Annotated in this window: 88 protein-coding genes and 2 pseudogenes (2 of these 90 only partly in view); 42 read left to right on the forward strand and 48 right to left on the reverse strand. The window is 69.9% G+C overall.

Going from position 1 to position 115,343, the window contains the following annotated elements; genetic code table 11:
* From OG407_RS38855 to OG407_RS38885, 7 genes are all read right to left on the reverse strand, one after another.
* Positions 1–616: the start of a GAF domain-containing protein gene (locus OG407_RS38855; protein WP_405864571.1), read on the reverse strand. It extends 671 nt beyond the left edge of the window; the window shows 616 of its 1,287 coding nt (coding positions 1–616); its start codon is at positions 614–616; its stop codon lies beyond the left edge, outside the window.
* Positions 617–821: 205 nt separating this feature from the next.
* Entirely contained in the window at positions 822–2,456 is a 1,635-nt protein-coding gene (locus OG407_RS38860) for an acyl-CoA dehydrogenase family protein (RefSeq protein ID WP_405864573.1), read from the reverse strand.
* A 92-nt stretch (positions 2,457–2,548) separates the two neighbouring features.
* Positions 2,549–3,523 (reverse strand): 2,3-diaminopropionate biosynthesis protein SbnA, encoded by a 975-nt coding sequence (sbnA, locus tag OG407_RS38865; RefSeq protein WP_405864575.1) that lies wholly within the window; start codon positions 3,521–3,523, stop codon positions 2,549–2,551.
* 32 nt (positions 3,524–3,555) lie between these two features.
* On the reverse strand, positions 3,556–4,584 hold the full coding sequence (gene sbnB, locus OG407_RS38870) for a 2,3-diaminopropionate biosynthesis protein SbnB (RefSeq protein WP_405864577.1): 1,029 nt from the start codon (positions 4,582–4,584) through the stop codon (positions 3,556–3,558).
* Positions 4,581–5,585, reverse strand: coding sequence for a TauD/TfdA family dioxygenase (locus OG407_RS38875; RefSeq protein ID WP_405864579.1), 1,005 nt, complete (start codon positions 5,583–5,585; stop codon positions 4,581–4,583). The genes sbnB and OG407_RS38875 overlap by 4 nt, the downstream gene beginning before the upstream one ends.
* A gap of 55 nt (positions 5,586–5,640) precedes the next feature.
* Entirely contained in the window at positions 5,641–7,728 is a 2,088-nt protein-coding gene (locus tag OG407_RS38880; RefSeq protein ID WP_405864581.1) for a non-ribosomal peptide synthetase, read from the reverse strand.
* 43 nt (positions 7,729–7,771) lie between these two features.
* Positions 7,772–10,225 carry a Pls/PosA family non-ribosomal peptide synthetase gene (locus OG407_RS38885; protein WP_405864583.1) on the reverse strand — a complete coding sequence of 818 codons (2,454 nt, stop codon included), beginning with the start codon at positions 10,223–10,225 and terminating at the stop codon, positions 7,772–7,774.
* A 526-nt stretch (positions 10,226–10,751) separates the two neighbouring features.
* On the opposite strand from OG407_RS38885, the gene OG407_RS38890 reads away from it, so the two are divergent.
* Positions 10,752–11,927 (forward strand): YihY/virulence factor BrkB family protein, encoded by a 1,176-nt coding sequence (locus OG407_RS38890; RefSeq protein ID WP_405864585.1) that lies wholly within the window; start codon positions 10,752–10,754, stop codon positions 11,925–11,927.
* A 160-nt stretch (positions 11,928–12,087) separates the two neighbouring features.
* Here OG407_RS38890 and OG407_RS38895 read toward each other — a convergent pair whose 3' ends face one another.
* On the reverse strand, positions 12,088–12,930 hold the full coding sequence (locus OG407_RS38895) for an NmrA family transcriptional regulator (protein ID WP_405864587.1): 843 nt from the start codon (positions 12,928–12,930) through the stop codon (positions 12,088–12,090).
* Positions 12,931–13,011: 81 nt separating this feature from the next.
* Here OG407_RS38895 and OG407_RS38900 point away from each other — a divergent pair, with 81 nt between their 5' ends.
* Positions 13,012–13,947, forward strand: a complete 936-nt coding sequence (locus OG407_RS38900; RefSeq protein WP_405864589.1) for an AraC family transcriptional regulator — start codon at positions 13,012–13,014, stop codon at positions 13,945–13,947.
* Between the two features lie 10 nt (positions 13,948–13,957).
* On the forward strand, positions 13,958–14,656 hold the full coding sequence (locus OG407_RS38905) for a helix-turn-helix domain-containing protein (RefSeq protein ID WP_405864591.1): 699 nt from the start codon (positions 13,958–13,960) through the stop codon (positions 14,654–14,656).
* Here the strand turns inward: OG407_RS38905 and OG407_RS38910 are convergent.
* Together OG407_RS38910 and OG407_RS38915 are read right to left on the reverse strand one after the other, a co-directional pair.
* A complete protein-coding gene (locus OG407_RS38910; RefSeq protein WP_405864593.1) occupies positions 14,653–15,069 on the reverse strand; it encodes a VOC family protein in 417 nt (138 codons plus the stop codon). The two genes, OG407_RS38905 and OG407_RS38910, sit on opposite strands and share 4 nt — an antisense overlap.
* A gap of 68 nt (positions 15,070–15,137) precedes the next feature.
* On the reverse strand, positions 15,138–15,776 hold the full coding sequence (locus OG407_RS38915; RefSeq protein WP_405864595.1) for a VOC family protein: 639 nt from the start codon (positions 15,774–15,776) through the stop codon (positions 15,138–15,140).
* Between the two features lie 85 nt (positions 15,777–15,861).
* Here OG407_RS38915 and OG407_RS38920 point away from each other — a divergent pair, with 85 nt between their 5' ends.
* Both OG407_RS38920 and OG407_RS38925 read left to right on the forward strand, forming a co-directional pair.
* Positions 15,862–16,509 (forward strand): hypothetical protein, encoded by a 648-nt coding sequence (locus OG407_RS38920; protein ID WP_405864597.1) that lies wholly within the window; start codon positions 15,862–15,864, stop codon positions 16,507–16,509.
* Between the two features lie 70 nt (positions 16,510–16,579).
* Positions 16,580–17,224, forward strand: a pseudogene (locus tag OG407_RS38925) (ThuA domain-containing protein); the annotation flags it as partial.
* Positions 17,225–17,552: 328 nt separating this feature from the next.
* Here OG407_RS38925 and OG407_RS38930 read toward each other — a convergent pair.
* From OG407_RS38930 to OG407_RS38965, 8 genes are all read right to left on the reverse strand, one after another.
* Positions 17,553–17,996, reverse strand: a complete 444-nt coding sequence (locus tag OG407_RS38930) for a hypothetical protein (protein ID WP_405864599.1) — start codon at positions 17,994–17,996, stop codon at positions 17,553–17,555.
* A gap of 36 nt (positions 17,997–18,032) precedes the next feature.
* Positions 18,033–19,097 (reverse strand): LacI family DNA-binding transcriptional regulator, encoded by a 1,065-nt coding sequence (locus OG407_RS38935; protein ID WP_405864601.1) that lies wholly within the window; start codon positions 19,095–19,097, stop codon positions 18,033–18,035.
* 200 nt (positions 19,098–19,297) lie between these two features.
* Positions 19,298–20,893 (reverse strand): family 43 glycosylhydrolase, encoded by a 1,596-nt coding sequence (locus OG407_RS38940; protein WP_405864603.1) that lies wholly within the window; start codon positions 20,891–20,893, stop codon positions 19,298–19,300.
* Positions 20,890–21,795, reverse strand: a complete 906-nt coding sequence (locus OG407_RS38945; RefSeq protein ID WP_405864605.1) for a carbohydrate ABC transporter permease — start codon at positions 21,793–21,795, stop codon at positions 20,890–20,892. Before OG407_RS38945 ends, OG407_RS38940 begins: the two co-directional genes overlap by 4 nt.
* Entirely contained in the window at positions 21,795–22,679 is an 885-nt protein-coding gene (locus tag OG407_RS38950) for a carbohydrate ABC transporter permease (protein ID WP_405864607.1), read from the reverse strand. The genes OG407_RS38945 and OG407_RS38950 overlap by 1 nt, the downstream gene beginning before the upstream one ends.
* A 10-nt stretch (positions 22,680–22,689) precedes the next feature.
* Positions 22,690–24,021, reverse strand: a complete 1,332-nt coding sequence (locus OG407_RS38955; protein WP_405864609.1) for an ABC transporter substrate-binding protein — start codon at positions 24,019–24,021, stop codon at positions 22,690–22,692.
* A gap of 214 nt (positions 24,022–24,235) precedes the next feature.
* On the reverse strand, positions 24,236–25,327 hold the full coding sequence (locus OG407_RS38960; protein WP_327400437.1) for a LacI family DNA-binding transcriptional regulator: 1,092 nt from the start codon (positions 25,325–25,327) through the stop codon (positions 24,236–24,238).
* A gap of 120 nt (positions 25,328–25,447) precedes the next feature.
* The gene (locus OG407_RS38965) at positions 25,448–26,461 is read right to left on the reverse strand and encodes a hydroxyacid dehydrogenase (protein WP_405864612.1); all 1,014 of its coding nucleotides are present in this window, start codon (positions 26,459–26,461) and stop codon (positions 25,448–25,450) included.
* Between the two features lie 270 nt (positions 26,462–26,731).
* Between OG407_RS38965 and OG407_RS38970 the strand changes: the two genes are divergently transcribed.
* Positions 26,732–28,336: a carboxylesterase/lipase family protein gene (locus tag OG407_RS38970; protein ID WP_405864614.1), complete on the forward strand. Its 1,605-nt coding sequence runs from the start codon at positions 26,732–26,734 to the stop codon at positions 28,334–28,336.
* Positions 28,337–28,526: 190 nt separating this feature from the next.
* Complete coding sequence (locus tag OG407_RS38975) at positions 28,527–29,582, forward strand: LacI family DNA-binding transcriptional regulator (protein WP_405864616.1); 1,056 nt, start codon at positions 28,527–28,529, stop codon at positions 29,580–29,582.
* On the opposite strand, the gene mmuM is transcribed toward OG407_RS38975, so the two are convergent.
* Positions 29,572–30,495, reverse strand: coding sequence for a homocysteine S-methyltransferase (gene mmuM / locus OG407_RS38980; protein ID WP_405864618.1), 924 nt, complete (start codon positions 30,493–30,495; stop codon positions 29,572–29,574). The genes OG407_RS38975 and mmuM overlap by 11 nt on opposite strands.
* A 112-nt stretch (positions 30,496–30,607) precedes the next feature.
* Between mmuM and OG407_RS38985 the strand changes: the two genes are divergently transcribed.
* The gene (locus OG407_RS38985; RefSeq protein WP_405864620.1) at positions 30,608–31,720 is read left to right on the forward strand and encodes an aminoglycoside phosphotransferase; all 1,113 of its coding nucleotides are present in this window, start codon (positions 30,608–30,610) and stop codon (positions 31,718–31,720) included.
* A gap of 129 nt (positions 31,721–31,849) precedes the next feature.
* Here OG407_RS38985 and OG407_RS38990 read toward each other — a convergent pair whose 3' ends face one another.
* Positions 31,850–33,952, reverse strand: coding sequence for an autotransporter (locus OG407_RS38990; protein WP_405864622.1), 2,103 nt, complete (start codon positions 33,950–33,952; stop codon positions 31,850–31,852).
* A gap of 159 nt (positions 33,953–34,111) precedes the next feature.
* Between OG407_RS38990 and OG407_RS38995 the strand changes: the two genes are divergently transcribed.
* Entirely contained in the window at positions 34,112–35,524 is a 1,413-nt protein-coding gene (locus OG407_RS38995) for an RICIN domain-containing protein (protein WP_405864624.1), read from the forward strand.
* Between the two features lie 8 nt (positions 35,525–35,532).
* On the opposite strand, the gene OG407_RS39000 is transcribed toward OG407_RS38995, so the two are convergent.
* Positions 35,533–36,606, reverse strand: coding sequence for a pectinesterase family protein (locus OG407_RS39000; protein WP_405864626.1), 1,074 nt, complete (start codon positions 36,604–36,606; stop codon positions 35,533–35,535).
* 187 nt (positions 36,607–36,793) lie between these two features.
* Complete coding sequence (locus tag OG407_RS39005; RefSeq protein ID WP_405864628.1) at positions 36,794–38,473, reverse strand: rhamnogalacturonan lyase B N-terminal domain-containing protein; 1,680 nt, start codon at positions 38,471–38,473, stop codon at positions 36,794–36,796.
* Positions 38,474–38,660: 187 nt separating this feature from the next.
* Here OG407_RS39005 and OG407_RS39010 point away from each other — a divergent pair, with 187 nt between their 5' ends.
* From OG407_RS39010 to OG407_RS39020, 3 genes are all read left to right on the forward strand, one after another.
* The gene (locus OG407_RS39010; protein WP_405864630.1) at positions 38,661–39,704 is read left to right on the forward strand and encodes a rhamnogalacturonan acetylesterase; all 1,044 of its coding nucleotides are present in this window, start codon (positions 38,661–38,663) and stop codon (positions 39,702–39,704) included.
* 84 nt (positions 39,705–39,788) lie between these two features.
* Positions 39,789–41,495 (forward strand): DUF2264 domain-containing protein, encoded by a 1,707-nt coding sequence (locus OG407_RS39015; RefSeq protein ID WP_405864632.1) that lies wholly within the window; start codon positions 39,789–39,791, stop codon positions 41,493–41,495.
* A 290-nt stretch (positions 41,496–41,785) separates the two neighbouring features.
* Positions 41,786–42,208, forward strand: a complete 423-nt coding sequence (locus OG407_RS39020; RefSeq protein ID WP_405868830.1) for an NUDIX hydrolase — start codon at positions 41,786–41,788, stop codon at positions 42,206–42,208.
* Here the strand turns inward: OG407_RS39020 and OG407_RS39025 are convergent.
* From OG407_RS39025 to OG407_RS39035, 3 genes are all read right to left on the reverse strand, one after another.
* Positions 42,195–42,866, reverse strand: coding sequence for a hypothetical protein (locus OG407_RS39025; protein WP_405864634.1), 672 nt, complete (start codon positions 42,864–42,866; stop codon positions 42,195–42,197). The two genes, OG407_RS39020 and OG407_RS39025, sit on opposite strands and share 14 nt — an antisense overlap.
* 14 nt (positions 42,867–42,880) lie before the next feature.
* The gene (locus OG407_RS39030) at positions 42,881–44,077 is read right to left on the reverse strand and encodes a hypothetical protein (RefSeq protein ID WP_405864636.1); all 1,197 of its coding nucleotides are present in this window, start codon (positions 44,075–44,077) and stop codon (positions 42,881–42,883) included.
* Between the two features lie 315 nt (positions 44,078–44,392).
* Positions 44,393–44,974 carry a TetR/AcrR family transcriptional regulator gene (locus OG407_RS39035; protein WP_405864638.1) on the reverse strand — a complete coding sequence of 194 codons (582 nt, stop codon included), beginning with the start codon at positions 44,972–44,974 and terminating at the stop codon, positions 44,393–44,395.
* Positions 44,975–45,097: 123 nt separating this feature from the next.
* Between OG407_RS39035 and OG407_RS39040 the strand changes: the two genes are divergently transcribed.
* The 3 genes from OG407_RS39040 (at position 45,098) to OG407_RS39050 (ending at position 48,368) form a co-directional block, all read left to right on the forward strand.
* On the forward strand, positions 45,098–46,393 hold the full coding sequence (locus OG407_RS39040; RefSeq protein ID WP_405864640.1) for a YhgE/Pip domain-containing protein: 1,296 nt from the start codon (positions 45,098–45,100) through the stop codon (positions 46,391–46,393).
* 74 nt (positions 46,394–46,467) lie between these two features.
* The gene (locus OG407_RS39045) at positions 46,468–47,100 is read left to right on the forward strand and encodes an ArsR/SmtB family transcription factor (protein ID WP_405864642.1); all 633 of its coding nucleotides are present in this window, start codon (positions 46,468–46,470) and stop codon (positions 47,098–47,100) included.
* Positions 47,097–48,368 carry an MFS transporter gene (locus OG407_RS39050; protein ID WP_405864644.1) on the forward strand — a complete coding sequence of 424 codons (1,272 nt, stop codon included), beginning with the start codon at positions 47,097–47,099 and terminating at the stop codon, positions 48,366–48,368. Before OG407_RS39045 ends, OG407_RS39050 begins: the two co-directional genes overlap by 4 nt.
* 137 nt (positions 48,369–48,505) lie before the next feature.
* On the opposite strand, the gene OG407_RS39055 is transcribed toward OG407_RS39050, so the two are convergent.
* From OG407_RS39055 to OG407_RS39115, 13 genes are all read right to left on the reverse strand, one after another.
* On the reverse strand, positions 48,506–49,024 hold the full coding sequence (locus OG407_RS39055) for a hypothetical protein (protein ID WP_405864646.1): 519 nt from the start codon (positions 49,022–49,024) through the stop codon (positions 48,506–48,508).
* On the reverse strand, positions 49,021–49,590 hold the full coding sequence (locus OG407_RS39060) for a SigE family RNA polymerase sigma factor (RefSeq protein WP_405864648.1): 570 nt from the start codon (positions 49,588–49,590) through the stop codon (positions 49,021–49,023). Before OG407_RS39060 ends, OG407_RS39055 begins: the two co-directional genes overlap by 4 nt.
* 96 nt (positions 49,591–49,686) lie before the next feature.
* Positions 49,687–50,493 carry an ABC transporter permease gene (locus OG407_RS39065; RefSeq protein WP_405864650.1) on the reverse strand — a complete coding sequence of 269 codons (807 nt, stop codon included), beginning with the start codon at positions 50,491–50,493 and terminating at the stop codon, positions 49,687–49,689.
* On the reverse strand, positions 50,493–51,296 hold the full coding sequence (locus OG407_RS39070) for an ABC transporter permease (RefSeq protein WP_405864652.1): 804 nt from the start codon (positions 51,294–51,296) through the stop codon (positions 50,493–50,495). The genes OG407_RS39065 and OG407_RS39070 overlap by 1 nt, the downstream gene beginning before the upstream one ends.
* 1 nt (position 51,297) lies before the next feature.
* Positions 51,298–52,308 (reverse strand): ATP-binding cassette domain-containing protein, encoded by a 1,011-nt coding sequence (locus tag OG407_RS39075; protein WP_405864654.1) that lies wholly within the window; start codon positions 52,306–52,308, stop codon positions 51,298–51,300.
* A 34-nt stretch (positions 52,309–52,342) separates the two neighbouring features.
* The gene (locus OG407_RS39080; protein WP_405864656.1) at positions 52,343–53,515 is read right to left on the reverse strand and encodes an MFS transporter; all 1,173 of its coding nucleotides are present in this window, start codon (positions 53,513–53,515) and stop codon (positions 52,343–52,345) included.
* Entirely contained in the window at positions 53,512–56,394 is a 2,883-nt protein-coding gene (locus tag OG407_RS39085) for a glycoside hydrolase family 2 TIM barrel-domain containing protein (protein ID WP_405864658.1), read from the reverse strand. The genes OG407_RS39080 and OG407_RS39085 overlap by 4 nt, the downstream gene beginning before the upstream one ends.
* 27 nt (positions 56,395–56,421) lie before the next feature.
* Entirely contained in the window at positions 56,422–57,288 is an 867-nt protein-coding gene (locus OG407_RS39090) for a carbohydrate ABC transporter permease (protein ID WP_405864660.1), read from the reverse strand.
* Positions 57,285–58,253: a carbohydrate ABC transporter permease gene (locus OG407_RS39095; RefSeq protein ID WP_405864662.1), complete on the reverse strand. Its 969-nt coding sequence runs from the start codon at positions 58,251–58,253 to the stop codon at positions 57,285–57,287. The genes OG407_RS39090 and OG407_RS39095 overlap by 4 nt, the downstream gene beginning before the upstream one ends.
* A 20-nt stretch (positions 58,254–58,273) precedes the next feature.
* The gene (locus tag OG407_RS39100) at positions 58,274–59,539 is read right to left on the reverse strand and encodes an ABC transporter substrate-binding protein (RefSeq protein ID WP_405864664.1); all 1,266 of its coding nucleotides are present in this window, start codon (positions 59,537–59,539) and stop codon (positions 58,274–58,276) included.
* Between the two features lie 224 nt (positions 59,540–59,763).
* Positions 59,764–61,626, reverse strand: coding sequence for a glycoside hydrolase (locus tag OG407_RS39105; protein ID WP_405864666.1), 1,863 nt, complete (start codon positions 61,624–61,626; stop codon positions 59,764–59,766).
* An 11-nt stretch (positions 61,627–61,637) separates the two neighbouring features.
* Positions 61,638–62,888 (reverse strand): ROK family transcriptional regulator, encoded by a 1,251-nt coding sequence (locus tag OG407_RS39110; RefSeq protein ID WP_403585061.1) that lies wholly within the window; start codon positions 62,886–62,888, stop codon positions 61,638–61,640.
* 265 nt (positions 62,889–63,153) lie between these two features.
* The gene (locus OG407_RS39115; protein WP_405864669.1) at positions 63,154–64,398 is read right to left on the reverse strand and encodes an FAD-binding protein; all 1,245 of its coding nucleotides are present in this window, start codon (positions 64,396–64,398) and stop codon (positions 63,154–63,156) included.
* A 147-nt stretch (positions 64,399–64,545) separates the two neighbouring features.
* On the opposite strand from OG407_RS39115, the gene OG407_RS39120 reads away from it, so the two are divergent.
* The 3 genes from OG407_RS39120 to OG407_RS39130 all read left to right on the forward strand — a co-directional run bounded on the left by OG407_RS39120 (position 64,546) and on the right by OG407_RS39130 (position 68,674).
* On the forward strand, positions 64,546–65,223 hold the full coding sequence (locus OG407_RS39120; protein WP_405864671.1) for a pyridoxamine 5'-phosphate oxidase family protein: 678 nt from the start codon (positions 64,546–64,548) through the stop codon (positions 65,221–65,223).
* Positions 65,224–65,610: 387 nt separating this feature from the next.
* Positions 65,611–66,939 (forward strand): radical SAM protein, encoded by a 1,329-nt coding sequence (locus OG407_RS39125; RefSeq protein ID WP_405864673.1) that lies wholly within the window; start codon positions 65,611–65,613, stop codon positions 66,937–66,939.
* A gap of 214 nt (positions 66,940–67,153) precedes the next feature.
* Positions 67,154–68,674, forward strand: a complete 1,521-nt coding sequence (locus OG407_RS39130; protein WP_405864675.1) for a cellulose-binding domain-containing protein — start codon at positions 67,154–67,156, stop codon at positions 68,672–68,674.
* 90 nt (positions 68,675–68,764) lie between these two features.
* Here OG407_RS39130 and OG407_RS39135 read toward each other — a convergent pair whose 3' ends face one another.
* The 3 genes from OG407_RS39135 to OG407_RS39145 all read right to left on the reverse strand — a co-directional run bounded on the left by OG407_RS39135 (position 68,765) and on the right by OG407_RS39145 (position 74,089).
* Positions 68,765–70,861 (reverse strand): DUF4157 domain-containing protein, encoded by a 2,097-nt coding sequence (locus OG407_RS39135; RefSeq protein WP_405864677.1) that lies wholly within the window; start codon positions 70,859–70,861, stop codon positions 68,765–68,767.
* A gap of 437 nt (positions 70,862–71,298) precedes the next feature.
* Positions 71,299–72,663, reverse strand: coding sequence for an MFS transporter (locus OG407_RS39140; protein ID WP_405864679.1), 1,365 nt, complete (start codon positions 72,661–72,663; stop codon positions 71,299–71,301).
* Positions 72,664–72,733: 70 nt separating this feature from the next.
* Entirely contained in the window at positions 72,734–74,089 is a 1,356-nt protein-coding gene (locus tag OG407_RS39145) for a hypothetical protein (protein WP_405864681.1), read from the reverse strand.
* 263 nt (positions 74,090–74,352) lie between these two features.
* Here OG407_RS39145 and OG407_RS39150 point away from each other — a divergent pair, with 263 nt between their 5' ends.
* Both OG407_RS39150 and OG407_RS39155 read left to right on the forward strand, forming a co-directional pair.
* On the forward strand, positions 74,353–75,447 hold the full coding sequence (locus OG407_RS39150) for a LuxR C-terminal-related transcriptional regulator (RefSeq protein ID WP_405864683.1): 1,095 nt from the start codon (positions 74,353–74,355) through the stop codon (positions 75,445–75,447).
* Positions 75,444–76,592 (forward strand): GNAT family N-acetyltransferase, encoded by a 1,149-nt coding sequence (locus tag OG407_RS39155; RefSeq protein WP_405864685.1) that lies wholly within the window; start codon positions 75,444–75,446, stop codon positions 76,590–76,592. Before OG407_RS39150 ends, OG407_RS39155 begins: the two co-directional genes overlap by 4 nt.
* Here OG407_RS39155 and OG407_RS39160 read toward each other — a convergent pair.
* The 3 genes from OG407_RS39160 to OG407_RS39170 are packed head-to-tail and all read right to left on the reverse strand — an operon-like array spanning position 76,583 to position 80,236.
* On the reverse strand, positions 76,583–78,835 hold the full coding sequence (locus OG407_RS39160; protein ID WP_405864687.1) for a xanthine dehydrogenase family protein molybdopterin-binding subunit: 2,253 nt from the start codon (positions 78,833–78,835) through the stop codon (positions 76,583–76,585). The genes OG407_RS39155 and OG407_RS39160 overlap by 10 nt on opposite strands.
* Complete coding sequence (locus tag OG407_RS39165) at positions 78,832–79,380, reverse strand: (2Fe-2S)-binding protein (protein WP_405864689.1); 549 nt, start codon at positions 79,378–79,380, stop codon at positions 78,832–78,834. The genes OG407_RS39160 and OG407_RS39165 overlap by 4 nt, the downstream gene beginning before the upstream one ends.
* Positions 79,343–80,236, reverse strand: a complete 894-nt coding sequence (locus tag OG407_RS39170; protein ID WP_405864691.1) for an FAD binding domain-containing protein — start codon at positions 80,234–80,236, stop codon at positions 79,343–79,345. Before OG407_RS39170 ends, OG407_RS39165 begins: the two co-directional genes overlap by 38 nt.
* A gap of 290 nt (positions 80,237–80,526) precedes the next feature.
* Between OG407_RS39170 and ribA the strand changes: the two genes are divergently transcribed.
* Genes ribA through OG407_RS39205 form a run of 7 tightly spaced genes read left to right on the forward strand, consistent with a single transcriptional unit; the run spans position 80,527 to position 88,239 of the window.
* A complete protein-coding gene (gene ribA, locus OG407_RS39175) occupies positions 80,527–81,282 on the forward strand; it encodes a GTP cyclohydrolase II RibA (protein WP_405864693.1) in 756 nt (251 codons plus the stop codon).
* Positions 81,279–82,979: a WD40 repeat domain-containing protein gene (locus OG407_RS39180; RefSeq protein ID WP_405864695.1), complete on the forward strand. Its 1,701-nt coding sequence runs from the start codon at positions 81,279–81,281 to the stop codon at positions 82,977–82,979. Before ribA ends, OG407_RS39180 begins: the two co-directional genes overlap by 4 nt.
* Entirely contained in the window at positions 82,969–83,958 is a 990-nt protein-coding gene (locus OG407_RS39185) for a formylglycine-generating enzyme family protein (protein WP_405864697.1), read from the forward strand. Before OG407_RS39180 ends, OG407_RS39185 begins: the two co-directional genes overlap by 11 nt.
* Positions 83,955–85,010 carry a pyridoxal-phosphate dependent enzyme gene (locus OG407_RS39190; RefSeq protein WP_405864699.1) on the forward strand — a complete coding sequence of 352 codons (1,056 nt, stop codon included), beginning with the start codon at positions 83,955–83,957 and terminating at the stop codon, positions 85,008–85,010. The genes OG407_RS39185 and OG407_RS39190 overlap by 4 nt, the downstream gene beginning before the upstream one ends.
* Positions 85,011–85,013: 3 nt before the next feature.
* A complete protein-coding gene (epsC, locus tag OG407_RS39195; protein WP_405864700.1) occupies positions 85,014–85,703 on the forward strand; it encodes a serine O-acetyltransferase EpsC in 690 nt (229 codons plus the stop codon).
* Entirely contained in the window at positions 85,700–86,998 is a 1,299-nt protein-coding gene (locus OG407_RS39200) for an acetyl-CoA carboxylase biotin carboxylase subunit family protein (RefSeq protein WP_405864702.1), read from the forward strand. The genes epsC and OG407_RS39200 overlap by 4 nt, the downstream gene beginning before the upstream one ends.
* Entirely contained in the window at positions 86,995–88,239 is a 1,245-nt protein-coding gene (locus OG407_RS39205) for an NAD(P)H-dependent oxidoreductase (RefSeq protein ID WP_405864704.1), read from the forward strand. Before OG407_RS39200 ends, OG407_RS39205 begins: the two co-directional genes overlap by 4 nt.
* Before the next feature lie 212 nt (positions 88,240–88,451).
* On the opposite strand, the gene OG407_RS39210 is transcribed toward OG407_RS39205, so the two are convergent.
* Positions 88,452–90,170, reverse strand: coding sequence for a hypothetical protein (locus OG407_RS39210; protein WP_405864706.1), 1,719 nt, complete (start codon positions 90,168–90,170; stop codon positions 88,452–88,454).
* A gap of 627 nt (positions 90,171–90,797) precedes the next feature.
* Here OG407_RS39210 and OG407_RS39215 point away from each other — a divergent pair.
* The 13 genes from OG407_RS39215 to OG407_RS39275 all read left to right on the forward strand — a co-directional run bounded on the left by OG407_RS39215 (position 90,798) and on the right by OG407_RS39275 (position 109,899).
* On the forward strand, positions 90,798–92,474 hold the full coding sequence (locus OG407_RS39215; RefSeq protein ID WP_405864708.1) for a hypothetical protein: 1,677 nt from the start codon (positions 90,798–90,800) through the stop codon (positions 92,472–92,474).
* 826 nt (positions 92,475–93,300) lie between these two features.
* Positions 93,301–94,314 (forward strand): LacI family DNA-binding transcriptional regulator, encoded by a 1,014-nt coding sequence (locus OG407_RS39220; RefSeq protein WP_403585120.1) that lies wholly within the window; start codon positions 93,301–93,303, stop codon positions 94,312–94,314.
* Complete coding sequence (locus OG407_RS39225; protein ID WP_366498691.1) at positions 94,314–95,183, forward strand: glycoside hydrolase family 43 protein; 870 nt, start codon at positions 94,314–94,316, stop codon at positions 95,181–95,183. Before OG407_RS39220 ends, OG407_RS39225 begins: the two co-directional genes overlap by 1 nt.
* A gap of 345 nt (positions 95,184–95,528) precedes the next feature.
* Positions 95,529–96,884, forward strand: a complete 1,356-nt coding sequence (locus OG407_RS39230; RefSeq protein WP_405864711.1) for an extracellular solute-binding protein — start codon at positions 95,529–95,531, stop codon at positions 96,882–96,884.
* Between the two features lie 8 nt (positions 96,885–96,892).
* On the forward strand, positions 96,893–97,867 hold the full coding sequence (locus OG407_RS39235; RefSeq protein WP_405864713.1) for a carbohydrate ABC transporter permease: 975 nt from the start codon (positions 96,893–96,895) through the stop codon (positions 97,865–97,867).
* Positions 97,868–97,873: 6 nt separating this feature from the next.
* Positions 97,874–98,770, forward strand: a complete 897-nt coding sequence (locus OG407_RS39240) for a carbohydrate ABC transporter permease (protein WP_405864715.1) — start codon at positions 97,874–97,876, stop codon at positions 98,768–98,770.
* A gap of 4 nt (positions 98,771–98,774) precedes the next feature.
* On the forward strand, positions 98,775–99,683 hold the full coding sequence (locus OG407_RS39245) for a glycosyl hydrolase (RefSeq protein ID WP_405864717.1): 909 nt from the start codon (positions 98,775–98,777) through the stop codon (positions 99,681–99,683).
* 97 nt (positions 99,684–99,780) lie between these two features.
* A complete protein-coding gene (locus OG407_RS39250) occupies positions 99,781–102,528 on the forward strand; it encodes a LamG-like jellyroll fold domain-containing protein (RefSeq protein ID WP_405864719.1) in 2,748 nt (915 codons plus the stop codon).
* Positions 102,529–102,622: 94 nt separating this feature from the next.
* On the forward strand, positions 102,623–105,412 hold the full coding sequence (locus tag OG407_RS39255) for a LamG domain-containing protein (RefSeq protein WP_405864721.1): 2,790 nt from the start codon (positions 102,623–102,625) through the stop codon (positions 105,410–105,412).
* An 86-nt stretch (positions 105,413–105,498) separates the two neighbouring features.
* Positions 105,499–106,401 carry a hypothetical protein gene (locus OG407_RS39260; RefSeq protein WP_405864723.1) on the forward strand — a complete coding sequence of 301 codons (903 nt, stop codon included), beginning with the start codon at positions 105,499–105,501 and terminating at the stop codon, positions 106,399–106,401.
* Between the two features lie 306 nt (positions 106,402–106,707).
* A complete protein-coding gene (gene rsgA, locus OG407_RS39265) occupies positions 106,708–107,877 on the forward strand; it encodes a ribosome small subunit-dependent GTPase A (RefSeq protein ID WP_405864725.1) in 1,170 nt (389 codons plus the stop codon).
* A gap of 109 nt (positions 107,878–107,986) precedes the next feature.
* Positions 107,987–109,393: a DNA-3-methyladenine glycosylase 2 family protein gene (locus tag OG407_RS39270; RefSeq protein WP_405868832.1), complete on the forward strand. Its 1,407-nt coding sequence runs from the start codon at positions 107,987–107,989 to the stop codon at positions 109,391–109,393.
* On the forward strand, positions 109,390–109,899 hold the full coding sequence (locus tag OG407_RS39275; RefSeq protein ID WP_405864727.1) for a methylated-DNA--[protein]-cysteine S-methyltransferase: 510 nt from the start codon (positions 109,390–109,392) through the stop codon (positions 109,897–109,899). The genes OG407_RS39270 and OG407_RS39275 overlap by 4 nt, the downstream gene beginning before the upstream one ends.
* Position 109,900: 1 nt before the next feature.
* On the opposite strand, the gene OG407_RS39280 is transcribed toward OG407_RS39275, so the two are convergent.
* Positions 109,901–110,284, reverse strand: a complete 384-nt coding sequence (locus OG407_RS39280; RefSeq protein WP_403585149.1) for a PPOX class F420-dependent oxidoreductase — start codon at positions 110,282–110,284, stop codon at positions 109,901–109,903.
* Between the two features lie 178 nt (positions 110,285–110,462).
* Here OG407_RS39280 and OG407_RS39285 point away from each other — a divergent pair, with 178 nt between their 5' ends.
* Complete coding sequence (locus tag OG407_RS39285; protein WP_405864729.1) at positions 110,463–111,671, forward strand: SGNH/GDSL hydrolase family protein; 1,209 nt, start codon at positions 110,463–110,465, stop codon at positions 111,669–111,671.
* A 3-nt stretch (positions 111,672–111,674) separates the two neighbouring features.
* Here OG407_RS39285 and OG407_RS39290 read toward each other — a convergent pair whose 3' ends face one another.
* Positions 111,675–112,157 (reverse strand): DUF456 domain-containing protein, encoded by a 483-nt coding sequence (locus tag OG407_RS39290; protein ID WP_405864731.1) that lies wholly within the window; start codon positions 112,155–112,157, stop codon positions 111,675–111,677.
* 36 nt (positions 112,158–112,193) lie between these two features.
* The gene (locus OG407_RS39295) at positions 112,194–113,174 is read right to left on the reverse strand and encodes a helix-turn-helix transcriptional regulator (protein ID WP_405864733.1); all 981 of its coding nucleotides are present in this window, start codon (positions 113,172–113,174) and stop codon (positions 112,194–112,196) included.
* Between the two features lie 1,517 nt (positions 113,175–114,691).
* On the opposite strand from OG407_RS39295, the pseudogene OG407_RS39300 reads away from it, so the two are divergent.
* Positions 114,692–115,343 (forward strand): annotated as a pseudogene (locus OG407_RS39300) (protein phosphatase 2C domain-containing protein) (its annotated part continues 758 nt past the right edge of the window); the annotation flags it as partial.

Genomic DNA, 115,343 nt, shown 5'->3' on the forward strand with positions numbered 1-115,343 from the left:
AGGCGAGGGTGGCCGGGTGCATGGTCTCCAGCGGGCCGCTCACATCGACGACACCGATCAGCCGGCCGTCCCTGGGGTCGGTGATCGGCGCGCCCGCGCAGGTGAACGAGGCCAGCGCGCGCGAGAGATGCTCGCCGGCGAAGACCTGTACGGGCCGCCGGACGACCGCCGGAGTGCCCACGCCGTTGGTGCCGACGACGTCCTCGCGCCAGTCGGTGCCGACCTCGATGCCGACCTCGTCGGCCTTGCGCAGCACGGCGGCGCTGCCCTCCCGCCACAGCGCCCGGCCCTCGTCGTCGGCGACCAGCACGATGTGGTGGGCGGCGTCCGCGACCGACACCAGACCCTCCCGCAGCACCGGCAGGACATGCCTCAACGGGCTTGTCCCACGCCGCCGTTCGACCTCCTCGCGGGACAGCAGCCCGGTCCGCAGATCGTGGTCCGGGTGGGTCCCGCCGCGTAACGCGCGCTCCCAGGACTCCTCGATCACCGGGCGCGGAACGGTGCGGGCGCGCTGTCCGAAGGGCGTGGCGTACCGGGCGTCGCTCAGCATCCGGGCCGTCCGCGCCGCGTCGACGGTGGTGCGCCGCGGCAGTCCGGCCGGCGGGTTCGCCATGGGTCCTTCTCTCCGGTCCCGTATCGACTGTTGGTCTCATAGTGCCGCTCCGCGGTGACGGAGGGAGACAGTCCGGACACAGAAGCCGCCAAGTTGCAACCCTCTGCAACCCTGGTGAACAGCCGTACGGTGTCTGAAACTTGTCCCAGCTGCGAGGGTGGTGCCGTGTCGGCGCAGCACCACCCTCGCGTTGTGCCGGTGCTGTTCAGACCGTCGGCCGGGCCCGTTCCACGATCGACGTGAGGTCCAGGCTCGGCGGCAGGGTGCCGAACGCGGAGCCCCAGTCGCCGCCCAGCCGGGAGGCGCAGAACGCGTCGGCGACCTCCGGCGGCGCGTGCCGCACGAGCAGCGCTCCCTGCAACACCAGCGCCATCCGCTCGACCACGCGCCGGGCGCGCCCCTCGATGCCCTCCAGGTCGGCGAACTCGGCGAGCAGGTTCTTCATCGCCCCGTCCAGCCGGTGATCGGCGCCGCGCACCCGGCCGACCTCCACCAGGAAGGCGTTCAGCGCCTGCGGTTCACGCTGCAACGCCCGCAGGACGTCGAGGGCCTGGATGTTCCCGGCGCCCTCCCAGACCGAGTTGAGCGGTGACTCCCGTACCAGGCGCGGCAGTCCGGACTCCTCGACGTATCCGTTGCCGCCCAGGCACTCCGCCGCCTCGACCGTGAGCGGCGAACAGCGCTTGGTCACCCAGTACTTGGCGGCCGGGACCGCCAACCGCAGGAACGCCAGCTCCTGTTCGCCGCCGTCGTCGTAGGCCGCCGCGAGCCGCAGCGCGAGCGTGGTGGCCGCCTCCGACTCCAGGGCGAGGTCGGCCAGCACGTTGCGCATCAGCGGCTTGTCCATGAGCTTGCCGCCGAACGCCTCGCGGTGGGCGGCGTGATGGACGGCCTGCGCGACCGCCTGCCGCATCAGACCGGCCGAGCCGAGCACACAGTCGAGCCGGGTCGCCGCGACCATCCCGATGATGGCCCGTACGCCGGCGCCCTCGTCACCGACCCGGCGGGCCCACGTGCCGTCGAACTCGACCTCGGCGGAGGCGTTCGACCGGTTGCCGAGCTTGTCCTTGAGCCGCTGGAGGAGGAACACGTTGCGTGTGCCGTCCGCCAGCACCCGGGGCACCAGGAAACAGGTCAGCCCGCCCGGTGCCTGCGCCAGCACGAGGAAACCGTCGGACATCGGCGCCGAGCAGAACCACTTGTGTCCGGTCAGCTCGTACGTCCCGTCCTCGGCGAGCGGACGCGCCTCCGTCGTGTTGGCGCGGACGTCGCTGCCGCCCTGCTTCTCCGTCATGCCCATCCCGAAGACCACCCCGGCCTTGAGACGGGCGGGCCGCAGTTCACGGTCGTAGACCATGGACGTCAGCCGGGGCTCCCACTCCGCGGCGAGCGCGGGGTCGGCGCGCAGGGCGGGCACCGCCGCGTGGGTCATCGACAGCGGGCAGACGTTGCCCGCGTCGACCTGGGTCCAGACCAGGAGTCCGGCGGCCCGCCGCACATGTCCGGCGGGGCGGTTCCAGGCGCCCGTCAGCCCGGCCGACACGCCCTTGCCGAGCAGCCGGTGCCAGGCCGGATGGAACTCGACCTCGTCGATCCGGTGGCCGTAACGGTCGTGGGTGCGCAGGCCCGGGGGGTTGTCGTTGGCCTGCGCACCCCACTCCTGGACCTGGGCCGAGCCGGCGGCGCGGCCCAGTGCGGAGAGGTCCTCGCGGACCTCGTCCAGCAGCCCGGGTGCCGTGTGCCGTTCGACCGCCGCCGTCAGGACGCGGTCGGCGGTGAAGACGTCGTATCCGACCAGTGGGGGAGTCTGGTTCGTCACGGTGTGGGTGGTGCGTGCCATGGCTGGAACCTACCCGTGGGGACGGCGGCGGTCTGGATCTCCACCCTGCGGTGCGGTGGATCTCCACCCTGGCACAACCGCCGTCGCGGGCGTCAGGCCGAGCGGGACATGGCCGCCAGCATCGCGGTCTCGGGCACCTCCTCCTCCAGCCAGCCGGTGCGGTACACCGTGTCCAGATAGCGTTCGCCCAGGTCAGGGGCTATCGCCACCGCCGTCGTGCCGTGCCGGCCGTTCCGCGCGAGCCACTGCTCGGCCCCGCTGACGACCGTGCCCGTGGACCCGCCGAACAGGAAGCCCCGCGCGGCCAGCCGACGGCAGGTCGCCACGGTGTCCGGCTCCCCGACATGGATCACGTCGTCGATGTACGACGTGTCGAGGAAGGGTGGCGCCACGCTGGTGCCCAAACCCGGGATCATCCGCGGCCCGGCCTCCCCGCCGAACGTGACCGAACCGGCCGCGTCCACGGCGACGATCCGCACCCGGCGCCGCCACTGCCAGAACCAGCGCGCGCAGCCCATCAGCGTCCCGGTGGTGCCGGCGCCGACGAACAGCACGTCCAGCTGCGGGAACCGGCGGGCGATGGCGGGTGCCGTGGTGCGGTAGTGCGCCCGCCAATTCCCTTGGTTCGTGTACTGGTTGAGCCACACGTACCGCTCGTCGGAGGCGCACAGCGCCCGCACGTACGCGATCCTGGCGCCCAGGAAACCGCCGTGCGCGTCGGGCTGGTCGATGACGTGCACCCGGCTCCCGAGCGCCTCCATCAGCTGCACCGTCGGTACGTTGCAGCGTCTGTCGGTGATGCAGAGGAACCCGTAACCGCGGCTCGCCGCGAGCACGCTCAGGGCCACTCCCAGGTTGCCGGACGACGACTCGACCAGCACCGAGCCGGGCCGCAGGATGCCGGCCCGCTCGGCGGCGTCCACCATCTCGGTGGCGGCCTTGAGCTTGACCGAGCCGGCGAAGTTGAACCCCTCGCACTTCAGATAGAGCGGCAGTTCCAGTGCTGCCCGCAGGTCGACGTAGAGGTCGTCCTCGTTGAACTCCGCGGGATCGGAAATAACAGCCATGTTTTCCCCCTAGTGGTGCGCCACGATCGCCGTCAGCCGTACCGGCGCAGCTCGTGGAAGAACCCGTCGACGACGTGGAGTTCGCCCCGTCGGACCACTCCGTCATGGACGAACCTGCCGACCGCGAGGTCGAGCACCCCCAGCCCGAAGGGCGAGAACACCACCGTCCGGTCGGCCGGTACGCGCACGCGCCCGGTCAGTACGTCGTCCAGCGTGCCGTCGATGAACTCCCGCCCCCCGGTGGCCTGTTCGGCCAGGTGCGGTGACGTGTCGGCCTTCAGGCAGTGCTCGACGTCGTCCACGAAGTTCGCGGACGCGAGCAGGATCGCCGGGTCGAGATCCCGCAACGACACGTGCAGGACCAGCGGATGATGGTCGAACCAGGCCGGATCGTGCACATGCGGCGAGCCGGCGATCGTCGCGAACACCAGCAAGTCGCTGGAGCGGACCAGGCTTTCGGCCTTGTCGTGCACGGTGACCCGCCCCGGCGCACCCGACCGCTCCAGGTACCCCCGGAACCCCTCCGCGCTGTCCGCGGACAGGTCGTACACACCCGTCTCCTCGAACTCCCAGCCGGTGGCGCGGAGATGGGTGTGGATGTAGCGGGCGATCAGGCCCGTCCCCACGAACCCGACCCGCAACGGCCGTTCGCGCCCCTGGCTGAGCCTGTCGGCCGCGAGCGCCGCCGAACTCGCCGTACGGGTCGCGCTGATCACCGAACTCTCCAGGCAGGCGTACGGGTAGCCGGTGTCCGGGTCGTTGAGGATCAGCACCGCCGAGGCCCTGGGCAGCCCCGACCCGGTGTTCCCCGGGAAACTGGAGATCCACTTCAGCCCGTCCACCCGCAACGGCCCGCCCAGCGAGGCCGGCAGCGCGATGATCCGGGACGACGGGCGGTCCGGGAAGCGCAGGAAGTACGACGGCGGGTTCACCGAGTCGCCCGCGCCGTGCAGCCGGTAGGTGGCCTCCACGAGGGCGGCGATCTCCGACTCCCGCCCGGCCAGGGCCTGTTGGACCTGCTCGCCGCTGATGACCGAGAACGACGGTGTGCCGACGCTCATGCCGCCCTCCCGCCGGCCGACGGGGCGAGGTCCGTCAGGCGCACCGGATCGCCGAGCCCGGCGAGCACCTCGCGCGGCCCCTCGAACGGCTCCCTGCCGTGCGCGGTACGGATGTTGTCCACCAGCAGCAGGTCCCCGGAGCGCCACGGCTCGCGCCGCACGTGCCGGTCGTAGGCCTCGTTGACGGCCGTCACGATGCCCGCGTCGATCGGATCGCTGTTCCCGAAGCGGGTGTTGAAGGGGAGCGCGTCGGCGCCGTAGACGTCGACGAGGTACTCGCGGACCTCGGGTTCCATCGTCCACTCGTTCAGGAACGCGATCTGGTTGAACCAGCAGCGGCGCCCTGTGACCGGGTGGCGGAGGACGGCGGCGCGGCGCTGGCGGGTGCGCAGCGAACCGTCGTGCTGCCAGGCGAACTCGATGCCCTGGGTGCGGCAGTAACGTTCCACGACGGCACGGTCGTCGGTGCCGAAGGCCTCGGCGACCGACGCCCCGATCTCCTCGTGGTACGTCCGCGTCAGCATCCAGCCCTCCCGCTCGAACCGCTCCATCAGCGGCGCGGGCAGCGACTGGAGGACGGCCTCGGCGTCGGCGACCGGGGTCGCGCCGCCCTCCGTCGGCGCCTCCAGGCAGGCGAAGAGCAGCAGGCCGGGGAAGTCCAGGGCGTAGCTCAACTCGTGGTGCTGGCACATCGGTTGGTCGGTCGGCCACTTCGTGGCGGAGTACACGCCCTCCGCGTACGTACGGCGGGGCGCGAACGGCTCCCGGTCCGCCATCAGGGAGTCGGTGAGCCGCCGGAAGACGGTCTCGGCCCCGGCCGGGTCGGCGAGACCGAGCCCGCGGACCAGGACGCAGCCGTGCTCGGCGACGACGGCCCGCAGTGCGTCACGGTGCCCGGCGGCCCAGCCGACCGGGTCGCCGCCTACATCGGCGTGCAGCAGCGGTGGGCGGTCCGGGCTCAGGGCGACGGAGTTGAGCAGCGTCGCGGAAGAGAGCGACATCTCGGTGTTCCTTTCGGTGGTGCTGTCGATCGTTCGGCCGGGGGTGCGGCGGGTCTCAGGAGGAGACGGGCGGGTCCAGCAGTCCGGCCAGGTCCGCGAGGACCGGGTGTCGGGTGACGTCCTTGAGGCTGATCGCCCGGTCGAGGGCGACCGCCAGCTTCACCGCGGCCAGCGAGGTGCCGCCGCGGTCGAAGAAGTGGTCCTGGCGGCCGATCCGCTCGGCCGGAATGCCCAGCACCACGGCCCAGGCCGCCGCCAGCCGCCGCTCGGCGGGCGTGTCCGGCCCGTCCCCCACGGCGTCCAGGTCACCGGCGAGCGTGGTGAGCGTCCTGCGGTCGGTCTTGCCGTTGGCGGTCAGCGGCAGGCTCGCCCGCCAGTGCACGACCGACGGCACCATGTACGCGGGCAGCGACTCGGCGAGCGTGGCCCGCACCGCGCCGGCCTCGACGGGCAGCGGGCCGGTGCAGAACGCCACCAGCTGCGTCCCGCGCACGACGACCACCGCGCCGTCCCGCACCCCGTCCACCCGCAGCAGCGCGTTCTCGATCTCGCCGATCTCGACACGGAAGCCGCGGATCTTCACCTGGCTGTCCCGGCGCCCCAGGAACTCCAGCTTGCCGTCCGGCCGCCAGCGCCCGTGGTCACCGCTGCGGTACAGCCGCTCACCGGGCCGGTACGGGTCCTCGGTGAACGCGGCCCTCGTGCGCTCGGGATCGTTGACGTACCCCCGGCCCACGCACACGCCGGAGAACACGATCTCGCCGGGTGCCCCCAGCGGCACGGGCACCAGATCCTCGTCGACGACGTACACCCGCACGTTGGAGACGGGCCGGCCGAGCGGGACGCGGTCGCCGTCCGGTGCCCGGTCCATGACCTCGTGGTTGGTGTCGTCCGAAGTCTCCGTCAGGCCATAGGCGTTGACGAGCCGCACCCCGGGGCGGGCCGCGAACCAGCGGTCCACGAGCTCCTTCTTCACCGCCTCCCCGGTGACCGACACACAGCGCAGGTCGGGGAGTTCACGCGGCTGCCGCTCCAACTCGGCCAGCACGGCCTCCAGATACGACGGCACGACCTGGAGCACGTTCACGCGCCCCGCCTCGACCGTGTCCACGAACCGCGCCACGTCCAGGATCACGTCCTGCGCCACCAGCAGCGTCCGCCCGCCCACGAGCGGCGCGCAGACCAACTGCCACAGCGAGATGTCGAAGCACTGCGGCGCGGTCTGCGCGACCACCTGCCCGGCCCCGATCCCCAGGTCGTCCAGCTTGGCGAACACGTGGTTGAGGAAACCCGCGTGCTCGCACATGGCGCCCTTGGGTTCACCCGTGGAGCCCGACGTGAAGTAGATGTAGGCGAGTTGACCGGGCGACACCGCGATCCCGAGGTCGCCGTCCGAGTGGCCCTCGGCGTACGCCTCGTCGACGTAGAGCGTGCGGTCGGTCGGGTCGCCCAGCGCGCCGTCGCTGCCGCGCTCCGTCAACACCAGTGCGCACCCGGCGCGTTCGAGCACTCTGGCGACCCGGTCGGCCGGGAAGTGCGGCTCGACGGGCAGGTACACCCCGCCCGCCTTGAACACGGCGAGGACGGCGGCCATCCAGTCCAGGTTCCGCTCCAGCACCACGGCGACGACACCCTCGCGGGTCAGTCCCCGGGAGAGCAGCGCCCGACTCAGCTGGTTAGCCCGGGAGTTGAGCTCCCGGTAGGTCCACTGCCGGTCGCCGTGGACGGCGGCGACCGCGTCCGGGCACACCGCCACCATGTCCTCGAACAGCTCGTGCACCCGCCGGTCCGGCAGTTCACGCTTCGGGCCCGCCAACTCGTCGAGCTGGAAGCGGAGTTCGGCGTCCGACAGCAGCATCGGACGGTCCGGCTCGGTGAGCGCGGTCAGGTGGTAGCACGCGATGCGGGCGGCGGCCTCGGCGTCCAGGACGTCGGTGCGGTACCGCAGCCGCAGCGCGCGGCCGGTGACGCGCACCTCCAACGCCGGGTCCTCCTCGGCGGGTTCACCCGACAGCGCCCCGAGGACCTTGGCATGGGCGACCTTCAGTGCGGCGGGCTCGATCAACAGCCCGTCGGGCAGGGACACTTCGTACTCCGCCACACCGGGCACCGGAGTGAGCGTCCACCGCGGAATGATCTCCATCGTTCTCTTTCCCCCCTGTTTCATCCCCCTGCGGCACGAGCCGTCAGGGAGTCCTGTGCTGTCCGGCGCGCCGTGGCGCCACCGCCGGATTCCCGCCCCACCGGGACCGCGCCGGCATCTCCTCGCCCTTCATCAGGAAGGAGTCGGCGGCCAGTTCGGCCCCGTCACCCATCGACACGCCGTAGTGGACGAGCGCACCCACCCCGAGGGTGCAGCCGGCGCCGATGGTGATCATTTCGGACTTGAAGGTGCCGTCCTCCTGCGAGTGCGACTGCACCTTGGTGTGCGCCGACAGCGTGCAGTCGTCGCCGATCGCGGTCAGCGTGCGCTCGGTGACGTAGGCGCCGTCGTCGAAGACCCGGCGTCCCATCCGCACGCCCAGCAGCCGCCAGATCACGTTCTTGAACGGCGTGCCGTTGAACACCTGGATGTAGGTGTCCGGCACCTTCCACAGCCGCTCGTGCCACCAGAAGTACGGGTCGTAGATCGAGCACAACTTCGGCTCCAGCGGCCGGAATCCGCCGACCAGGCGCTCCACCAGCACGTAGTACCCGGCGGTGAAACCGAGCCCGAGCATCAGGGACGCGCCGATCAGCAGCCCCCCGCCGATGCCCTCGCCCCCGTACAGGTCGACGGCGGCGAAGCCGAGGACGGTGAGCACGAACCAGTGCAGCCAGCGCACGAACAGATACAGGCCCATCGAGCGCAGGTTGGATCGGTTCTTCGCGGCCAGCCGACGCTTCAGCTCGGCGCCCTCGCGCAGATGGTCGAAGCGGCTGTCACGCTCCACCGAGCGCGGGATCTCGAAGCACGGCGAGCCCAACAGGCCGACACCCTCACGGAGTTCACCGTCGATCGGCACCATCACCTTGGTGGCGAGCAGACAGTTGTCGCCGGTGCGGCCCCCCGCGGGGTACGCGATGTTGTTGCCCAGGAAGTTGCGCGGCCCGATCTCGGCGCGCGACAGCCTGAACGACGTACTGGAGAAGTCCGCGTTGACGATCGACAGCCCGTCCGCGACCATCGTGCCGCTGCCCACGGTGGCCAGATACGGCGTCTCGTGCTGCACCTCCGTACCGAAGTTGGAGCCGGTCTGCTCCACCTCGCCGAGGTCGTAGCCGATCGCCTTCAGGTAGCCGACGATGAACGAGCTGTCCCCGCACAGCCACTTGAAGAACTTCAGGTTGGTCATCCGTGCCACCGCGCGCTGCACCGAGTAGTGGAAGCCGTACAGCGGATACACCGTGTCGGGGCGCAGCAGCGGACGCAGCAGCCTCGGCACCAGTGACACGGCGGCGAAGCCGAGCACGACGAACCCGACGAACGCGACGAGCGACAGGGCCAGCGTCTCGCCGTAGAACCGGGCCGAGTTGAGGTCCTTCGCGTTCGGGTCGAGCAGATGGTCGAGGCCCGGTGCCACGGTCAGCAGCATGTAGGTGCCGCCGAGCGCGAGCGGGACGTAGACCAGCAGCATCTGCAGGACGGCGCCCAGGCCGTAGCCGAAGCGGCGCCATGTGGAGCAGTCCGCGTGCGGTACGCGGACGTAGTCGACGTCCGTGGGCTGGGCCGGGGAGCCGTGCACGCGCTGCCCGGCCGGGACCCGGGCGTCGTCGTACAGGGCGGAGGAGTGGCCGAGTTGGGACCCGTCGCCCATGACCGTGCCGATGTCGAGGACGGTCTTCTCACCGACGTACACCTCGCTGCCGAGGGTGACCCGGCCGGTGCGGATACGGCCGGCTCGTGCCTGGTAGCAGAGGAAGAAGGTGTCCTTGCGGATGACCGTTCCGTCGCCGATGGTCAGCAGGTCGGTGCAGACCGGTACGGAGTGGGACAGGATCGTGACGCCCTTGCCGATCCGGGCGCCGAGGGCGCGCAGATACAGGACGTAGACCGGGTTGCCGGCGAACAGGATCATCGGGTTGGCGTGCAGCAGCGCCTTGACCGTCCAGAACCGGACGTAGGCGAGGCCCCAGACCGGGAAATCGGTCTCCTTCCAGCGGCCCACGAGAATCCACTTGGCCACCACCGGCACCGTGCACACACCGACGAACACCGCGCCGCCGAATATCGCGGACCGCACATATACCTGGACCACTCCGGCACCGGAGGAAACCCATTCGTAGCCCTGTCCCGTGACGATCCCGGCGAGCACGCAATACACGGCGAAAATGATGAACTGAAGCGCCCCGCACAGCAGATAGCGGGCCGTGCTTCCGGTCGGCGCCGCCGCCGCCTCGACCGGCGCGACGGGCTCGGGCGTGTCGGCGAGCGCCGCCGCCAGACTGCGGATCGTCGGATATCCGTAGACGTCCCGCATCGACACCGACGGCAGATCCTCGCGTTTCCTGACCCGGGCGCAGAAATGTGCCATCACCAACGAGTTGGCGCCCAGGTCGTCGAAGAAGTGACTGTCGAGGGGTATGACTTCCTTGCGTACGACACCGGCCAGGACCTCCGCTAGGACGGTCTCGGTGACGGTGCCGGGTTTTCCACCCACGTGGCTCCTTGGTGCTGATCGTCGCCTTTGAATTGCCAAAGACGAATACGGTGGAGTCGCGCCCGTTGTTCACGGCAGGGGCAAATTGAATAACACGCGAAACGGGTGGGGTAAATGGGAATTCCTGAGATTCGAGTTCCCTGTTGTGTGCTGAGTTTCCATATGGACCGGGCCCTGGTCCTGGGCCGATTGATTCCCCCGAGTCGTGTGCGCTGACGTCGTCCCAACGCGCGCAACGAATGCAGTCCGGATTATTTCTGGACATTCCGGAACGGGTCAAGGCTGTTTCGGTCAATGGCGCTTTTTCGTCTTCGCCCACCGGAGTGCGGGTCAACATGAATTGACGGCCGCAGTCCTCACCGGGACACTCTCCGAAACGGCCGCCGAAGTATCGAATGCGGCTTCGATTGTCGGGGCGATTATTTTCGGCCACCGCGAGCATGACACGACCGTCCCCGAGGGCGTGCCGCCCGGCCGACGCCCCCGGGGGACGAGTGCATCCCGGCGCGCCGGATACCTTTAGGGCGTGCAGTCAGCAAGTGAACCCCCCGAGCGGCCCACCAGCCGGTTCCACCGGGCGCGTGCCCTCTACCGGAACGTCTCCAAGCGCAGGACCGCCTGGCTGCTGGTCAAGGACACCGTCAACTCCTGCATGGAGTACCGCATCCTGGGCCTCGCGGCCGAGGCCGCGTTCTTCACGCTGCTGTCCGTGCCGCCGCTCCTGCTGAGCCTCATCGGCCTGCTCGGGTACGTCGACAGCTGGACCGGCGCCGACAGCATCGCCGGCCTGGAGAACAACATCCTGGAGGCGTCCCGCACGGTCCTCTCCGACAAGGGCGTGCACGAGATCGCCCAGCCGATCCTGCACGACGTCATGAAGGGCGGCCGGCCCGACGTCATCTCCATCGGCTTCCTGTTCGCCCTGTGGTCGGGCTCCCGCGCGGTCAACGTCTTCATCGACACCATCACCGTCATGTACGGCCTCGACGGCGTCCGCGGCATCGTCAAGACCCGGATCGTGTCCTTCGCCCTGTTCATCGCGGCCCTGCTGATCGGCTCGATCGCGCTGCCGCTCATGGTGGCCGGGCCGGACGCCGTGGTGAACGTGGTGCCGTGGTCGGAGACGGTCGTCCAGGTCCTGTACTGGCCGGTTGTCATCGTCCTGTCCGTCGTCTTCCTGACGACGCTGTACCACGTGTCCGTCCCGGTCCGCTCCCCGTGGATCGAGGACGTGCCCGGCTCCCTGGTCGCCCTCGCCATGTGGGTCCTCGGCAGCTACCTGCTGCGCATCTACCTCACCGGCACGGTCGAGGGCCCCACCATCTACGGCTCCCTCGCCGCCCCCGTCGCCGTCCTGCTGTGGATCGGCGTGTCCGCGTTCGCCGTCCTCGTCGGAGCCGCCGTCAACGCGGCCATCGACCGCGTCTGGCCCGCCGCAGCGACCGCCGCCGCCCGCGCCGCCAACGAACGCCGCCAGGACGAGCAGGTCGCCGAGTACGTCGCCCGCATGGCCGCGGTCCGCGCCCGGGACGGCGAGGACGACGACGACCCCGACGACTCGTACATGCCCTCCGAGTTCCCGGAACGCTGGTCCCGCTTCCTTCCTCCGGAGGACCTGACCTCCCGGCTCCGCACCCACGCGAAGAGCACCCACACCCACACCCGCAAGGGCTCCGGGGACTCTCAGACACCGGACAAGTGAAGCGCGCCAGGGGGACGGGGACGGGGCCTCTCGACCGCCGGCCGAGTGAGGCGCCCCTGAAGGGGTGCGGGGAACTGCGCGACCAGCCACGACGGACCCGCAGCCAACGCACGGGCCTTTCTACGGGGATTGACGCGACCAGCCACAACGAACCCGCAGTTTACGAACCGGCCTTCCAAGCACCCGCCGCAGCCGCCTCCCGCACGAACTCCGAGAAGTCCCGCGGCTCCCGCCCCAGCACATCCTGAACCCCCTCGGAGAGATACGAGTTCCGCCCGTCGAGCAGCGACTCGAACAACTCCACCAGGAACTCCACCTCCTCCGCCGGCACCCCGAACCCCGCGAGAACCTCCCCGTACTGACGGGCCGACACCGCCCGATACGTCAGCTCACGCCCCGTCACCGCAGCGATCTCCGCGACCGCCTCCCCGAACGTCAGCAACCGCGCCCCGGACACGGTGACCGCCTGCCCGACGTACCGGTCCCCACCGGTCACCACCGCGACGACCACATCCGCGATGTCCCGCACATCGACGAACGGCTCCCGAACGGAACCCCCGGGGAACACCAGTTCCCCACCCTCCCGCAACCCCTCCAGCAGCGGCCCCTCACTGAAGTTCTGCGCGAACCACGACGCCCGAACGACCGTCCAGTCCGCCCCCGACCCCCGCAACGCCTCCTCCGTCGGCCGCGCCCGCTCCTCCCCCCGGGCCGACAGCAGCACCAGCCGCCGTACCCCCAACCCGACCGCCTCCTGCGCCAGCAGCCCCACCGCACGGCCCGCCTCCGGCGCCCCCACGTCCGACGGGTACACGAGATACGCGGCATCGGCACCCCGCAACGTGTCCGCCCACGTGGACCGCTCCGCCCAGTCGAACCCCCGCGCCCGCGAGGCCTCCCGCACGGTCAGCCCCGCCGCCCGCGCCGCCTCCGCCACCCGCCGCCCGGTACGCCCCGAAGCACCGGTGACCACAATCGTCATGTTCCGCGCATCCTGTGTCATGCTCTCCAGTCAACGCCTGTCCACGAGCGCGGACCATCGCTGAACGGCTCATTCCCATAACCGCGCGTCTACGCTGGCCACATGGACGCCCTGGCAGGCCTTCTGGAGGGTCCACGCGCGCGTGGCGCCTTCATGATCCGCGCGTGCTTCGACCCGCCGTGGGCGGTACGCATCGAGGACCGCGCCCCGCTCACCGTCATGCTCATGGTCCGCGGCGACGCCTGGATCACCCCGGACACGGGGGAGCGGATCCGCCTGCGGGCCGGCGACCTCGCCATCGCCCGCGGCCCCGACCCGTACACCTGCGGCGACGCCCCCGACACCGCCCCACAGGCCGTGATCCTCCCCGGCGCCGAGTGCCACTACCCCGACGGCACCCCGCTCAACGGCTCCATGGACCTCGGCGTCCGCACCTGGGGTGACCGCCCCGACGGCTCCACGGTCATGCTCATCGGCACCTACCTCATGCGCGGCGAGATCAACGGCCGCCTCCTGGACGCCCTCCCACCGCTGCTCTCCCTCCCCTCCGAGGTCTGGGAGTGCCCGCTCACCCCGCTCCTCATGAACGAGATCGTCCGCGACGAACCCGCCCAGGAGGTCGTCCTGGACCGCCTCCTCGACCTCCTCGTCATCGCCGCCCTGAGGGCCTGGTTCTCCCGCCCGGAGGCCGAGGCCCCGGCCTGGTACCGCGCACTCGCGGATCCCGTCGTCGGCAGGGTCCTGCGCCTCCTCCAGGACGACCCGGCCCACCCCTGGACGGTCGCCTCCCTCGCCGCCAAGGCGGGCGTCTCCCGCGCGGCCCTCGCCCGCCGCTTCACCGACCTCGTCGGCGAACCCCCGATGTCCTACCTCACGGCCTGGCGCCTGGCCCTCACCGCGGACCGCCTCCGCGACACTGAGGACACCATCGGCGCGATCGCCAGACAGGTCGGCTACGGCAGCGCGTTCGCCCTGTCCAGCGCCTTCAAGCGGGTCTACGGCGTGAGCCCGCAGGAGCACCGGACGAGGTCGGCGTAGCCTTTCGGTCGTGTACGCGGAGAGGGCGTCCCGGCTGCCGGGCGCGGTGGTCTGGAGCCGCACGATCGAGGCCTCCACCGTCGGCCCGGTCCACCCCGTCCTGCCCGACGGCTGCATGGACATCCTCTGGAACGAGGGCCGCCTCCTGGTCGCGGGCCCCGACACCCGCGCGTACGTCCCCGGGACCGCGCCCACCCACTGGGCGGGCATCCGCTTCGCCCCCGGCACCGCCCCCACCTACCTGGGCGTCCCCGCACACGAACTCCGCGACCGCCGAGTCGACCTCACCGACCTCTGGCCCGCCGCGACGGTACGCCGCCTCGGCGCCCGTATCTCCACGTCCCCCGACCCCGCGACCGCGCTGGAAGAAGCGGCACTGGAACGCGCGGCGGACGTGTCCCCACCCGATCCGCTGCTACGACACCTCGTGGCGGCCCTCGACACCGGCCGCCCCGTCGCCGCCACCGCCGACGAACTCGGCCTCGGCGCCCGCCAGTTGCACCGCCGCTCCCTCACCGCGTTCGGCTACGGCCCCAAGACGCTCGCCCGGGTGCTGCGCCTGCAACGCGCCCTCGCGCTGGCCCGCGCCGGAGTCCCGTTCGCGGAGACGGCGGCCCGGTCCGGTTACGCGGACCAGGCCCATCTCGCCCGGGACGTCAAGGAGTTGGCGGGGATGCCGCTGGGGGAGCTGCTCGGCCGGGCCGGCTAGCCAGGACTCTGCGCAGGACTCAGCGGGGCGAAGAGGTCCACGCCGTTGCCGTCGGGGTCGTGCACGACGGCGTACCGCTGGCCCCAGAAGGCGTCCCACGGCTTGAGTTCGCCATGATGCCCGGCGCCGGTCAACTCCTCGTAGACCCGGTCGACTTCGGCGGGGTCGTCACAGAGCAGGGCGAGTGCGGCCCTGCTGCCGTTGCCGCCGCTGGGTGCCCGCCAACCCGGGTGGAAGGAGTGGACGGTGTCCTCCGTGTCCAGCAACAGCCGTAGCCCGCCGGGCAGTTGGGCCTCGGCGTGCGGCTGGTTCGCGGCGTCCTCGGGGAACCCGAACCCGAGCCGACGGTAGAAGGCGACAGAGGCGGCCATGTCGGAGACGACCAGGCCGATCGCGTCGAATCGTGGAGTCATGGGGCAACCGTAGGCGGGGGTGGACCGGCCCGTCTTGAAGGAATCGGACACCGCGCTCGGTGGATCGTTCAGCTGAAGGTCACGGGTCCGCGCGGGGTGTCCACCGTGAAGGAGAGACCCACCACCGGCCCCGCCGCCACTGTCAACTCCGCCCCCACAGCCGACAGCAACGGGCGGATCTCGTCCGGGACCGGAGCCGTCGCGGACAACTCCAGCAGAGGCGCGACGGGCAGGCCCGAGGCGGTCGTCGGATGGGGCGAGGAACTCCAGTCGATGAGGAACGGCACCAGGCCGGAGGGATGCGCCGTGTTCCCGTCGGTGAGCCGCCACTCCAGCAGCGTCCCGTCGGGCCGGCGGCGGCTCATCGCCCGCACGGGCCCGGGGTCGTACCCCTGGGCGCGGGCCGCCGCGACCGCCGCGTCCAGGTCGGGCGGGGAGACCGCCCACGTCACCGTCCGGGCGGCGGCCAGCCCGTCGACACCGAAGGGACGCGGACCCGACGGCTCCGGCTGCTCCGGGTCCGGGCCGATGATCTCCAGGTAACGGTAACCACCGAGCGAGACGAGGCAGTTGCGGGTACCGAGCCCGACATGGGCACCGCCCGCGATCGGCACGATGCCCGTGCGCTCGGTGAACTCGGCGACCGTGGCCGCCAGTTCGGGCGTCGCGAGGACGAGATGGTCGAGGCGTGCGGGAAGCGCGTTCATCCCCACCGAGGCTACGCGGCGGAACCGCGCCGGAGGAGGGAAAAGTCCCCTTAACTGTGGAACACCTGTACGGCAGGATGGCCGCATGATCCGTGCCGTGCGCGCCCTGCCGCTGCTGTTGCTCCCCGCCCTGTCCCTGCTGCTCACCGGTTGCGGCACGGAGAAGGCGGGCGCGGGTGCCGAAACCCCCGGGGCCGCGTCCTCCCATGCCGCTGTCACCGCCACGTCCGCCGAAATCGCGTCCCGCGCACGGTCGTTGGGCTTCGACCCCGACCTCGTCTACGTCATCGACCCGCCCGGATTCACCCTCGCCGAGCAGTCGGTCGGCGTATCGGACGTCGGCCTCTCCATCGCGTACACGGACCTGAAGACCGGCGTCGTGATCACCCTGCGGGTCGAGCCGGGCACGATGACCGACGCGAACTGCACGACGCGGGCGGCGTTCAGCGACCACATGACCTGCGTACGCGACGGGAACGCCTGGTACCGCACCGGCGGCGGAACGATCGAGTACGTCATGGCGCGGAAGGGCCACCTCGTGCACGTCTCCGCCGAACAGGGCAAGGTGACCCGCGCGGTCCTGCACCAGTCGGCCCAGTCGCTCCGCCGCCCGTACAAGAGCGAACTCCCGGTCATCCTCCCGCCCGCCCGCACGGCCGTCCCCGTGGAACGCGGCGACCTGCCCACGAACGGGGACGGGGCGCCCAACAACGAGGTGGGCAAGGGCGGTTGAGCACGCGGCGCAAAGGAGACCGGTCCGTGAAGCCCAGTCCGTGCCCAATCCGTGAAATAGGCTGTGCCGCATGGCTGCCGCGCCCCGCCTCCTCGTCTGCACCCGCACCACCGGCTACCGCCACGACTCCATCCCGGCGGCGGTGACCGCCGTACGCACCCTCGGTCCCTTCGAGGTGGACGCCACCGAGGACCCGGCCGCCTTCGAACGCCCCCTGGACGACTACGCGGCCGTCGTCTTCCTCTCCACCAGCGGCCAGGTACTGACACCGGCGGGCCGCCGACACCTCGCCGCCTACGTCGAGTCGGGCGGCGCCTTCGTCGGAGTCCACGCGGCGGCCTGCACCGAGTACGACTGGCCGTACTACGGCGATCTCCTGGGCGCCCGCTTCGACCGGCATCCCGTCTATCAGCCCGGCAAGGCGCTGGTCGAGGACCGCACCCACCCGGCCACGCGACATCTGCCCGCCGTATGGCAGTTCACGGACGAGTGGTACGACTTCCGTACCAGCCCCAGGAGTTCGACGCACGTCCTCGTCTCAGCCGACGAATCCTCCTACGAGGGCGGCCGGATGGGCGCCGACCACCCCCTCGCGTGGTGCCACGAGAAGGGCGCCGGCCGGGTCTTCTACACGGCCCTCGGCCACGCCTCGGAGGCCTACGAGGACCCGGACTTCCGCGCGCATCTGCTGGGCGGGATCAACTGGGCGGCGGGGCTGGGCCAGAGGCCCGAGCAACACGCGGGTGCCGGCGCGTTCGCCGGTGTCCGCGGCCCCGTGCGTTCCGTTCGCAGGAGGAAACCGGGCTCACCCCATGGCCGCGTCTCAGTTGTCGGGATCGCTGGGTGAACCTCTCCCGGGTGGCAGCCGTAGCCGACCACAGCGGGTGGCGCGATGAGCCCCCTTCTGGAGACCGGACGGCCGGTCTCCCACGGGAATGGGAATGGACTCCGACACCGGGACGGCACGCCGTGACGGGGCGGCGGACGACCGGTCCGCTGCCCCGTCACGCTCGCTGCCCCGTACGGCGAGACGCCGGCCCGCCTCACTCGGCCGGGCGCCACCGGAACCAGTGGTCGACCCCGTCGAACCGGTAGCGGTCGTCGCCGTCGTCGAACCGCGCCTCACCGACGAGTCGGCGAGCACCGTCCGGTGCCTGACGGTGCGGCGCGAGGAGCAACTCCAGTTCGTCGTAACGGACATCGATCCCGCCGTGCCCCGGATGTTCCTCCGGCCCGGCATCGGAGAGCTGGTACCTGACGAAGATCGCCCACTGCTCGCGCTCCATCGCCACCGTCGCCTCGCTCGCGGACCACACGAGGTACTCCTCGGCCTCGTCGGCGCGGTTGCAGTCCCGGATCTCGTAGTAGTGCGGGACACCGTCGACGAGCGCGAGTCCCTTGCGCGGCCCGTCGTACCACTCCAAGTCCACGTACGTGGGCTCGAAGCCGTCCGCGATCAACCGCTGCTTGTCCCATGACATGGCCATACCGGCAGGCTACCGACCGGCGGCCCCCGGTCATGGTCACGATCTACGATCGGGGCACCGGCCGCCCGGCACCCCCGTGCTCGCCCGCTCCACCAGCCGCGTCGACAACTCCGTCCGCGTCCCCTCCGGCCGGTCCCCGTCCGTCAGCCGGACCAGCAACCGCAGCGCCGTGGCCGCCATCTCCGACAGCGGCTGCCGGATCGTGGTCAGCGCCGGAGTCACCCAGCGAGCCTCGGGAAGGTCGTCGAAACCGACCACACTGATGTCGTCCGGGATGCTCAACTGCCGTTCCGCCAGGGCCTCGTAGACCCCGAGCGCCATCCGGTCGGAGCAGACGAAGACGGCCGTGGGCGGCTCGGGCAGGTCGAGGAGTTCCCGCATACGGCTGCGGGCCATGGCCTGGTCGAAGCCACCGTGGCGGATGTACTCGGGGCGGATAGGCACCCCGGCGGCGGCGAGCGCGGAGCGGTAACCGGCGACACGGGCGCTGCTGCACATCTTGTGGCGGTGGCCGGCGATGACGGCGATGCGCGCGTGGCCCAGGGCGAGCAGATGCTCGGTCGCGGTCACCCCGCCCTGCCAGTTGGCCGCGCCGACCGACACCACGCCCGGCGGCTGATCATGCACCGGGTCGATCATCACGAACGGGATGCGGTGCTGGTCGAGCCACGAGTACTGGGACGGCGTCAACTCCGCCAGATTGAAAAGGACTCCGGCCGAGCCCCGCCCAACCAGCCTGTCCAGCCAGCCTCGTTCGGGCCGGTCGGCCCGCGTCCGGGTCAGCCCGGCCGACACCACCACCTCAAGCCCCGCCTCGTACGCCGCCTGCTCCACCCCGTGCAGCACCGCCCCCGACCACGAACTCTCCAACGAGTGCACCACCAGGTCGACCATCCCCGGCGCCTTGCCCGCGTCGAACCGGGGCCTGCGCACATACCCGAGCCGCTCCAGCGCCTCCGTCACCCGCCGCCGCGTCTCCGGTGCCACGTCCTCCCGGCCGTTGACCACCTTGGACGCGGTCGGCACGGACACCCCCGCCTCCCGGGCCACCACCGCCAGCGTCGGCCCCGCCGTCACGCTCGCGCTCCCCGCACGGACCATCGGGTACCGCCTCTCCAGCCCGCCCGAGGGCCATCGAAAGTTTCGACCAGCGCCGCTTCCCCGACTCGATCATCAGTCATTCAGAAAGCGCTTCCTACGATAGGTGCGCGTCAACACGGCGGGAAGACCAGGGGATTCACGCGATGGAGCCGACCCGATCTTTCGAAACCCCGAACAAGGGAGAAAGCGTCACCTACAGGTCACTCCGCACTGCACGTCAGCCGGAAATTCGCGAAGTCCGCGGTGAACGCGCCCTCGACCGGATCCCACGCATGGACGCCCGCCATCGCCCCGGTGAACCGCAGCCGCGACCCGTAGTCGTCGGACAGCCGGCTGAAGTCCAGCCCCGGCCCGACCGGCGTCCGCACCCCGTCCCGCACACACCAGAACCGCGCCTCGGCCCCCTCGACCGTCACCCCCAGCGCCACCGGAACACGGACATCCACCTCTACGACGGCCACCTGCCGCGTGCCGTCCTCGTCCCGCTCCACCAGGCTCAGCACCGAACGGCCACCGCCCCGCCACTGCTGACCCCGCTGCCCCTCACCCTCGGGCTCCGCCCACGTCAGATGCAGGCTCAGATACGCCTCGGCGCCGTACCAGAGCACCAGCCCGGCCGCCTGCGTGAACGTCAACGGCCTGGCGTCGACCGTGACTTCGGCCTCCGTGCGGTGCTCCGTGATCCGCTGGGCCAGCAGACTGTGCGCCCACCGCGACTCCGGCCCGTGCCGCCCGCGCAGCCGGATCCAGCCGGGGCGGGTGGTGGCGTCGGCCCAGGACTGGTCCGGATACGCACGCGGACTGCTCCACGGCCATCCCAACGGCCCGTCGGAATCCGGGACTTGAGCCGGTGGTGCGGCGGGACGCGTCGATACGTCCACCTCCACCGCCGGATGCCATCCACCCTGCCGTAGCCTCGGCCAGCCGTCCGCGTCCCAAGTCACCGCCTGGATCGCCGTTTCCCGGCCCAGGGTGCAGCGCGGACCGTCCGGTGTCTGTACCGGCCGCGCCGCCAGATGGCTCAACACCCAGTCCCCACCCGGCAGTTCGACCAGCTCACCATGGCCCGCCTTCTGCAACGGCAGCGACGGGTCGTCCCGGGACGTCAGCAAGGGGCGGTCGTCGAGCTCGTACGGACCCGTGACCGTACGGCCGCGCGCCACCCGCACCCCGTGCTCGAACCCCGTACCGCCCTCCGCGAGCAGCAGGTAGTACCAGCCGTCCCGCCGCACCAACTTCGGCCCCTCGACGAGCCGTTCGTGCTGGAGCAGGAGGCGGGTCGCGCCGATCGGGGCGAGCGTGTCGCGGTCCAGCTCGGTCGCGACGATGCCGGCGAAGCGGCTGCCGCCGGGGCGGCAGTCGTTCTGGAGGTTGAGCAGCCACAGCCGGCCCTCGTCGTGGAACAGCGCCGGGTCGAATCCGTGGCTCGCCACCCGCCGTGGAGTCGTCCACTTTCCGGCCACGTCCGTCGCCGTCGTCACGTAGGTGTCCAGGTCGAAGTACGGCGTGCCGACCGAGCGCACGATCGAGTACGTCAGCCAGAACCGCTGGCCGTCCCAGCTCAGCGAGGGTGCCCAGATGCCGCCCGAGTCCGGGACGCCCGCCAAGGAGTCGCCGGGGACCGCGCCCCGGACATGGCCCGCGTACTCCCAGTGGGCGAGGTCCCGCGAGCGGTGGATCGGGATCGTGGGGAACCACTCGAAGGAACTGGTCGCCACGTAGTACCAGTCGCGGACCCCGACCATCGACGGATCGGGGGCGAAACCGCGGACAACTGGGTTGTGTAGAAGGGTCACTTGAGGGCTCCCAGGGTGACCCCGGTACGCCAGTAGCGGCGCATCGCGACCATCATCACGGCCATCGGGACGATCGACAGGAGCGCGCCGGTCAGGACCAGGCTCGTCAGGTCGACGCCCGACTCCATGCGTTTGCCGGACCAGTTGTAGAGGCCGAGGTTGAGCGTCCAGTTCTCCTCGCCGCGCAGCACGGTCAGCGGGAGGAAGAAGGCGTTCCAGGTGTTGACGAAGGCCAGGAGGAAGACCGTCGCTCCGCCCGTCGTCATCATCCGCAGCACGATGCTGAAGAAGATCCGGAGTTCGCCCGCGCCGTCGAGGCGTGCCGCTTCCAGGAGTTCGAAGGGGACCGTGGCCTCCGTGTAGACCTTGGCGAGGTAGACGCTGAACGGGTTGATCAGGCAGGGGATCAGCATCGCCCAAGGGGTGTCGACCAGGCCGATCTTCGAGAACATCAGGTACAGCGGGAGCGTGAGCAGCGCGATCGGGATCAGGAACGAGCCCACCACGCACGCGAACACCGCGCTGCGGCCCGGGAATTCGAACCGTGCGAGGCCGTAGCCCGTCGCGAGGGCGATGAGCGTGCCGCCCAGGGAGCCGACTCCCGCGTACAGGAACGAGTTGGCGGTCCAGCGCAGGAAGATGCCGTTCTCGTAGGTGAAGACCTGGCGCACGTTCGACCACAGGTGCATGCCCGAGAACCAGAGGCCGTTGCTCTGGTACAGGCCCGTGCGGTCCTTGGTCGCGGCGACGATCAGCCACCACACCGGGAACAGGCTGTAGGCGCTGGCCAGGACCAGACCGACGAGCAGGAAACGCTGGCCGCCGTGTGAACGGGCCGCCGGATCGGGCTTGTTGAGGCGGCGGACCTGATGGGCGTTCCGGCGTGCTTCGGTGAGGGTCATCAGTCGGCCTCCTTCGCGGTGAGCCGGTAGAAGAGGAAGGAGGCGAGGCCGAGGATGAGGGCGAGCAGGACCGAAAGGGCCGCCGCGTAGTGGTAGTTGCCCGCGTTGAACGCCTGGTTGTAGATGATCATGATGGGCGTGAAGCTGTCGTTCACCGTCTGCGGGGTGACGTTCCGGAACAGCGCCGGCTCGTTGAAGATCTGCAGCATCTGGATGATCGAGAGCATCCCGGTCAGCACCAACGCCCCCCGTACGTAAGGGATTTTGATGCTCGTCGCGACCCGGAACTCGGAGGCGCCGTCCAGCCGGGCCGCCTCGAACAGGTCGCGGGGCACGCCCTGGAGCGCCGCGTAGATGATCACCATGTTGTAGCCGATGCCGTGCCAGGTCAGCAGGTTGCCGATGGACGGCCACACCATCGAGGGCGCGAAGAAGTTCCAGGACAGCCCGAACACCTTGCCCAGTGGCGTCAATGGGCCGACGTCCGGGCTGTACAGGTTGATCCACACGATCGCCGCGACCACTCCGGGGATCATGTACGGCACGAGGAGGAAGATCCGGAAGCGGCCCGCGGCCTTCGAGGACAGCGCGTCCAGAAACAGCGCCAGCAGCAGGCTGACGAGCAGCATCACCGGGATCTGCACGCACGCGAACAGCACCACGCGCAGCACCGAGTTCATGAACGCCGAGTCGGTCAGGCCCTGTTGGTAGTTGTGCAGACCGGAGAACTTCTGGGTGGAGCCGCCGAGGCCGAGCCCCGACTGGTGCTCCACGAACAACGACTCGTAGACGGCGTACCCGATCGGTATCAAGTACAGGAACACGAAGCCGAGTTGGAAGGGCACCGTGAACGCGGCACCCTTCCAGCGCTGGGAGCGGATCATCGGAGCTGCCTCAGCCCTTGACGCTGATACCGCGGGACTTCAGGTCCTTGACCGTCCACTCCTGCATGTGTGCCAGCAGATCGGTGACCTTCTCCTGCTTGTTCATCACCTTCGCCCAGCCGGTCTGCAGCTCGGTGAACATCGCGGTCCAGTCCGGGCCGAACACCCAGTCCGAGGTGACGGTGTTCAGGCTGTCGGTGACGATCTGCTTCGCGGGCTCGTAGTTCGTGCCGAGCAGCTTGTCGGAGATCGCCTCGGCGACATAGGCATTGCTGTCGGCCAGCGCCGGCATCACACCGTTGCCGGTGGTCGGGCTCGCCATCGTCTTCACGGCACCGGCGTCGGTCGACATCCACAACGCGGCCTCGGCGGCCTGCTGTTGGTGCGCGCACTGCTTGGCCACCAGCGTGACGCCACCGCTCTGGTTGGTCCCGGCGGGCGTCTTGGCGGCCTCGCCCGCGAACGTCGGCCAGGGCGACAGCGCCCATTTCCCGTCGGACTTGGTGAAGTTCTGCACCATGCCCGCCATCTGCCACGTGGAGATCTGCCGGGTCGCGGTGCCGCCGTTGTCGTAGTTGCGCTGCACGGCCGCGTAGTCCGCGAAGGAGAGCTTGGAGTTGAGGTCGTTGTCGATGATGTCCTGGATCACCTGGGCCGCCTTGAGGCTGCCCGCGTCCTGGAAGTCGACCTTCCAGGAGTTGCCGTCGATGGCGTACCAGTGGGCGCCCGCCTGCATGGAGAGGACTTCCAGGGTGCTCGGGTCCTCACCGGCGAAGTTGGTCATCTTGATGCCGTGCTTCTTCAGGACCTTGCCCGCGGCGATGAACTCGTCCCAGGTCGTGGAGGCCTTGAGGCCGTACTTCGTGAAGACGTCGGTGCGGTAGATCGTGAACGCGGGGGCCGAACTGGTCGGCACGCCATAGGACTTGCCCTGCACCTGCGCACTGGCCCACGAGCCCGCGTTGAACTTGGCCTTGTCGGCCGAGACGTATTTCGAGATGTCGGCGAGCGCGCCCTGCGAGACCCAGGTGGTCACGTACTCCGCCGTGTTCTGCACCAGGCAGGGCGCGTTGCCGGCCTTCACCGCGTTGGTCAGCTGCTTCTGCATCGTCAACTGGTCGGTGACCTTGGTGTACTTGAGCTTGATGTCCTTGTGAGCGGCGTTGAACGCCTTCACGACCGCGTCCTGCCCGTTGGCCCAGCCCCAGAAGGGGAGGGTGACCGGGCCGGATGACGTGGAGTCTCCCGAACCGGATCCGCCGCAGGCGGAGAGCAGACCTGTCAGTGCGAGGCCCGCGACGGCCGCACGAGCGAACTTTCTCCGAGGGCTGGTGAAGTTCATCAGACCGTGTTCCTTCGGGAGAGGAGAGGTAGAAACCGGTTGCTGTGAAGGTAGGCAGGATGGCCTGTTCGGAGCAAGAGGTGTGCAGCAAGTTGTTGCTATGCCCCTATTAAGACCCCGTCTGGCCAGGGGAATTGGAGGGAAACCGGTTACGTAACGCCCTGGTTCCGTGTGCCGTGCCGATCCCGCAGGGGGTGCTGCGCCAGACCCCGTGCTAGTCCCGTCGGGCCGGCGGTCGCACCGAGTTCCGTACGACGACGTGCGTGCCCAGGACCAGATGGTCGCCGTCGCCACCTCTGCGCCGGCCCGTGCCGCCGCCCTCGCGCCGGTCCGCCACCGCGCGCAGCGCGACCCGGCCCATCTCCTCGTACGGGACGTGCACGGTGGTGAGTTGGGGTGTGAGTTGGGAGGCCAGCGGGATGTCGTCGTAGCCGACGATCGACACGTCCTCCGGCACCCGCAGGCCCGCCGCGCGCAGTGCCTGCATGGCGCCCGCGGCGACTACGTCGGTCCCCGCCAGCACCGCGGTGAAGTCCACGCCCTCCTTCAGGGTGTCCTCCACCGCCTCGTACCCGTGCTCGTAGTCGTACGGGCCGTGCCGCACCATCCCCGGGTCGAACGGCACGCCGTACGCCTCGAAGGCCCGTTGCGCACCCCTCAACCGGCCCTGGGCGGTGGTGAGTTCGGCGTGCCCGGGGAGAACCAGTACCCGCCGGTGGCCGGCCGAGAGGAGGTGGCTGGCCATGGCGTAGGCGCCGCCCTCGTTGTCGTAGTCGACCGTCGTCGCCGGGACGTCGCCCTCCAGCGGCGGGCGGCCGACGAGTACGAGGTGCGAGCCCGCCGCGTCGAGGGAACGGGCGAAGCGGGCCATGCGGAGCTGGTACTCGTCGACGTCGTACGCGCCGCCGAGCAACACCACGGCGGCGACGCCCTGTTGGCGCATGAGGTTGACCAGGGCCAGCTCGCGCTCCGGGTCGTCGCCGGTCGTGCCGACCAGGGAGAGCCAGCCGCGCAGGGTGGCCGCGCCCTCGACTCCCTTGGCCACGTGGGCGAACGCGGCGCCGGTGATGTTGTTGATGAGGATCGCCACCGTGGGCGTACCGCCGCCGGCCAGCGAACGGGCGTGCGCGTTGGTGACGTAGTCCAGGTCGCCGACGACCTTCATCACCCGGCGGCGCAGCTCCTCCGACACCGGATAGTTGCCGGACAGCACGCGCGAGACGCTCGCCACGGAGACCCCGGCGCGCTCCGCCACGTCCCGGATAGTCGCCCGGCCGACGTCGCCCGATGCCTTGCGCTGACTCACCGTAGCGACTCCTTCACCGTGGCCGTGTTTCCACCGGGCGCCCTGGGGCCCGCTCCGGCGCCGGTCCGGAAACCGTATCCCACGGTCGTTCCCGGTGTGCCGGCCTGTGGACAGTGCGGATCAGGCGACACGGGCCAGGTCCGCGTGCCGTACCTCGTGGGCCGGTGGCAGGCCCGCGGCCAGGCGCTCCAGCTCGTCGACGACGATGCCGCCGAGCCGCGCCAGTTCGTTGCCGAGGGAGCCCGCGATGTGCGGGGTGAGGAAGACGTTCGGCAGTTGGTACAGGGGGGAGGTGGGGGGCAGCGGTTCGGGTTCGGTGACGTCCAGGATCGCGGTCAGGCGGCCGGACAACAGCTCGTCGGTGAGGGCCTCGTGGTCGATCAGGGCGCCCCGGGAGGTGTTGATCAACACCCCGCCGTCCCGGATGAGGGCGAGCCGCCCGCGGTCCAGCATGTGCTGCGTCTCGGGGATGTCGGGGGCGTGCAGGCTGACGATGTCGCTCCGGCTCAACAGGTCCTCCAGCGGCAGGAGTTCGGCCCCCAGGGAGGCTGCCTCGGTGCCGCTGACGTAGGGGTCGTGGAGCAGGACCTCGAAGTCGTACGGGCGCAGCAGCTCCAGCAGTCTGCGGCCCACGCGGGAGGCGCCGATGACACCGATCCGGCGGCCGAGGTTGCCGATCGGCGCGGTCTCGGCGGGCGCCGGGTACGCGTGCGTGTGCCGGAAGCGTTCCCGCTGGGCGAAGGCGTCCTTCCCGGCCAGCAGGATCATCGCGAGGGTGTACTCGGCGACCGGGAGCGCGTTGCCGGTGACCGCGCTGGAGACGGTCACCCCGCGTTCCCACAGGGCCTCGCCGACCAGCGAGCGGACCGAGCCCGCCGCGTGCAGTACGGTCCGCAGCCGGGGTGCCGCCGCCAGGGCGTCGGCGTCGAGGTGCGGGCAGCCCCACCCGGTGATCAGGACCTCGGCCCCGGCCAGGGCGCGGGCGGCCTCGGGGGCGCCGAAGTCCCGTACGACGAGCCCTGGTTCGATCTCGGCGGTCCGCCGGAGCCGGTCCATCACGGGTGAGGGGAAGAGCAGGGGCAGGTGCACCGGATCCATGGCGAACACGGCCCTCGGCGGCTGGGCGCTGGGCATGACCCTCCAGTACGGAGTGGGAAACGTTTTCTGAAAACGTCTTCTACCGTAGATCCGCTGTGGAGCGGGGGTCAATCGGTGCGTAGGGACCCCGGGCGCGGAAATATTTCGATCGCGGCCCGGACGGAAGAGACCCTGAAGGGACGTAGTCCGCGCCCGGGTGCCCGCCATGACCCGTCCAGCCGCGCTCGTCCGCCGGAATAGCCGGGCTGGGTGTGATGCTCTGATGAGCAGCACGGTTCACGAGCGTGGTGAGGAGCTGGTGGGCAGATGACGGCGACGACGACGCAGACGGCGGAGCGGACGGGCCCCGTGGTGGGCACCCCCTACGGGGCGGTGCGCGGCCGGTACGAGAACGGGATCGCGGTCTTCCGGGGCATCCCCTACGCGGCGCCCCCCGTCGGCCCCCACCGGTTCCGCCCGCCCGTCCCGCCCAAGCCCTGGACCGGAGTGCGCGACGCGCTCGCCTTCGGCCCGACCGCGCCGAAACCGCCGTACTCCGAAGCCTTCGCCAAACTGCTCTCCGACCCGGTCGTGCCCGGCGACGACTGCCTCAACCTCAACGTGTGGACCCCGGAACCCGGCCCGGGCGCCCGGCTGCCGGTGATGGTGTGGCTGCACGGCGGCGCGCTCACCCGGGGCTCGTCGGCCGTCCCGGTCTACGACGGACACGCCTTCGCCCGCGACGGCGTCGTCATGGTCTCCGTCAACTACCGCCTGGGCGTGGAGGGTTACGGCCTCTTCCCGGACGCCCCCGCCAACCCCGGCCTGCGCGACCAGCTCGCCGCGCTGCGCTGGGTGCACGAGTCCATCGCGGCGTTCGGCGGCGACCCCGACCGGATCACCCTCTTCGGGCAGTCCGCCGGCGCGATCAGCATCGGCGCGCTGATCGCCGCCCCGCAGGCCCAGGGACTGGTCCGCCGGGCCGTCCTGCAGAGCGGGCCCCCGGAGGCCTTCGACCGCGACAAGGTACGGCGGATGGTGCGCCGGATGGCGACCCGGCTGAAGATCCCCGCCACCGCCGAGGCCTTCGCCGCCGTGGACCGCGAACTCCTCCTCCGCACCCAGGCCGACGTGGGCAGACTCAGCAGCCCGGTGCTCGGCGGCCCCACGTTCGGGATCGTCATCGACGGCGACCTCGTCCCCCGCGACCCGCTGGAGGCGCTCGTCGACGGCGAGGTGGGCCGGGGCGTCGACCTGATGCTGGGCTGGACCCGCGACGAGTACCGGCTGTGGCTGGTCCCCGGCGGCCTGCACGAGCGCGTCGACCGGCTCGGCGCGGTCGCCCTGGCCGGCGCGATGGCCCGCTGCCACTGCGGCGTCGAGGTCCCGCGCGGCTACCGCGCCCTGCACCCCGGCGCCGGCACCGCCGAGACCGTCGGCCAGCTCGTCACCGACCACCTCCTCCGCTACCCCCTGCACCGCCTCGCCGACGCCCACCCCGGCACCGCACACGTCTACGAGTTCGCCTGGCCCTCCAACCGCCCCGACCTCGGCTCCTGCCACGCCCTCGAACTCGGCTTCGTCTTCGACACCGGCGAGATCCCCGAGTCCGCCAAACTCGCAGGCCAGGACGCGCCCCAGGCGCTCGCCGACGCCATGCACGGGGCCTGGGTGCGGTTCGCCGTAACCGGCGACCCCGGGTGGCAGCCCTGGGACGACAGCCACCCCGTCCGCATCTTCGGAGAGGGCGATCCGTACGTCGCGCACGGGCCGCGCGACCCCGAGTTCGCCCTGTGGGCGGCCGACGCCGTGGCCAAGGCGAAGGAGGCGGCGGTTCCGGCCGAGGGCGCGCCGCCCGCGCGGAGCGCCACCGAACTGCGGTCGGTCGTACGGCGGCTGCGTCGGACGGGGGATGCGCGGCGGTCGTCGTGAGGGCGGGCGTAGGGGCGGACGGCCGGGATGGAAACCGGTTGCCCAACGCCGGTCTGCGACAACTGCCGGGCCGGCGTAGGTGAATTGGCCGACGCACGCCTCTCCTCCAGCCCCTCACCCGCTGCTACCCTCCGCGCAGGGAACCGGTTGCCGGAGTGTTGCCACAGGCCGGGGAGGGGCGAGGCGGTACATGACCAGGAAGAGCCAGGACGCGAGCGGGAGCACCATCCGGGACGTGGCGGCCCGCGCCGGGGTGTCCGCGTCCACGGTGTCGCGGGTCCTCGGCGGCGACTACCCGGTGAGCACGGCGACCCGCACGCGCGTGCTGCGGGCCGTACGCGAACTCGACTACGTGGCCGACGCCCGCGCCAAGGCCGTGGCGGGTGTCGGGACGCCGACCCTCGCCTTCGTCCTGGAGGACATCACGGGACCGTCGTTCGCGCTGATGGCGCACGGCGTGGAGCGCGAGGCGACCCGGCTCGGCCACCTCTGCCTGGTGTGCAGCACGGAGGGCGACGTCCAGCGCGAACTGGACTTCATCGAGACCATGCGCGCCCAGCGCACCGCCGCCGTGATCCTCGTCGGCGGCACCGCGGACACCCCCGAGTACCGCGAGCGCACCCGCCGTATCGCCGACTCACTGGCCGCGGCCGGCTCGCGGCTCGTGCTCTGCGGCCGGCCGCCGCTCGGCCCGGGCGCACCGGTCACGGTCATCGAGTACGACAACGAGGGCGGCGCGTACGCCCTCGTCGCGCACGTCCTGGCCCAGGGCCACCAGCGCGTCCTGTTCCTCGGCGGCAAGCCGGACCACGCGACCGCGCAGGGCCGGGAACGCGGTTACCTCGCCGCCCACCGCGCCCGGGGCCTCGAACCCGACCCGGAACTCCTGCTCCACGGCGACTTCACCCGCGACTCGGGCCACCGCCTGATGCGCCTCGCCCTGAGCCGGAAACTGGAGTTCACGGCCGTGGTCGCCGCCACCGACATGGTCGCGGCGGGCGCGCTCACCGCGCTGCACGAGGCGGGCCTGGACGTCCCCGGCGATGTTTCACTGGCCGGTTACGACGACATTCCGTTCGCCCGCGACCTGTATCCGGCCCTGACCACGGTCCATGTCCCCTACGAGGAGCTGGGCCGTCTCGCCGTACGCACCGCGCTGGGCCGCACGGCGGAGTCCCCGGACGAGCACCTGTTGCTGGGCACGCATGTGGTGGTGCGGGACTCGATCGCGGCGGTCACGGTGTGAGCGTCCGCCTGATGGATGCGATCGCCTCGGGCCCCACCCGGCAGCACCCCCCGATCAGCCGCGCGCCGGACGCCCGCCAGCCCTCGACCTGTTCGGCGGTGAAGGTGGAACGGCCCATCCACGCACGGGCGTTGGCGTCCCAGGTCTCACCGCTGTTGGGGTAGACGACGACCGGCTTGCCGGTCACGCGGGCCGCGATCTCGACCGCGCCCTCGACGTCCTCGGGGGCGCAGCAGTTGACGCCGACCGCGATGATCTCGTCCGCCTCGGCAGCGAGTGCGAACGCCTCCTCCAACGGCTGCCCGGCGCGGGTACGGTCACCCGCGATCGAGTACGACAGCCAGGCGGGAGTCCGCAGTCCGCGCACCGCCCGCAGCAGCGCCTCGGCCTCATCGGCGTCCGGGATCGTCTCGAAGGCCAGCACGTCCGGCCCGACGAGATCCAGCACCTCCAGGCGGGGCCGGTGGAAGGCCTCCAGCTCGGCGACGCTCAGCCCGTACCGGCCCCGGTACTCGGAGCCGTCCGCGAGCATCGCGCCGTACGGTCCGACCGAGGCCGCCACGTAGAGCGGTCGCCCGATGCCCCGCCGTCCCGCGTCCACCGTCGCGTCGACGGCCAACTCCACGCTCGCGGCGATGAGTTCGGCCGCCCGGTCGTGCTTGATCCCGCGCTTCGCGAAGCCCTCGAAGGTGGCCTGGTAGCTGGAGGTGATCGCCACGTCGGCGCCCGCCTCGTAGTACGCGAGGTGCGCTTCGGCGATCGCCTCGGGCCGGTCCGCGAGCAGCCGTGCCGACCACAGTTCGTCGCTCAGGTCGTGCCCGGCCGCCCCGAGCTGGTTGGACAGCCCGCCGTCGAGGACGAGCGTCCCGGCGGCGAGGGCGTCGGCGAGGAGGGGAGCGGTGTCGCTGGTCATGTCCCGACGCTAGTCGATACGGCCGCGGAGCCGGGGCCACGTCCAGCTGGCGAACGGTATGCCCGGAATACGGACACCTGGGGGATTCCTGAGGGGCGCTAGCCTTGCCCGCATGCTCGACATCGCGGCCACGGGGGCCGAAGCGCGCGAGGTCCTGGGTCACTCCGCCGGATCGGTCGGCGCGGCCACGCTCACCCACAACGCCAAGAACGGCGTCACCGCGGGCGTCTGGGTCATCACGGCGGGCGACCGCACGGCCGTCCTCAAGGTCCTCACCCGAAGCAAGGACGCCACCGGCCGCTGGGCCGCCTCCGACGACCCCCGCCACTGGAACTACTGGCTGCGCGAGGCGCAGGTCTACGACTCCGGGCTCGCGCAGAGCTGGCAGCCGTACGGCATCCGCGCGCCCCGGCTGCTCGCCCGGGTCGAACGGGCCGACGGGGACGTCGCGTTGTGGCTGGAGCACGTCCAGGGCGAGCCGGGCACCGCCTGGCCGCTGACCCGCCACATCGAACACGCCCGCCGTCTCGGCGCCGCGCAAGGAGCCGTATCCGTCCCCGACGAACCCTGGTTCTCCCACCGCTTCCTGCGCCAGTACGTCGGCGGCAACACGCTCGGCGAGGAACTCCTCGACGACGACGCGGCCTGGCAACAGCCCCTGGTCCGCGACCACTTCCCCGCCGGACTGCGCCACGACATGGTCCGGCTGCACCACGACCGCGAGTGGTTCCTGGACATCATGGAGGCCTTGCCGCGCGCCTTCAGTCATCTCGACCAGTGGCCCGCCAACGTCCGTTCGCAGGGCCCGGACAGCGTCCTGTTCGACTGGGCCTTCGCCGGCGACGGCGCCCTCGGCGAGGACCTCGGCAACTACCTCCCCGACTCCGTCTTCGACCTGTTCGTCCCGGCCGACCGCCTGCCCGGCTACGCGGCGCGGGCCTACGACGCGTATCTGCACGGCCTGCGGGAGTCCGGCAACCAGGTCGACGAACGGCTCGTACGCCTCGGGGTGTGCGCCTCCGCCGTGAAGTACGACTGGCTCACCGCCCTGATGCTGGCCCGCGCGAGCGAGAAGCAGGTGGACTACGGCGGTGAGCGCGGCGTCTCCGCGGAACTCCGGTATCGGGAGCGGGGGTTGACCCTCGCGTTCCTTGCCGGGTGGGCGGCGGAGGCGCGGGCGCTGGCCCCGCAGCTGGGGTTCCCGGAGGCGCCGAGCGGCCGCTAGGCAGTCCGTTGGTTCTGCCGCGATGTGCCGTCGTTTTGCTGCTGCGCCGTTGTGGCTGGTCGCGCCCGCGCGGCGGAGCCGCAGATCGACACAGCCCCGCGCCCCTTTGGGGCGCTGCCGAACCCGCGTCTACGCCGCGTGCTTCCCACCCCCGCGCCTGCCGCTACCCCGGGTGCGCTTGGTTGCCGGGACCAACAGGCCGCCCAGCAGGGCGAGTCCGAGTGCGTAGGGCCACCAGCCGAAGGCGTTGCTGTGGGCGGTGTTCGTCGTGCGGGCCTCGGCGAGCGTCGTCCCCGGCGAGGACGTGGGGTGAGTGCTGGGGGAGGGGCTGCTCGTGGTGGCGGTGGTCAGGACGACGTCGTTGCCGTCGCCGCCCCGGTAGCTGATGCGGTACGTCGTGTCGGCGAGCTTCAGCTTGCTGCCCTCGCGAAGTCCCGTGAAGGCGCCCGTCGTTGAGCCCTGACCCGTGTGGTCGAGGATCGTGACGGTCCGTGCGGGGTGCGTCCCGGCGGCCGAGAGGTCCAGGTCGCCCGCGAGGCTGACATTGCCTCCCACCTTCAACGGCTTGTCGCGCAGGACCAGTTCGCTCTTCGCGCTCTGCGTGTAGTTCCCGGTCACGGTGAGGCCGGTCGTCACCAGGCTGTCGTTCGTCACCGAACCCTTCACCGTGCCCACACCGGTTAGATCAGTCGACACACGCAGGCCCGCCGTGCCCACGTCCAGCCGTGCACCCGCCGAAGTGAGCCGGATCGCCCTGCTGTGGGCGAGAGTTGCGCCCGACCTGAGCGCCAGCGTGCCCTTGGAGACCGTTGTCGTCCCCGTGTACGTCACCGCCGTGCCCGTCAGCGTTGTCGTCGCGGCGCCGGACTGGACGAGGGACCCCTTGCCGCTGAAATGTGACACTTGGACGCCGAGTGTCACATTGCGCAGAACAAGGGTCCCGTCGTCCACGATCCGCCGCTGCTCGGTACCGGTCAGCAGCCCGCCGTCGCCGCCCGGCTTCCCGGACCCCAGCCGCAGCACCGCCCCCTTCTCCACGGTCGTGGACCCGTCGTAGTACTGCGTAGCCGCGAAGGTCACGTCGTTCCCGCGCGTCCCCGCGATGACGATGTCACCGGCGCCGGGCGCGGCCAGCGTGTCGTGGTACTTGCCGCCGCCGATCGGCGCACCCAGGGTGACCGGACCGTCGTAGTCGAAGGTCAGCTTGGACCGGACGCCGCTCGCCGCGTGGAGGTTGATGTAGACGGTGTCCTTCGTGCCCGGCATGAAGATCTGGTGGGTGGTGCCGTCTCCCCACTGGACGTTCGCGCCCTCGATGTTGGTGCCGCGCTTGTTCAACTGGTGGGCCATCGCATGCCAGTTGAGGTCCGGGTCGCTGAGTGACGGGTTGGTGTCGCCGCCCTGGTCGCTGTAGCTGTACTGGCCCGTGAGGACGACCTTGCTGCCCGGCCGGGAGTGGACGTTGACGTCGCTGCCGTACTCCCGTTGGTAGAAGTTCTGGCGCAGGGCGATCGTCTGGTACAGCGGGGTGTCGATGATCCAGGAGCCCTGGTTGAGGATCGCGCGGGCGTTGGGCAGGGCCACCGGGTACTCGGGGCGGCCGACCGCCATGCCGGTGCCGTTGTCAATGACCCCTGAAAATGGGTGAGTTCCGGCGAGGTCGAGGGTGCCCCACATGTTGCGGGGCTGCGTGACCAGGCCCGAGCCGCTGATCGTGCCGATGTTGAAGGTGCGGGTCAGGGAGAGGCGCAGGGTGCCGTCGACCCGGACGTTCAGCTCGTTGAGCTGGTAGCCGGGTGTGCCGTAGGGGAAGTGGCCGATCAGTCCGGTCCCACCACCCGTGCCGTACTGGAGAGTTGTGCCGCTCGCGACCGTGATCGCGGGCGGGTCCGGGTTGCTGACGGTCGTGTACGGGTGGTTGCCGCCCCGGGTGGTCACCTTCTGCCGCTGCCGGGACGCCGGGAGCGTGAAGTCGCTGTCCTTGGTGAGGATCAGCGTGCCGCCGCCGCGCACGGTCAGCGTGCCCTGGCCGCGGAACACCCCGTCGTACGTCGTCGTCCCGGACGGCACGGTGACCACCGTGTCGCCGGTGAGCGTGACATCGCGGTCCGCGAGGACGTCGGCGGTCGCGTCACGGGCGCCGGCGGCCGAGGCGGGGGGAGCGCCGACCAGGAGGGCGACGGTCGTGAGGGCGCCAATGGCGGCTGAGGTCTTGCGGGTTTGGCTGCGCACATCACTGGAGACGTGCGTCGGCGGCGGCGATAACAGAAATCTCGCGACAGTCTTTGTCACGCGCGACCCGTTGACCTTCCTGTAACACACCCTTACCTTTTCGGCGTTCGTAATGACAGATGACGTACGAAATCTCGAACCCCCTCCGAGAGGCGTCAGATGAGACGTGTGTACGCAATCCTCGTCGCCCTGTGCTGTGTGCTCGCCGCCGCACTGGCGACCGCGGGGCCGGCCCAGGCCGCGGCCCAGACCATCGCCAACGGCACGCAGTTCACGGACACTTCGGGCAACGCCGTGCACGCGCACGGCGGCGGGGTGATCAAGGTCGGCAGCTACTACTACTGGTTCGGCGAGGACCGCAACGCCGACAACACCTTCAACTACGTGGACGCCTACCGCTCCACCGACCTGAAGAACTGGGAGTTCCGCAATCACGTCCTGACCCAGTCCAGCGCCTCCGAGCTGGGCACCGCCTACATCGAGCGCCCGAAGGTCGTCTACAACGCGTCCACCGGCAAGTTCGTGATGTGGATGCACAAGGAGAACGGCGTCGACTACAGCGAGGCCAAGGCCGCCGTCGCCGTCTCCTCGACCGTGGACGGCAGTTACACCTACCAGGGCAGCTTCCAGCCGCTCGGCGACAACATGTCCCGGGACATCACCACGTTCGTCGACACCGACGGCACCGCCTACATGGTGTCCGCCGCCAACGAGAACTACGACCTGCACATCTACAAGCTCACCGCCGACTACACGGCCATCGACAGCCTGGTCGCCAACCCGTGGGTGGGCGGACACCGCGAGGCACCGGCCCTGTTCAAGCGCAACGGCGTCTACTTCATGCTGACTTCGGGTGCCACCGGCTGGAGTGCCAACCAGCAGCAGTACGCCACCGCCACCAGCATCACCGGCCCGTGGACCGCCTTCGCCAACGTCGGCGACTCGACCGCATACAACTCGCAGACCGCCTACGTCCTCCCGATCACCGGGACTTCGGGCACCTCGTACCTCTACATGGGCGACCGCTGGGGCAACTCCTTCGGCGGCACCGTCAACGACTCCCGTTACGTCTGGCTGCCGTTGACGTTCCCGACCACGACCTCGATGTCCATGGCGTCCTGGTACCCGGAGGTGTCGATCGACACGGCCGCCGGCACGATCAGCGGCACGAGCGCGACCTACAACACGCTCATCGCGCGGAACAGCAGCAAGTGTGCGGACGTGGCCAACCAGTCGCTGTGGCAGGGCATCGCGATCAGCCAGTACACCTGCAACAGCGGCACCAACCAGAAGTGGTGGTTCAAGGACCTCGGCACCGGCTACTACGAACTCGTGGGCCGGGGCAGCTCGTTGTGCCTCCAGGAGAACGCGGCGAACGTCACGCAGGAGAACTGCACCGGCGCCACCACCCAGCAGTGGAGCCTCACCACGTCCGGCAGTTACGTCCTCGTCAAGGCCGCGACGAGCGGCGAGTGCCTGGACGTGTCGGGCGCGTCCACCGCCAACTCCGCCGCGATCATCACCTACACGTGCAGCGGGGCGACCAACCAGCAGTGGACACGCGGTAGTTGAGGGCACCGTTACCGGACCGGATTCCAGCCGTCCGTGCCCGCCAGGTACTTCTGGGCCGTGTAGCCCGCGGCCTGGGAGTCGGTGAGCTGCGGGCGGTTGGAGTTCACCGTCGCGCCCGCGCCGGTGTTCCTGTACTCGAAGAAGCGGGCGTTCTTCCACGAGTAGCCGCTCATGTCCGTCCAGGGCCCGGCGACCTTCACGGCGGCGGGCAACGAGGTCTGGCGGACGACCAGTTGGCCCACCGCGTCCGCCGTCGGATGCCAAGGACGGCCCAGGTAGTACGTGTTGGCCGCCGCCGAGCTGGTCACCGAACTGCCGGTGACGAGGATGCCGTACGACTTCGCGGAGCTGGTGTTGGGCGCGGAGAGGAAGCCGTTGAGGCCGCCCGCAGCCGCGCCCGAGTTGCGCAGCTGGATGTTCACCCGGTCGTAGACGGCGGTGGCGTTGCCGAAGACGAAGTCCACGTCGCCGGTGATGAACGACGAGTAGAAGTACTGCCGGTACTGACCGGCCGACGACGGCGACCAGTTGAGGACGGTGTCCTGGCGGCTGATGAACCGGTCGTTGGTGAACGTCTGCCGGTCGCCCTGTGCGGTGATCGCGACGGCCTGCGTGTCCGTGATCTCGGGGTGGGCCGTCTTGTCGAAGGTGTTCTGGACGGTGATCCCGGTGACGGTGAGGCCGCTCGCCGAGAAGGTCGCGACCGAACTGCCCAAAGTCCCGTACTTGTTGCCGCCGGCATCGGTGTAACCGGCGGCCCGGTCATAGGTGATGACGACGTCCTCGGCGTTGCCGGTGGCGCCCTGGACGGTCAACCCCGTCTTGCTCACCGGCACGTTGACGATCTCGGCGTACGTGCCCTTCGCGACGGAGACGGTGTCACCGGCGGCGGCCGCGTTCACGGCGGCCTGCACGGTCGTGAAGCGGCCCGAACCGTCCTTGGCGACGGTGATGACGGTGGCGGCCCGCGCCTGGGTCACCAGCGACACCGCGACCAGCCCGAGGGCGGCCGCGGCACCGGTCGCCACGGCGGCGGCCCGGCGCCGGGCGGGGGAGCGGCGGTGCGTGTTCGGCTCTGTCATGCCTTCAAGTCGCCGTCCCCTGCCCGGAGGTTGCCGCTCAGCAGACTGGTCGAAGTCAACCGCGGTTCGGCAGCGCCCAGTAGGGGCGCGGGGCCGTATCGATATGCGGCTCCGCCGCGTGGGCGCGACCAGCCACGATGGCGCCGCACACGATCGACGGCATTTCGCGGCACTTCCCGCGGAGCGACTACGCCAGCAGATCGATCGCGTCGACCGACGTACCGGCACTCAGGAACGACGTCGTCCCCGAGCCGCTCGCGACATAGATCTTCAGCGTGTTGTACGCGCTCGCGTCCGTCAGCCAGGCGGACGCCGGAACGCTGTACGTGAACGTGTTGTTGTTGCCCCGGTACGAGCCCACGGTCAGCGACCGGGTGCTCGGCTGGGTCGGCGGCGAGGGGACGGCCGAGGTCCAGGTGTCGTTGACGACGACCTGCGGGCGGCCGTTCGCGTACGCCGTCGTCACCCCGATGCGCAGCGTGTGCGCGGCGGCCGACTGGGCGGCCGTCAGCTTGAAGTACACGATGATGCCGCTGTTGACGTCCTTCCACAGATAGCAGGGGAACCCCGAGGTCTCCGTCCCGCTGCCGACGACGACATTGCCGGTCCAGGACGCGGCCCGTAGGTCCGAGGGATGCGCGTACGTCATCAGGTCCGCGTTCTTGAACCCGCTCGGCGAACCGTCCCAGTTGCCGATCCGCCAGATCGCGCTCGCGTTCGACGGATCGTTCGAGGAGGGGATCGCGATGCTGTTCAGCGTCGTCGTCCCGCCCGCCGTGACCGCCACCGACCCGGTGTAGACGGCGAGTTCACCCTTGAACACCGTCAGTGTGTACGTCCCCGCCAGCACCCCCGCGATCGAGAAGTAGCCGTCCGAGGCCCGCGCCGAACCCCAGTACTGGGCAGCCGAGTTGGCGAGCCCGACCGTGTACGCGTACGCCGTGTCGCGCCCGGTGATGCCCACGCCCGCGACGCGGCCCCGCGAACTCGCCGCCGTATAGCCGGAGATGCCGAGCGAATCGGCCCACGAGGTGGTGAGGTTGGCGTGGTACAGCGAGGAGGAGGGCGCGCCGCCGTCGGTGAGCGCGATGACGTACGGGCCCTGGAGGCCGAAGCGTTGGGCCTCCGTCTGGTTCTCGCCGTAGTACAGGATCTCGTACAACCCGCCGCCGTCCGCGCTCTGATGGCGCAGCAGCGAGCGGTAGAACGGGCCGCCGGAAGCCTTCTCGTGGTTGCTGCGCACGACCCAGAGGCCGACGCTGCCGGTGGTCCAGCCGACGTAGTCGTAGTCGACGACCCGGTTCTTCGAGTAGTGCTTGGAGCGGGTCTGGCCGTCGGACTTCTCGAAGACGTCGGCGGACTCGATGGTGGTCGGCGCGTAAGTGTAGGAATCCGGCTCGTCGTTGAGGAACAGGCCGGCCTTGACGCGCACGATGTAGCGGGTCGCGCTGACCGACGTGTCGGCCTTGTTCGTCCACAGGTAGACGTTGTTCTCGCCGCTGCGGGCCGCGTAGTAGTGCTTCAGCGCGCCGTACGCGACGGAGATCAGGATGGTCGAACCCGACTGCGCGATCGTCACGGTGGAGGTGCCGAGGCCGGACTCGACATGCGAGTTCTTGCCGCCGTAGCCCTGGTACTCGGTGCCCTTGTAGACCAGCGAGGTCAGATCGCCGTTCGTCTTGCTGACCTTGAAGACCAGGCTCGCGCCGGTGTCGACGACGTAGTTCGAACCGTCGTCGGTGTAGCCGAAACTCGCGGCGGACGCGCTCTCGGCGAGCGGCCCGGCGAGCGCCGCCGAACCGGCCGTGGCCGCTGCGCCGAGGACGAAGGTGCGGCGGCGAACCGGTCTGTTCACAGAACCGGACATGGGGGTGCCTCCTTCGGGAGGGTGGGGGTGCGGGTGCTTGGAGGGTGGCAGTTGAATCGATTTCGCGAAAGGGCTTTCGCAGCCTTGGAGTTGGAGATGAAGTGAAATCTGCCGCAGGTCTAGAAAGCGCTTGTCCATAGCGGTACGGTCCACCGCCAGGCCTTGTCGTCGGACGGAGGAGCCGCGAATGAGACGTTTCAACATCGCCCTGCTGGCCGCACTGACCCTGAGCACCGCCCTCTCGACCGCACCCGCCCAGGCACACGACCGCACACCCCCGCTCGGCCTCGCCAACTGCACCGCCACCGCCTGCCACTTCGACGTCCCGCCCGGCACCTACGACGTCACGGTCCGCCTCGGCGGCGAGAGCGCGGCGAGTACGGCCGTCAGCGGCGAGACCCGGCGCTCCCTGCTCCCCGAGACGGCCACGGCGGCCGGTCGCACGGTGACCCGCGGCTTCACGGTGAACGTCCGTACGCCCGAGGGCGAACCCACCGGCCCCGACGGCACCCCCGGCCTCGACCTCACCCTCGGCGGCACGGCCCCCGCACTCGCCGACATCCGCGTCACCCCGGCCCACCACCCCCGCCAGCTCATCCTGATCGGCGACTCCACGGTCTGCGACCAACCGGGCGACCCGTACTCCGGCTGGGGCCAACAGCTCCCGCAGTTCCTGCGCAAGGGCGTGTCCGTCGCCAACTACGCGGATTCCGGGGAGAGTACGGTCACCTACCTGGAGAATCCCTTGCTGTGGGGGACAGTTCAGCCGCTGATCCACCCCGGCGACCTGGTCCTCGTCCAGCTGGCCCACAACGACAAGACGACCGACGAGGCCACGTATCGCGCGAACTTGGAAACCCTCGTACGGGGTATCCGTGACAGGGGAGGTCGTCCCGTCCTCGTGACACCGATCGTCCGACGCTGGTTCAATGCCGACGGCACACTGAACAACAACACAGCGCTGCTGGTGAACGGACTCGGCGTCGACCTGCCGGGCGTCGTCCGCTCGGTCGCCGCCGCCGAGGGGGTAACGCTGATCGACCTCACGGCGCAGACCAAGGCGCTGGTGGAATCGCTGGGAGTGGAAGGCTCCAAGGCCATCTACCTCTACAACGAGAAGAAGGACAACACGCACACCTCCGCGCACGGAGCCACCGTGTACGCGGGTCTGGTCCGCGACGCACTCGTCGCCCGGCATCTGCTGCCGGAGGACCGGGTACGAGTGGGGTGAGACCCGAAAGACCCCTGGGGCGTTCCGACCGGAACCGGGGCGCCCCAGGTTCCACTCTCCCGCCGTGCGTGTGAAAGCGAGCCGATGCAACTCCCTGCCGACGACCGCGCGTTGAGCCCCCGCACCGGCTACACCCGGGCCCACTGGGAAACGGCAGCCGACACCCTCCTCGCGGCGGTGGAGCCGTACGCCACCGAGGACCGCGCGCTCTACCACCTCCCCGGCACGCACACCAGCTGGTCCGGCAGGCTCTCCGACGGCCTGGAGGGCTACGCCCGCACTCTGCTGCTGGCTGCCTTCCGCCGCGACGAGACGGCACTGGAGCGCTACGCGGACGGCTTGGCGGCAGGCGTCGCGGGCGTCTGGCCGAGCATCGAGGACCGCAGCCAGCCCCTGGTCGAGGCGGCCTCGATCGCCCTCGCCCTGCGCCTGACCCGCCCCCTCCTCTGGGACCGCCTCGACGACCCCGTACGACAACGCGCCGCTGCCTGGCTCGCGGACGCCCTCACCGCCGAACCCTGGCCCTGCAACTGGGAGTTGTTCCCCGTCACGGTGGGCGGCTTCCTCCAGGAGATCGGTTACGAGCCCGACGCCTCCCGCAAGGCCGTCGACCGGGGCCTGTCGCGCATCGAGGACTGGTACGTCGGCGACGGCTGGTACACCGACGGCGACGGCCGCAAGTTCGACTACTACAACGGCTGGGCGATGCACCTCTACCCGGTCCTGCACGCCTGGCTCGCCGACGACCCCAGCCTCCTCGACCTCTACGGCGGCCGCCTGGAACGCCATCTCGCCGACTACGCCCGTCTGTTCGGCGGCGACGGCGCGCCGATGCACCAGGGCAGATCGCTGACGTACCGCTTCGCGACGACGGCTCCGCTGTGGCTGGGGGCGCTGACGGGCCGTACGCCGTTGCCGCCGGGGGAGACGCGACGGCTGGCGTCGGGCGCGCTGAAGTACTTCCTGGAGCGCGGGGCGGTCAACTCCGACGGGCTGCTCACCCTCGGCTGGCACGGCCCCAACGAGGCTGTCCTGCAAGGCTATTCGGGCCCCGTGTCCCCGTACTGGGCCAGCAAGGGCTTCCTCGGCCTGCTCCTCCCACCGGACCACGAGGTGTGGACGGCGGTCGAGGAACCCGGCCCGGCGGAGCGGGCGGACGCGGTCACTGGGGTCGTCCCCGCCAACTGGCTGCTCCAGTCCACCAGTTCGGACGGCTTGGTCCGCCTCCACAACCACGGCAGCGAGGACGTCCGCTACGACCCGTACTACACGCGCCTCGCCTACTCCACGGTCACGGTGCCCTCGCCGTCGTACGACAACAGCGTGCTCCTCGGCGGCGATCCGAGCCGTACGGAGATCGTGCCGTTGGGGGTGGGGGAGGGGTGGGTCGCTTCCCGGCACACGGCGGCTTCCGGGGCCCGGGTGGTCAGCCTGGTGGTGGCCGAGGGGGCGGTGGAGGTGCGGGCCCATCTGGTGGTGGGCGCGGGTGAGGGGACGCCGGTCCGGGTCACGGGGTGGTCGGCGGGGGATGGGCTGGACGCCGAACTCACCTCCTTGTACGGGCTGTTGGACGGTGAAGGTGTCGTCGGTGACGGGCCCACCCTGTTCGTCGCGCTGGCCCGGCTCACCGGGGAGCCGGACCCCCGTCCCCTCGCGGAACTGGTGTCCGTGGAGGTCGACGGGGATCACGGCGTCTCCGTTCAGTGGGCCGACGGCAAGCGGACGGACTTCCGGTTCACGGACTCAGCTGGGCGATCCGGAGCATCGTCGTGGTCGGTGACGCCCCGTTGAGCGGGGTCGCGTAGGTCGGGGTGACGGGGGCGTAGGCCCGGGTCAGGGTGCCGTTCTTCAGGACCGCTATGCCGTTCGCCGTCTTGCGTTGGTCATGTCCCCGAGTCGCCGCTGGTGCGGGGGAGGTTGCCGTCGAGCCGCGCGAAATATGGGGAGGTCAGTGGTCCGGCGGCGTCCGGAGGTGAGACCGGCTCCACAGCCGGGGCGGGCCGATCCTGGTACGTTGGATGCCTTCCTGGGTATCAGACCCTTTGGACTCATCACCGGCGAGGGACCGAGGAACCATGGCCATGGACCCCGGCGACAAGCGACTGGCGGCGGCCGTCGTGATGGACGACGACGGACGCGTGCTTCTGGTGCGCCGGAGTGCCACCGAGAGGTTCCTGCCGCGGGTGTGGGGCGTTCCGTGCGGGAAGCTGGAGCCGGGCGAGCGGTCCGAGGACGGTGCGCTGCGGGAGCTGAAGGAAGAGACCGGGCTCCTCGGCGAGATCGTCCGCAAGATCGGCGAGTCGTCCTTCGTGAGCGAGTACCGGGGCCGCGAGACCAAGAACTGGCAGCACAACTTCCTTGTCAGGCCGCTCACTTGGGAGATCACCCTCCCCGAGCCCGACCAGGCGTATCTCTGGCTCCCGCCCTCCGGACTCGCCGACGCGGGCATCGACATCGACGCGTACAACCTCGACGTCGTACGACAGGCCCTCACGAACTTCTGAGCGACTCCGCCAGATTGTTCAACGCGCCCAGATACTCCGGCACTTCGAGCGGTACCTTCGCCACCGCCCCCGGATGCGGGCCCGCCGCCGTGAACACGTCGGTGTGGCGCCGCCGTTCGGCCCCCGTCTCCAGGAACAGCGTCACGGTCGGCACGTCCGTGTCGCACCAGGCCCGGTGCAGGGTATGCGCCGGGAGGGCGTAGGCGCTGCCCGCCGCGTACTGGCCCGTGTGGGTCAGCCGCAGCCGTGCCGGTCCCGTCGGCCGCAGCCGCCAGTCGGCGCCGCGCTCGGCCAGGGACTCCTCGTACCGGTCCGCCGTGATGCCGCCGTCGCCCCGCGCCTCGTACAACTCCATGGCGAGCCGGCCCCGGACCACGTAAGAGGCAAGCGGGGAACGGTGGTTGTGAATGTCCTCCGCGCCGATCGCCGTCGCGCCGGGATGCCAGAGGTGCGCGCGCAGCATGTGGCGGGGGCCGCCGTCGATCAGCAACAGCTTGTCGAAGCCCAGGACATGACGGTACGACAGCCCGGCGCAGGTCTCCGGATCGCCCTCACCGGAGGCCAGTTCGGCGATTAGCTCCAACAGGCGGTCGGGGGAGCCCAGTTCGGCGACGACCGCGCGGGCCGCGGTCACCGTGTCGTGGACTCCTGCGCTCACTCGCCGACTGAGGATCACGCAGGCTTTGGCTGAGTATCCGGCTGGTACATCCACGCGGCATGAGCCCGCAGTGCTGAAAGTCCCTGGTAGGTCATCCAGATGGGGTGTCGCATTTCCTCGTTCACCGTGAAAGAGGATCCGTCCAGGTTCCAGGACCAGATACCGTCGTTCTGCGCCGCCCACACTGCCGTCGCGGCACCGTTCAGACGCTCCAACCAGTTCTCCTCAAGGCCATCCTGTCGTGCGATCTCCTGGGCACTCGGTGTGAGCAGTGCGCGCACGATCCAGGAGGCGGTGAAGTGCCGTACGCCCAGGACCTCGGTGTGCAAGGAATCGTCCGAGTGCCGCCGCCGCACTTCCTCCCTCACGTTTGCCAGGTCGGCGCAGTTGTCGTGGGCGGTCGCGGGGCAGGCCAGTAGCCAGCGCACCCCGTCCTCGCGCGCCGAACGCTCGGCGGGTCCCTCACCCAGGACTCGGGTCGCCCGGTCCAAGGCGACCACGGCCTGTGCCGTGTGCAGTGAGGAGGGCCGGGCGGGGTGCGGAGCCCAAGGCAGTGTCGTGAGCCGGTGGCCCCAGCAGCGCCGGTGTTGGCGTTGTGGGTCGGTGAGCGCACCGTCGACAAGGACGCTGCGCAGCACAGGCAGCGTCGGCGCTTCGGGTGCCGCGCGAAGCAGCCCCCGTATCACAGTGGTGACGACATGAGTCAATGCTCTTCCCGTGCCGTCGAGTTCAAGGGTGAAGCCGGCCTCGCAGCGCGCCACCTCGTCCGCCAGCCGCTCCCGCGACGCACCCGCCCGAGCCAACGCACCCAGGACCATGGCTGTTATCTCCGGGCGGGCCACAGATCCCTGCATCTGGGCCGACCAGCCGCCGCCTTGCAGCCGCAGCCGCCACAGAGTGTCGATGAGGTCGCCGGTGTGCACCCGCCCGTCCGGCATACCCAGATCCAGCACGGTGTGCAGCCCGTACGCCGTGGCCAACGCGGTGGGATGTGCCTGGGGTTCCGGTTCCTGGAAGGCATGCTGCCACCCGACAAGTCGGCCCCGGATCGGGTCGTCGACCACAACGACCTTGGCGGCGAGGGCATCGTATGCGGATGCGAACACCTTCGGCAGCGGGCCGGGTGCGGTCGGAACGAGGGGAGGAAAGGTGGCGACCGGCGAGGGCGCGGCCGTACGGACTCGGAGCAGGGCTGCCGCCAGCCAGGTCATCCCGGCGGTGGCTAACCCGCTCAGCCCGGATATCAGATACTTGGCAGGCTCATTGTCGATCGAGTCGGGCAGCACTGCGAACAGAAACTGGAAGACCGCGTATCCGGCGGCCACACACCCAAACCGGCCCAACCAGCTTAGGAAACTTGCTGGTGGGTCGGGCTCGGATGCTCCGGAGGTTCTCAAGGGACCTATTCCCAGCCGCTGTTGAGACACAGTGCGCTTCCTCCCCCAGGGTGGCACGTGACCTTCGCGAAGATTCCAGTCTAAGTGGTGAGCATGCCAACTGGGCGCGGACCGGAACCGGCGTCTCCGTCACCGTAGTTGACCCTCGCGCGGCCAGTGCGTCAGCGCCACGTGCAGCGCGTCGACCGCACGCTCCCAGGAGCGCTGTACGTCCCGGGGCGCGCCGAACCCTCCGCTTGACTCCAGCGCGCAGAAACCGTGGAACGTACTCCTCAACAGCCGTACGGCGTCGGTGAGATCGGGTTCCTCCAGGCCGTAGGCGCGCAGCATGCCGTAGGTGATCTCGGCGGTGCGGCGCAGGGCGGGGGAGTCGGCGATCAGGGACTGGTCGACGCGGATCTGGGTGGCCGCGTACCGGCCGGGGTGCTCCAGGGCGTAGGCCCGGTACGCGTCCGCGAAGGCGCCCAGCGCCTCCCGGCCCGTGCGGTCGGCGACCGCGACGGCGATCCGGTCGATCAGCTCGCCGCCCGCCAGGAACGCGACCCGGGTGCGCAGATCCTGGAGGTTCCGGACGTGCGAGTACAGGCTCGCGTCCTTCACACCGAAGCCACGGGCCAGCGCGGACAGGCTGACGTTCTCGAAACCGACCTCGTCGGCGAGGTCGGCGGCGGCCACCACGACACGGTCGGCGGTCAGTCCCGCGCGTGCCACGACCCACCACCTCTCCTCTGACCTGCGACGACTGGAACCCCTAGGACAATAGCCAATAACAAGTGGGGCGCCCGGCGCGTTTCACCGCGGTCGTCACCGGACTCCGGCAGCAGACTTCCCACCATGGACGACGACTCCGGCACCCCCGCCCCCACCGGCACCCCCGCCCCTACGGGCCTGCGCGCCACCGCACTCCTCGGCCGCCCCAAACTGTGGCTCATCCCCACCGTGCTCACCGGCCTGCTCGCATTCCTGCTGTCCCTCCTCTACATGGGCGGCATCGTCAACCCCAACCGCGAACTGCACGACCTCCCCATCGCCCTCGTCAACAGCGACACCGGAAAACCACTCACCGGCCAGCAGCAGAACCTGGGCACCCAGATCACCCACTCCATCGTGACCAACTCCGGTAGCCGCGCGGCCGGTTGGCGCCAGCTCACGAGAGCCCAGGCCCAGGACGAACTCGACGCCGGCAAGGTCTACGGCGCCCTGGTCATCCCCGCCGACTTCACGAACTCCGTCGCCGCGCTGACCACCACGAACGCCACCGCCCGCCCGACCATCACCGTGCTGACCAACCCCGGCAAGGGCAGCCTCGGCTCCTCCCTCGCGAGCAAGATCTCCTCCACGGCGGCTCAGCAGGCCTCGCTCACCATCGGCAAGCAGCTCAGCGCGGCGGCCACGAAGGCCGACTCCACGCAGAAGCTGCTGCTCGCGGACCCGGTGCGGATCGCCACCCAGGTCGGCCACCCCATCGGCGGCAACAGCGGCATCGGCCTGACCGCCTTCTACTACACCCTGCTGCTGGTCCTGGCCGGATTCATGGGCGGCAACGTCATCAGCAACGGCGTCGACACCGGCCTCGGCTACGCCGACAACGAGATCGGCCCCTGGCACACCCGCCGCCCCACCGTCCCCATCAACCGCACCCAGACGCTGCTCCTGAAGATGGTCATGACGGCCGGCATCACCCTCCTCAGCGTCTCCCTGATCATGCTCGCGAGCGTCAGCATCCTCGGCATGGACGCGACCCACATCCCGCTCCTGTGGATCTACTCCTACTGCGCCGCCCTCGCCGTCGGCCTCGGCGTCCAGGCCATCAACGCCGCGTTCGGCGGAATCGGCCAGCTGGTCTCCATGTTCGTGTTCATCGTCCTGGGCCTCCCCTCTTCCGGCGCGACCGTCCCCCTCCAGGCCGTCCCCGGCTTCTACCGCTTCCTCTCCCACTTCGAGCCCATGCGCCAACTCAGCGACGGCGTAAGGGCGATCCTCTACTTCGACGCCCGCGGCGACGCGGGCCTCACGCGCGCGTGGACCATGATCGGGGTCGGCACGGCGATCGGCCTGCTCTTCGGCTTCGCGATGGTCCAGTACTACGACAGGAAGGGCCACAAGCGCCTGACGCCACAGCCGGCTTGAGGCACCGCACCCTCAACTGGCTCAGGCGATCCGAGAGTTGACTCTCAGGCTTTCTGAGAGAACACTCTCAGACCATGGATTCCGGCAACCGTTTCGGCGACCTAGAGATATCCGACCCCAAGGCCATGCGCGCGCTGGCACACCCCGTGCGGCTCGCGATCCTCGAACGCCTCCAGCGCCACGGCCCCGCCACCGCCTCCCGCCTCTCCCCGCACGTGGGCGCCACCCCGTCCGTCACCAGCTGGCATCTGCGCCATCTCGCCGGCTTCGGCCTGGTCCGCGACGCGGAGGGCGGGACGGACCGGCGGGAGCGGCGGTGGGCGGCGGTGGCGCGGGGCTTCCGGTTCGAGGCGCCGGAGGATCCGGCGGACGAGGAGGGCCGTTCGGCGGCGCGGGTGCTGACCGGCGAGATGTTCGCGCGCAACGCCGAACTGCCCCTGCGCTGGCTGATGGACACGGCGCCCGAACTGGAGCCGGAATGGACCAGGCTCGCCGGGGCGAACAACACCCGGATCGTGGTGACGGCGGATGAACTGGCCGTGCTGCAGGACGCGTTCGAGGAACTGATCGCGCCGTACGTCGTCCGCGAACCGGACCGGCGACCGGCGGACGGCCGGGGTGTCCGCCTGCTGATGTACGCGTTGCCGGAATCGCCAGGTCCCGGGAACGAGGACGGCGAGAAGACGACGACGGACCTACCGGAGTGAAGGGGGGATCGCTGTGGCGTGACCGCCGCTTCGTACGCTTCTGGTGCGGCCAGTCCATCTCCCAGTTCGGCGACCGGATCTCCGAACTGGCCTTACCTTTCATGGCGGTTGGCGCGCTGCACGCCTCCGCGAACCAGGTCGCCCTGCTGACCGCGCTGGTCTGGACGCCGAACCTCCTGGGCCTGTTCCTGGGTGCCTGGGTGGACCACCGCCCCGCCAAACGCCGGCTCATGCTGCTCGCGGACGTGATCCGGGCCGCCGTACTGCTGTCGCTCCCGATCGCCTACGCCCTCGACACGGTGACGCTCGGTCAGCTGTACACGGTGGCCGTGCTGACCGGAATGGCGGCGGTCGTCTTCAACACGGCGTACTCGTCCTTCTTCGCCCACCTCGTACCGGCGGAGTCGTACGTCGAGGCGAACAGCAAGCTCAGCGCGAGCAGATCGGTGTCCTTCATCGCAGGCCCCGCGATCGGCGGCGTCCTGGTCCAGGCACTGACGGCACCGGTCGCGGTGATCGCGGACGCGCTGTCGTTCGTGGCGTCGGCAATCCTGGTCGGACGTACGAGAGTTGACGAACCAGTTCCCGTTCCCGTTCCTACGACGTCGACCGGCCCCTCGCTGCTACGGCGTGCGCGAGAGGGCCTGACCTTCGTGATCCACGAGCCGGTGATGCGAGCGGGCCTCCTCTGCGCGACGACCGTCAATTTCTTCACGTTCCTGTCGGGCACCGGCCTGCTCGTCCTGTTCGCCGACCGGGTCCTCCAACTGTCGCCCGGCGCCATCGGGTTGGCGTTCGGCGTGGGCGCGACGGGCGGTCTCCTCGGCGCGGTGGCGTCCCCCGCGATCGCCCGCCGGATCGGCATCGGCCGCAGCATCGTCGTAGGGGCCGTCCTTTTCCCGGCCCCCTTCGCCCTCATCGCGGCGGCTACCGGCCCGACCTGGGCCCGCCTCGGTACCCTGGGCGCAGCCGAGTTCCTCTCCGCCTTCGGCGTGATGCTCCTCGACGTCAACCTCAACTCCCTCCAGACATCGGTGGTCCCCGACGGCCTCCGCAGCCGCGTGGCGGGCGCGTACAGCACGGTCAACTACGGGGTACGTCCGCTGGGGGCGCTGATCGGGGGCGAGTTGGCCACACTGGCGGGCCTGAGAGTGACCCTTACGGTCGCGGCGGTCGGGGGCGCGATGTCGGCGCTGTGGTTGCTGGCTTCGCCGATACCGGGGATACGGGAATTGCGGCATGCGCAGGTCGAATCAAGGCAGGAGTGATTGAGGTCGCCGGTGATGATCTGAAGTGAGGCCGGTCGCCAAAGGCATTGCGCCGTACCGGTCGTCAGCGGTTCGGCCGGTCCTGAGCGGCTCGCGCGCGCACGCCCAGGGCCGGGGGTCCTACCCGGTCAACTCTCTCAGCCCGCGCAGAGCTTCACGTTCACGGTGTCGCCCGTTTTCACGATCTTCGGGGCGTGCGGAGTGACCTCGACGACCGTGGCCTGCTTGCAGCCGGGGCTCTTGGTCTTGAGGATCGTGCCGAGCTTGATGCCGGCCTTGAGGAATTGCCCCTTGGTCGTGCGCAGGTCCGTGCCCGTGAAGTCGACGGCGACGGGGCCTCCCCCCTTGCCGAAGTCCAGCAGCAGGATGGCCTTCTTGTAGTCGGAACCCTTGGTGGTCGCCGTGGTCATGGGCTTCTCCGCCGTCGTCGGCGAGGTGCCGCCCGTCATGGACGCCAGTGCCGTGCCGCCGCCCGCCACGATGAGGGCGGTGGCGACACCGGCGATGAGGGTGGCGCGCCTGCGGCGGGTGCGGTGGACCATGCCGGTCGTGTCGAAGGCCGGTGAGTCGGTGGAGTGCGCGAAGTCGTTCATGGCGTTGATCAGTTCCTCTTCGAAGGGTGTGCAGCCGGAGGAACGCTGGTCGTGCGAACTCATCGGGTTCCTTCCGTGAGCTGCTGCGATGAAGGGGCGGAGAGTGCGGGAAACTGGCTTCTCAACCGGTTGATTCCACGGGCCAGTTGGGAGCGGACGGTGCTCGGCGAGATCTTCAGGTCGGCAGCAATCTCGGCGTCGGACAGATCGTGGAAGTACCGCAGCACCACCACCGTCCGCATCCGCATGGGCAGTTGCTGAAGAGCACGCACCAACTGGTCCCGGCTGTCGATCCGTCCGTACTCGTCGCCCGGCGCGGCCGGGTCGCCGTCCACCGGGTGCTGAGCCGTACGGCGGAAGCGTCGCCAACGGTCGTTGGCGAGGTTGACCATGATCCGCCGCACGTACGCGTCCGGGGCGTCCTTGGCGCTGATCGTGCGCCACTTGCGGCAGACCCGCTCCAGGGTCTCCTGGACCAGATCCTCCGCCGCGTCGCGACTGCCCGTCAGGACCAGCGCGCCCCGGAACAGCGCGGCCGACCGGGCGGCGACGAATCCATGGAAGTCCCCCTCCATCGACCCAACTCCGTTGCGCCCCGCGCCCGTTGCCCACTTGGCTGCCAGATCCACACGCTCCTCCCTTCCTGTCACCCCTCCTCGACGGGGAAACGGGCGGATCTGCTGCACGGCCTCTCTGAGACCTGGGTCACAACTCCCGTGGCACGCTCACCCGTTGACGCCCGTGTAGTGGTTCAGGCTCCATCGCCACAGCAGCCGCGCCCCGAGATACGCCATTACGCCCACGAGCGGTGAGGCCGCCGCCAGCCAGTACGGGACGCCGGTGTCGTGGCCGTGCCCGGTCAGTACGGCGGCCGGGAGGTAGGCGACGAACGCGAGCGGAAGGGCGTAGGTGAGGAAGCCGCCGACCGCCCGGGGCAGGACGTTGAGCGGGTAGCTGCCGAAGGTGCCGAGGAGGTCCTCCAGCCAGCGGCTCCAGTAGTCCGCGGACGGGAAGCGGAGGGAGGCGCCGGCCACGGCCGTGAAGAGGGCCGCCTCCAGGAGCATGCCGCCGATGAGCGCGGCGATCAGATACGCGCTGCGGCCCGCCGTCCAGTCCAGGTGGCTGCGGTTGAGCGCGCCGATCATCAGGCCGGTCGCCACCGTCAGGTCGCCGATCGCGTTGGTGGGGAAGTACTCCAGCTGGGCCTGGCGGTGGACCGGCATCGGCCGCACCAGGTAGATGTCGATACGGCCCTCCTGGATGTACCGGCCGATGCCGTGCATACGGCCCAGGAACAGCACCATCAGGCCGTGCGCCATCATCCGCGTCGCCGGGATCAGCAGCACGTCCGAGCTGTCCCAGCCGCCCATCCCGGCGAACCGGGTGAGCAGCACCGTCGCGAACACGATCACCGACACCTGCCAGATCGCGCCGATCGCGATCATCAGCAAGAACTCGGTGCGGTACTCCAGTTGGGCACGGAAGTTGAGGCGCGTGATGCGCCACACGATCCGGACGGCATTCACACGCATCAACCTCCTTGGGCCACGACTCGACGGGCGGCGCGCCGCCACAGGAACCGGGTGAACAGGGACAGGGCCACCACCCAGGCGGTCTGCAGGGCGAGTTGGGCCCCCGCGTCGGACAACGGGACCCGGCCCACGTAGATCGAGAGCGGCACACTGAGCGTCGCCTGGAACGGCAGGAAGCGGCTCATCGTGATGAACCAGTCCGGGAAGAACCACAGCGGCGCGTACACCCCGGACAGCAGGTTCTGCGCGAAGATCAGGATCAACATCGCGGCCCCGTTGCGGAGCGTCCAGAAGCAGAGTTGGTCGATGACGAGCATGACGTAGTAGAGGACCAGCTGGCCGAGCAGCATGCTCAGCGCGAACACCCCTGCCGCGGCAGGTGACTTGGGCGGGTCCACGACCCCGGCCGCGAGGCAGACGACGTAGCCTGTCAGTGCCCAGGCCAGCCCGTACATCTGCTCGCCGAACGCCCGCAGCGCGTAGTAGCGCTGGGGTGGCAGCGGGCGCAGATACCAGTAGATGATCGTCCCGAAGTGCATGTGCTGAAGGACCGTGTCCCGGCCCGCGTACTGGTCCAACTCCCGCAGCCGGGAGGCGAGTACGGCCAGGACGGCGTACGTCACCGCCTGGTCGCGGGTGAGTCCGGCGGTGGCGCCGGTGTGCGCGTACAGGCCGCGCCACAGGGACGCCACCAGGACCACCTGCACGGTGAGGCGGAGCAGGGCGGCCGTGATGCGGGGTGGGGCGAGCAGTTCGCCGAGCGGGGTCACGCGGGCGGCGCGCCAGGCGTGCGGGGCGGCCATGTCAGGCCTCCTCGGCCGGCGGCCCGGCCTGGACGTAGGCGGCCCGCATCACGTCCTCCAACTCGGCCTCGTCCATGGCGACTTCGGTCACCTCGTACCGCTCGATGACCTGCTTCAGCGCCTGATGGACGGTCGGCCCCTCGGCTCCGTCCGGACCGAACACCACCTGCGGGCCGTCCCGCCGCACGAGCGCGATGCCGGGCAGGGCCACGACCTCGGCGTGCGCGTCGGCGAGCGTCGCGCGGATCTGCCAGGTCGAGCCGAACTTACGGCGGATCTCGTCGAGGGTGCCGTCCAGGACCAGCCGGCCGTGGTTGATGAGGACGACCCGCTCGGCGAGCCGGGCGACCTCGGTCATGTCGTGCGTGGTGAGCAGGACCGTACGGCCGCGCTCCTCCACCTGGTGCCGCAGGAACTCCCGCACCTGCTCCTTCACGACCACGTCCATGCCGATGGTCGGCTCGTCGAGGAAGACGACCGGCGGGTCGTGCAGCAGCGCGGCGGCCAGGTCACAGCGCACCCGCTGGCCCAGCGAGAGATGCCGGACCCGGGTGTCCCAGAAGGCGGACAGTTCGAGGATGTCGTCGAACTCCCGCAGCCGGGCCGCGTGTTGGGCCTTCGGCACCTCGTAGATGTCCCGCAGGATCGCGAACGACTCGCGCACCGGCAGGTCCCACCACAACTGGGTCCGCTGCCCGAACACCGCCCCGATGTTACGGGCGTTGCGCTCCCGCTCCTCGTACGGCACCACGCCCGCGACCCGGGCCTCGCCCGAGGTGGGCCTGAGGATGCCCGTGAGGATCTTGATGGTGGTGGACTTGCCGGCGCCGTTCGGGCCGAGCAGGGCGAGGAGTTCGCCCGGTGCGACGTCGAAGGTGACGTCGGAGACGGCGTGCTTGGGCACACGCTCCGGGTTCACGAGAGAGCGCAGACCGCCGACGAGACCCGGCCGCCGGACGGTCGTGTGGAAGGTGCGGGACAGACCGCGCACCTCGATGCTGCTCGCGCTCACTGGATCAGCCTTCGGGTGAGCCGGAACAGTGCGTTCATGACGCGGACCTCCTCGTCAGTCGGATCAGCCGGAGCGTCGCCAGCAGCGACGCGCCCGACAACACGGTCAACAGCCAGGGCACCGCGTGGATCCCGGAGGCCTCGATCCCGACGCCGAGCAACGGCGGAGCCGCCACTCCGCCGACGTTCGAGGCCGCGATCACCCACGCCCCCGCGCGCCTGGCCTGGGGGAGCGCCGAGTTGAGCCAGGCAAGGCCCGTCGGAAAGACCGGAGCGATGAACAAGCCAACACCGGCATACGCCACCGGTGCCACTCCTTTAACCAGCGTCAGCAGCAGACACACCGTCATCCCCGCCGCGCACACCGCGAGGATCCGCTCGGGGGCGTGCCGCAGCGTGATCGGTACGACGAGGAAGCGGCCCGCCGTCATCATCAGCCAGTACACCGAGGTCGCCGACGCGGCCACGGTCGCGGTGTAGCCGACCGTCTCCAGATGGGTCGGCTCCCAGCCGCCGACGCCCGCCTCCACGCCCACGTTGAGGATGTAGAGGACGAGGAAGCCGACGAGGATCCGGGACAGGCCCAGGCCTCTACTTCCGGTTGCTGCTGGTGGAGCGTCAGATACACGTGTACGTACGCCACTTGAGCCGGCGAACACCAGCACCGCCGCCAGCACCGCGCACGCCCCGAACGCGTACGGGTAGCCGTCCGGGCCCAGCCAGGCCACGATCGCCGGGCCGAGCACCGCCCCGATGCCGAAGTGCGCGTTGAGCACGTTCAGCATGGCGGTGGAACGGCCGCCGAAGCCCACGGCGAAGAGCTGGTTCAGGCCGTAGTCGATCCCGCCGAAGCCGAGGCCGGCGAGGAAGGCGGCGGCGAGCGCGAGGGGCCAGTCGGGCGCGAGTGCGAATCCGGCCGCGCCCGCCGCCATCAGGCCGTAACCCCACGCCAGCAGTGCCCTGTTGCTGATCCGGGAGTGGATCGCGTTGAAGGCGAGGACACCGGCGACGCCGCCCGCGAAGTGCAGGCTCAGACCGAGGGCGGCGGCCGAGGGGGACAGGCCGAACTCGTGGCGCAGGCCCGGGATCGCGGGGCCGTAGAGGGCCTGGAGCATGCCGATGAGGATGAAGCCGACGCAGGACGCGACCGCGGCCGACCGGGTGAAGAGCCGGTCGGCCGCAGACGATTCCGTGACTATGTCAGTCAACTGGTCTCCGGGGTTGTCGAGTTCACGGTTTCCGAGAACACGAAGGAGAACTCGGTGGGTCGGGCGTTCAGGAAGTACTGCGGGAGCGGGCCCGGGCCGCAGGACTGTGAGCCGATGCCGTGCTGTCCGTGGTCGAGGTTCACCCAGACCGTGTCTCCGGGGGTGAGGTCGGTGCGGTGAGTGGCCGCGTCGAGCTGCTCCGTGGTCCAGCGGCGGGCCGTGAACCAGAACTCCGGGTCGCCGTCGATGCGCAGCCCGCCGATCTCCGCCCAACGGACGTCGGGGCGGGCGCCGTTCTCCTGCGGGCGGACGTAGGGGGTCTGGAGGCCGTCGACCGTGGAGTCCCAATGGCCCAGCAGGGAGGCCGACTTGGTGTCGGGGTACCCCTCGCCGGGACCGCCGCCGAACCACCGCACCCGGTCCGCGCTCGCGTCGATACCGAAGCGGATGCCCAACCTCGGTAGCGGGAACGTCCAGTTGCCCTCGGGTGCCACGGACACGGTCAGCCGTACCCGCGAGCCGTCCGAGGTCCAGCGGTACACCGTGGCGAGGCCCACCTCCCAGGCGGCGGGTGCCACCCGGGTGCGTACGGTCAGGGCGTCCTCGCTCAACTCCACGCCGTCCAGCCGGTGGCGCATGCGATGCAGCCCGAACTTCCGCCAGAGCAGGCCGAATCGGACGTCGGTCTGCCAGGACGCGCCGTCGTCGTTGTCGGTGGGCGCCCGCCATATGTCGAGGCGGAGACCGGTGACGTCGACCGCGCCGATCGTCCTCAACTCACCTGTGCGGGCGTCGAAGGTGGCAGGGCCGAGGGTGATGCGCCGATCGTCGAGCACCGGCCCGGCGACGGCGGAGACGGACGGCAACGGGCGTGCCGCGACCGGGAACTGGCCCCAGCCGATGACATGTCCGGCGGGACCCCATGCGGTCTCGGCCGCGAGCGACGCCCGTACGGTCCACTGGGATTCCGCGCCGTTGGACTCCACGGGTGGCGCGGGCAGCTTGACGTCCGTCGACTCGCCGGGTGCGAGGGACGGCACGGTGAGGGTGCCCGACTCGACTGTCTCGCCGTCCACTTGGTACGACCAGGCGAAGGCCAGGGCGGACAGGTCGGCGAAGTCGTACGCGTTGGTGATGCGTACGGTGCCGTCCGCGCCGTCGCCCGTGATCCGGACCGGCTCGATCACCTTCTTGTACTCGGTCAGGCCGGGGGAGGGGGTGCGGTCCGGGAAGACCAGGCCGTCGCAGACGAAGTTCCCGTCGTGCAGCTCCTCGCCGAAGTCACCGCCGTACGCGAAGCCGAACCGCTCGTCCTTGATGCCGTGGTCGATCCACTCCCAGACGAAACCGCCCTGGAGCCGGTCGTACGACTCGAAGAGGCGCTGGTAGTCGGCGAGTCCGCCGGGGCCGTTGCCCATGGCGTGGGCGTACTCACAGAGGATGAAGGGGAGTTGGCGGCGCTGGTGGGTGCCGCCGTCCAGGCCCCGGCCGATGCGCTCGACCTCGGCGTGGTCGGCGTACATCCGTGAATAGACGTCCGTGTCACGGCAGTTGATGTCGCCCTCGTAGTGCACGAGGCGGGACGAGTCGCGGGCGTGGATCCACTCGGACATGGCGGTGAGGCCGCGACCGGTACCGGCTTCGTTGCCCAGGGACCAGATGACGATCGAGGGGTGGTTCTTGTCGCGTTCGACCATGCGGGCCGCGCGGTCGAGCAGCGCCGGGGTCCAGCGGTCGTCGTCAACGGGGTTGTCGCGCCAGGCCTGTTCGGTGAAACCGTGGGTCTCCAGGTCGCACTCGTCGATGACCCAGAGGCCGTACTCGTCGCACAGGTCCAGGAAGTCGGGGTGCGGTGGATAGTGCGAGGTGCGGACGGCGTTGATGTTGTGCCGCTTCATCAGCACCACGTCCTCGCGCATGGTCTCCAGGTCGAGGGCGCGGCCCTTCTCCGGGTGCCATTCGTGGCGGTTGACGCCCTTGAAGAGGATCGCCTTGCCGTTGACCTTGATCAGGCCGTCGGAGAGTTCGACGGTCCGGAAGCCGATGCGGAGGGGGATGCGTTCGCCCTCGGTGGTGAGCAACCCGTCGTACAGGTACGGGGTTTCGGCCGTCCAGGCTTCCACCGGCACGGTGACCGATTCACCCGTCGCGACATCGATGTCCAGGGCGGGCACGGTGACGCGGCCGTCGACGTCGGAGTCGACGCGGAGGGTGCCCTCGCCGCCGAGATGGTCGTAGGAGGCGTGCACGAAGAAGTCGAGGGCGCTGCCCGGCGGGCGGTGCAGCAGGGTGACGTCACGGAAGATGCCGGGCAGCCACCACTGGTCCTGGTCCTCCAGGTACGAGCCCGCCGACCACTGGTGGACACGGACGGCGAGCACGTTGCCGGAGGGCTTCAACAGGTGCCCGACGGCGAACTCGTGCGGCAGCCTCGACCCCTTGAACTCGCCGATGTCCGTGCCGTTCAGCCAGACGCGGGCGCAGGACTCCACACCGTCGAAACGCAGCACGGCCCCGCCGTCCGAGGGCCACTCGGACGGCAGGTCGAACGTGCGGAGGTGGTCGCCGGTCGGGTTCTCGGTCGGGACGCGGGGCGGGTCGACCGGGAAGGGGTAGAGGTGGTTGGTGTAGATGGGGGAGCCGTGCCCTTGCAGGACCCAGTGGCCGGGGACCGTGACCTCGGCCCAGTCCCCGGCGTCGTAGCCCTCCCCGGCGAACGAGTCGTCCTCGGCGTCGGCCGTCGCCGACACACGGAGACGCCAACTGCCGTTCAGTGACAGTGACTTCGCGTCCGAGGACGCGTACCGGGCGCGGGGTGGGAGGGCTCCGCTGCCCGGGGAGACGTCCTCGATGTAGTCGGCGGCGGTGCTGGAAGTCATCGGTCTCCAGGTCGTGAGATGCGGGTGTCAGCCCTTGATGCCGGTCTGCGCGATGCCCTGGACCAGCCAGCGCTGGAGGAAGAGGAACACGAAGATCAGGGGGAGGATGGAAACTGCGGCGGCCATGAAGATGAGATGGAAGTTGACGGTCTGGTTCGTCATGAATGACGACAGGGCGATCTGGACGGTCCAGGAGTCCGGGTCCTGGCCGATGACCAGCGGCCAGAGGAACGCGTTCCAGCCGCTGATGAACGTGATCGTGGCGATCGCCGCGAAGAAGTTCAGCGAGTTGGGCACGACGATCCGCCAGTACGCGCCCCAGTAGCCGAGCCCGTCCACGCGTGCCGCCTCCTCCAACTCCTTGGGGAACCCCAGGAAGTACTGCCGGAAGAGGAAGCACGTGAAACCACTGAAGAGGCCCGGGATGATGAGACCCCGGTAGGTGTCGACCCAGCCGAGCGACGAGACGAGCACGAAACTCGGCACGAAGGTCACGGCGGTGGGGACCATCAGGGTCGCCAGGACGGCGTAGAAGACCTTGTTGGAGTGCTTGTACGGGATGCGGGCCAGGCCGTAGCCGGCCAACGAGCAGACCAGGAGCGTGCCTACGGTCATCAGGACGGCAACGACCAGGGAGTTCCACAGGGCGCGGCCGAACTGGACGGTGGGGTCGTCGAACAGCTCGGAGATGTTGCCCCACTGGAAGGAGGGGAGCAGCTTCCAGTTCTCGCCGGTGATCTCCGGGTCGGTGGAGAGGGCGTTGCGGACGATCAGGTAGAAGGGGAGCAGGAAGAGCAGAGCGGCGACGCCGACGGCGAGATACAGGCCGGTGTTGGCGAGGATGCTGCCGCGCTTCTTGCGGTTCTTGCCCAACTGCGGTGCGGTGGTGGTCACTTGGCCTCCTCCCCCCTTCCGAAGCCCATGATCTTGCCCTGGGCGAGGGTGACGATGCAGATCAACAGGGACAGGATGACCGCGCCCGCGCTGCCGGCGCCGTAGTCCTGGTTCGTGCCGAGGGCTGTCTTGTACAGCTCCATGAGCGGGGTCTGGGCCCAAGTGGCCTTGGTCCCGATGATGTTGAAGAACTCGTCGAACGCCTGGTACGCGGCGACGAGTAGCAGCAGGACCACCGCGGTGGAGGTGGCACGGAGCTGAGGCAGCGTGATGTACCAGAAGGTCTGCCAGCCCCGCTTGGCGCCGTCGATGGCGGCGGCCTCGTACAGCTCCGCCGGGATGTTCTGCAGCGCCGCCAGGAACAGGATCATGTAGAAGCCGGCCTGGATCCACAGGCGCAGGCTCACGATGACGAGCCAGTACCAGGGCGGGCTCGGGTTGGCCAGATAGGCGATGTTGTCGACGCCGAACCAGCCGAAGACGGTGTTCATCAGGCCGAAGCGGACGCCGCTGAAGATGGACATCTTCCAGATCAGGGCGGCGGCGACGTACGACACGGCGGTCGGCAGGAAGAACACCGACCGGAAGAACGCCCGCATGAACCGCAGTTGGTTCACCAGCAGGGCCAGACCCAGTGACAGTGCCCACGTGGTCGGCACGATGAACACGGCGAACACCGTGAACGTCAGGAGCGAGTCGGGGAAGTTGCTGTTCGTCAGGATCTGCTTGTAGTTGTCGAAGCCGACGAAATGGCTCGGGGTGACGGTGTAGCGCGCGTCGAAGAAGCTGAGCCAGATGCTCCATCCGATGGGGACGAAGACGAAGATCACCAGGCCGATGAGGAACGGGCCGGTGAAGAGCCAGAAGTTCAGGGTGGCGCTGGACCGCAGGCCCCGCCGCGGCCGGGCCTTGGAGGCCTTGGCCGGGGCGGGCTGGGCGACCCCGCGCGTGGTGGTGGTCGACATGGTCTGTTCCGTCCGCCGGCCTATCCGAACAGCTTCTTGAGCTCGACGTTGACCTTCTTGTCGCAGGCGTCGAGCGCCGCCTCCGGGTTGCCGTTCTTGCGCACGGAGTTCGCGATCACGTCGGCGAACGCGGTGATCATGACCTGGTCGAAGCCGATGTTGTCGAAGTGGCCGTAGTCGGTGAAGAGCTTGACGCCCTCGGCGGGCAGGCCGGACTTGAGCTTGGTGGCCGAGTTGGCGATCGAGGTGCGCGGCGGGATGTGGAAGCCGTAGGAGGTCGCCCAGTCCTCCTGGTACTTCTTCTGCTCGATCCACAACCACTTGACGTACGCCTTGGCCGCCTCGACGTTCTCGCCCTTCGCGTTGACGAACATCGACCAACCGCCGTTGTAGACCGACTGCTTGCCACTGCTGCCGATGCTGGGGAAGGGGAAGATGCCCAGGTCGTCGCCGAGTGCCTTCTGCATGACCGGCATGGACCACATGCCGCCCCACTGGATGGCGCACAGACCCTGGTCGAGCGAGGAGGGGTCCCAGAAGTCGGTGGGGGCGTCGAGGAGCACGTTGCCGCTGGTGAAGAGCTGGCGGAGCTGCTTGAGGCCCTGGACCACCCCGTCCGTGTGGTACGCGATCTGGTTGTTCGCGTCGAGCGTGTCCGCGCCGGCCGACCAGATGATCGGGTTCTGGATCGCGGTGAAGTCGTTGCCGAGGTAGACGCCCTTGACCTTGTTGGTGGTGAGCTTGGCGGCGGCCTCCAGCAGCTCGTCGAGGGTGGTCGGCACGTCGACCTTGGCCTTCTCCAGCATCGACTTGCGGTAGTAGAAGAACTGCGGGTCGTCGATCATCCGAATCCCGTAGATCTTGCCGTCGACCGTGTGCGACTTGATGTCGGCCGGGTTGAAGTCGTCCTTGACCGGATCGATGATGTCGCTCAGGTCGGCGACCTGGCCGCTCTTGACCAGCTGCAGCTGCGGGTGGAACTCGAAGACGTCGGGCGCCTGCTTGGTGAGCAGGGACGAGAAGAGCTTGGCCTCGAAGTTGTTGCCGGTGATCCAGTTCGTGGTCACGTCGGCCTTGGAGTACGCCTTGGCATACCGCTTGATGGCCTGCTCGGTCCCGGCCTCGCCGTACGCGTGGAAGTACTGGACGAGCTGCTTGCCCGAACCGGACCCCCCGCCCCGCCCGTTGTTGCCGCCGCACGCGGCCAGTGTTCCCGCCGCGGCCATTCCCGCGGCTGCCCGGAATATCGATCGGCGGGACCAGTTGCTGTTGCTCATTGCCGACATGGTGACGTCCTTGTCTCTCGCGCGGCTGCGGCTCCACGGCTCCACGACTGAGTGGCGGCCGTTGGCTCAAATCGAGGTGCGGTGCGGGACGTTAACCTTCGCCTAAGCCTTCGGCAAGGGGTTGGACGAAGTCTGTTCGAAGCGTTGTGTAGTGTTCGGAATACCGGACGTGACGAAGGCGCGGGCCGCCGCGAAGGCGACCCGCACCCGTACTCAGGTGGTCATTACACCTTTGACCAGGCCTCGTTGGACCCGCCGTTGCAGTTGTAGAGGATCACCTTGCTGCCGTCCGCGGTCGCCTGCCCGCTCACGTCGAGGCACTTCCCGGACGCCTCGCTGAGGATCTGTCCGTTGCCGTTCAGCAGCCATCGCTGGCCGGGATCACCGGTGAAGGCGGCGGCGGTCGTCAGTCCCGAACTCCCCACCGTCAGATACCCGTTGGCGGTTTTCAGGCCGCCCTTCGCGTCGTACGACCACGCCTGTTCGGCCCCGCCCGTGCAGGTGCCGAGCGCGGCTCCCGAGGTGTCGGCGGTCAGGCACTTGCCGGACTGATTGCCCTTGAGGGCGCCGGTGATCGCCGAACTCCCGTGTCCCCTATGGTCCTTGCTGCTCTTCTGGTCGAAGACGTACGTCGTGATCGAGCGGGCCGCGAGGCTCGTGGACACCGTGGAGCCGCTCACGTCCGGCTTCGCGACCTTCGCCCAGTTCTCCGTGGCCGAGGTGCGAACCGCCTGCGTCGCCCGCACCGGGACCTTGCTGTTGAAGTGCAGATTCAGCGAAGTGTCCGTCGTGTTCTGGTTGTTGACCACCACGACCCACTTGCCGTCCCGGTCGTACGAGCTGACCTCGACACCGCTCGGCGCACCCGTCACGTTGTGCGCGACGGAGCCCGGTGTCACGAACTTGCTGTACTGGCCGAGCGCGTAGTACCGCTTGGTGAAGTACAGGGTCTGGTTGCCGTTCGTCGCGTAGTCGGGGTCGTAGTAGATCAGCCCGTCGTTCCAGCCGACGTCGTTGCGCGCGGCCGGGTCCGTGCCGTAGCCGCTCGCGAGCGCCACCCACCACTGGAACGCCGAGTCGTGCGAGGTCGCGAAGTCCTTGTAGATGATGCGGGACATGAGCAGGGCGTTGTCGATCGTCGGGTCGTACTCCTGGTTCCAGCCCGTTCCGCCCTTGCCGAAGCAGCAGATCTCGGTGGCCCAGGAGGGCTTGCCGACCGTCTTCGCCGTCTCGTAGACGTTGCCCAACTGGCCGTCGTTCGGGTTGTTGTACGTGTGGTGCGCGAGCTTCGACACGTACTGCGCGGTGTCCGGCTGCGAGATCCACTGCGGGACCTCCGTGCTGAAGCTGACCGTGCTGCTCGACTCGTCGGCGATGATGCTCGTCCTCTGGTGCCGGGCCCGCTGCTCGGCTCCCAACGCCCGCACGATGTCGTCGCGTTGGTCGACGGTGACCTGCATGCCCTCCTGGCCGCAGTCGCCGAAGTCGTTGTTGGGTTCGTTGAAGGGGCTGATGTAGTCGAACTTCGCGCCCTGTTTGGCGAAGTGGGCGGTGACGTCGGCGATGTACTTCGCGTAGTCGCTCTCGTTCGCCGGCTTCAACTGGCCGCCGCAGCTCTGCCCGTTGGTCGTCCACTGTGCGGGCGCGCTGTTGACGAAGCCGATCAGGTCCTGCACGCCGTACTTCGCGGCGTACCTGAGGAACGTCCGACCGCCCTTGTCCTTGCTCCAGTCGTACGTGCCGTCCGAGGTGAGGAAGTCCTGGGCGGCACGGGCCGGGGTGGTGACCGCGGTGCCGCCACCGCCGATGTTGTAGCGGTACGAGGAGAGGTCCAACCCCTTGGCGGAGAAGAGGAGTTGGGCGACCCGGGCCTGGACCGCGGGTGTGAAGTGCTGCAGGTCGTTGACCCACCAGGCGCCGGACGCGCCGATGTTGTCGATGGTCTGGGCCGCGTGGGGGGAGACTTCGGCCGGTGCGACGCCGTCGGCGTTCGCGGGCGGCGCGGAGAGCAGGGCCCCGGTGACAGCCAGCGCGGCTGCCGCTGTCGCGAGGATCGTTCTCCTGGAGTGGGGGTGAGTCACGTGCATCCCTTCCGTCGTCATGAAGGTGGTGCGGTACGGCTCCTTGCGGGGGTGGCGCGTTTGCTTGCCCTCTGCCCGACCGACTGAAGTGCCCCTTCCAGCGCGAACGTTGCCGCGCCCAGGCACGCCGGGTCGGTGAGGATGGGGGAGAGGACGATCCGGGTGGCGGCGAACGGCCGCCTGAGCGCGTGCCGTTGGACGGCCTCACGCACCTCGTGCAGCAGGGGTTCACCCAGCCTGCGGGCCACCCAGCTGCTGAGCACGACGACTTCGGGGTTGAGGATGTTGACCAGGTTGGCGATGCCCGCACCGATGTAACGGGCCGTCTCCCGCACGACCTTGAGGGCCACGGGGTCGTTCGCGTCCACGCCGTGGGCCAGGGCGTCGATGGTGGCCGTCTGGTCCTCGGAGTGCAGCAGCGGGCTGCGCGGGCTCAACTCCCGTAGGTTCAGCATGATTCCGGGCGCGCCGACGTATGCCTCGACGCAGCCGTGGTTGCCGCAGCGGCACAACCGCCCGTCCAGCACGAGCGTCGTATGGCCCCACTCGCCGGCGCTGTTGCTCACCCCCCGGTACAGCGCCCCGCCGAGCGCGAGCCCCGCCCCGACGCCGGTCCCGAGGTTGACCACCACCGCGTCCCCGCGCCCACGCGCCGCCCCGAACCACATCTCGGCGACCGCGCAGGCGCGCAGCGGATTGTCCAAGTACAGGGGATAGGCGATCACTTCGGACAGCAGGTCGAGCAACGGCACGTCGTGCCAGTCCCAGTTGGGCGCGTACTCCGAGATGCCGGTGTCGCGGTCCACCTGCCCCGGCACGCTCACCCCGACGCCCAGCACGCGCGCGCCCTCGATGCCGGCCTGCGCGACCACCGAGCCGACGGCGGCGGCCACATGGCTCACCACCTGCTCGGGCAGGCTCTCGCCGGGACGCATGTCCTCGTCGGCACGGGCCAGCACGTTCAGTGCCAGGTCGAAGAGTTCGACATGGACGTACGTCTCCGCGATGTCGACGCCGATCAGCGCGCCCCCCGACGCGTTGACCGCCACGAGACCGCGCGGGCGGCCTCCCGCCGAGTCCTCGAAACCGACCTCGGTGATCATCCGGAGGTCGAGCAGCTCACCGACGAGCGTGGCCACCGTCGCCAGGCTCAGCCCGGTGGCGGCGGCCAACTCCTGCCGGGAGGTGGGCGATTCGGCGATGATCTGGCGCAGCACCTCGTAACGGTTCGCGGTACGGATGTCGCGTGACGTGCCTCGCCGCTTCATCGAGCTCCCCTCGCCGGCAAGCACCGGGTGTACGAGTGCTTTTCCTGCCGGGGGTCCGGGGGGTGTCCCCCGGGAAGGCACAGTGCCGGAGCGGTCGCCATCCCTTCCCCCTTGCGTCATGCCGAGGCACGACGGCACCGGCGCGGCGCAAGGCTATGGGCAGCGGGCGACGTTCGACAAGGGGTTAGGAAAGGGGCCATACAAAGTCGGTCACCGGGCGGTCGCAGGAGCGGCCACCCGGTCGGCCGCGCAGCCAGTCGCGCGGTCAGTCGCCCAGCACGTCCCGGACGAAGGAGTTGGCGAACTTGCCCTCCGGGTCGAGGTCCCGCGCCAGCGCCGCGAAGTCGCCGAGCCGGGGATAGCGCCCGCGCAGCACCTCTGCCGGAGTGGTGAACACCTTGCCCCAGTGCGGCCGTGCGTCGAAGGCGTCCAGTGCCTCCTCCAGCCGTCGCACCACGGGCAGCACCGCCTCCGTGTCCTCGATCCAGGTGAAGTGCAGGGCGACCGTGTCCCGCCCGTACGAGGGGCTCAGCCACTGCGCGTCGGCGGCGATCGTCCGCACCTCGCAGATCTGCAGCACACCGGCGACCGTCTCCCGGATGCCGTCGACCGCATACAGCGCGTCGAGTGCGGCCGACCGCGGCAACAGGTACTCCGACTGCAGCTCCGCCCCGCTGCTCGGCGTGAACTCCGCCCGGAAATGCGGCAGTCGCTCGTGCCACGGCCCCACCACCCCGAGCTGCTCGGTGGTGTTCACCGCGGGCATCCCCGGCACCGGGTGCAGCGCCTCGGTCGCCGGCGCGGCCCAGGGGAAGTCGGGCACCGGCTGGTCGGTGCGCCGCTTCAGCCACACCTGTCCGAAGCGCGGCTTCCGCCAGTCGGTGAACAGACTCACGCTGTACGCCGACGCCGCCACCGTCTCGAAGTCCAGCCCGGCGAGCGGGAGTTCGGTGAAGACGTACTGCTCGACCTCGAAGGCCGGCTCCAGGTCGAGGGTGAGCGAGGTGACGACGCCGAGCGCGCCGAGGGAGGTCACGGCACCGTCGAAGCGGTCGTCGCCGCGTGCGATCGTGACCGTGGAACCGTCCGCCGTGACGATCTCGACCTCGCGGACGGCCGACGCGAGCGAGCCGTTGCGGACGCCCGAACCGTGCGTGCCGGTCGCCACCGAACCGGCCACCGAGATGTGCGGCAGGGACGCCATGTTGGGCAGCGCGAGCCCGTGCCCGTCCACCCGGCGGGCCAGCTCCGCGTACCGGACGCCGCCCGAGACCCGTACCGTCCGGGCCGTCGTGTCCACGTCGAACTCGGGCGGCAGGGTGGCGATCGACAGCAGGGTCCCGTCGGGGCCCGGCTCGGCGATCTCGTTGAAGGAGTGGCCGCTGCCCAGCACCCTCACCCGTGCGCTCTCGGCCACGAGGGTCCTGAGGGCGTCGAGTGTGCGCGGGCGGTGGAGTTCCTTCGCCGCGTAGGTGATGTTGCCGGCCCAGTTGGTGACCGTCTCCGTCATCCCTGCCGTCCCTCCGGGTGTACGCGTTTTCCCCGACCTTCTCACCTCTTGACGGCTGATACGGATTTCGTTGATATGTGGTGATGAGACAGGCCTGATGGGTGAATGTGTAGCCATATTGCTGCGATATCGGTAGCCTCCGGCGATATGACCTCTCCCGGCCCCGCCCCCGACCCGCTCCCCGTCACCGACCTCACCCGGCATCGCCGCCTCGCCGAACAGGGCAGCCTCGACCGTGCCGACCTGGAGGCGATCCTCGACGCCGGTTTCGTCTGTCACCTGGGGGTCGTGATCGAGGGGCGGCCGGTTGTAGTCCCCACGGTGTACGGGAGGTACGGGCGGGAGCTGTACGTCCACGGGTCCGTCGCGAGTCGTAGCCTCGCGGGTGGAGCCCCCGTGTGTGTCACCGTCACGCATGTCGACGGGCTGGTGCTGGCCCGGTCGGTGTTCGAGCACGGGGTGAACTACCGCAGCGCGATGATCCACGGGGTGCCCCGCAAGGTCACCGACCCGGAGGAGAAGCTGGCCGGCCTGCGCCGCCTCACCGAACATGCGACGCCAGGGCAGTGGTCGTACGCCAGGCAACCGAACCGCAAGGAACTCGCGGCCACCACCCTCCTCGCCCTCTCCTTGGAGGAGGCGTCGGTCAAGATCCGTACCGGCGCCCCCGACGACGGCGACGGCCCGGACGCGGACCTGCCCGTATGGGCGGGAACCCTGCCCCTGACCTCGACCTGGGGCACACCCGTACCGGACCCCCTACTGCCTCCGGGCATCCCGCTACCGGCCCACATCGCAAGCCGCGAGGGAACCAAGCAGACCTGACCCGCCGCGCACCGATCAACGCCCCCGCCCCACCCCCTCAGGGGCGCGGGGAACTGCGCACCCACCCACAACACACCCGCACTCCGCAAACAACCAGAGCCTCACCCCCTCAGGGGCGCGGGGAACTGCGCACCCACCCACAACACACCCGCACCCCGCAAACAACCAGAGCCTCACCCCCTCAGGGGCGCGGGGAACTGCGCACCCAGCCACAACACACCCGCACCCCGCAGACAACCCAAGCCCCCACCCCCGACCCGCCCCCCCCGGTCAAACCCACCTGAACCGCACCACACCGGCCCCCCGCTCCACCCGCCCAACCGCCGGAGGCATACCGTGAGGAGTCGTACGCCTGAGCAGGGCGCCTGAGCCGGGAGGAGATACGGGATGGGCAGCCGCACCGCGCTGGTCGAGGATCTGATGGAGCGCTTTCCGCATGTGCCGCGGGAGGCCGTCTTCAAGGAGGACCTGCTGCGCGGGGGAGTCGCCTTCGACCCGTCCGCGCTCAGCGACAACGAGGGCGGTGAGGTGAAGCCGAAGTCGTACTTCATCTTCTCCTTCGACCACGGCACCCTGCCCGAGCTGGGCGAGGCCGCGCTCCGCCGCCCGCCGGAGGAGATCATCCTCACGGGTGGCCCGTACGACCTGCGACGGACCGTCGTCTCCGTGCGGGTGAACCCGACCTCGCCGTACCGCGTGGCCTCCGACGAGGACGGTGTCCTCGGGCTGTACCTCGACGGGAAGCGGATCGCGGACGTCGGTGTGCCGCCGATGCCGGAGTACTACCGGCACAAGCTCGCCAGCGGGAAGTCCGTCATGGAGGTGGCCCCGACCATCCAGTGGGGCTACCTGATCTACCTGACCGTCTTCCGCGTCTGCCAGTACTTCGGCGCCAAGGAGGAGTGCCAGTACTGCGACATCAACCACAACTGGCGCCAGCACAAGGCCGCCGGGCGGCCGTACACGGGCGTCAAGGACGTGGAAGAGGTCCTCGAAGCCCTGGAGATCATCGACCGGTACGACACCGCCAAGGTGTCCACCGCCTACACCCTCACCGGCGGCGCGATCACCAAGACCGTCGCCGGGCGCGACGAGGCCGACTTCTACGGCCACTACGCCAAGGCCATCGAGGAGCGCTTCCCGGGCCGCTGGATCGGCAAGGTCGTGGCGCAGGCGCTGCCGAAGGACGACGTGCAGCGCTTCAAGGACTACGGCGTGCAGATCTACCACCCCAACTACGAGGTGTGGGACGAGTATCTGTTCAAGCTGCACTGCCCCGGCAAGGAGCGCTACGTCGGCCGCGCCGAGTGGCACAAGCGGATTCTCGACTCGGCGGAGATCTTCGGCGCGCGCAACGTGATCCCCAACTTCGTCGCGGGCGTGGAGATGGCGGAGCCGTTCGGCTTCAAGACCGTCGACGAGGCGATCGCGTCGACGACCGAGGGCCTGCGCTTCTTCATGTCGCAGGGCATCACACCCCGCTTCACCACCTGGTGCCCCGAGCCCACCACCCCGCTGGGCAAGGCCAATCCGCAGGGCGCTCCGCTGGAGTACCACATCCGGCTGCTGGAGGCCTACCGCGCGACGATGGAGGACTTCGGCCTCAAGTCCCCGCCCGGATACGGCGAACCGGGCCCCGGCCGCGCGGTCTTCTCCGTCAGCTCCTTCATGGACAGTCTCCCCGCCGAGCACGCCGAGGAGCCCGCGCCTTTGTAAGGTAACGGTGTGGCCAACTCCTGCGACTGGTGAGCCGGGAGAGGCTCGGACACGTACAACTGCACAGAGGCGACTGACAGTCACCGCAATTGAATACCCGGCTTGTCAGTTGTGTGGGATGCGTGAAAGGCTCTGGCCCTGTCACGAGGCAGCCCCCCTCCAACTTGCTTACTGTCAGAGCTAGTTGGCCGTCATTCGTGGATGCAGGAGACCCATGCCCGACCTGCCGACTCCTCAGGACGCCGCTGAGGCAGCGCTGTTCACCGAGAGCTGGGACGCCGTGCTGTCCTACGCCGACCTGTGCACGTCCGGAGCCGCTTCGGCCACCGAACTGGCCAGTGAGGCCTTCGCGCTCGGCATCCAGGAGGCCCGCTCCGCCGGGTCCGGTCCGATGCGCGGCCCGGCCCGCCGGGTGCTGCCGGTGATACCGCTGCTGCTGACCGCCGTACGGACCACGGCCGCTACGTGGGAACTCGCCGGGCGGGGGCACCGGCTCGACCCCGAACTGCGGCTGTGGCTCAACTCGGAGAAGGCGGCCCGCTATCACGACATGCCGTTGCAGCGCCCGATCGCGCTGCGCGGCCTGCGGGACCTTCAGGAGGCGGACGCGGCGCTGCTGTGGCTGGCCGAGGTGGAGGCGCTGCCGTTGCCCGTCGTGGCCCGCCGGCTCAGCCTCGACCCGGCGGTCGTCTCCAGTGAACTCGCCCAGGTGCGGGCCCTGTTCAGGGACCGCTGCCACCGCAACCACCTCGACACACCGATGGACGCGGAGTGCCGCAGCTACGCCCGGCTGCTGGACGCCGTGACCCGTTCACCGGCCGCCGACACCCCTGAGGATCTCTCCCGGCACCTCGCCACCTGCGTGCAGTGCGCGGAAGCGGCTGCCTGCCTCCGACTGGCGGGTGGCGGACTGCCTGCCGCCCTCGCGGGCGGGGTGATCGGCTGGGGCGGGCTCGCCTATCTGGAGCGCCGCCGCCGGGCCGCCGAGGTACGGCTGGGCGCGGGGCGTCCCGCGGCCGAACTGGAGGCCGGGGAACCGAAGGAGGGCGCGAGCAAGGCGCGTCTCGTACGCAACAGCCTGCTCGCCGCGGCCGTCCTGCTGTCGCTGGTGGCGCTCGGGGTGTCGATGATGCCGATGGGCGGCTCCGGGCACGACAACACGGCCAGCGACGACGCCGACAGTCAGCCGGTGGGCGATCCCGCCCCCACCCTGTCGTCCGTCGGCGCCCACCCGTCGGGCACGGCCACGTCGTCCCCCCGGCCCACGGCGAGCGGCACGGCGACCGAGTCCGGGGACAAGAACCCCGACACGGAACCCCAGGGCACCGCCTCGGCCACGGCGGGCAACTCACCCGATCCGACGAGGAGTTCGGGCTCGGGTTCAGGTTCCGGATCAGGGTCGGGTTCGGGTACGACCGCGCCGGCGAGCTGCGACGTCACGTACGACCTCGTCAACCAGTGGCCCGACGGCTTCCAGGCCTCCGTCACCGTCACCACCACCAAGGCCCTCGACACCTGGCGCGTCGCCTGGTCCTACCGCGACGGCCAGCAGGTCACCCAGATGTGGGACGCGAGCGTCGCCCAGAACGGCTCCCGGGTGACCGCGACCGCCGCCGACTACAACAAGAACGTCGCCGCGGACGGCAGCTTCACCTTCGGCTTCCTCGGGACGTGGGACAACAGCAAGAACTCGGCCCCGTACGGCTTCACGCTCAACGGCGCGGCCTGCAAGTAGTCCGACCCGTCCCCGTCTCCTTGGACGGGCTGTCACCCGCCCCGGCACGTTCTCCGGGCGGGTGACGACCGCGGGCGACGAACTGCCCGCTCACGAACCGGCGTTACTGCGCTTCCCGATCAAGTCCCGGTACAGCGCGGCGCGTTCCTGATCCGTCTCGGCCTTGGCCAGTTCGGCCTTCCAGACCTTCTCCAGCTCCTTCAGCTTCGTCACCCAGTCGCCGAACTGCTCCAGGTCCACGTGCCGTTGGCTCGCACTGAGAGGGGCATTGGCGCCGATCTTGTCGTCCTTGTGCCCGCCGAACTGGCTCACGGGGTTGTTGTTCTTCTCGCTGCTCGTGATGCCGTGCTGGTAGCCGTCGGGGGTCCTGCCGCCGGGCCCGGCGGTCTCCAGACCGACCTGAAGTCCCCCGTCCCGCTTGTCGGTCGGGGGCTTGTACCCCATGAACATGTGCCCGTACGACTCGTTCGGGAGGATGGTGTCGCCGTGGTAGTCGGTGTTGCCCATGCCTCCGGTGGCCACGGGAAGGCCGTAGAGGTGACTGTGGGGATCGAACCAGTTCTGCACGGTGGCACCGATCTCGCCCTTCTCCACGAAGCCGCCGCGCGTTCCGTCCGCCTGGTTGTCGCCGATCTCCAGGTGATGTGTGCCGAACCCGCGCCGGTACACCGGCTTCTCGGGCGCCGACCTGAGCTCCCAGGGCTTCCGGTTCTCCTTGGTGATGTGGAGCCACTGGGGCAGCTCGTATCCGTGCTGTCCGTCGGCGAGTTGGGGGATACGGATGTTCACGCGTCCGCCGTAGGCCAGCGCGTGGGCGACGTCGTCCTTGAAGTCCTCGTGCATGCCGGTCTCCGGGTTGAAGACCTGCAGCCCCTCCTTCAGGATCAGGAAGATCTTGGTCAGCACCTCGGTGCCGCGCTCGACCCGCTCCCGGTGCTTGCCGGCGTCCTGGACGTCGTCGCTGATACCGGGCGGGACCATGGTTTTCACGAAGGTCTCGAAGATCTGCTCGTTCCGTTCCCCCGTGAGCTGGTCCTTCTCGGACTGCGGGGTCCCCTCGGCGTGCATGGCCATGTGGCGGCCGAGCTGGTAGTCCGAGCGGGTGTGCTTGTCCGGCGACTTCCCCTGGCCGCGGCCCTCGACGTCCTGGTGCCAGCGCAGGGTGGCCACGAGGAGACGCTTGCCCTCGGGCTGCTGGAGCCAGTTGCGGAAATCGCCCGCCTTGATGTACTCCTCGGCTTCGGCGGTGGTGCAAATCCCCACGGTCTTCAGCCACTTGGGGTCCTCGGACGCCACGGCCCTGATCGCTTCGAGCTCCTGGTCCGTGAAGCTCGGGCCACCGCGCACCCGCCGGTGGATGACCGCCCGCACGTCCTTGTTCCGGATTTCCGCTTCACCGCCGACGAGCAGTCGCGCGAGCCGGGCGATGGCCGGGGGCGAGGCCGCGATCGGGGGTGAGGGCGAGGCCGGGGGCGGAGTCGTGCTCTGGGCCGGAGGTGTGGTCGACGGTCCGGGCCGGTCCGCCCGCTGGACCGGGAGGTCGCCGTCCACGCTGCGCTGCACCGCCCCACCGGGTAACGCGGCCCCGGGAAGCGACAGTTCGGGGTCCGCACCCCGGGCCAGCTTCCGGCCGTTGGCGCCGGCACTCCGCTCGAACGGGTCGTCCGGGTGGGAGACCTTCTCGCCCCGGCCGTTGTCGGTACCGGGCACGGGCCCCAGGGCCTGCTGGCGTACGTGGTCGACCTCTTCGTACATCACCTCGTCCTCGACGCGGTGGCCGCCGAGCACGATGTGCGAACCGGTGGTGTAGGCCAGGGCACCGAGTTCCTCGGCGGAACGCTGGGCGACGGGGTCGTCGTGCACGCGTACGTGACCGAAGTCCATGTCGTAGGCCTGCTCGGCCCGTTGAAGGATGCGGGGCTCCAGGGGGCGTCCCGGGGAGCCGACGGCGTCGACGACGGACGCCCGCCGCTGCACGGGGACGGCTCCCTCGGCGGTAGGTGCCTCGGGCCCGCTGTGCTGCTCGTCCCGGGCCCGCTGGATCGCCCGGGCCACTGCGGCGTTCCCGGCGGTCTGTTGGAGTGCGGCGAGCGGGGGAAGGGCGGCGGCGGGGCGAGCCGCTGTCCGCGACGCGGGGCGTCCGCCGGTGCGGTCACCGCTGGAGCGGTTCTCTCCCTGGGTCCGCATGTGCGGTTCCCCTTTGCTCGCCGGGTGCCCTTGCCTGTTGCGGGTGCTCTTCCCTCTTACCGGATGGGTGGTTGGGGGTGGGGAGTCCGTAGGGGCAGAGTCGGGGGCAGAGTCGGGGGCAGGGTTCGGAGGCTGACCGGGGCCCCGGTGCCAGGCCCGGGTGCGGCGGCGGCGCAGGGCGATGAAGAGGTTGTTCCGGAGATCGTTCCGGAGGATGTCGTGGTGGACGGGGTGGTGGTGCCGGAGTCGGCAGCGCCTCACGGCACGGCTACGCACACGCCTTCACGGTGACGCTGGTGCTGAACCTCGCACTGTCGCTCTTGGCCACCCTGTTCGTGCCCCCGCTGCGCAAGGCTGGCGCGGCCCAGGCGGCGGTGGCCGCCCAGTGCCCAGTGACCCGGGGGCCGGGGCCGGTCGTCGGGGGTGCGGGGGTGGGGTCAGTCGGCGGGTTCGCCGTCGAACTGCTGTTGCTCGATGCGGGCTTCGTCCGCCGCCGGGGTGGAGACGCCCGCTGTCGTGGGCTGTCGGTCGAGGCCGAGTACGAGGGGTACTGCCAGCAGGCTGATCGCGGTGAGGAACACCCAGGGCAGGAGTGCGCCGCCGTCGAGCAGCGAGGTGAGCAGCACCGGTGCGAGGGCGCCGCCGATCGACCAGGACAGCTGGTATACGGCCAGATAGCGGCCACGCAGGTGCTCGGGGGCCATCATCACGCTCAGCTCGCTGGTCGGAGGCGAGCTGAGGATCTCGGCCACGGTGTACAGGATCATCGCGATCAGCAGGCCGGCGATCACCGCCCAGCCGGGCAGTGCGAGCAGCGAGCCGAAGAGGACGAACGCCGCCGCGTTGACCAGCAGGGCCAGCACCAGTACCCGTACCGGGCTGCGGGTCTCGATCCAGCGGCTGGCGAGCGTCTGCAGCAACGCGACCATGGCCGTGTTCAGCACCACGAGCACGCCAACGATCCAGGCGCCGATGCCGAGATTGTCCGCCGCGTAGACGGCGAGCAACACCGTGATCACCATGGAGGCGAAGACGAAGGAGAGGTTCACCGCGACCAGCCGCAGGTACCGCGTGTCCCTCAGCACGGTGCGGTAGCCGCCGGGCGGCTGTTCCTCGGGGCTCTCGGCCGGCGCTGCGCGCTTCGCCTCGGCGGGGGCGGTGTCGGCCGTCTCGCTCGCGTCCCCCGCCGGCCGCCAGGTGAGGAAGAGCCATCCGGCGATGGCGAAGGTGACCGCGTTGGCCACCATGACCGCGCGCAGCCCGGCGACGGTTCCGATGCTCAGGGCCACTGCCGAGGCGGCGCCGCCGAAGCCGACCCCGACATTGCGCAGGGCACGGACGAACCCGAACCAGCGGGCCCGCTCGGTGCCCTGTGCGACCAGCACGGTGAGCGGGCTGCTGCCCATCCAGAAGGCGGTGGAGCCGAGCTGTACCACGAACTGCCACAGCACGATCTGCCAGATCGCGTGGGAGAACAGGAAACCCACGAATCCGGCCACCGAAATCCAGTTGCCCGCCGCGATCACGGCGCGCGGACCGTATTTGTCCAGCAGCGGCCCGACAAAGGGAGGCATCGGCAGGGCCAGCAGCCGGCCGGTGGTCAGGGCGGCGCCGACGGCGACCAGTGACAGCGGCGTCGTCTTCACGAAGAAGACGATCGTGAACGCCATCACCAGCCCGTTTCCCAGGCTGTCGATCAGGTTTGCCGTGACGAATCGGCCTTTTCCCGTGAGATCGGGCAGACCCCAGGTTGTCTGAATCCGCCGCCATGTCGTGGGCGCGGGGGAAGGCTGGGACATCATGGCCTCTCTTCCGTCCGACGACGTGGCGTCGGCGGCAATTTCGCTTTCGTCGGGCAGGCGGGCGGACGGTTCATTCCTGCAGATCGCCCTGATGGAAGACGCCTACGCTCCGCGCATTGGCATTCGCCTTGATCGTGATGATGCTGCCCGATCCGGCCGGTACCGCTTTGGCATACATTCCTGCATAACCCTGCGGGGTGTAGAACATTCCATAAGCGGCGTGCCATTCCTCGGTTTCCCCCGATAGCGGATCGACCACGAGCTCTGCCCTGGGAGTCACCCTCTGCTGAACCACGCAGCCCTCTTCCGCGCCGTTCTCCAGCGCCTTCCGCCATTCCGCTTCGGCTGTTTCCCAGCCCACCACGGCACCCACTCCGCCACCCCGTGCGTTGACCTTGAGGATCAACTCCTCGCGCCGCTGAAGGCATTCGTCGACGAGGTCGGTGTCGGCCGCCATCGCGTCCTTGCTGAGCAGCCGGGTCCAGGGCAGCATCCGGTCGACGAGCCGGCACTCGTCCTCGCTCAGGTTCCGCCGCCGCGCCGGGTCCGAAAGCAGTGCCATGCAGCTCTTGTTGCTGAACAGGTTGCTGGACAGCGGTGTCCAGAGCAGGGTCCCGCCCGCCCGGTGCGCACGCAGCAGTGGCTCGACCAGGTCCCAGCCGCCGGGCTCCTCGGCTATCTGAGCTGCGACGAAGCAGCGGTAGACCACATCGATCTTCGTGTCCCCGAGGTAGAGGGCGCCGTCCTGCTCGTGCACATCGGTGACCTCGGCCACCAGGAGGTCGAGCCCCGCCCACTTCAGCACGGACTGGAAGGTGTGCCAGGTGTCGCCGTAGTCCGCGAGGCCGCCCTGCCATTCCAGCAGGGCCACCACCGGCTCGCGGCCGGGTGCCACCGTCGCGCCGAACTGTCGCAGCGCCTCCACCGCGGCCCGCGCGGGATGGGTGTAGCCGAGCCGGTTCCGGCGCGCGAATTCGGCGAAGGCATCCTTCTCCAGCATCGCTCTGGGGATTTCGCCGGCGAGGCCCCAGCCGCCGACCTCGCTGCCCAGGCCGAACTCCAGAACTTTGAAATCAGTTCCGTCGTGGTACATATCCGCGCGGCCGTTATGGACCGGCGGCCCGTCGCCGAGCCGCCGCATCGCTGCCCAGCGGCCGTCGCTGATGCCCAGCACCGAACGGAAGGCGTCCAGATCTCCGTCGAACAGCCGCTCCGGCAAGGATGTGAGCATGTTGAGGAGATGGTGAAGGTTGTCGGCGAACTCGCGAACTTCCCGCTCGGCGACGAAGAGCGGCCTGGGCAGATGCTCGCCGCGCCACGGGGCGAGTGTCGGAAACTCGTTGACGTGCTGGGCGACCGCGGGCAGGTCGCTGCCCGCTGTGCGGAACTCCCGGTTGTACTGGGCAGTTACCGGCTCCGCCGACATGAATACCTCATTCCGCTTGGTGGTGGTCGCGCACTCGGTCCGCGTACGCAGTTTCCGCCCGAACCGCGGTCAGGTTCAAATACCGGTCAACTGCCGCGGGCAACACGGCACTTGTGTGTTAACACTAGATTACTTGAGGTCGTGAAGGGAATGGTTCTGCGACTATGCATGCACGGTTATGTTCGGCCATGTCACAAGAGCGACGAACGCCGGTGGAACGCATCCTGACGACGGGGGAGAGGGGGGCGGGCTCGCTCCTTTTGGTGGAGGGTCCTTCAGGGATCGGGAAGAGCCATCTGCTGAGAGCCCTGGCGGACGAGGCCCGGGACCGGGGCTTCCGGATCCCGCCCGCCCATGTCGTCACGGTTCCGGCTCTGCTGCGGATCTGGCTCGCGCAGGAGGACCGAAAGACGCCCGTCCTGGTCGCTGTCGACGATCTGCACAAGCTCGACGAAGAGCTGCCGTCCGGGCTTCCCCCGCTCGTCGCCGAGTTCACGTCGGCGCCCGTCGTATGGGCGCTGGCCCGGCGCACCGGTCGCGGCGGTCCCGAGGTGGAGCGGGTCTTCGCGCTGCCACCCAGCGAACCGTCGCTGCCCAACACCCGGGTGAGCCTGGGTCCGTTGTCCGAAAACACCATGCAGGCGCTCATCACCGCCCTGCTCGGCGCGCCCGCCTCCCCCAGGCTCGCCGCACTCGCCGCCACGGCGAGCGGCAACGCCCGGCTGCTCATCGAGTTGCTGCAGGGTCTACGCGAGGAGAACTCTCTCGCCGTCGTCGACGGGATGGCCGAGGTGACCTCCACCGGCCCGCCCGAACGGGTGCGCCGGGCGGTCCGGTTGCTGCTGGCCGAGGTCTCGCCGCGCTGCCGGCTGTTCATCCAGCTCGCCGCGCTCAGCGGGCGGGAGTTCGACCTGTGCGCGGTCGCCGAAGCCTTCGAGCAGCCCGCCGGGATGCTGCTGCCGTTGGTGGAGGAGGCCACCGACGTCGGTGTCATCAGCGGCGTCGGAGATCGGCTCGTTTTCACCCAACCGCTGTTCTGGCAGACGGTCCTGGACTCGCTGCCCGAACCGATGCGGGCGGGCCTGCCCTGCGAGCCCGCCCGTCCCCCCGGCCGTGCCAAGGACCTCTCCTGGCCGGCCAGCCTGGGGGAGACCGATCTGCTGATCGCCAACCTGGTCAGCCACGGCCTCACCAACAGTCAGATCGCCACCCGGATCAACCGGTCCCCGCACACGGTCAGTTACCACTTACGGAAAATGTTCGGCGCACTCGGCATCCGGTCGCGCAGCGAGCTCGCGGGCACGGTCCGGCAGAGACCAGCGGGCACGGTCCGGCAGAGACCACGGGAGTCGCCATGAGCGCCACGACGGACTGCTTCGCCGACGCCACGGGCGGGGTCCCGGCCGCCGAGTGGGACCGGCTCGCCGACGGCAGGTTCTACTCGTCGGCGCTGTGGCTGAGGCTGTGCGCCATGGCACCCGGGTCGGTCTCCGGCGGCGTGCGGGTGGTCACCTCCGGGGGCGGCCAGGCCGCGATCCCGGTGGCCGCGGTGCGCGACGAGCCCAACCCGCATCTGCGCTGGCACGACATGCTGACCGCACGCGGCCTGCCGAGCCCCGCACCCGAGGGCATCCTCGTCGGCCAGCGCCGGGGCTACCTGGCGCACGTCCTGGCCGGCGAGGGCGGTGACCCGACAGCGGCAGCCGCCGCGGTGCTCGACGCGGTGCGTGCGCTGCGGTCGCCGTTGCACGACGACCCGAAGATCGCCCGGGTGGCGATGTACCTGACCACCCCGGACGTCATCGCGCTGCGCGATGCGGGGGTGCGGACCGCGCCGGTGGCGCTGAAGACCGACGCCTGGATCGAGATACCGCCCGGCGGCTGGGACGCCTGGATGGAGTCGCTGTCACCGCACCGGGCCCGCCGGATCCGCAGCGAGGTACGGAAGTTCGAGAAGGCCGGATACGAGGTGCGGCACAGCACGCTCGCCGGGTCCTGGCGGGACGTCGCCCGGCTGCTGGCCCGGACGGAACTGCGCTACGGCAGGAGTGTGGACGTGGCTCCGATGGCCGAGTCCTTCCGCAGACAGGGCGAACTCGCCGGGTCGCGCGCCGAGGTGGTGCTGTGCTCACGCCCGGGGGAGCCGCCCATCGGGTTCTGCCTGTACTACCGCTGGGGCGACACCGTGTATCTGCGGGCGATCGGCTTCGACTACGACAAGCTCGGCTCCGCCGCCGAGTACTTCAACCTCACCTACTACATGCCGGCCCGGATCCCCGGAGTGCGCTGGCTGCACGCCGGCACCGAGACCGCCGAGGGCAAGGCGTTGCGTGGCGCGTCGCTGCGACCGCTGTGGCTGCTCGACCTGTCCGAGGACAGTCCGCTGGCCGGATACGACGAGGAGATCCGGCAGCACAACCGGTCCCTGCTGACCCGGCTGCGGGACTCCTCGCGCGCGGTCGCCGGCGCCCTGGAGGACGAACTCTGGGAGCCCTACTGCTGAGCGGGGTCCGGCAGGCCGGCCAGGAGGTGGTCGGGGCGGATCGGGACCCGGTCGAGGTCGATCCCGGTGGCGGCCCTGACCGCCGCGGCCACGGCGGGTGTCGCCGAGATCGACGGCAGCTCACCGATGCCGCGCAGACCGTACGGCGCATGCGGATCGGCCCGCTCCAGGATCTCCACCCGCACCGGCGGCACGTCCGCCATCGTGGGCAGCAGATAGCCGGCGAACGACGGATTGAGCACCCGCCCCCCGTCCAGCTCGATCTCCTCCAGCAGCGCCAGACCGACGCCCTGGACGGTGCCGCCCTGGAGCTGGCCGACGACGGCCGCCGGGTTGATCGCCCTGCCGACGTCCTGCGCGATGGCGAGGTCGATCACCTTCACCAGGCCCAGCTCCCGGTCGACCTCCACGACGGCCCGGTGCGCGGCGAAGCCGAACTGCATGCTGGAGTTCCCCTGCCCGGTCTCCCGGTCCAGGGGGAAGGTCTCGCGGTGGTGGAACTCCGCGGTCCGCTCGATCACCCGGCCGCCGAGCAACGCGGCCAGCCGGGCCACCGGCCGGCCCGAGTCGTCGACGACGGCACCCTCGTACAACTGCCAGGACGGTGACGGGAGTTGGGTGCCGGACTCGTGAAAGAGGGTGAGGATGTCCGCGCGGACCCGGCGGCAGGCCTCCAGGACCGCGCCACCGGTGACGTACGTCTGCCGGGAGGCCGAGCTGGGGCCGGCCGTGCCGAACCGGGAGTCCTCCTGGCGGACCTCGACCCGGTGGACGCCCAGTTCGGTGGCGACGATCTGGCGCTGGATGCCGATGACTCCCTGCCCGACCTCGGCCGCGGCCGAGGAGACCGTGGCCAGCAGCGCCCCGTCGACGACCTCAAGCCGTACGCGGGCCGTCGAGTAGTCGTCGAACCCCTCCGAGAAGCCGATGTTCTTCAGACAGGCCGCGTAGCCGACACCGCGGGCCACGTGGGCGGGCTGTGCGGGGTCGGCGGCGGGCAGCGGCAGCCCGCGCAGCCGTTCCAGCAGTTCGGCGACCGGCGCCGGGCTGTCGAGGACCTGGCCGGTCGGCAGGCTGCCGCCCTCCCGCAGCGCGTTGCGCTGCCGGAACTCCACCGGATGCATGCCGAGCGCCGTGGCGAGCCGGTCCATCTGGCTCTCGTAGGCGAAACATGGCTGTACGGTGCCGAATCCGCGCATCGCGCCACAAGGCGGGTTGTTCGTGTACACGGCGCGGGCGTCCACCTGGACGTGGGGAACGGTGTAGGGGCCGACGGCGTGGGTCGCCGCGTTGCCCGCTATCGCTGGTGAACTGGACGCGTAGGCCCCGCCGTCCAAGACGATCTCGGCCCTGACGTACAGGAGCCTGCCGTCGGAGGTGGCGCCGTGCTCGTAGTGCAGCCGCGCGGGATGGCGGTGGACATGGCCGAAGAACGACTCCGTGCGCGTGTAGACCATCTTGACCGGACGGTTCAGGCGCAGCGCCAGCAGGCAGGCGTGCACATGCAGCGACAGATCCTCGCGCGCGCCGAAGGCGCCGCCCACACCCACGTGTTTCAGCACCACCTTGTCCGGGGGCAGGCCGAGGCAGAGGGCCACCTGTTCCTGGTCGACGTGCAACCACTGGGTGGCGATGCGGAGTTCGACGCCGCCGTCACCGGTTGGGACCGCGAGGCCGGACTCGGTGCCCAGGAAGGCCTGGTCCTGCATGCCGAGGGAGTAACTGCCGCGGACCACGACATCGGCGGCGGGCAGTTCCCCGGACTGTGCGGCGCCGCGCCGGATGCGGGTGTGCGCGACCAGGTTGCCGTCCGGGTGCACGAGGTCGGAGGCCGCGTCGAGTGCCGTGGCGGCGTCGGTGACCGGTGACCGGACGTCGTAGTCGACGTGGACCAGTCCGGCCGCCGCGCGTGCCGTCTCCAGGTCGACGGCCGCGACGACCGCCACCGCCTCGCCGTGGTGGCGCACTCGGTCGGCCGCGAGCACGGGCTGGTCGACCTTCATCTGGCCGAACAGCTTGCGGCCCGGGATGTCGGCGTGGGTGATGACGTCGAGCACTCCGGGGAACTTCAGCGCGGCCGTCGTGTCGATGGAGCGGATCAGTGCGCTCGGGTGCGGGCTGCGCAGGGTCGCGGCCCACACCATGTCCTCGGCGGACAGGTCGGAGGAGTAGACGAAGGTTCCGCTCACCTTGGCCGGCCCGTCCGTCCGGGCCGGACTGGTGCCGATGCCCTGCGCGGTCACGGCCGCCCCACCTCCGGGGAAGCCGGGCCGGCCATGCGCTCGGCCGCGAGCAGGACCGCCTCGACGATCTGCTGGTAGCCCGTGCAGCGGCAGAGGTTGCCGGCCATCTCCCGGCGCACCTCCGCGTCGGAGGGACGGGGCAGCCGTTCCAGCAGGTCCGTGGCCGTCACCACCATGCCCGGGGTGCAGAAGCCGCACTGGACCGCGCCCGCGTCGAGGAACGCCTGCTGTACGGGGTGCAGCGCGCCGGAGGTTCCGGGGACCCGTGAGGCGCCGGACGTTTCGAGCGGTCCGGCCGTCTCGGAGGCCAGGCCCTCCACGGTCCGCACCGAGCAGCCGTCGGCCTGGGCCGAGAGGACCAGGCACGAGTTGACCAGGACGCCGTCGAGCCAGACCGCGCAGGAGCCGCATTCGCCCTGTTCGCAGGCGTTCTTCGGGCCGATCAGACCGAGCCGCTCGCGCAGCAGGAAGAGCAGGCTCTCGCCCGGCCCGTCCTCGTCGAGGCAGTCATGGGTCTTGCCGTTGACCGTCACGGTGATGTCCATCGTGTCCTTCCGCGAGGAACATGTCCCAGGCCTGGGTGAGGTTTCTGGCGGCGAGTACGGCGACGGCCCGGCGCCGGTAGCCGGCGTCGGCGCCCTCCCCGACCGGGGTGGTGGCGGTGGCGGCGAGCCGGCCGAACTCGGCGACGAGAGTCGCCGGAAGCGTCCCGGCGCCGTACAACACCCTTGATTCTTCGATCAGTCGCTCCGCGGCGCGGACCCGAACCGGAGCTGCCCCGTAGGCACCCACGGCCGCGCGGACCCGGCGCTGCCCGCGGTCGAGGGTCAGGGCGAAGGAGCACAGCGACTTCACCAGCCCCTGCCGGCGGCCGATCTTCTGGAACCGCTGCGGTCCGGCTGCCAGCGGCACCCGTACGGCCGTGATCAGCTCGTCCGCGCCGAGGACGGTCCCGCCCCCGTCGCGGTAGAAGCCGTCGGCGGGCACCCACCGGCTGCCCCGCACCGAACTCAGCTCGACGTCGGCGCCCGCGGCCAGCAGCATCGGATGCAGATCGCCCGCCGGGGAGGCCGTGCCGAGGCTGCCGCCGATCGTGCCCCGGTTGCGCACCTGGCGTGACCCGACGGAGCCGGCGGCCAGGGCGAGACCCGGCAGCTGGCGGTGCAAGCGCTCGGCGACCGTGGTGTGGCACACGCGGGGCCCGCAGTGGACCGAGTCCGGCCCGATGCGGTACCGCTCCGAGCCGGAGACCCTGCTCAGGTCGAGCAGCACCTCGGGTCTGAAGTGCCGCAGCTTCATCGCCACCATCACGTCCGTGCCGCCGGCGACGGGTGTGGCGCCCGGCAGTTCGGAGCGGGCGGCCAGCGCCTCGTGCCAGCTCTGCGGCCGTAGCACCTGCACGTGTTCCCCCTGGAGTCACGGCACCACCGGGTCCGTCACCGGACGGCCCTCACTCTGCACGGCGGGCTCGGCCGAATCCACGGACGGTACGGAGTTGGACCCTTCGAGTAGCCCCGCTACACGATCGCGTAGTGGCCCGTCCGGCGCCCCGGGTGCCAGGATTCCGAGGTGGGCGAGCCGATACAGAGTGGCTCATGCCCCGATGCGGGTGAGCCGGGCACGGTGACGGGGGCGGACGGACTGTCCGGCGCGCGGAGTTCCCACCGGTGCCCTCCCGAGAAGTATCGACGATGGGGGCAGAGGTGCGTCAACGCAACGAGGCCATACACACCAAAACCGACACAGAAACGAACATCGACGCGGACGTGGGCTCGGACGTGGGCTCGGAGACCCGGCCGGTCCGCACACCGGACGAGCCGCTGCCACCGGCCCGGATCCGCTCCTCCGTGTCGATCCCACTCCAGCTCGGGCCGGACCAGTTCGTGCCGACCGAGGTCGTCTCCTTCCACGGACTGGCCGATCAGGGCGAACACGTCGCGGTGGTGTTCGGCGATGCGCTGAAGCAGGACTGCCCGCTGGTACGGGTGCACTCGGAATGCCTCACCGGCGATGTCCTGGGCTCGGCGCGCTGCGACTGCGGGCCCCAACTCCGGGAGTCCATGGACCTGTTGAAGACCGGCGGCGGACTGCTGCTCTACCTGCGCCAGGAGGGCCGCGGGATAGGCCTCTACAACAAGCTGGAGGCGTATCTGCTGCAGGACGTCGGCATGGACACCTTCGCCGCCAACCGCGCGCTGAACTTCGGCGACGACCTGCGCGACTACCGGGTCGCCGCCCAGATGCTGGCGGCGCTCGGCACGCACCAGGTCGACATGCTCACCAACAACCCCGCCAAGGCCGCGGGGCTGAGCGAGCGCGGCATCGTGGTGCGGCGCAGATTGTCCACGGGCGTGCATGTGACGCAGGCCAACCGCCGCTATCTGATGGCGAAGATCGACCACGCCGGCCACGAGATCAACGTCGATGACGTCAGGAGCGCGAAGTGATCGAACACAAGAGTCCCATCAGCGGCATCGCGACCTACGGCGACCGGTACGTGGCGACCGCCGGCTACGACAACCAGGTCATCCTCTGGGACCAGGCAGGGGCGAACGCCCTCACCCGCGTCGTCCACGACCACCTGGCCAACCAGTGCAGCTTCAGCCCCGACGGCACCCTGCTGGTGACGTCCTCCAGCGACTACACCGCGCGACTGTGGTCGATACCGGACCTCCGGCTGCGCGCCGTGCTCAACGACCACGACGACGACGTCGAGATGTCCACCTTCCACCCCGGCCGGGAACTCGTCGCGACCGCGTCCCGCGACCACGGGGTCAGGGTGTACGACTTCGACGGGCACCTCGTGCACCGCTTCGACGGGCACACCGCCGACGTGATCTCCGTCGAATGGGCCGGTGACGGTGACGAGTTGATCAGCTCCAGCGACGACGGCACGGTACGACGCTGGTCGCTGGCCACCGGCGGCCTCGTCGCCACGATCGACCTCGGCGGAGTCGAGACCGACACCATCTCCATCGGCACCGACGGCACCCTCTACGCCGGCAACGACGACGGCGAGATCGTGGTCATCCGGGGTGCCGACCCGCACGCCGTGCCCGCTCACGCCGCCGGCATCAAACGACTGGTGCTGGACAGCTCGCGCGAGCTGATGGTGAGCCTCAGCTACGACCGGAACATGCTCCTGTGGGACACCTCCGGCGGTGAGCTCACGCAGGTGGACAAGGCCGACATCCCCGACGACGTCTGGCCGCGCTCCTGTGCCTTCGGCGCCCGGCAGACGCTGGTGTTCGGCACCTTCGGCACCACCTACCGCACGTACGACTACGGCTCCCGGCAGTGGCTGCCCTCCGAGGTCGCCCCCACCCTCGGGATGAACGCCGCCTGCGCGTACGACGGCAGCGTCCTCGGCGTCGGCGACGCCGGCATCGTCATGCGCGACGGCATGCCCGTCACCGAACTGGGCAGCCTCTGCAACTTCCTGACACCGGTGGGCCTCCTGGTCGTCACCAGCGGCCAGCTCGGCAAGGTCATGGACGCGCTCGGCGGACGCGTGCTGCACCAGCACAAGTCCCCGCTCAACTGCGCCGCCCCCTTCGTCCGGGACGGCGCCCCGCACCTCGTCGTCGGCGCCTACACCGGCGAGGGGCTCGTCTTCCGCCTGACGGAGGACGGCGGGCTCCGTCACATCGAGGACGTCAAGCTGCACGACAACGCCGTCAAGGGCGTCGCCGCCTCCGACGACCACATCTTCTCGGTGTGCGCCGACACCAGCGTGGCCTGGCACGACATCCGGACCCTCGAACTCGTCCACCGCCTGGACGGCGCCCACGACCGGATCGCCAACGGCTGCGTCGCGCTGTCCGGCGGCCACTTCGCCAGCATCGGCCGCGACCTCAAACTCCGCCTGTGGGCACCGGACTTCAGCTGCGAGACGATCGACACCCCGCACTCGCACTCGATCAAGTGCGTCGCCGCGGACGGCACCGGCCGCATGATCGCGACCGGCTCCTATCACGGCCAGGTCGCCGTCTTCGACCGCGAACGCGGCACCTGGGGGCCGACCCTGCGGCCGACGACCTCCGGAATCTCCTCGCTGTCGTACGACACCGGACGCGGCCTCTTCCTGGCGAGCTCCTACGACGGCCGGGTCTACGAGATACCGGGGGCGCCGGATGAGCGCTGACGCACTCCCCGCGGTGCACAACCCCAACGAGCTCTCCGACCGGGACGCCATGGGCCTGCCCGGCCGACTGGTCGAGCGCCTGCCGCACGACCTCTTCGCCGGACACACCGACCTGTTCACCGCTCCCGTCGAGCGGCTCGCCGCTGTCTGCGCCGATCCCGCGGAGACCTTCGAGCGCCGTTACGCGGCCGGCAGCGTGCTCGGACTGCGCGGCGACCCGCGCATCCGTACCGACGATCCGGAGCTGGTCGACGTACCGGCCGGAAAGGCCGAACTCGGCCTCCCGGAGGACGAGGTGGCGTCCGTGGTGGCGCGATGGGCGCGCGTCGGAGTGCTGGACTCCTGGATACGCAAGGAGTGCCCGCGCCACCGGGTGGACATCGACGCCTTCCGGATCATGCGCTACCCGGTGACCAACCTGGAGTACCGGGCCTTCCTCGCCGACACCGGCTCCACGGCCCTCCCCACGTCGTGGCGGTTCGGTGGATACCCCCTGACCCGGGCCAACCATCCGGTGTGGACGGTACGGCCCGAGGACGCCGACGCGTACGCCGAGTGGCTGTCGGCGCGTACCGGCCGTCACTTCGCGCTGCCGACCGAGGCGGAGTGGGAGTACGCGGCCGGCGGCGGCGACGGCCGGGAGTTCCCGTGGCCGGGCGGCTTCCTCGGCGACCACGCCAACACCGTCGAGGAGGGCCCGCTGACCACCACTCCGGTCGGCGTCTACCCGGCCGGACGCACCCCGTTCGGTGCCGAGGACATGGCCGGAAACGTCGAGGAGTACGTCGCCGACGACTACCGTCCCTACGAAGACGGAGAGCCGGTCGACGACGACCTGTTCACCCGGCAGGGCAGCTATCGCATCGCACGAGGAGGCAGCTTCACCCGCTTCGGAGACCTCGCCCGGTGCGCGCGCAGACACGGCTGGTTCAACCGCTCGATCTATGCGATCGGCTTCCGATTGGTGGAGCGCTCATGACGGTCCCGTCGACCACTACCGATCCCACCGCGCCCCCGGACGACCAGCTGCAGCGGCCGTTCACCGCGCTCGCGCCCGAGGACGTGCTGGACTTCGGCGACGTCCACAAGCGGTATCCGGCGATGGCCGATTTCCACGCACGGCTCGGCGGCACCTCGCTGCGTGAGGTGCCCTCCGAGCAGGGTGGCGCACGGATTCTCGCCAAGTGCGAATGGGAGAACCCCAACGGCTCGGTGAAGGACCGCACGGCCTACGCCCTGATGGCCGACGCGCTCCGCACACACGGCGACCGGCCGCCCGAGGAACTGCGCCTGCTGGTGTACTCGGGTGGGAAGCTGGCCTCGGCGATGTCCTTGCTCGGTCAGCGGACCGGCGTACGGACCCGGTTCGTGCTGATGTCGAGCAGCCCGCCCAGTCTGCTCGAAAAGCTCCGTGAGCGGGGGGCCGAGGTGGATCTGGTGCCCGCCGGGGGCGGTTTCCTCCAGACCATCAGGGCCTCTCAGCGCATCGCCGCGGCCGAACCGGACTGGACCGCGGTCTTCCAGCACAGCAACCCGGTCAATGTCGCCATCCACCAGCGGACCACTGGCGGCGAGATCCTCTCCGACCTGGGCGACGCACGCCCGGCCGCCTGGCTCGCCTCCATCGGCAGCGGCGGCACCTTCGTCGGCGTACTGCGGGCGCTGCGCGGCAGGTTCCCGGACATCCGCGCGATCGGTGTGACACCGCAGGAAGCTCCGTACGCGAACCCGGGACGCCCCGGCGGAAAGCCGACGTACGAGGGATCGGGCGGCCACGGATACGGCATCCGGCAGCCGTTCGTGAAAGCACACGACGACCTGATCGAGGGCCACCGTCACGTGACGCTCCCTCGGGCACTGCGGGGCATGGGGGAGTTCTTCGACCTGACCGGGCTGCGGATCGGCAGCTCGGCGGCGGCGAACTGGCTGGCGGCCAAGGAAGTCGCCGCCGAACTGCCCCCCGACGCCGTGGTGGTCACGGTGTTCGCGTGCGCCGGAAACCCCGAGCAGTGGTCGGAACTGGGGCGGTGAGCCATGAAGCGCTTCGCGCGAATCCGTGAGGACATCGCGGTGGTCGTCGAGCGCGACCCCGCGGTCTCCTCCACGGCGGAGGCGATCCTGTCGCCGCACCTCATCGCGCTGTGGGCGCACCGCATCTCCCACGTGGCGTACCGCGGCGACCACCGGCTGCTCGCCAGACTGATCTTCCTGACCGGTCGGCTGCTGTCCGGCGGCATCGAGATCCATCCCGGTGCGCGGATCGGCAGAAGGCTGTTCATCGACCACGGCTGCGGCACGGTGATCGGCGAGACGGCGGTGATCGGCGACGATGTCACGCTGTACCACCAGGTGACGCTCGGCGCGCTGGGGTGGTGGCGCGACAAACGGCGGCCGCCGGGCCAGCGGCGGCATCCCGAGGTGGGGTCGCGGGTGGTGATCGGCGCGAACTCGGTACTGCTGGGGCCGCTGCGGGTCGGCGACGACGCCCGGATCGGTGCGCAGGCGTTCGTCACGGACGATGTGCCGGCCGGCGCGGTCGTCGTCGCGAAGCGCAGCGAGGTCATCATGCCGGGCGGACGCAATGGTGCCGTCAGCCAGAACGGTGCCGGTCAGGATGGCGCCGGTCACGATGGTGCCGGCCAAAGCAGCGCCGGCCAGAACGGCGTAAATCAGAACGGTGGCCGACTCGTCACCTCGACACGAGAGCCGGAGAAGGAGAAGTGACCACGGTGCAGGAGCCTGCCCTCATCATCATGACCTCGCTCAAGATGATCATCCGCAATCTCCGACTCGTTGAGTACGCAAGGGAGTTGGGGGTGACTCCCGTCCTGCTGTTCACCCGGGGCGGGGACGAGGAGCGGCTCCGCGAACTCATGGCGGACCCCGGACATCCGCTGTCCGCAGTCGGCGACCTCTGCCCGGTCCCGGATCCGTCACCGGCGAGCACCATCGCCGGAGTACAGCCGCTGCTGCGGCGCTACGACGTACGCGGAGCCCTCTCGTGTGGTGAGTACTACGTCGAGGCGGCCGGTGCGCTGACCCATCTGCTCGGTCTGCCCGGGTCGGGCTGGCCGGCCGCCGCCATCAGCCGCAACAAGATGTTCCAGCGCACCGCGCTGCCCGACGTCTCGCCGAGGTGGCAGGCGATCCATCCCGAGCAGCGTGACGGCCTGAGCCTGTCCGCGGAGGGCTGGCCGGGCCCTGTCGTACTGAAGCCGGTCAGCCGGATGAGCAGTTCCGGCGTACGGGAGCTGAGCTCGGTCGACGGGCTGGCCGAGGTGGTCGCCGGCTATCCGGAGCACGAGACCTTGCTGGTCGAGGAGCGGGTGGTCGGCCCCGAGTACTCGGTGGAGAGCCTGGTCCAGCACGGTGAGCCCGTCTGGTCGGGCATCACCGAGAAGCTCACCAACGAGGCCAACGGGTCGACCTTCGTGGAGATCGGGCACACCGTGCCGGCGCCCGAGTCGTCACCCGCGCAGTTCGCCGAGCTGTCCCGGGTGCATGCCGAGGTGCTGCGCCGGCTCGACTTCCGTGACGGCATCGCGCACGCCGAGTACCGCATCGCCGACGAACGGGTGGTCCTGATGGAGGTGGCGTTCCGCATCCCGGGAGACGGCATCGCCGCGCTGTGGGGACTGGCCACCGGCAGCTCGATGGAGGAGCGCCTTGTCGACATCGCACTGGGCCGGCCGACCCGCTACCCGCTACCCGGCCGCCGGGTCCGGCATCTGTTCCTCGACCATCCGTACGGAGTCCTGGTCGATGTCCGCAGCAAGGGCACCGAGGTGAGCTGGACGACCTCCGGTGAGCGCTGGCCCGAGCTCATCCCCACCGGTCCCGACGCCGGGCCACGCTGCTGTGCCGTACTGACGGCCAGGGAGCCGGGTGACCGGCTGAGCGCCATCGTCGACTCCGGCGAGCGCTCGGTGTCGGTGATCGTCGACGCGCCCCTCGGCACGGACATCCACCTGGTGGCCGAGCGCGCCGCCGAGGACGTCGAGATCGTCGTCGCGCCGTGAGCGGTGGCGCCCTGACCGGTCGTGCCCCGACCGGAGCGAACGTCGCGGTCATCTACCACTCCCGGAAGGGCACGGTGCGCTCCCTCGCGGCCGCGGTGGCGTCCGGTGCCGAGGCCGCGGGCGCGAGCGTCAGACTGCGCAGCGTCCGCGAAGAGGCCGACGGTCCGGGAGCGGAACCGGCGGACCTGACCGACCTGGTGTGGGCGGACGCCGTCGTGTGGGGCACACCGACGCACTACGGCAACGTGTCCGCGCCGCTCAAGGAGTTCATCGACTCCACGGGCCCGGCCGGCCTGTGGTCCGCGGGCAGTCTGGCCAATCTCGCGGTCTCCGCTCTGACCAGCTCGACGAGCCTCAACGGTGGCCAGGAGGGCACCCTGCTCAGCCTGCACCGGACCATGTACCACTGGGGCGCGCTGGTCACGTCCGTCGGCGCCTCGGGGGACTCCGCCGACGACTGGCACGACACCGGCGGCAACCCCTACGGCCTCTCGGTGTGCGCCGACCCACGAGGCAGGATCAGCGCATCGGCGGAGGCGGCGGCGCGGACCCTCGGCGCGAGGATGACCGGCCTCGCTGCCCGCGTCCGCCCCCTCCGCCCTTCCCGGGCCCGGCCGTCGCGCCCTCGTGCCGGTGGCGCGCAGAGGCTTCTGATCGTGCTCCAGCAGGGCGACCACAGACTCCGCGGACTGGCGGACGCGCTGGCCGTCGGCGCCGCCGAGGAGGGCGCCGAGATCAGGCTCCGGCATGTGGACGGCGACGAGACCAGGCTCCGTCACGTGGACGGCGACGAGGTAACGCCGGCCGATGTGGAATGGGCGGACGGAATCGCCTGGGGGATGCGGTCCCGCACCGGCGTGCTCCCTTCTCCGCTGGCCGCCTTCATCGAGCGGACCCAACGCGAACTGCCGGGTCCCGGCTACCGGGGCAAGGCCGTGACGGCGTTCGGCACGACCCTGAACGCGCACGCGGGCGGCGAATCCACGTTGCTGTCCGCGTACACGGCGATGCACCAGTGGGATGCGGTCGTCCTGGCCCCCGGCTACACCGACCCCGTCGTGAACGCCGCCGGTGGCAACCCGTACGGCACGCTCCACCACGCCGGCAACGGCCCGTCCGAGCGGAGCGCCGTCGCGGCGGCTCACTACCAGGGCCGCCGCTTCGCCATCGCCACGGCCGCACTGGCCACCCCGCCGCGCACTCCTCATGACCGGCCGCGGCCGGCGCTCGGGTCCGGATGAGCCGTGTAGGGGACGGCGCAGTAGGTGAAGGCGTTGGACGACGGCCCGTCACAGGTGCCTGAAGCAGATCGTGTTGTCGCGCGCCTCGGCGATCATGTGCACCGCACGACGGCGGAGCTCAAGCGGGTAACGGGTAACGGGTAGGTCGAACCATGACTCGATCCTTTCGTGAAATCGAGTCCCCATTCGAGCCGGGGCGGTTCCGTGTCCGGTCAGGCGCTCTCTTCCGAGTCTCCTGGTTCGGGCCACGGGAAGCCGAGTGCCTCGGCGTGCGAGCGGCTGCCTCCCCTGACCTGTGCGTAGGTCTTCGGGTCCTGCTCGGCGAGTTGCCGCAGTGCCGTAGAAGCCCGATTCTCGGGAGGTGTGCCGTCGTCGGGGAGACTCCAGACGAACTGCAGCCAGGGGCCGTCCTTGTCCTGCTGCCCGGCGGCAAGGCCCGGCCAGTACGTGAAGGAGACCATGGTCGAGTCCTGGTCGTGGAAGCCGGTGCCGATCCAGCCGGCCTGGCCGTCCCATCGGGTGAGGAGATCGGGTTGTTCGCGTAGCCCCGCGGCTATCGAGCGGGCGGTGTTTCGAGCCGGCCAGGACCAGGACCGGTCGTTCTCCGCGCGCTCGATCTCGGCGTCGTAGTCGCCCGCATCGAAGCGGTACTCGGGGAGTTCCGCGCGGGGTTGCCGCGTCGGCGGGCGACGCCAGTCACGCCACACCACCTGGTCACCATCCCTGCGGATGGTCACGTAGAGCGCGCCGCAGCAGCCCTCGGTGCAGTACGCCTCGGCGAGCTGCACCTCTCGGGGCTCGGCCGTGGCCCGCAGGCGACCGCTGTCGAGAAGGTACTCGGGGGAGTTGGCCGAACCCTTGTCGAATGCTTCGGGTATCAGGGGCCGGCCGTCGATCAACACCCGTGCCTCGACCGTGTCGAGGTCTGCCGGGTCCCGCACGGTGGCCTCCACCCGGAACCGGGAGACCGTCACGTGATCGAAAGGCTGCCGTGCCGCGCGCCGTATCCAATGAACCCGGCGGCGTTCGGCGGGTTCTTCGGGCTCGCTCTCCGCGACGGCTGTCCAGGACGGGTTGCTCAGGACGGCTTCGAGGGCGCGCAGGCGGGCTTCCCGCTGTCCCGGCTGCCAGTCGAGGAGCACGCTGGGGCCACTGTGCAGGTCCAGGGCGACGGACAGCAGGATGGCGTAGTGGTCCAGCGTCGGGGGCAGTTGGGAGGCGTGTGCGACGAACGCGTTGTAGGTGGTGGTGGCCTGTGGGTAGTTGAGGATCTCGGGCTGGTAGTCGCGCAGTCCTGTCATGCGGGAGAGGAGACGTCCGGCCTGGGCCACGACCTGGGTGTCGATCCGCTCCTCGCTGAGAATGTCGGCGAGTTGGACGGCTTCGGCAATCCTGCGGGCGGTGGAAGGTCCGACAGCACCCGAGTCGAGAGGGGCGTTGAGCAGCCATGTGCGGGCCTCGTGGTCATCGCGTGCGGCGATCGCGTCGATCAGGTGGCGCAGGGCACGGCTCTCGGCGTGGTCGGCCAGCCATACCAGGGCTGCTGTCGGGCAGTCGAGGGCGGTGAGCGCGCCGACCACGGGACGGGCGAGAACCCTCAGCAGGCCGAGAACCTTGAGGTAGGGCACGTCCTCCGGCTCACCGAGGCGAGCCAGGAGCGCGATGCCGACGTTCACTGCCAGTGTGCTGGTGCCGGTGCGTGTCAGACGGCGGCCGAGCGCACGGGCTGCCGCTGGCTCTTCCAGAGGCAGATCGGCCAGCGCAGCCTGGACATGACGATCCCGAATGCCCAGCGTGTGCAGCCTGCGGTGGATCTCGTCGGCGGCGCGGACCGTGTCCGGATCGGCCAGCAGGGGAGCGAGGGTCTCCCGCACACCTGTTTCGGCCTCGCGCCAGCCCAGCGCTGCGCGCCTTTGTGGCGAGTCGGGCAACGGGCAGCCACCGTGAGGCAGTCGACCGTCGGGCTTCGACTGGTACAGGCGCAGCGCGTATGCGTAAAGGGAGGGCCCAGGGGCGGGGATTCCACCGCCTGCCTGGGCGCTCATCGGGTGGGGTAGGACTCGATTCCGTAGGTCATGCTGCGGATCCTGTCACCGCTGGTTGGTCGATGGCCAGGGGTTTTAGCCGGTCAGGGACGGACCTGAAGGACGGTCTCGGGAACAGCCAACCGATCACGCTGCAGGGGGCCTGCTCGCCAACAAGCTCTACTGCACCCGCGACAGTGGCCTCCTCCCTGTCGCCGACCGACGCCGCCGCGAAGGGCGACAACCCAGTTGTCAGCCAACTCGACTGACCTGCAAGGGGCGTTCAGGCGCTCGACCAGGGTGTTCCTGGTCGAGCGCCCGTCCGCTCGGCGTTGAGGAGCTGTCAGGTAGCAAGCCGCCCGTACGACGCTCCCCAGTACCGCGCTGTCAGAGCACGTCACTAAAGTTCTCGATCAGCTGGCCTGCGAACCCCCGAAAGAACGGCGGACTCCGCAGGTTCGCGACTTGGCACAGCCCTTCTGCTCGATCCTCACACGCACTCTCGTATTCGGCCGATTCCCTGGGGGGACCATCTTGAGACGCAGCACCTTCTTGGCGGCAGCCACGGCGACCGCCCTGTCCGCCACCCTGTTCACGGGTCTTTCCCCGGCCCGGGCGGACAACGCCACCGGCGGACCTGTCCTGTCCGACGCGGACGGCTGGGACGAGCCGGGGCTGGTCTTCGTGACCGCGCACTCCGACAGTCCCCTCACGCACATCACGGCGCACTTCTACCCGCTGGACGCACCGGAGGGGGACCCGGAGGCCGGATCGACCGAGGACTTCACCCAGTACACCGGGCAGGACGCGACGTCAGGTGTCTGGCGGGCGCCGGTCCACCTGGCCGATCTCGGCGACTACCGGGTGACCGTCGACCTTGAGGACGCCTCCGGCGCCATCGTCACCGGCGCCCTCTCCCCGCACACCCTGCGGTACCAGACCCTGGTCAGGATCCCCGAACTGACCGCCACGCCCGCTGTGCCGGACTACCTCCACCAGCAGGTCTCCGTCAGCGGCACCGCCGTCGCCACGGACCCCCGACACCCGGACACCCCCACCCCTGCCGTCGGCGTACCCGTCGACATCGAGACCGGGCGCGGCCGGGTGAACGCGACCACCACGGCCGACGGCCGTTTCACCGCCGCCTTCGTCCCCGTCCAGACGTCCATCGACCTGACGGCCGCACCCGGGGCCTCCGTCAACTACCCGGGCGCGATCGACCTGTTGAGCCCCAAGCAGTACCTGCACACCACGCAGGCACCGGTCCGCTTCACCGCGAGCACGCACACCCTGAACCTGAAGCAGGGCGCCACCGGCACCGTCACCGGCCGCGCCGAGATCCAGACCACCGCCGGCTGGCAACCGCTGCCGAACACCACGATCAGCCTTGCCGGGCTCGACGCCCGCAACCTTCCCTCCTTCGAAGTCGGCGAGACCACCACCGACAGCCACGGCTCCTACACGCTGCACGTCTCCTCCTACAACGCCGCCCCGGCCGCCGAACTCATAGCCGGCACCGACTACATGCCCTTCCAGCAGGTCGCCACCGAGCCCTTCAGCCTCCACGTCGCGTACACCACCCACCTCGACATGAGCGCGGACCTCACCGACACCTCGTCCCTCAAGGTCTCCGGCTACGTCTACTACGAAGACGCACGCGCCCACTGGCCCGCCAGGCCCACCATCACCCTGCAGTACTCCAAGGACGGCAAGAGCGGCTGGAAGAACGCCAGCACCATCCCCATCACGATCCGGCACAACAAGCCCCTGTTCGAGGAGGACTTCGCCCGCACCCTCACCACGACGAACACCAACGCCTACTGGCGCGCCCGCTTCGACGGCAATCCGGACCTGGCGACCAACACCACCAAGCCCGTGCACCTCTACCGCTACGCCACCCGCATCATCGGCTTCCACGCCTCAGCGAACCCGGTCCGCAAGAACCAGGCGTTCAGTTTCGCCGGCACCCTCCAGTACAAGAACGGCACCACCTGGAAGCCGCTCTACGGCGGTTCCCCGACCCTCTACTTCAAGCCCCGTGGCTCCACCACATACCGCTACGTCACCGAACTGGGCACCGACAGGCACGGCCACCTCATCGGCATGGAGACCGCCAAACAGGACGGCACCTGGGCCATCGCCCTCAGCCGCCAGACCGGAGACCACTACCTCAGAAGCGCCCAGGTCACCGACTACGTCGATGTCCGATGAACTCCCGCTGATACCTCTCCCCGTACGTTTGGTGGGCGACGAGTTTGACGTCGGTATCGGGCAGTGTGTCTTCCATCCGCGCGCGCGGACAGTGCGGCAGGGAGCGCGAACGGGCAGGAAGCGACTCAAGAACGCGCTGCCCACACCCCTTGGAAGGCATCGCTGATCCGGGGGCAATCTGGGGACTTTTCGGGGATTTTTCGCTGGGTAAGGAGGGAAGGTCCGCGCGGGCTCGATCCGCGTCGAGATAGCGACTGTTCGGGAAGGTCTTGTCGCAGGCCGCCGACGCGCAGGCGGGTCCCCGGACTGTCGTAGACGTACGGGCCGGGAAGGCCTCGGCCGGGTCCAGGCCGTCGGGAGCGAGCCGGATGTCGTCTTGGGCGGCGTTTTAGAGGCCACGTACACCTCGCCCGCCCGCCCGCGCCCGCCGACCCGCGCCGACCCGCGGACAACGCCGCCGCCGACGCCCTCGCCCCTGCCGCGAGCGCCGTCGATGAGGTTCACGCCGAGGTCGACGCCGACGCCGATGGCGCGCACGGACTCGTCCCCCGTGCCTCCCGGGACGCACCGACCTCCCCGCTTCGTAGCCCCTCCCGGACACGAACAGCCCGCTTCGGCCCGGTTCCCGGTACATGGGCGTCCTCCGGATCCCGCACCCGGCACCCCGCATCCCGCAGGCGATGACGCAAGGCGGGCCGGAGGTGCCGGTGAACTCGGCGTTACGTATTCGTTGCGACCGACCGTTGACCGTGCCCTACTTTATCGTTAACTTTAGCCGCGATGTGAGCCAGTTCACCGCGAACACCCAGCCCATGAGGGAGGCGTTGTGCCCGACCGCGTGACGATCGCGCAGGTGGCCGAAGAGGCAGGCGTCTCCGCGATGACCGTGTCGAACGTGCTCAACGGGAAGCCCGGAGCATCCGACGACACCCGCCGGCGCGTCATGGAGGTCGTCGATCGCCTCGGCTACGTGCCGAACGTGTCCGCCCGGGGTCTCAAGGGCGGCCGGACCGGGCTGGTCGGGGTACTGACCCTCGACCTCACGATCCAGTACGGGCTGGAGATCGTGCGGGGGATCGCCGACGAACTGGCCAGCGTCGAGTTCGAGGCACTGATCAACGCCAGCTACCACGACAGCTCACGCGAACGGGAGCGGATCGAGTTCCTGAGCCGTGGACTCGTCGACGGTCTGCTGATGATCGCGCCGGTGCTGGAGGACCAGACGATCTCGCTGCTGCGCAAGCGCAAGATCCCGACCGTCATCATCGACCCGCGCCGTATCGACGTCGACCTGCCGAGGGTCACCGTCGACAACTACCAGGGCACACGCGGCGCGGCCCAGCACCTCATCGACCTGGGGCACCGGCGGATCGCGTACATCGGGGGCAACCTCGACCTGGAGAGCTCCACCGTCCGGTACGAGGGCTTCCGCGACGGGATGCGGCTCGCGGGCCTCCCCGTGGACGAGGACATGGTCGCGTACTGCGACTTCAGCTACGTCTCCGGCTTCCGTACCGCGTCCCGCATCCTTGAGGAACACCGGCCGACCGCGATCATGACGGGCGCCGACCTCATCGCCTTCGGAGCGGTCGACGCGGCCCGCAAGCAGGGTCTGAGAGTCCCCGAGCAGCTGTCGGTCGTCGGCTTCGACGACCTGCCCCAGGCTGCGCAGTCGTATCCCGGAGTCACCACCGTCCGCCAGCCGCTGCACGACATGGGGCAGACCGCGGTCCGCGCGCTCATGTCGATCATCGAAGGCAACGCCCCCGTGATGGAGCACATGCACATGCCCACCTCACTCATCGTCCGTGGCACCACCGCACCCCCCGAGCGTGGCTGATGTACGTGGTCTCGTACTTCACGGACGCCGACGAGGCGCTGCACCTGGCGGTCAGCCAGGACGGCCAGGAGTTCAGCCCCGTCAACGAAGGCCGCCCCCTGCTGCGGGGAACGGTCGGCACGGGCAGGCTCCGTGACCCCTTCATAGGCATCGGACCCGACGGGCTGTTCCATCTGCTGGCCACCGACGGCTGGACCAGTCCCAGCATCGTCCACGCGACCTCCGCCGACCTGCTGACCTGGTCGGAGCAGGAGCTGCTGCCGGTCATGGCCGGGATCGACGGCGCGCACAACGCCTGGGCCCCGGAGTTCTTCCTCGACCCGGCCACCGGGCTCTACCACCTGATCTGGTCGTCGGTCGTCGAGGGAGCCGGCAGCACGGCCGAGGGACGCGACTTCGCCAACGTCGGTCAGGACCACCGGATCTGGCACTGCACGACCAGCGACTTCGTCGGCTACTCGCCGGCCGAGCTGTTCTTCGACCCCGGCTACTCGGTGATCGACGCGACCGTCACCCACCACGACGGCCGGTTCGTGATGGCCTTCAAGGACGAGCGCGGCACCAACGACCCGTCCACGGACCACAAGTACATCCTGGTCACCACGTTCTCGCAGCCGGGTACGGACTTCACCCGGCCGACCGGACCGGTCAGCCCGGCACCCGTGGAAGGGCCCGCCTTCTTCCGCCGGGGCGAGGAGTGGGTGCTGCTCTTCGACCACTACCTGGAAGGCCGGTACGGCGCCGCGTCCAGCCCGGACGGGGTGCGGTGGACGCGTTCGGAGATCTCCCTGCCGAACGGCATACGGCACGCCTCCGTGCTGACCGTGCCGGGGGAACACGCGGCGGCGCTCGACGGAGCGGGCGTATGAACCGCCCCCGCACAGCCGCTCCGCACGGCCCCGGCAACCGATTAGCCACGACGAGCCACCGCCGTTCCATCCGCATCGCCTGACCGTGTAGCAGCCGGTCCGGCACCGCACGCGCCGCATCACCCCGCCGCCGCCCGAGGACATCGGAGCCGGCCGGCCCCGCCGACGGCCCCGCCTCATCAGGCGGCTCCCGGCACCTGAGCCATCTCTGCCTGAGCGCCCCCACAGCCTGTGCGCCCATCGACATCCCCACACAGGGCGATCGGCCATGCCGTCATGCGTGACGCCGACCCCGGTCTCTGCCCGTGGTTCCACCAACAGGTCCTATCAAAGGAGTTAGGCACCATGCAGCACTCACAGGCTTTCAGCAGGCGCTCGGTCCTCAAGAGCGTGGGTCTCGTGGCCGGAGCCGCCGCCCTCAGTGCCTGTTCGGGCACCGCGTCCTCGACCTCCTCGGCCTCCGTCAAGTCGCCCAGGAAGGGCACCCTGACGATCATGAGCGCCCAGGGCGAGATCACCTCCGCGGAGATCGCCGCCTTCGAGAAGGCGTACCCGGGGCTGAAGATCAAGCTGATCCTCACCGACCCGACCCGACTGAACGCCATGCTGGCCGCCGGCGACCCGCCGGACCTGGTGCGCGACGCCGGAACGGACGTCACGCCGTACATCGCGAGCCGGGGCATCGCCCTGGACCTGGACGAGTACTTCGCCAAGAGCAGCGTCCTGAAGACGGCAGACATCCTGCCCATCAACAACTGCTGGCGCTGGGACGGAAAGACCCAGGGCAAGGGTGCCCGCTACGGCATCGCCAAGGACTGGTCGCAGGACGCGATGTGGTGGTACAACTCGGACCTCTGGTCGGCCGCCGGGCTGACCGCGCCGGACCCGACGAAGCCGATCACCTACGACGAGCTGTTCGAGGCCTCCAAGAAGCTCACCAAGTCGGCGCACGGCAAGACCAGCGTGTACGGGCTGTACACCACGACACCCGGCATGGACCAGATCGCCGCGATGGTGGCGACGGCCGGCGGCCGGATCATGTCCGAGGACCTGGGCACCGCGGACTTCACCTCCCCCGAGGCGATCAGGGCCCTGACCTGGCTGGTCGACGTGGCGAAGGCGAAGGTCGGCTACTCGGCGGTCAACCCCAGCCCGGACTGGGACGGCCCCGAGTACCTCGCGGGCAAGCAGGCCACGGCAGGCCAGGGCTACTGGTTCAACGGCTTCGTCGCGAGCACCGCCCCCGCCTACCAGTCCAAGACCGTCTTCGCGGCGGCCCCGATGCTGGGCGGCAAGCGGGTCAGCCCCAGCTTCGGCGCCGTGGGCTACTGGATCCCGGCCAAGTCGAAGAACCCGGGTGCCGCCTTCGAGTTCATGGAGTGGTACTGCGGCGGCGCCGGCGCGGCCAAGCGGATCGCCGCCGGAAACGGCCTGCCCTCGATGAAGCCGATGCTGTCCCTGGTGCCGCAGAAGACCGAGTTCCAGAAGGCCTCCTTCAAGGTCCAGACCGCCGAACTGCCCTACGTGTCCGTCATCCCGGTCGCCACCCCGTACGCCCTGACCACCGCGCTGAACACCACCCTGGCCAAGGACTTCACGGCCGCCGTGGGCGGCGGCAAGTCGGTGGCGGCGCTGGCCGACCTGCTGACCAAGGACGTCAACGCCGTGCTGGCGAACGGCAAGAAGCTCGCAGGAAAGTAGGCACGGTCATGCGACTGCAACGCGTCCGGACCGCCGGGTCGGCCAAGAGGCGCCGGTACGGCAGCAGCAAGGGTGAGGCGCTGGCGTTCTACGGCTTCCTCTCACCGTGGATCATCGGCACCGCCGCGCTGACCCTGTTCCCGGTGGGCTACGCCCTGTACCTCAGCTTCACCGCATGGGACGGCGTCTCCGTCTTCAAACCATGGGTGGGCCTGGCCAACTACCGCGAGGTGCTCACCTCGTCGGACACCTTGTCGTCGCTGTCCAAGACCCTGCTCCTGGTCGCGATCATCGTCCCGACGACGATCGTCGGGAGCCTGGTCCTGGCCGTCCTGCTCAACGAACGCGTCCGCGGGCGCACCTTCTTCCGGACGCTGATCTACATTCCGGCGATCGTGCCCCCGGTCGCGAGCGCGCTCATCTGGAAGGTGGTCTTCGACCAGAACTCCGGAGCCGCGAACCGGGTGGGGGCGATGTTCGGGGCCGACGCGGTCAACTGGCTCACCGGCAACCGGGCCTTCGTCGTCCTGGTCGTCGTCCTGCTGTGGGGTGTCGGCGCCGGCATCATCATCAACCTGGCGGCCCTGCAGACCGTGCCGATGGAGCAGCTGGAGGCCGTGAAGCTGGACGGCGGCAACGCGCTCACCGCCTTCCGGCACGTCACGCTCCCGGTGATCTCCCCGGTCCTGCTGTTCCAGACCGTCCTGGTCACCATCACCACCTTGCAGACCTTCGTCCCGGCCCTGCTGCTCTCACCGATCAGCACCGGCGGCGGCGCCGTCTACACCAACATCCCGAACGCCAACCGGGTCTACATGGTCGACGTCTACTCGCAGTTCTTCGCGTACTCCAGGTACGGCTACGGCTCGGCGATGCTGACCGTGTTCTTCCTGGTCATCGTCGTCCTGACGGTAGTGATCTTCAAACTCGTCGGACGCAGCGTGTTCTACGCCGTCGATCCCACCGCGTCCGGGAAGGGCTGATCCGCCATGGCACTCGACGAGAAGACCCAGGCCCCCGTGGCCCCGCGGACACCCACGAACACCGCGGCGCGCACTGCCTGGCACCAGCGGCGGCCCAAGCACCCGGTGATCTTCACCGTCCTGCTGATCGTCTCCGTCCTGATGGTCCTGCCCTTCGCGGAACTGGTCATCAGCTCGCTGCGGTCCACCAACGCGGTCAACGAGGACACCTGGCTCCCCTCGGTCTTCGAGTGGAGCAACTACAAGAAGGTCGTCACCCTCATCCCGTTCTGGCGGTTCGCCCGCAACTCGGTGGTCCTGTCGGCGCTGTTCGCGCTGCTCACCACCCTCAGCTCCGCGGTCGTCGGCTACGGCTTCGCCCGGCTGCGCGCCCCCGGCAAGAACCTGCTGTTCGGCCTGCTCATCTCGACGATGATGGTGCCGCAGATCGTCACCCTGATCCCCACCTACCTGCTGTTCGCCAACTTCGGCCTGGTGGGCACCTATTGGCCCTGGGTGCTGTGGGGCACGGCCGGAGCGCCGTACGCGATCTTCCTGTACCGGCAGTTCTTCTCCAGCTTCCCCAAGGAACTGGAGGAGGCGGCCGTCATCGACGGCGCCGGCCGGATCCGGATCTTCGTGCAGATCTTCCTGCCGCTGTCGCGCCCGCTGCTGGTGACGGCGTTCGTGCTGGCCTTCAACACGGTCTGGGGCGACTTCATCGCACCGAACCTGCTGCTCGACCAGGACAACACCACGCTGGCCGTCGGAGTCGGCAACGGCTACGTCATCAACCAGGGCTTCCCGCTGCCGAACCTGATCGCGGGCGGCGCGCTGCTCTACGTGGTGCCCGTCGTCATCCTCTTCCTGGCCGCCCAGCGCAGCTACGTCCGCGGCTTCGCCAACTCCGGACTGAAGGGCTGAGCGCGTGTACCGCGACCCGATCCTCGACGGGGCCGCCGACCCCACCGTCATCTGGAACCGGCAGGCCGGCGAATGGTGGCTGATCTACACCAACCGCCGCGCCTCCGCGCCCGGTCCGGGTGTGGCCTGGGTGCACGGCACCGACCTCGGGGTGGCCGCCTCGACGGACGGCGGCCGGACCTGGACCTACCGGGGCACGCTCACCGGGCTCGACTTCGAGTGGGGCCGCAACACGTTCTGGGCGCCCGAGGTCATCTGGCACGACGACGTCTACCACATGTACGTCAGCTACATCCGCGGCGTCCCGGAGTCCTGGACGGGGGCCGCCCGGATCATCCACTACACCAGCACGGACCTGCTCGACTGGACCCTCGTGGCCCCCCTCGACCTCGGCTCCGACCGGGTGATCGACGCGTGCGTGTACCCGCTGCCGGACGGCCGCGGCTTCCGTATGTGGTTCAAGGACGAGCGCCACGGTTCGTACACGTACACGGCCGACAGCACCGACCTCCACGACTGGAAACCGGCCGGCCCCGCCGTCACCCACCGTCCGCACGAGGGCCCCAACGTCTTCGAACTGGGCGGCCACTACTGGATGATCGTCGACGAGTGGCGCGGCCAGGGCGTCCTGCGCTCGGCCGACCTGCGGAACTGGGAGCGCCAGGGGCTGATCCTCGACACCCCCGGCACCCGCCCCGACGACGGCACGATCGGCCTGCACGCCGATGTGGTCGTCCAGGGGGACACCGGCTACGTCTTCTACTTCACCCACCCCGACCGCGGACCCGCCGGAGACGACGGCACGTACCCGAGCCGCCGGTCGACGATCCAGGTCGCCGCGGTGCGGGTCGTCGACGGTGAGCTGCGGTGCGACCGCGACGAGCCGGTCGAGCCGGACCTCACCGCCCTCTGAGCGACCGCCCTCCGGGTGCCCCATCCATTCACGTTCACGTTCAAAGAGGAACGCAATGCGAAGATGGCCACGCCGCTTTGTCGCGGCCGCAGGTACCGTGGCAGCCGTTCTGGGCGCGATGATCCTTCCCGCCACGACCGCGTCCGCGGCGACGACCTGCACCACGTACTACGTCTCGTCCAGCGGTGGCAGCGACAGCAACGACGGCTGCACCAGCGCCACTCCGTGGAAGACGCTCACCAACGTCAACGCGACGACCTTCACCGCCGGCAACCAGATCCTCTTCCAGGACGGCGGCTCCTGGACCGGCGAACTCCAGCCCCAGGGATCCGGCACCAGCGGCACCCCGATCGTGATCTCCAGCTACGGTTCCGGCGCCGCGCCCATCCTCAACGGCGCGGGCGCCGCCGCGACGGTCTATCTGCACAACCAGCACGACTGGACCGTCCAGAACCTGGAGATCACCGACACCGCGGCGACCGCGGACCTGCGCAGCGGCATCCAGCTCCAGAACGACACCACCGGCATCCTGCGCGGGATCCACCTCCTCAACAACAACATCCACAACGTCAAGGGCTACTGGGCCGACGGCACCCAGCCCAGCACGTCGTCCGGTATCGCGTTCAACCTGACCGACGACAACACCACGAGCGGCTGGGACGACGTCCTGATCCAGGGCAACACGCTCACCTCCGACGACGCCGGAGGCATCTACCTCGGCTCACTCGTCGGTCTGAACCACGACATCTCGTCGACCAACGTCGTCATCCAGAACAACACGCTCACCGACATGGGCGGCAACGACATCGTCTGCGTGTTCTGCGCCTCGCCGGTCGTCCAGTACAACGTCGCGACGAACAACGGCTACCGCTACTCCGGCGCCGGCCTGTGGACCGCGTGGTCGACCGACGGCCAGTGGCAGTACAACGAGGTGGCCCGCCAGTGGCGTTCCCTCGTCGACGGCCAGGCGTTCGACATCGACAACCACTCCAGCGGCACCGTCATCCAGTACAACTACAGCCACGACAACCCGTTCGGCTTCCAGGAGTACTGCTGCTCCAGCGGCTTCGCGGCCAAGACCTCGGTCGTGCGCTACAACATCAGCCAGAACGACGGCGCTTCGAACGCGGTGTTCCCCCTGCTCAGCGGCGTCGACACCGGAAGCACGGCCCAGGTCTACAACAACACGGTGTACCTCGGCCCGGGAGACAACGGGAAGATCACCGACGGCACCCCCAACGGGACCCTGACCTTCTCGAACAACATCATCTACAACCTGGGTACCGGCGGTTACTCGACCACCGGCACCACCTGGACCCACAACCTCTTCTACGGCAACCATCCCGGCACCGAGCCGTCCGACTCGGCCAAGGTGACGACCGACCCGCTGTTCGTGACCCCGGGCGGCGCGGCCTCCGGCCTCACCTCGGCGGCCGCCTACAAACTGCGGACCGGCTCCCCGGCCCTCGGCACGGGCGTCCTGGTCTCCGGCAACGGCGGCCAGGACTACTTCGGCAACACGGTCTCTTCTACGGCCGCACCGAATATCGGCGCCTACAACGGAGCCGGTGTGGCCGCACCCGCCGCCACCTCCGGCGCGTACTGGCCCCTCGACGAGGGCACCGGAACCACCGCGGGGGACGCAACGGGCGACGCCAACACGGGCACCCTGCAGTCCGGGGCGTCCTGGACCACCGGCAAGGTCGGCACAGGCGCGGTCAGCCTCACCGGCGCGAGCAACAGCTACGTCGACGTACCCACCACCGCGATCGACACCAGCGGAAGCTACTCGGTCTCGGCCTGGGTGAAGCTCAACAGCCTCACCGGCAACCAGACCTTCGCGAGTATCGACGGCAGCTCCATCAGCCCCTTCTACCTCCAACTCACCGGCGGCACCTTCGCGTTCACCACGCGAAGCAGCGACTCCACCGGCTCAACTGCCACCCAGGCGACGGGCACCACCGCGGTCACCGGCACCTGGTACCACCTGACCGGCGTCTACGACAACACCGCCCACACCATCGCCCTCTACGTCAACGGAACCCTCCAGGGCACGACCGCCTTCTCCTCCCCCTGGAAGGCGACCGGGCACACGGTGATCGGCCGTGCCAAGTGGAACGGCAACGCGGTCGACTTCACCAACGGCGCCATCGACGACGTACGCATGGTCGGCAGGGCACTGACCGCTCGTGAGGCCTACGCCCTGGGGACCGGGGCGGCCGGCTACTTCCAGCTGGACGAGGGGACCGGCAGGACCGTCACCAACCTCCTCGGCAACACGGCCGACGGCTGGCTCGCGGGCGACGCCGCGTGGGCCGGCAGCGGCAAGGTCGGCAGCAACTCCCTGAGCCTGGACGGCACGACCGGAACGTCGGCGTACGTTCCCGCCTCGGTGGTCAACACCGGCCAGAGCTACGCGGTCGGGGCCTGGGTCAAGCTCAACAGCCTCACCGGCACGCAGACCTTCGCCGGCCTCTTCGGCAACAAGGTCAGCCCCTTCTATCTGCAACTGGCCGGCGGGAAGCTCACCTTCACCGTCCGCAGCGCCGACTCGACGAGCTCGACGGGCACGTCCGTCGCGGGCCCCGCCCCCTCCACCGGCACCTGGTACCACGTGCTCGGCATGTACGACAGCGGCGCCCAGACGATCTCCCTGTACGTCAACGGCACGCTGCAGGGCAGCACTTCGTTCACCACGCCCTGGACGGCGGCGGGCGCGACGCTGATCGGCAGCGCCGAATGGAACGGCGGCCCGGTCGACTTCACCAACGGCCAGATCGACGACGTGCACTTCTACAACCGGGTCCTGACGTCGGCCGAGATCACGACGCTCGCCACCGGCTGACAGCCCCTCCTGTGCGGCCGGTGCGGGCCGGCCCGCTCTCCAACAGCTCCCGCACCGGCCTTTCCCATCCCTGCACGATCGGAAAAGGAGCACCATGCGAAGTTGGCCCCGAAGAATCGTTGCGGCAGCCGCCGCCACGATAGGCGTCCTGGGTGTCCTGGTCGTACCCGCCACGACCGCGTCCGCGGCGACGACCTGCACCACGTACTACGTCTCGTCCGCCAGTGGCAGCGACAGCAACGACGGCTGCACCAGCAGCACTCCGTGGAAGACGCTCACCAACGTCAACGCGACGACCTTCACCGCCGGCAACCAGATCCTCTTCCAGGACGGCGGCTCCTGGACCGGCGAACTCCACCCCCTGGGGTCGGGCGCCGGCGGCAACCAGATCGTGGTGTCGAACTACGGCTCCGGTGCCGCGCCCATCATCAGCGGCGCGGGCGCCGACGCGGCGGTCTACCTCGACAGCCAGCAGTACTGGACGATCCAGAACCTGGAGATCACCAACACGACCACGACCGCGGCGGTCCGCAGCGGCATCCAGCTCCAGAACGACACCAGCGGGATCCTGCACGGGATCCACATCCTCAACAACAACATCCATGACGTGAAGGGCACTTGGGGAGCCGGGCCGCAGCCCAGCACGTCGTCGGGTATCGCGTTCAACCTGAACGACAACAACAGCACCAACGGCTGGGACGACGTACTGCTCCAGGGCAACACCCTCACCAAGGTCGACGCCGGTGGCATCTACCTCGGCTCCCTCAACGGCACCGGGCACGGCATCCTGACGTCCAACGTCGTGATCCAGAACAACACGCTGACCGACATGGGCGGCAACGACGTCGTCTGCGTGTACTGCGACAACCCGCTCGTCCAGAACAACATGGCGACCAACAGCGGCTACCGCTTCTCCGGCGCCGGGTTCTGGATGGCGCTGAACAACAACGGCATCTGGCAGAACAACGAGATCTCCCGCCAGTGGCGCGCCCTCTGGGACGGCGAAGCGTTCGACATCGACCACGACAACACCGGCACGATCATCCAGTACAACTACACCCACGACAATCCGTTCGGGTTCCAGGAGTACTGCTGCAGCTCCACCTTCGGCGCCAAGAACTCGATCGTCCGCTACAACATCAGCCAGAACGACGGCTCGATCAGCTCGGTACTGCCGACGCTGGAGGGCGTCGTCTCGACCGGTACCGCACAGGTCTACAACAACACCATCTACCTCGGCCCCGGAGACAACGGCGGCATCGACGCCGGCACACCGGCGGCGAACAACATCACCTTCTCCAACAACCTCATCTACAACGCGGGATCCGGGGGCAGCTACTCCTCCTCGGGCACCTGGAGCCACAACCTCTTCTACGGCACCCACGCGAGCAGTGAACCGACCGACGCCAGCAAGGTGACGACCGACCCGAAGCTCGTCGCCCCCGGTGGAGCCAGCTCGGGCCTCAGCTCGGCGGCGGCCTACAAACTGCAGCCCGGCTCACCCGCCATCGGCGCGGGCGTACTGGTGTCGGGCAACGGCGGCCTGGACTACTTCGGCAACACCGTCTCCGCCACGGCCGCGCCCAACATCGGCGCGTACAACGGCAGCGGTGTGACACCGACGGCGAGCTACGGCGCCCGCTGGAACCTCGACGAGGGCACCGGGACCACCGCCGCCGACACCACCAACGACCACAACACCGGCACGCTGCAGTCCGGGGCCTCCTGGACCACCGGCAAGGTCGGCACAGGCGCGGTCAGCCTGACCGGCGCGAGCAACAGCTACGTCGACGTACCCACCACCGCGATCGACACCAGCGCGAGCTACTCGGTCTCGGCCTGGGTGAAGCTCAACAGCCTCACCGGCAACCAGACCTTCGCCAGCATCGACGGCAGCTCGATCAGCCCCTTCTACCTCCAACTCACGGGCGGCACCTTCGCGTTCACCACGCGGAGCAGCGACTCGACCGGCTCGACCGCGACCCAGGTCACCGGCGGCACCCCGGTCACCGGCACCTGGTACCACCTGACCGGGGTCTACGACAACACCGCCCACACCATCGCGCTGTACGTCAACGGAACCCTCCAGGGCACGACCGCCTTCTCCTCCCCCTGGAAGGCGACCGGGCACACGGTGATCGGCCGCGCCAAGTGGAACGGCAACGCCGTCGACTTCGCCAACGGCGCCATCGACGACGTACGGATGTTCAGCAAGGCGCTCGACCGCCAGGAGGCCGTGGCCCTGGCGACCGCCGCCACCGCCGACTACGAACTCGACGAGGGCACCGGCTCCAACACCTCGGACTTCATGGGGAACAGCGCGTGGGGCGGCCTCAACAGAGCCGCCGCGTGGGCCGGCAGCGGCAAGGTCGGCGGCAACGCCGTGAGCCTGGACGGCACGGCGGGCACCGAGGTGAACATCCCGGTGACACCGGTGGACACCAGCGCGAGCTACTCGGTCGCGGCCTGGGTGAAGCTGAACAGCCTCAGCGGCAACCAGACCTTCGTGAGCGTCGACGGCGGCGACATCAGCCCCTTCTACCTGCAACTGACGGGAGGCACCTTCGCGTTCGCCGAGCGCGGTTCGAACTCGACCACCTCGACCCTGACCTCGGTCACCGGCCTCGCCCCCTCCACGGGCACCTGGTACCACGTGGTCGGCGTGTACAACAGCGGCGCGTCGACCATCTCGCTCTACGTCAACGGCACCCTCCAGGGGAGCACGGCCTTCTCCTCCGCGTGGAAGGCGGTCGGCCCGACGCAGATCGGCAGCGCCTGGTGGAACGACTACCAGGTCGACTGGACGAACGGCCAGATCGACGACGTCCACTTCTACGACCGGGCCCTGAACACCACCGAGATCAACCAGCTCGCCGCCGGCTGACGGACACGAGCAGGTGACGGAGTCCGGCCCGCTCTCCCGGGCCGGACTCCGCCACCACCACCCACGGCGCCCGGGAGGAGCCAGGAATGACCACGTCGACCCGCCAGGCCCGCAGGACCGCAACCGCCACCCGGCCGAAGACCACGGCCCGCCCCAGAACCACACCCCGTCGTGTGCTGCCGTGGTGGCTGCTCGCGGCCGTCGCCCTGGCTGTCGCGGCCGCGATCACCGGCCTCTCCCTCCTCACCGACGGCGGAGCCCGACGCCAGGCAACCGCCCCCTCCCCAGCCCCCTCACCCACCGCGGTGATCGCCACGATCGACGAACAGACCATCCCCGTACGCGAGTTCGCGCTCTACCTCGCACAGGAACGCTCCGCCACCTTCACCCACTTCCAGAACACGTTCGGCGCCCAGGACGGCCCCCACTTCTGGACGACGTCCTACGGCGGCAGCACCCCCACCGACTACATCAAGAAGCAGGCCCTCGCCGACGTCACCCGCACCACCGTCCAGCAGCGGCTGGCTCACCACTACGGTCTTCTCGCGGACCCGAGCTATGCGACCTTCCTCCTCAACTGGGCCAAGGAGAACCAGCGTCGACAGCAGGCCGTCGCCGCGCACCAGGTCATCTACGGGCCCGTGCAGTACACCGAGGCGAACTACTTCGACTACGTACTCAACGGCCTGACGTTCAACCTGGAGAAGAAGCTGGCGGACGCGCACGTCATCACCACGGACGACAAGGCACTGCGCGCCTACTACACGGCACACAAGAGCGACTTCCGACAGGCGAAGAAGCCCGGCCCCGTAAGCCTGACCTCCCCCAACGGCAGCACGCCGATCACCACCCCGCCCTTCGCCCAGGTACGCAAGCAGGTGAAACAGGCCTACCTCGACGACCGCTACAAGGCGAAGGTGACACAGCTCGTCCGCTCGGCCCGGGTCGCCGTGGCACACGGCACTTTCCAGGCGGTCACCGTGAACTGAAGCCTGACGGCGCCGGAGGCCGACCGGTCCCAGGTCCCCGGATCGTGCTGTCGGGATCCTCGTCGAATAATGGTTGGCGCTCCGTGGGAGTCGGAGACTAGGTTTCTTCTCGTTCCAGTGGTGGCCGGTCGGTCGCCACTGTCGGTTGAGTGTGTCTGGGAGGTGTGACCGATGACTGTCTCTGTGATGGGCGCTGCCCGCATCCGGAAGTTCATCAAGTCCACTCCCGTGGCCTCCGGCTGACCACTCCACTCTTCCCGCGTCTGTGTGCGCGGTGCCGGGGCCACCCTTGTGAAGGGTCACCCCTTGTCTTTCTCTTCTCTCCCGGGCTCGTCCTCGTTGTCTTCCTCCGCGCACCCGTTGCGGCCTTACGGCTGGGACGCGGACTGGGAAGCCGAGTTCGCCCCGTTCGCCGAGCGGGGTCTCCTGCCCGGCCGTGTCGTACGGGTCGACCGAGGCCTGTGCGACGTCATCACCCCGGCCGGCACCGTCCGAGCCGACACCGAGTTCGTCGTCCCCCGCGACCCGATGAAGGTCGTGTGCACGGGCGACTGGGTCGCCGTAGACCCCGAAGGCGGCAACCCGCGCTACGTGCGGACGCTCCTGCCGCGCCGTACCGCCTTCGTGCGCTCGACCTCGTCCAAGCGTTCCGAGGGCCAGGTGCTGGCCACCAACATCGATCACGTCGTCATCTGTGTGTCGCTCGCGGCCGAACTGGACCTCGGGCGGATCGAGCGGTTCCTGGCGTTGGCCATGTCCTGCTCCAGTGGTGAGGCACTGCTGCACACCGCGGCGCACTCCTGGGAGTCCGGTGCGCGGCCCGTGGTCGTGCTGACCAAGGCCGATCTCGTGCCGGACGCGGTGACGTTGTCGTATCTCGTCCAGGACGTGGAGACGACGGCGCCGGGCGTGCCGGTGCTGGCCGTCAGCGCCGCCACCGGGGACGGGATCGACGTGCTCGCCGCGGTCGCCGCCGGCGGTACGTCCGTGCTGCTCGGGCAGTCCGGTGCGGGCAAGTCGACGCTCGCGAACGCGCTGATCGGCGAGGACGTGATGGACGTCCGGGCGACGCGTGACGTCGACGGCAAGGGCCGTCATACGACCACCACGCGCAACCTGCTCGCCCTGCCGGGTGGCGGGGTACTGATCGACACGCCGGGGCTGCGCGGTGTCGGGCTGTGGGACGCGCAGACCGGGGTCGGGCAGGTGTTCGCCGAGATCGAGGAACTGGCCGGACAGTGCCGCTTCCACGACTGCGCCCACACCGCCGAACCGGGCTGCGCGGTGCTCGCCGCCCTCGACTCCGGCGAACTTCCCGAACGCCGGCTCGACAGTTATCGCAAGCTCATGCGCGAGAACCAGTGGATCGTCGCCAAGACCGACGCCCGGGCCCGCGCCGAACTGCGCCGCGACTGGAAGCGGAAGGGGGCGGAGGGGAAGGCGGCGATGGAGGCGAAGCGGGGGCGCTGGGCCTAGCCGCGTCACCGGGCCAGCGGTTCAGCTCAGCCCAGCCCGGCATCGCATCAACACCCCGTCCGATTTCCGCCAGCCCCACCCCCGGGGATGGCGGAGACTGGACAGCGTGATGGACGAAGACACCAGGTACGAAGCCGTGCGGAGCCGGGATGCCCGGTTCGACGGGGAGTTCTTCTTCGGGGTCGCCACGACCGGGATCTACTGCCGGCCCAGTTGTCCGGCGGTGACGCCGAAGCGGCGCAACGTGCGGTTCTTCGCGACGGCCGCCGCCGCGCAGGGCTCGGGGTTCCGGGCCTGCCGGCGGTGCCGTCCGGACGCCGTGCCGGGGTCGGCCGAGTGGAACGTGCGCGCCGATGTCGTGGGCCGCGCCATGCGGCTGATCGGCGACGGAGTCGTGGACCGCGAGGGCGTCGCCGGGCTCGCCGTGCGGCTCGGCTACAGCGCGCGGCAGGTCCAGCGGCAGCTCACCGCCGAACTCGGCGCCGGGCCGGTCGCCCTAGCCCGGGCCCAACGGGCGCACACCGCACGGGTGTTGGTGCAGACCACCGAGCTGCCGATCACGGAGATCGCGTTCGCCGCCGGGTTCGCCAGCGTGCGCCAGTTCAACGACACGATCCGCGCCGTGTACGCGTCGACCCCGAGCGAGCTGCGGACGGCGAAGACGCCTCACGCGTCCAAGGCACCGGCGAAGGGCACCGGACTGTCCGCCGGAATCCCGTTGCGGCTCGCCCACCGGGGCCCGTACCAGTCCGCCGCCGTCTTCGACCTGCTCGCACGCGAGGCCGTCCCCGGCATCGAGGAGATCACCGGCACCCCCGGCCGCCGCACCTACCGCCGCACCCTCCGCCTCCCCTACGGCACCGGAATCGTCGCCGTCGACGAACGCCCCGGCGCCCTCAAAACCGCGCCCCCGGCCCACCCCGGCGGCTGGCTCGACGCCCGTCTGCACCTCACCGACCACCGCGACCTGACCACCGCCGTCCAGCGCCTACGACGGCTCTTCGACCTGGACGCCGACCCGTACGCCGTCGACGAACGGCTCGGCGCCGATCCCCGGCTCGCCCCACTCGTCGCCGCCCGACCCGGCCTGCGTTCACCGGGCACCGCGGACCCCGAGGAACTCGCCGTACGGGCCCTGGTCGGGCGGGCGGAGGCAGAACGGCTGGTGCGGCGCTACGGCAAGACCCTGGACGCCCCCTCCGGCGGCCTCACCCACCTCTTCCCCGAGCCGTCCGCACTGGTGGACGCCGCCCCCGGCGAACCCCTGGCCGGCCTCGCCACCGCCCTGGCCGACGGCACGGTCCGCCTCGACGCGGGCGTCGACCGGGACGACGCGGAGGAGGCCCTGCTCGCGCTGCCCGGCATGGACGCCGCGACCGTCGCCGTCATCCGTACCCGCGCGCTCGGCGACCCCGATGTGGCACCGACCGGCGTCGACATCCCTGACGCGTGGCGCCCCTGGCGTTCGTACGCCGTACAACACCTACGCACGGCAGAGGAGTTGGAGTCCCGATGACTGTCCCGACGACCGATCCGACGGTCACCCGCTGGACGAGTTTCGACAGCCCCCTGGGGCAACTCCTCCTCACCGCCGACGAGTTCGGCGCCCTCACCTCCCTCTCCGTGCCCGGTCAGAAGGGCGGCCGTACCGTCCAGCCGGAGTGGCGGCAGGACCCCGGCCCCTTCCGTGCCGCCGGGGAACAGCTCGCCGCCTACTTCGCCGGTGAACTCAAGGAATTCCAGCTGGAGTTCCGCACCTCCGGCACCGACTTCCGCGAGCGCGTGTGGACCGCCCTCGACTCCGTCCCGTACGGCGCGACGACGACGTACGGCGAGATCGCCGCGCGGATCGGCGCGTCCCGGGCCGCCGTCCGGGCCGTGGGCGGAGCGATCGGCGCCAATCCGTTGCTGGTCGTCCGGCCCTGCCATCGAGTGATCGGCGCCGACGGGTCGATGACGGGGTATGCGGGCGGGCTCGAACGCAAGGTCCAACTGCTCACGCTGGAGGACGCGTTGGGCTGAGTCAGTCCGTTCCCGGTTCCGCCTCCAGGCCCCAGCTGTGGATCCGCCGGGGATGGATACGGATCACCTCTTCGCTCATGTGCGGGCCCAACTCGTGTGGCCCGACCAGGAGTTCGGCCTCGCCGCGGATGTCGATACCCCGAACCTTCCAGGGCTGGACGCTGACGATGTCGTCCACGACCAGCGCGACCTTCGGGTTCTTCCGCAGGTTGCGCCACTTCTTGGTCGTGCCCATCGCGTAGCCGCCGACCAGGATCGTCCCGTCGGCCTGCGGGAAGAAGCCGACGGGGTTGGCCTGTGGCTGGCCCTGGGGGTCGACGGTGGCGAGGCGGCCCAGTCGCTGCGAGGTGAGGTAGGCGCGCTCGGCCTCGGTGAATTCGGTCATGACCGCAGCCAAACACGCCTGCCCGCCGCGCGCATCGGCCTCCGGTCCCAGGCCTTACGCCTTATGCCCCACACCGGAGGGGGACGCGGGGCCCGGCGCCGGTGATGCTCCGCCCTCCGCCCGTTCCGGCGTGCCACGGTCGCCTTCCTTGTGGCTGGTGGGAAGAGGCGGAGCGCTCATGGTCGGGGCCGGACGGGTCGTCGTAGCACTGCTGGTGTGCGTGCTGGGGGCGGGAGTTGGGGAGGGTACGGCGACAGCCGAGGGGCCGGTCGGCCGGGCGTCGGACACCTGGACCGGGACTTGGGAAGCCGCTCCCTCCGGAACCGCCCCGGCGCTGCCCGGCGCCTCCTTCCGCAACGTGGTTCACCTCAGCGTCGGCGGCAGCGCGGCCCGCGTCCGGCTCACCAACCGGCTCGGTACCGCTCCTCTTCGCCTCGACGCGGTGACCGTCGCCCTGCGCGAGGCGGGGCCGGACGCCGTGCCCGGGTCGATGTGGGTCGCCACCTTTGGCGGGGCACGGACGGTCACCATTCCGGCGGGCGAGGATCTGGTGAGTGATCCCGTTCCGCTCGCCGTGAGTGACGGGGCGGATCTGCTCGTCACCGTGCACACGCCCGACGACTCCGGTCCGGCGACCTACCACCGAGCGGCCGGACAGACCAACTATCTCGCACCGCAAGGGAATTGGGCCGCCGATGTCGACGGTGCCGCGTACACGGCGACCACCACCTCCTGGTACTACGTCACCGGTGTCGACGTCCTCGACGCCCCGGCGGCCGGCAGTGTCGTCACCTTCGGCGACTCCCTCACCGACGGCAACGGCTCCACCCGTGACGCCAACCACCGCTGGCCCGACCGGCTCGCCGAGCGCCTCGGCACCCTGCCGTCGTACCGCCGCCTCGGTGTCCTCAACGCCGGTGTCTCCGGGAACCGGCTGCTGCGCGACGACGTAGGACCGAGTGCCTTGTCCCGTCTCGACGCCGATGCCCTGTCGCGGTCGGGGGTGCGGGTGGTGATCCTCCTGGAGGGCGTCAACGACATCAAGGGCACCCCGAACGCCACCGACCCCGCCGCCTTCGAGAGCGCCTACCGCACCTTTGTGAGCCGGGCCCACGCGCACGGCATCCGTGTCATCGGGGCGACCCTCACGCCGTACGGCGGTAACAGCGGGTACACGGCCGCCCGCGAAGCCGTGCGGCAGAAGATCAATGTCTTCATTCGCGGGGGTGGGCCCTTCGACGGGGTGGCCGACTTCGATGCCGCCGTCCGTGACCCGGAGCAGCCGCAGCGGATCCTGCCCGGCTACGACTGCGGTGATCACCTGCACTTCAACGACGCCGGTATGCGGGCGCTCGCCGGCACGGTCGACCTGGCCATGCTCAGCTGAGGGTCAGCCCCAGATCACCGCGCCCACCCACGCCCCCATGATCAGCAGGCAGGTGAACAGTTCGGTCAGCACGCTGGAGCCGCCCGAGCGCATCGCCGTACGGAGGGAGGCCATGGCCTCGCCGTGGCGGCCCAGGCGCAGGCGTTCGTGGACGTAGATGCCGGCCATGAAGCCGGGGATCGCGCCGAGCACGGGGATCAGGACGAAGCCGAGGAACGCGCCGGCTCCGGCGTACACGCCCATTCGGGGGGTCGCGCCACTCGCGCGCAGGCGGCGGGGCGGGAGGGCCCAGCGGACCACCTGGGAGAGGAAGAGGACGACCGTGGCGCCCACGAGGACGCCCCAGGACACCGGCTGCGGGTCCTTCAGCGCCCACCACAGGACCGCGGCCCACACCAGCCACGACCCCGGCACTCCGGGCACCAAGACTCCGCACAGGCCGAGCAGGATGACGACGCCGACCAGGAGGAGTTCACCCACTCCCATCTGCCCAGCCTGCGGGATCCCGGGTGAAACCGCAGGTCAGGTACGGGCCACCCAGCCCCGTTCGTAGGCGTGCCAGCCCAGTTGCAGCCGGGTCGTGACGCCGGTCAGTTCCATCAGGCGTTTCACCCGGCGCTGGACCGTCCTGAGGCCCAGGTCGAGCTGTTTCGCGACGCTCGCGTCGGTCAGGCCGGCCAGCAGCAGGGACAGCACCTCCAGGTCCGTGGCATCGGGGCCGTCCGGGGTCTGCTCGGTGGCGCCGGACGCGCCGAGGCGCAGCGGGAGGGCGTCCCGCCAGACCGACTCGAAGAGTCCGCAGAGCAGTTCCAGGAGGCCGCTCGCGTGCACGACGAGCGCGGCCGGTTCCGCGGTGTGCGAGGTCAGCGGCACCAGGGCCAGGGTCCGGTCGGCTACCACCAGCTTGGTCGGCACCTTGTCGACCACCCGTATTTGTTCGTCGCGGTCGAGCGCTGCGGTGAGTTCGGTGATGCCGTCCGGCTGGTCGAGTACGGCGCGTTCGAGGACGACCCGGTAGCGGACTCCGCGGTCGGCGGCCTGTGCCTCCGCGTCGTTCTCCACGGCGGTGACGGCGACCGGGGTCCCGGTGACCAGCGCGCAGACCTCCTCGGTCGCGCCGAGCTGGAGCTGGAGGAAGCGCTGGGTGACGGCCGAGGCGCCGATCACCACCTCCACCAGGTCGTGTACGGCGGGTTCGGCGGCGGTGGCCCGGTACTCCTCGGCGAGCAGCGCGGCGGCGAGTTCCGCCTTCTCCAGTTCGTGGCGCTGCTGGGTGAGCAGCGCGCCCAGGGCGACCCCGGGCGGGGCGGCGACCCAGCGGCCGGGGCGGGCCGAGGACTGGGCGGCGAGTCCGTGCCGTTCCAGGCGGCGCAGGGTGCGCTCGGTGTCGTACTCCCCGAGGGTCAGCCGTCGGGCGAGATCGGGCACGTCCGCGGCGCCGACGGACACCAGTGCCCGGTACGCCGACTCGTGTGCCTCGTCCAGGCCTATCGCTCCCAGCATCAGGTGCCGTCCCTCCCCGAAGACCCCGTCGCGAGGGCCGTGGCGGGAAACAGCCACGGCGCGAACCCGCCTCGGCACATCATCGCCGTACCACCCGCCACTCTGCCAAGGTTGCGCCACCGGGGCATCAACTGCCGCCCGTAATGCCGGTATTGGGCCTTGTTGGCCTGCGGGTTCGCGCACGGTGGGTCATGGGGGAAACAGGCGCGAATCACAGGGCGGCTTCAGGAAAGCCGGTCACACTCGGGACCGGGCGGGCCGAACCGGCAACGGGATTCGGTCACTTGGGACGTGACCCGGGCCCATGTCGTGCGCAGGCACGCAGGGGAGTTGGGGCCGGGTCACTCAGTTGTCGCCGGGCGGTTCTCCCGTGGGGGGTGGGACCGTCCGGCGGCCTGTTTCGTCCTGTGGTGCCCTGTAGTGCCCTGCGGCGGACGGGTGTTCGGTACGTCGTCCGACACGCCGTTCGAGAGGGCGTGCGCCCCCGATTTTCCGGACGCCCCGTTTCCAACTGGCCCGTGCGGTGGACAATTAGGGGCATGAGCCAGCAGGGGGGAACGCCGACCGGTCACGAGGACGACTGGTGGAGCCAGCTGTACGACGACACCGCGGAGGACACGGGGCCCACGGCCGCGGCCGACTCCGTCGACGACCGGTTCGCTTCGGCGGCGGGGACAGTGGGGGTGCCTCCGGCGGATGAGCGGGGGGGTTCGGTGGGGGTGCCTCCGGCGGGTGAGGGGGCGCGGCCGGTGGGGGTGCCTTCTGCGGACGAGGTGGCGCGGCCGGTGGGGGTGCCTTCGGCGGGTGAGGGGGCGCGGCCGGTGGGGGTGCCTTCTGCGGACGAGGTGGCGCCGCCGGTGGGGATGTCTTCGGCGGGTGAGGGGGCGCGTTCGGTGGGGCCGGGTGTTCCGGGGCCCCGGGCCGGCGGCGGACCTGGCTCCGAGCCGCCTGCTGGTACGGGTTCCGTCTCCCCGGGTGCTTCCTGGGAGCCGCCGGCCAGTGCGCCTCCGGTTCCGGGAGGTGCTGTTGGTGCGGATGGGTATGGCGAGACCCCGTTGTTCAGGCCTGTGGCTCCTGCCGCTTCTGCCATTCCTGGCGATGGCGCGTCGCCGTCTGCGGTTCCGGGGGATGACGGCGCGGATTCCTACGCCGAGCCTCCGTTGTTCAAGCCCATGGCCCCCGTCGCCCCGAGGGAGCAGGCTCCGCCTGTCTCGCCCCGGCAGGGCCTCCATGGGGACACGCAGCCTGATGTCCCATCGGCAACCCCGCAGCGGGCGGCCGACGAGGAGTTCCCGCCTGCTCGCTCGCAGTCGGCCGTTCCCGCGCCGTCTGCCGACATGCCCGTCGTCGCTCCGGAGGATGTCCGCCCGGACGGTCTGTCCGCCCCGCAGCCGACGGCCGTTCCCGCGCCGCCTGCCGACAGCCCCGCCGTTGCTCCGAGGGACCCGGGTCCGGAGGGTTCGGGATCGTACGCGCAGTCGTCGGCTGTTCCCGTACCGCCTGTCGAGAGTCCCGTCGTCGCTCCGGAGGATCTTCGCCCGGACGGTCTGTCCGCCCCGCAGCCGATGGCCCTTCCCGTACGCCCTGCGGAGAGTCCTGCCGTTGCTCCGAGGGTCCCGCGTTCGGAGGGTTCGGGATCGTACGTGCAGGCGTCGGCCGTTCCCGTACCGCCCGTCGAGAGTCCCGCCTCCGCGCCGAGGGACCCGCGTCCGGAGGGTTCGGGACCGTATCCGCCGCCCCCAGTCGCCCCCGCACCCCCCGCCGCAGCTCCGCAGCCTCTCCGCCCGGAGCGTCCGTTCGACCCGCGCCCGTATCCCCAGCCTCCAGCCGTTGCCCCGCCCCTCGCCGACAACTCCCGCTCCTACCCGCCCACTCCAGCCGCCGCGCAACCCCTCCCGCTCGCGCCACCCCCCAACCTCCCCGCCCTCGCACCGCCGCCGCCCCCTCCCACGTCCGCCCCCCTCACCCTCGACTACGTCGGCTCCGGCCCCCCTACCTACGACGCCGAGCCCACCGCCCTCCCGCTCGCCGACCCGGATGAGCTCGACGATCTGGTCGCGGACACCGTGTTGGACGGGGCGCGGTACGGGGCGAGCACGATCAGGGCGGCTTCCGTGCGGGGGGACTCCGCGCGGTTCAGGGGGGAGCCGCGGCGGGACTCGTTGCTGA

Origin of the sequence: Streptomyces sp. NBC_01515, from assembly GCF_045040345.1 — a bacterium.
GTDB lineage: Bacteria > Actinomycetota > Actinomycetes > Streptomycetales > Streptomycetaceae > Streptomyces.

What these genes read in the sequence shown, in the direction of transcription:
- OG407_RS38860 (WP_405864573.1), bottom strand. Translation starts at nt 2,456, where the DNA reads ATGGCACGCACCACCCACACCGTGACGAACCAGACTCCCCCACTGGTC.
- sbnA (WP_405864575.1), bottom strand. Translation starts at nt 3,523, where the DNA reads ATGGCTGTTATTTCCGATCCCGCGGAGTTCAACGAGGACGACCTCTAC.
- sbnB (WP_405864577.1), bottom strand. Translation starts at nt 4,584, where the DNA reads ATGAGCGTCGGCACACCGTCGTTCTCGGTCATCAGCGGCGAGCAGGTC.
- OG407_RS38875 (WP_405864579.1), bottom strand. Translation starts at nt 5,585, where the DNA reads ATGTCGCTCTCTTCCGCGACGCTGCTCAACTCCGTCGCCCTGAGCCCG.
- OG407_RS38880 (WP_405864581.1), bottom strand. Translation starts at nt 7,728, where the DNA reads ATGGAGATCATTCCGCGGTGGACGCTCACTCCGGTGCCCGGTGTGGCG.
- OG407_RS38895 (WP_405864587.1), bottom strand. Translation starts at nt 12,930, where the DNA reads ATGACACAGGATGCGCGGAACATGACGATTGTGGTCACCGGTGCTTCG.
- OG407_RS38900 (WP_405864589.1), top strand. Translation starts at nt 13,012, where the DNA reads ATGGACGCCCTGGCAGGCCTTCTGGAGGGTCCACGCGCGCGTGGCGCC.
- OG407_RS38910 (WP_405864593.1), bottom strand. Translation starts at nt 15,069, where the DNA reads ATGACTCCACGATTCGACGCGATCGGCCTGGTCGTCTCCGACATGGCC.
- OG407_RS38915 (WP_405864595.1), bottom strand. Translation starts at nt 15,776, where the DNA reads ATGAACGCGCTTCCCGCACGCCTCGACCATCTCGTCCTCGCGACGCCC.
- OG407_RS38920 (WP_405864597.1), top strand. Translation starts at nt 15,862, where the DNA reads ATGATCCGTGCCGTGCGCGCCCTGCCGCTGCTGTTGCTCCCCGCCCTG.
- OG407_RS38930 (WP_405864599.1), bottom strand. Translation starts at nt 17,996, where the DNA reads ATGGCCATGTCATGGGACAAGCAGCGGTTGATCGCGGACGGCTTCGAG.
- OG407_RS38935 (WP_405864601.1), bottom strand. Translation starts at nt 19,097, where the DNA reads ATGGTCCGTGCGGGGAGCGCGAGCGTGACGGCGGGGCCGACGCTGGCG.
- OG407_RS38945 (WP_405864605.1), bottom strand. Translation starts at nt 21,795, where the DNA reads ATGACCCTCACCGAAGCACGCCGGAACGCCCATCAGGTCCGCCGCCTC.
- OG407_RS38950 (WP_405864607.1), bottom strand. Translation starts at nt 22,679, where the DNA reads ATGATCCGCTCCCAGCGCTGGAAGGGTGCCGCGTTCACGGTGCCCTTC.
- OG407_RS38955 (WP_405864609.1), bottom strand. Translation starts at nt 24,021, where the DNA reads ATGAACTTCACCAGCCCTCGGAGAAAGTTCGCTCGTGCGGCCGTCGCG.
- OG407_RS38965 (WP_405864612.1), bottom strand. Translation starts at nt 26,461, where the DNA reads ATGCCCAGCGCCCAGCCGCCGAGGGCCGTGTTCGCCATGGATCCGGTG.
- OG407_RS38970 (WP_405864614.1), top strand. Translation starts at nt 26,732, where the DNA reads ATGACGGCGACGACGACGCAGACGGCGGAGCGGACGGGCCCCGTGGTG.
- OG407_RS38975 (WP_405864616.1), top strand. Translation starts at nt 28,527, where the DNA reads ATGACCAGGAAGAGCCAGGACGCGAGCGGGAGCACCATCCGGGACGTG.
- mmuM (WP_405864618.1), bottom strand. Translation starts at nt 30,495, where the DNA reads ATGACCAGCGACACCGCTCCCCTCCTCGCCGACGCCCTCGCCGCCGGG.
- OG407_RS38985 (WP_405864620.1), top strand. Translation starts at nt 30,608, where the DNA reads ATGCTCGACATCGCGGCCACGGGGGCCGAAGCGCGCGAGGTCCTGGGT.
- OG407_RS38995 (WP_405864624.1), top strand. Translation starts at nt 34,112, where the DNA reads ATGAGACGTGTGTACGCAATCCTCGTCGCCCTGTGCTGTGTGCTCGCC.
- OG407_RS39000 (WP_405864626.1), bottom strand. Translation starts at nt 36,606, where the DNA reads ATGACAGAGCCGAACACGCACCGCCGCTCCCCCGCCCGGCGCCGGGCC.
- OG407_RS39005 (WP_405864628.1), bottom strand. Translation starts at nt 38,473, where the DNA reads ATGTCCGGTTCTGTGAACAGACCGGTTCGCCGCCGCACCTTCGTCCTC.
- OG407_RS39010 (WP_405864630.1), top strand. Translation starts at nt 38,661, where the DNA reads ATGAGACGTTTCAACATCGCCCTGCTGGCCGCACTGACCCTGAGCACC.
- OG407_RS39015 (WP_405864632.1), top strand. Translation starts at nt 39,789, where the DNA reads ATGCAACTCCCTGCCGACGACCGCGCGTTGAGCCCCCGCACCGGCTAC.
- OG407_RS39020 (WP_405868830.1), top strand. Translation starts at nt 41,786, where the DNA reads ATGGACCCCGGCGACAAGCGACTGGCGGCGGCCGTCGTGATGGACGAC.
- OG407_RS39030 (WP_405864636.1), bottom strand. Translation starts at nt 44,077, where the DNA reads ATGACCTGGCTGGCGGCAGCCCTGCTCCGAGTCCGTACGGCCGCGCCC.
- OG407_RS39040 (WP_405864640.1), top strand. Translation starts at nt 45,098, where the DNA reads ATGGACGACGACTCCGGCACCCCCGCCCCCACCGGCACCCCCGCCCCT.
- OG407_RS39045 (WP_405864642.1), top strand. Translation starts at nt 46,468, where the DNA reads ATGGATTCCGGCAACCGTTTCGGCGACCTAGAGATATCCGACCCCAAG.
- OG407_RS39055 (WP_405864646.1), bottom strand. Translation starts at nt 49,024, where the DNA reads ATGAGTTCGCACGACCAGCGTTCCTCCGGCTGCACACCCTTCGAAGAG.
- OG407_RS39065 (WP_405864650.1), bottom strand. Translation starts at nt 50,493, where the DNA reads ATGCGTGTGAATGCCGTCCGGATCGTGTGGCGCATCACGCGCCTCAAC.
- OG407_RS39070 (WP_405864652.1), bottom strand. Translation starts at nt 51,296, where the DNA reads ATGGCCGCCCCGCACGCCTGGCGCGCCGCCCGCGTGACCCCGCTCGGC.
- OG407_RS39085 (WP_405864658.1), bottom strand. Translation starts at nt 56,394, where the DNA reads ATGACTTCCAGCACCGCCGCCGACTACATCGAGGACGTCTCCCCGGGC.
- OG407_RS39095 (WP_405864662.1), bottom strand. Translation starts at nt 58,253, where the DNA reads ATGTCGACCACCACCACGCGCGGGGTCGCCCAGCCCGCCCCGGCCAAG.
- OG407_RS39100 (WP_405864664.1), bottom strand. Translation starts at nt 59,539, where the DNA reads ATGTCGGCAATGAGCAACAGCAACTGGTCCCGCCGATCGATATTCCGG.
- OG407_RS39105 (WP_405864666.1), bottom strand. Translation starts at nt 61,626, where the DNA reads ATGCACGTGACTCACCCCCACTCCAGGAGAACGATCCTCGCGACAGCG.
- OG407_RS39110 (WP_403585061.1), bottom strand. Translation starts at nt 62,888, where the DNA reads ATGAAGCGGCGAGGCACGTCACGCGACATCCGTACCGCGAACCGTTAC.
- OG407_RS39115 (WP_405864669.1), bottom strand. Translation starts at nt 64,398, where the DNA reads ATGACGGAGACGGTCACCAACTGGGCCGGCAACATCACCTACGCGGCG.
- OG407_RS39120 (WP_405864671.1), top strand. Translation starts at nt 64,546, where the DNA reads ATGACCTCTCCCGGCCCCGCCCCCGACCCGCTCCCCGTCACCGACCTC.
- OG407_RS39125 (WP_405864673.1), top strand. Translation starts at nt 65,611, where the DNA reads ATGGGCAGCCGCACCGCGCTGGTCGAGGATCTGATGGAGCGCTTTCCG.
- OG407_RS39130 (WP_405864675.1), top strand. Translation starts at nt 67,154, where the DNA reads ATGCCCGACCTGCCGACTCCTCAGGACGCCGCTGAGGCAGCGCTGTTC.
- OG407_RS39135 (WP_405864677.1), bottom strand. Translation starts at nt 70,861, where the DNA reads ATGCGGACCCAGGGAGAGAACCGCTCCAGCGGTGACCGCACCGGCGGA.
- OG407_RS39140 (WP_405864679.1), bottom strand. Translation starts at nt 72,663, where the DNA reads ATGATGTCCCAGCCTTCCCCCGCGCCCACGACATGGCGGCGGATTCAG.
- OG407_RS39145 (WP_405864681.1), bottom strand. Translation starts at nt 74,089, where the DNA reads ATGTCGGCGGAGCCGGTAACTGCCCAGTACAACCGGGAGTTCCGCACA.
- OG407_RS39155 (WP_405864685.1), top strand. Translation starts at nt 75,444, where the DNA reads ATGAGCGCCACGACGGACTGCTTCGCCGACGCCACGGGCGGGGTCCCG.
- OG407_RS39165 (WP_405864689.1), bottom strand. Translation starts at nt 79,380, where the DNA reads ATGGACATCACCGTGACGGTCAACGGCAAGACCCATGACTGCCTCGAC.
- ribA (WP_405864693.1), top strand. Translation starts at nt 80,527, where the DNA reads ATGGGGGCAGAGGTGCGTCAACGCAACGAGGCCATACACACCAAAACC.
- OG407_RS39185 (WP_405864697.1), top strand. Translation starts at nt 82,969, where the DNA reads ATGAGCGCTGACGCACTCCCCGCGGTGCACAACCCCAACGAGCTCTCC.
- OG407_RS39190 (WP_405864699.1), top strand. Translation starts at nt 83,955, where the DNA reads ATGACGGTCCCGTCGACCACTACCGATCCCACCGCGCCCCCGGACGAC.
- epsC (WP_405864700.1), top strand. Translation starts at nt 85,014, where the DNA reads ATGAAGCGCTTCGCGCGAATCCGTGAGGACATCGCGGTGGTCGTCGAG.
- OG407_RS39225 (WP_366498691.1), top strand. Translation starts at nt 94,314, where the DNA reads ATGTACGTGGTCTCGTACTTCACGGACGCCGACGAGGCGCTGCACCTG.
- OG407_RS39230 (WP_405864711.1), top strand. Translation starts at nt 95,529, where the DNA reads ATGCAGCACTCACAGGCTTTCAGCAGGCGCTCGGTCCTCAAGAGCGTG.
- OG407_RS39235 (WP_405864713.1), top strand. Translation starts at nt 96,893, where the DNA reads ATGCGACTGCAACGCGTCCGGACCGCCGGGTCGGCCAAGAGGCGCCGG.
- OG407_RS39240 (WP_405864715.1), top strand. Translation starts at nt 97,874, where the DNA reads ATGGCACTCGACGAGAAGACCCAGGCCCCCGTGGCCCCGCGGACACCC.
- OG407_RS39255 (WP_405864721.1), top strand. Translation starts at nt 102,623, where the DNA reads ATGCGAAGTTGGCCCCGAAGAATCGTTGCGGCAGCCGCCGCCACGATA.
- OG407_RS39260 (WP_405864723.1), top strand. Translation starts at nt 105,499, where the DNA reads ATGACCACGTCGACCCGCCAGGCCCGCAGGACCGCAACCGCCACCCGG.
- OG407_RS39270 (WP_405868832.1), top strand. Translation starts at nt 107,987, where the DNA reads ATGGACGAAGACACCAGGTACGAAGCCGTGCGGAGCCGGGATGCCCGG.
- OG407_RS39275 (WP_405864727.1), top strand. Translation starts at nt 109,390, where the DNA reads ATGACTGTCCCGACGACCGATCCGACGGTCACCCGCTGGACGAGTTTC.
- OG407_RS39280 (WP_403585149.1), bottom strand. Translation starts at nt 110,284, where the DNA reads ATGACCGAATTCACCGAGGCCGAGCGCGCCTACCTCACCTCGCAGCGA.
- OG407_RS39285 (WP_405864729.1), top strand. Translation starts at nt 110,463, where the DNA reads ATGGTCGGGGCCGGACGGGTCGTCGTAGCACTGCTGGTGTGCGTGCTG.
- OG407_RS39290 (WP_405864731.1), bottom strand. Translation starts at nt 112,157, where the DNA reads ATGGGAGTGGGTGAACTCCTCCTGGTCGGCGTCGTCATCCTGCTCGGC.
- OG407_RS39295 (WP_405864733.1), bottom strand. Translation starts at nt 113,174, where the DNA reads ATGCTGGGAGCGATAGGCCTGGACGAGGCACACGAGTCGGCGTACCGG.